The sequence below is a fragment of the Amycolatopsis sp. NPDC114484 genome, assembly GCF_055633755.1.
In genome coordinates, this window is the sequence record NZ_JBVKDQ010000003.1 from 1 (window position 1) to 115,343 (window position 115,343).

The following is a 115,343-nucleotide window of genomic DNA, read 5'->3' on the forward strand; positions in this document are numbered from 1 at the left end:
CACGGCACGGCACGGCACGGCACGGCACGGCACGGCACGGCACGGCACGGCACGGCACGGCACGGCACGGCACGGCACGGCACGGCACGGCACGGACGAGGATGCGCTGCTGGCTGAGAACGGCTGAGAATTCTCAGCCGATTCTTCTCAGGAAAGCCTGAGGGTTTTCCACAGGCTGCTCATAAGCGCAGGCGCGAGTCTGGGTTCATGACCGAGAACGAGAGCCGGCCCGGCCCCGCTATCCCCGGTGGGCGCCAGCCGCACCAGAGCAGTGAGCAGTATGGCCAGTACCGGGCCGGGTCGAGTCCGTTCGTCGCCAACCAGGGCCATCCGCGTGGTGCCGAAGGCGGCCCTGCCGGGCAAGCCGGAGCGTACGGCGCGCCGCAGACGGCCGCGAGCACTCGGCAGGCGGGGCAGAGCAACGCGCAGCTACCCAGCGGTGCTCACGCTTCCGGACCGAACGCTGTCCAGCCAGGTGCCGCTCCACAGACTGGGCCGAACACTGCGCCCGTGCAAAGTCCGCACGCCGCACGCCAATCCCAGCCGAACGCTGCCCCACAGTCCGAGCCAACTGTCGCGCCCTTGCCTAACCAGCACGCCGCACAGCATCAACCCGGCACCCCGCAGTACGGACCGATGCCGCAGCCCGCGCAACCGCCCGCGGCCCTGGCCGGTCCGCGGAAGCGACCCGGCCGTATGGCCGTCCTCGTCGGAGCCACCGCGCTCGCCGCAGCGCTCCTCGGCGGCGGTGCCGGCGCGGCGATCGTCGGGCTGAGCGGCGGTTCCAGCGGGTCCTCGACCACCGCGTCGTCCTCCGCCACCGGGCAGACCATCAGCAACACCACAGCTTCCGGGGACGTCAGCACCGTCGCCGCGAAGGTCGTGCCCAGTGTCGTTCAGGTGAACGTCACGACTGGTCGGGGCACGGCGATCGGGTCGGGCGTCATCCTCACCGCCGACGGCCGGATCCTCACCAACGCGCACGTCGTGCAAGGAGCCCAGACCGTCACGGTCGCCACGTCGGACGGCAAGAAGTACCAGGCCAAGGTCGTCGGCTCGGACACCAAGAGCGACATCGCCGTGCTGCAGGCGCAGGGCGCGAGCGGGCTCGCCGCCGCGACGCTCGGCGATTCGGGCAAGCTCGCCGTCGGGCAGCAGGTCATCGCGATCGGGTCGCCGGGCGGGCTGCAGAACACCGTCACCACCGGCATCGTCAGCGCGCTCAACCGGCCGCTTTCCGACGTCGGAGGCGGCGACGGCGGCGATCAGCAGAACTCGCCCTTCGGCAGGCAGACCTCGAACGTCACCTCCGGCCCCAGCTACACCGCGATCCAGACCGACGCCTCTATCAACCAGGGCAACTCCGGCGGCGCGCTCGTCGACAGCCAGGGCCAGGTGATCGGCATCAACTCCGCGCTCTACAGCCCGAACTCGTCGGCGGGCAGCGTCGGGATCGGGTTCGCCATCCCGATCAACGACGCCAAGAAGATCGTCGACCAGATCGTCAACGGCTGACCGGAACCCCGGAGGCGGACCGCGGTCGGGGCGGCCCGCCTTCGCTCCTCACTCGGGACAGTGAGGAAACCTGGCCGCTCTCTCCGGGAATTCGGGGCCCGGGGAGAGCGGCTCTTTCATGCGCCCGGCAGCTCGTAGACCAGCGTGAACGTGTGCTTGCCTGCCTCGTCCACGGCGATGTCCGCCGACCCGGAGATGCCCGCCAGCTCGTCCATGCCCGAGCCGGGAAGCAGTACCAGAGACAACCCTTCGTCCCCAGCCGTGTGCCGGAGAACGAAGCTGCCCTTCCGGCCGTCGACAGAACCGGTAAAGCGCTCGAAAGCGACGTACGCGCGCGAAGTCTCGTTCGACGCCGTCAGCATCTCGACCCGGCTGGTCCCCTCGACCGCCCCGGTGAACGTCTTCTCGATCAGCACCTGCGCGAACGCCGTGCCACCAGCCTCGTCCTGCGCCTGCGGCTCCCATTTGTCCAGCTCGAACGCGGCGACGGCGGTACTGGTCATGCTGCTGCTCCTCTGCCGGAAACTCGGTCCCGGACAGTCAATCGCCAATACCTGCCATCTCCTGTCAGGTATCTCAACGCCGCCGGTTGCCGAACAGCCCGCGCGAGAACTCCCGCCCGAGCGAACTCGCCGCCGAACGCATGAACGACTTCACCGCCGGGTTGCTCAACACCTGCGAGATCATCCCCGGCTCCTCCTTCTCCGGCTTGGGAGCGGCCGGCGCCTCCGGTTCGGCAGCCGGCGCGGAAGGCTCGGCCGGCGTGGCTTTGGCCGTCAACTTCTCGTACGCCGACTCCCGGTCGATCGTCTCCCCGTACTTGGCGTTCAGCTCCGACGACGCGACCGCAGCGCGGATCGCGTCCGCCCCGATCGACCCCATCTTCGACCGCGGCGCGCGCAATCGCGTCCACGCGACCGGCGTCGGCGCCCCGCGTTCGGACAGCACGGTGACGACCGCCTCGCCGATCCCCAGCGACGTCAACGCCGTCTCGAGGTCGTAGTGCGGCGACTTCGGATACGTCTTCACCGTGCGCGCCAACGCTTTCTGATCGTCCGGCGTGAACGCGCGCAACGCGTGCTGCACCCGCGCGCCAAGCTGGGACAGCACGTTGTTCGGGATGTCGGTCGGCAGCTGCGTGCAGAAGAACACGCCGACGCCCTTCGACCGGATGAGCTTCACCGTCTGCTCGATCCGCTCCAGGAACGCCTTCGACGCGTCGGAGAACAGCAGGTGCGCCTCGTCGAAGAAGAACACCAGCTTCGGCTGGTCGAGGTCGCCCTCCTCGGGCAGCTCCTCGAACAGCTCGGCCAGCAGCCACATCAGGAACGTCGAGAACAGCGCCGGTTTGGACTGCAGGTTGTCCAGTTCCAGCAGGGTGATGACGCCCTTGCCGTCCTGCTGGCGCATCAGGTCGTGGACGTCCAGCTCGGGCTCGCCGAAGAACTCCTCGCCGCCCTGAGCCTCCAGATTGGACAGTGCGCGCAGGATGACGCCCGCCGTCGCCGCGGACACCCCGCCGATGCCCTTGAGGTCTGCCTTGCCCTCGTCGCTGGTCAGATGCGTGATGACCGACCGCAGGTCCTTGGTGTCCAGCAAGGCGAGCCCGCGCTGGTCGGCCCAGTGGAAAATCAGGCCGAGCGTCGATTCCTGCGTCTCGTTCAGCCCCAGCACCTTCGACAGCAGCACCGGCCCGAAGCTGGTGATCGTCGCGCGCACCGGGATCCCGGTGCCGCTGGTGCCGAGCGACAGGAACTGCACCGGACCCGCCGACGGCGCCCAGTCGTCGCCCAGTTCCGCGGACCGTTTCGCGGTGCGGTCGCTCGCCTCGCCGGGCGCGGACAGCCCGGACAGGTCACCCTTGACGTCGGCGAGCACTACCGGAACCCCGGCCGCGGACAGCTGTTCGGAGATCAGCTGGAGCGTCTTGGTCTTGCCGGTGCCGGTCGCGCCCGCGACCAGGCCGTGCCGGTTCAACGTCGCCAGCGGCAGCCGGACCGCGGCCGACGCTTCCGTCTTCCCGTCGATCACCACCGCGCCCAGCTCGACCGCCGCCCCCTCGCTGGCGTATCCCCGCGCGATCTCCGCCGCTGGTCCCGACGCTTGCTCGGCCACTGGCCGCACCTCGTTCCGAGTCCGAAATCACACCTCGCTGCACTGGCTGACTGAGCGTAACGCGCCGGAAGCCCAGGTGACGCCGCTGATATCCCCGTGTCGGGTTAGGGTGGTGCGGGTGAACGACCATCTTGTCTGGATCGACTGCGAGATGACGGGGCTGGACCTCGGCAAGGACGCGTTGATCGAAATAGCCGCGCTGGTGACCGACGCCGACCTGAACGTGCTGGGCGAGGGCGTCGACATCGTCATCCACGCCGACGACGCCAAGCTCGACGGCATGCCGCAGGTCGTCCACGACATGCACGCCAAGTCCGGCCTCACCGAAGAAGTCCGCGCCTCGACGACCACGCTGGCCGAGGCCGAGCAGCGCGTGCTGGAGTACATCCGGGAATGGGTGCCGGACCCGGCCAGCGCGCCGCTCGCCGGCAACTCGATCGCCACCGACCGCGGCTTCATCGCCCGCGACATGCCGGCGCTCGACAGCCACCTGCACTACCGGATGGTCGACGTGTCGTCGGTCAAGGAGCTCGTGCGCCGCTGGTACCCGCGGATCTACTACGCCAAGCCGGAGAAAGGCCTGGCCCACCGCGCGCTCGCGGACATCAAGGAGTCCGTCGGCGAACTCGAGTACTACCGCGCGATCGCCTTCGTCCCGCAGCCCGGCCCGACGAGCGACGAGGCCAAAGCCGCCGCCGCCGAAGTGCTGGAACGCCACCGACGGTGACCCCCTGAAAAGCGCTCGCGGGCACCCGCTAGGATTGCTTCCAGCAAGGCGATCGCGAGATCTTTTTGCCAGATGGTGGCTATAGCTCAGCTGGTAGAGCACCTGGTTGTGGTCCAGGAGGTCGCGGGTTCGAGCCCCGTTAGCCACCCTTGCACCCCGGCTTCACCGAGATCTTTTTCGGAGAAGCCGGGGTTTTGTCATTTCCGGGGTACGGTGGCTATGCGGGTGTCGCACAGGTCACTGCGACACCTCCCCTGGCCCGGCTGCCGCCACACTGGCCGCCGCCGGCCGGATTTACGGTGGGCTACCGCCGCTGACCAGGGCTGTTGTCCCGGCGGACCGAAAAGGGGACCCCCCTGGAACGGGGGCTGAACGCCCTGCTAATCTTTTCCACGTCGCCGAGGGAAACCACAGCGGCGGGAAGCACCAAGCGCCATTAGCTCAATTGGCAGAGCAGCTGGCTCTTAACCAGCGGGTTCGGGGTTCGAGTCCCTGATGGCGCACCCTCACTCCCCAGGTTCGAGAAGTTTTCGACCTGGGGATTTTGGTTTTCTGGAAGCTTTTCTTCCGGTACCGGACTGTCCATTGTGGTCATTGGCGAGCCCGAGGCGAGCCCGAGACTTCGCGCCGACTGCCGCGGGATGATCGCCGCCGTCGCTTCCGCCGCCGCGAAGGACACCTGGGGCAGAACCGACGTGTAGGTGTCGGAGGCGATGGTGATCGAGGAGAGCCGCAGCATCCGCTGCACCACCTTCATCTCCGCCCCCCGCCGCCAACGCCAGAGTCGCCGCGCCATGGCGGAGATCGTGCAACCGGATCGGCGGCAGCCCGGCTTGGCGGGACAGGTCGTAAAACACGTCCGTGACATGCGCGGGATGCAGCGGGTTCCCGTCCCACTGCGTGAAGGCAAGGTCGTGGTCCTTCCACTGAGACCCGAGACGTGTCCGATCCGCGTCCTGCACCGCCAGGTGCTGGGCGAGCACCAGGCCGGTGTCCTGGTCGATCGCGACCGCGTTCACCGACTCGTCCGTCTTCGGCTTCGACTCGCCTGTTTCCCAGCCCCACTGCACGATCTGATTCGAGACCCGCACCTCCCCGGCCGCAAGACGGATCTCAGACCGCCGCAACCCGCACGCCTCGCCCCGCCCCAACCCGATATGCGCGATCAGATGAAACAACGGATACAGGGGATGATTGACCGCGACGTCGAGGAAACGGCCGGTCTGTTCCGGGGTCCACACCATCACCGGGCACGGAATTACCCCGGTCCGCTGCCACTGCAGCACCCGCTCCGATGTCCAGACCAACGGCGTCCACCGCACCGCCGCGGGCAGCTCCACCAGCGACGCCACGTTCACCACCAGCAAGCCTTCCTTGACCGGGCGGTTCAGGCACGTCTTCAAGGTCCCGTTGATCCGGTGGATCGAGGACGGGCCGACCGGCCGCTGCCACTTCACCGCCGCCACCTTCCGCGGATCCCCGCTCTCGCGGTACACCCCGATCAGCTCGTTGTGCTCGGCGATCGCGTCGTACATCGCGTCAAGATGCCGCACCCGCAGCTTCCGACGCCGCACCTGGCCCAGATGCGGCCCCAGATATAACCGCACATGCGACTCGTACGACCGGTACGTGTTGCGTGACACCTTCCGCTTCTTTGCCGCCAGGAATGCGGCGAACTCCTCGGCCGTCAACGGATCGTCGGTCACATCCGCGCCCGCCCGCACCAGGCGTCGCATCTCGTCGATGTCCGGGAACTTCTCCCGCTGGGCGAACGCCAGGGCGATCACGTCGCCGATGTCGCGCCGCAACTCCTCGTCGTCCTCGTCCGCGATCGCCAGCAACCCGCGCACATGCTCCAGTTGGTTCTCCGCGGCGGTGGCCGAGTCGAACCCGCGGCGTCGCCGCGGACGCCGCTGCCCCGCCGCGTCCGGAGGAAGCTCAACCCGGAATCCCCACTGGCCATGCTTGTAGTTCGTCAGCTTCGGACACGCGCTCCCGAGCAGTTTCCTGTTCTCGTCCCGGCAATTGCACGTCCGGAACACCGAGGTGGATTCGGACACCGCGCCGGACCTGGGCGCGGTCGTCCTGGACTGCATCGACGACGCCGGTGCCGGTCCGTACGTGCTGGACCTGACCGCGGTCGCCTTCCTCGATTCGGCCGGCCTCGCGGTCTTGCTGGACGCCGCCCGTCGCGCGGAAAGGCGGCGGGGGCAGCTGCGGATCGTGGTCGACGCCAATCGCCCGGTCATCAGGCCCATCGAGGTCACCGGTCTCGACGAGATCCTGGCCTTGTATCACACCGTCGAGGAAGCCCTGGCCGCAACCTAGGCCTCAGCGAAGCCGACCTGGGTGCTCGCCGCGTTGTCCGAACGAACCAGCTCGGATGGGCCAGATCCGCGAACACTGTGGGGCTGTTCTGATCGGCGCGTCGGAAGCTGTGTGCTGACTCGGCACTCGGCGGCCGAAGCAGAACAAGACCGCTTGCACCGGGAAGTCCGAAGCAGCAGGCAGCTTGTGGAGGCAGGAACGGACGGGGAACCACCACGTCCGCCCGGCGGGCCTCGCGATCGAGCGCACGCGCACGGTACCGCCACACCGGCATATCCCGGATGGTTTCGATAGCCTGCCTGGCCACCGAACCGGCGGCGTGGGCGCTGGCCGCAGCCGGTCCCGAACCGGGCGAGATCGGCATGGTCACCGTCACCGCCTGCGGCGCGAGCCACCGCCGCCCGTTGATCGCCGCCCAGGTCGCGAGCCGCTTGCCCATCCCTGCCCGGCCTGTTCGAGGTCAACAAACGGCTGCGCCGGTTTCTCCTCCGCGCTGGCCGCCGCCAGTCACGCAATCCGAACTGGAGTCGTCCGGCACTCGCTGGTCGTCGGCGCGGCGAAGAATGCCGGGCGTTACGGCTGAACCGACCACAGCGCCCACGTCGGCAAGGCCAGTCCGTGTTCCGCTGGGCCGCCCGCCGCCGCGGAAGTACACCTGGCGCGGGCATCACCACCCACGAACCTCGCCCACCAGGCCGATCTGCGGATCATCGAAGCGCTGACCGACCACCGTCGCTCGAACAGCCGTCAGATGATCGGCCACTAGACGGACCGCCTTCGCGCGGCTGTCGGCGTCGTACTTCCCCGGCGTGGAACGCACCTCCCCGTTAAGGAGGGAGGCACCGAAGCCGGGACGATTCCCGTTCGCCCACGCACGGAAAAGCGGGACGTTACAGCCCGGTTCCGCGCGGATGGGCGATGCGCAGCGGGGCGCCGATGGCGTGCAGATGCGCCAGGACTTGACGGTAGGAGTCGACGAGACCGGTTTGGGCGTAAGGGATGCCGTGATCGGCGCAGAACCGTTGGACGATGGGCTGCGCATGGCGGAGGTGGGGCCGGGGCATGTTCGGGAACAGGTGGTGCTCGATCTGGTAGTTGAGCCCGCCGAGGACGAAGTCGGTTACGCGTCCCCCGCGGACGTTGCGGGAGGTCAGGACTTGCTTGCGGAGGAAGTCCACTTTGGACTCGGTGATCGTCGGCATGCCCTTGTGGTTGGGAGCGAACGAGCAGCCCATGTAGACGCCCCACAGTGCTTGGTGCACGACGACGAACACGACCGCGAGACCGGGCGAGAGCACGAGGAACACCGTGGCGAAGTAGGCCGCGATGTGCAGGCACAGCAGCGCGCCTTCGAGCCGCCGAGCCGGGGTCTCGCCCCGGATGACCGCCTTGATCCCGGATACGTGCAGGTTCAGCCCTTCCAGGGTCAGCAGCGGGAAGAACAGCGCGGCCTGGTGTTTCGCCGTCCACCGGAGGAACCCGGTTTTCAACCGGGCCTGGGTGCTGGTGAACGCGAGGACGGGGATGTCGAGGTCCGGGTCGTGGTGTTCGTGATTGGGGTTGGCGTGGTGCCGGTTGTGTCCGTGGATCCACCACTGATAGCTCATGCCCACGAGCCCGCCGTGCATCGTGCCCAGCACGTCGTTGGGGCGGCGGGTGCGGAAGATCTGCTTGTGTCCGGCATCGTGGCCGATGAACGCGAGTTGCGCGAAGACGATCGCCAGCGCGACGGCGATGAACAGCTGCCACCAGGTGTCGCCCAGGAACGCGAACCCGACCCACGCCCCGGCGAGCACGGCGAGGTTGCCGGCGATTTTCATCGCGTAGTAGCCGTGGCGGCGGCGGAGCAGCCCGGCCGCCCGGATCTGCGCGGACAGGGACGCGTACTCGCTGCCGGGCTGTCCCGGCACCGCCGTCATCGCGACCGCGGCGCGGGAGCCTGCGCCGAAAAGGCGACCCGGGACGCCGGGTGGATTCCGGCCGCGACGCGGGTGGGCGGCTGGTCCGCGACGGGATGGCTGAACAGAACCGGCGGTGCGGCACCCGGCCGGGGCAGGTGAATCGTGTTGTTCATGAGGTCTCCTCGAAAAGTTGGGGCGGGTGAACCGCGGTCGCGCCGCGAAAGGCGCTCAACGCGGCCGCAGCGGAAGAGCCGGCACCGGTGGTGCGGCCTGCGGCTCGATGTGAATGACGCGCCCAGTCCCGGGCGTGAAGGGGCACCAAATCCCCGGCGGCGTGGCTGACCTGGTGTCCGCCGTTCGGTGCTCCTCGCAACCGGCCCTGCCGCGGCGTCCTGGGGCTCAGTCCTTGCTCTTGACGGTACGCGATCCCGCCGCGCCGCGCCCGGCAGGGGGATGGTCGCGCTGGGGGCGAGTTGACAGGTTCTCGGCTTGCGTGCTCCGCTGAAGACGGTTGAATGTTTTGTATTCGTCATTTCGCTCGCAAAAATTTTGAGCGAGCGCGTCTGGTGTCTTCGTTATTCTTGAGCCGCGAGCTCGACTCACGGCACCGGGCTTCGGTTTCCTCAGCCCCGACGACAGCGGCAGCGACGCTTTCGTCCACTTCTCCGAGATCACCGGCGACGGTTTCCGCAGCCTCGACGAGAATGTGCGCGTCGAGTTCGAAGCCGGCCAGGGAAACCGCGGCCCGCAAGCCACCGGCGTATCCGTCCTCTGACGTCCGCCGATCCTCGACGAAGGGCGCTCGCGACCGGCGGGCGCCCCTTTCGCCATCTCCGCAGCGGCCATCGAACGCCCGAGTGCTCGACGACCGGCACGGACTCGGCCACCGGCACCTCACGAAGGTAGCGGCTGGCTTGCCGGAGGCGTCACCGGTTCCTCACCGCGCTGCGGAGACGGTGCTGCAATACCGACCCGCTGGACGAGGACTGTGTGCCCGCCGACCGCCCACCGCTGGACGGCACCTGTCTCACTGCGGCCCGTCCTCCGTCATGTGCCGGATGGATTCCCCTCCCTTGCGGTGGTCCGCCCGTCCGTACTTGCTCTCGAGCACGCTCTCGAGCTTCTGGACCGCACCGTGGCAGGCCTCGTCCACCGAGCCCGCGTGATGGGTGACCGCGACCGCGGGTTTGCCGGCCGGGCGGGCCTCGATCACGCACCGCCGGTCGGCGCTGCCCGCGCCGGTAGCGACGTCGTTGCTCAGGTGGACTTCCAGACGGGTGATGTGGTCGCTGAAGCGCGACAGCGCCGACTGGAGGTCCGCCTCGAGTCGCTGGATCAACTCGTCGCTGCCGTGGATGTTCTTGTCCGTGCTGATCTGGATCTGCACTCGTTGTTCCCTTCGGAGACCGAACTGGTTCGCGCCGAGGCGGAAACCGGTCCGGCGGCGTGACTACGCCGACCAGGGGGCTGGACCGGGTTTCGGTCGACAAGGCCGTGCGGCGACGCCACTTGACCGGGCGTTTGTCTTGTGAGCCTACGTGCCTGGAGCCGGGAAAGCCCGGCCGACACGGTCCTGCAGGCGAGGAGAGGCGGAGCGGGACGCCGACCCATCACGGCGCGTGGGGCCGGCCGAGTTCGAGGCGCCAGCTTAAAGTCGTGTGGCCATGGCGGTGGCCGGGGTCGCGGTACGGCTTGTGCGGCCGGGTTTTCATGTCGGGCCGACGGCTGTGGTGTCGGTGTGCGGCGGGGGCGCGGCGAGGCTGCGCAGACCTGAGCTGAGCACCGCCAGAAGCGGCCCGGCGAGCAGTGCTCCGACGATGCCCGCGGTGACGAGTCCGGCGGCCAGGGCAAGCACGACGGCCGGCGGGTGCAGGCGCACGGCACGGCCGAGCAGGAACGGTTGCAGGACATGGCTTTCCAGCTGCATCACGTCGACGACGACGGCGAGCACGATGATCGCCGGGCGGGTACCGCAGTCCCATCGGATTGGCAGGTGGTTCTCGGTTACGCATAAGCGATCCCCGCGGTATCCGCCTCGCGGGCGGACGCGGGTACGGAAAGCCGATCTCGCGATCGGTTGACAACAGTGATGAAACCCCAACCCTCGGGACCCCAGCGCCGCGCGGCGCTGGGGTCCCTTGCGATGTGGAGGTGCAGTGAACCCAGAGCACCCCGCGGCGCACTCGAGCGCGGACGACAAGTTCGACGACGAGGACTATCCCGCCCACACCATGGGCCGGGCCGCCGAAATGCTCGGCACCACCCCCGGCTTCCTACGCAGCCTCGACGAGGCGAAACTGCTCACCCCGCAACGCTCCTCCGGCGGGCACCGCCGCTACTCCCGCTACCAGCTGCGCATCGCCGCCCGCGCCCGCGAACTCGTCGACCAGGGCACCCCGCTGCACGCCGCGTGCCGCATCATCATCCTCGAAGACCAGCTCGCCGAAGCCCAGCGCCTCAACGCCCAGCACGACACTCCGACCTGAGCACGCCTGTCCTGCGGACACCTCGAGCGAGCGCGCGGAAGGCGCAGCTGATGTCGTGCGGGATCAGCTCGCCCCCCTGGCGGCGGTCGCAGTGGCAGCCGATTCTTCCGCTGTTGCTGAGTCGTGCCTTCGTTCTGCCCAGTTCGCCGATCGCGTTCGCGCCCAAGAAGCACCGGGTACATCCACCACGGCCCACGGGGGCGGCGCGGCGGCGTTTCGGCATTGCGCAGACCTGCCTGGGCGACCGGCGCCCGGTCCCGCCGACGCAGTGCTCCGTTTCGCTCGCCGAGCGGCCGGCTCCGTCGGATATCATCTCGCCGACACGCTGACGACTGACGCCATGGACGAGCTGAGTGACTGGAAGACGACACGTCTCGGTACCGATCGGGGACCGGGCATGGCGCTGGACCACGGTGCCGCCTGAACGCACCGTACTGCTGATCGCGCACAACGTCACCACAGTGAACCGGCTGCTGGACATCATCCCGGCCTTCGAAAACGACACCCGCGTCCAACTCGTCGCCACCGACATCGAAGCAGACCCCTTCCAGCACGGACTGGCGGACGCGTTCGAGCGTGCCGGTATCATTGCCATTCCGCTGGAACAAGCGAGAAAGACCCGATTCGATCTCGCGATCGCCGCCAGCCATCACGGTGAATTGACCGATATCCCGGCGCGCCTGGTGATCTTGTCGCACGGAATTGGATATACTAAATATCCTCCGACCGGGGACCGGGGACCGGGGACCGGGGACCGGGGACCGGGGACCGGGGACCGGGGACCGGGGACCGGGGACCGGGGACCGGGGACCGGGGACCAGGGACCAGGGACCAGGGACCGTTCGGTCTCTCCGCGGAGTGGCTGCTCAGCAACGGCCGTCCGGTCGCCGATGCGTTCGTTCTCTCGCACACCGACCAGCTCCGCACGGTCCGGGCCCACGCTCCGGCAGCGCTGAACTCCGCGGTCGTCGCGGGAGATCCGTGCCTGGACCGGATCGTCGAGAGCCTCCCCCTGCGAGGCCGGTACCGGGCGGAACTCGGAATCGGCGGCCGCCGGTTAGTGGTGTTGACCTCCACTTGGTCGAGCAGGTCGCTGCTCGGCGAACGGCCCGATCTCCCGCGCGAACTCCTCGCGGAGCTGCCGCCTGATTCGTACGCCGTCGCGCTCGTGCTGCACCCGAACACGCGCCACGGGCACGGGTTCGGCGCCGTCCGCCAGTGGTACGCGGACTGCCTCCGTTCCGGAATGCTCGTCCTCGACGAGATCGAAGGGTGGCGCGCCGGGCTGATCGCGAGCGACGTCGTGATCGGCGACCACGGGTCGGTGACCGGTTACGCGGCAGCGCTGGGCAAGCCGACGATCCTCGGCTCCTTCGCCGACGTTCCTCCGGGCACGCCCATCTCGAAGCTCGGCGAACTCGCGCCGCGGCTCCCGCGCACCGGGCCCTATCGGGACACCATCGAAGCCGAGTTCGATCATCAGGCGGCCGATCGGTTCCAGCCGGTGGCACAGCTGGCTTCCTCCGCCCCGGGCCAGTCGCTTTCGTTGCTGCGCCAGCACTTCTACTCCCTGCTCGAACTCTCCGAGCCCGGCTTCGAGATCGCCGTGGCACCCGTCCCTTCGGGATCGTTGGCGACCCGAGGCCCGCGCGGCCAAGCGCACTTCGTGTCGTGCGAAGTCGACGCCGGGTCCGGCACGGTCCGGATCGTCCGGCGCCCCGCGGAGGTGCAACGGACCGAATTCGGCGGTGCGGCGGACGTTCACGTGAGCTGTTCGGTGGACTACCCGATCCGGTCGCTGCGTACAGCCGCGGCGGTCATCACCGCCCTCCCGGAGGACGCGGGCGACGACCGCGAACAGTGGCACGAGACGGTCTTCGCCAGACACCCTCGCTCCACAGTCAGCGCGATCTCCGTCGCCGGTCACGCCGAACTGCGGCTCCGCGCGGGCGACAGCCTGATACTCCGTGCGCCGGGCCTCGCCGGCGAGGTGCTGGCCTCGATCCCTTACGCGTGGATCTCTGCCGGCCTGAGCGAAGATTCGTTGCCGTCGACGGTCACGGTGGCTCTCGACGGCCACGTCCACCTCGTGGAGGTCGAACGGTCAGGCTGAGTCCGGGCGAGGTTCTCCTCGCAGCGCAGCAGCCCGCACGCGGAAATCGGCAGCCTCGTTGTCCCGGCCTTCAGCCGCGGCCAGCTCGGCCAGTGCCGTGACCGCCTCGGCGGCCGATTCGGGCATCAGGGACCGTTCGAACAGATCCGCTGCGCGTGACCAGTGAGCTTCGGCGGCTCGGACGTCCGCCATGCGCTCGGCGACGTCACCGAGGAGCTTCTCGCATCGGGCGAGGTTGGGGACGTCCTTTTCTTGCGCGGCGAAGTAGTCCTTGGCGGCAGCCGTGGCAGAGCGGGCTTCGTCGAACAGCCCTTGTTTGAACGCGACCCGGCCGTCGTGCATCGAGAGGAGCGCCGTCGCCCGCAGCTCGTGATGGGGATCGGCCATCAGCGGAATGGCTGCGCGCGCCTGCTTGAAGTATTCGCGTGCTTCGGCAAGCCGGCCAAGACGTTCGCAGGCCAGCCCGAGCCATTCGATCGCGCTGGCGGTGCCGGGCGCGTGCCCCGCTTCGGCGGACGCCCGGGCGTGAGCCAGCGCTTCCTCGCCCTCGCCGAGCTGCTCGTACAACCCGGCCAGGTCGCGGTGGAGCTGCCACCGCACGGCGGGCGTGGTGTCGAAATCGAGGGCGCGGAGGTAGAGGTCGACCAGCTCGGCCGCGCGGCGGGTCTGGTACCCGAACGAGTAGAGCGCCATCGGCACGGCGAGCGCCAGATCCGTCCTGCCGAGGTCCGCGCATTCCCGGGCCGCGGCGACGAGGCTGTCCCACTCGGCGTCGAGCTCCCGAGCCGCCGCCTGAGGACTGCCGAGGAACGGTTCCGCTCCCGAGGAAAGCGCACGAACGGCCTCCGGTTCCGGGCGAGCCGCGTAAGCACGGTCCAGGGAAATCGCCCGAGCAGCGAGCCAGAAAGCAGCACGTTCCCGCGCGTCTCGCGCTTCGTCCGGTGCTTCGGTGCGGGCGAGTTCCCGGGCGTGCTCCCGGATCAGCTGGTGGAACCGGTACCGGCCTGCACCGCAATGTTCGAGGAGGTAGACCCGTGCCAAGCCGGCCAAGAGGTTTCGCGCGGCCTTCGGCGCGCAATGCAGGGCCTCCCCGGCTGCCGCCACGCCGAAATCCGGTCCGGGGATCAGGCTGAGCCCGCGGTATGCCCGCTGCTGGTCCGAGGGGAGATCCTGGTAGATCGCGTCGAAAACGGCCGGAACGGAAAGTTCGCCGTCCTGCTCGAGATCAGCGAGAACCAGCCCGTCCACGAACTCCTGCGGATCGTCCTCGCCCCAGAGCACCCGGCTCGCCCCCACGGCAAGCGCGAGAGGCAGCCCTGCGCACTTGCGCCACAGGGAATCGATGACGCGGTCCGCGACGGCACCGGAGCCGTCGGCGAAAGCTCCTACCAGTTGCGCGGTGGCGTTGCGGTCGAAGGCTTCCAGGTCGACTCGGGTGAAACGGCGGGCGCTCAAGGCGTCCAGCTTGCCGCGGCTGGTGACGACCACAGCCGCTTGCGATACGTCGCCGAGGAGACCGTCGAGTTGCTCGGCGGTCTTCACGTCGTCGATCACGATCAGCAACCGCTTGCCCGCCAGCGCCGCCCGCGCGACGGCGAGCCGGTCCTCGGCCGCGCCCGGGATTTCCGGGTAAGGAAACCCCAATTGGACGAGGAGCTGCCGGGCCAGATCGGCCGCGGAGACCATGCCGCGCGGCTCCGAGCCGCGCGCGTCCAGGAAGACGCCGCCGTCGGGATAGTGGTCCCTGAGCAGGTAGGCGACGTGGACGGCCAAGAGCGTCTTCCCCATCCCCCGGGCGCCGGCGAGCTGGAGCAGCGTCGCCTCGCCGCCAGCGGTTTTACGGGTTCGCGCCTCCGAGATCCTGGCGAGCTCGCCGTCCCGGTTGACGAATGGCAGCGGTCGCGGCGGCAGCGACCACGGTGCGGCTGACTCAACGGCCACGCTTGTCCTCCCCTGAAAACACTGCCTTCGACCTTATCGGGTCCGGCCCACCGTGTGTGACCGAATCAGCACACCCGCGTGAAATCCGTCAATTCGAGAAGTTCGTCGGCCGCGGCGGCGACCGAAGGCGCGATCTCCATGAGTTCCCGCAACCGTCGCGCTCCGCCGGCGAACCGTCCGCTCGTCCGCACTCGCTCGGCCTGCTGAGCCAACGGCGCCCGCGGATCCAGCGGCAGCCCGGCCTCCAGCTCCGCTATTCTGCGCGCGGTCCGGCGCTGCTCCTCATTGCGCGGTGCGAGGAGCATCGGAACGCCGGCCGCGGCCGCCTCCAGAACCGAATTCATGCCGCCATGGGTCAGCAGCACCGAGGCCCTGTGCAGCAGCTCCTGCTGAGGGATCGCTCCGGCCACGACCACGTTGCCCGGCACCGGACCCACCGCAACCGGATCGGTTCTTCCAGCGGAAACAACGACGTCCCACCGGGTGCCCCGGAAGGACTCGGCGATGCGCCGCAGGTCCGCCGGACGACGTGCGAAAACCGTCCCGAAGGAAACGACCAGGAGAGGTCTCCCGGAGAGGCGCTCGTACGGAAAATCCCCTTCGGACGCGGGAAGACCGCCCTGCAACGGCACCACGAACCTCGGCAGATCACGGCCTTGCCGATACGGGCTCGTCAAAGCGGAAAGGCTGTTGACGAACGCCGGGGCGCCACACCACGACGCGGGCGGCGAAGTCGTCCACAGCCAGACATGCCGGACGCTCCTCGGCAGCCGACGCGTCCACCGGGCATGCGGGTCGACAAGCACCGCCCCCGGCCGAAATACGGCAAGCTCGCGATCGAAGGCGGCGCGGACTTCCCGAGCCGTCCGGCGGCGGCGGGCGGCGGCCGCCCGCCTGGTGGCCAGATCCGTCGGATGCCAGCCCGGAGGCACGTGCGCCCCCGCGTCCGATCCGGCTGGAACGGGAACGACACCACAGGCCGCGACAGCGTGCGCGTACAGCGGCGGCACGATCATCCGGACCGGGATCCGGCGCCGGGCAAGCTCGGTTCCCAACCGCAAGAACGGGGCCACGTGGCCGCGTGCCGGGTACGGCACCAGCAGCATTCCCACCGTGCTCAGTCCGTCCCCGCAGTCAAACGCGGGTCGCCGGGCCCGAGTGCGATGCCCCCGGCGAACGCCACCGCAAGGGACAGCAAACCGTACCGCCGACGCCTCCGGAGCGACCTGAAACCACCGGATCGTGCGGCGACGGATACACACGCCGCGGAATACCGCTCCTGACGGGAAACGGCTTCACCGCACACCCGCCTTGCCAGGCCCGCCAGCACCGATTCCGGGAACGAGGAGAACCCCCGCCCACGCAAGCTTCTTCGCCACTGACCGTGCCTCCCCAGCACCGCGCGAACTCCTGCCGCCGATCTTGCCCAACCGGCCCGGAGAAGGCAACGCGGAACGCCATGCGGTCAAATGGACACATGCAGATCCGGTTCTGGCGCGCGACGGGAATCGCGGCCGCGATAGCCGCAGTGCTCGGCGGAGTGGTGTGGTTCGTCGGCGTGCCCGTCTCGGAATGGGCCGTCGGCCCGCAAAGCCCCGGCATGTCGCGAGTGGACTGGCTGACGGCCGTCAACAACACCCGCTCGTCGCTGCTCACCGGCCTCAACGTGGCCGCGGGCATCGTGACCGCGGGATTCGGCATCCGACGCTATTTCCTCGACCGGGACAAACAGCGGCTCGAGGAGGACAAGCACCTCGTCAGCCAGTTCGACGCCGCCTGGGGAAGGCTGGGTTCGGACGACCCGGCCATCCGCGCCAACGCCGTCCGCACGCTTTCCCGGCTGATGGCGGATTCCGAGCGGGACCGCCCCGTGGTCTTGCGGTCGATCTGCGACCTCCTCCGGCAGCGCACCAGCGGGGCCGGCGGCGAAGCTCGTCCGGAGCCGGACGTCACCGCCGCGGTCGACGCGCTCCGGGAACGACCACGCGCCGCGGGCGCCGACCCGCTGGATCTGACTGGCGTGGAACTGCGAGGAGCGGATCTGACCGGGGCGGCGCTTCGGGGAGCTAGCTTCGGCGAAGGCGCCGTCTTGACGCGCGCGAAGCTGACGGACGCAGATCTCGCACACGCAACGCTGACCCGCACTGACCTGAGAGAGGCGACGGCCCGCTCCGCCAATCTGCACGGTGCGGCACTGGACGGCGCACAGCTCACGAACACCATTCTCACCGATGTCGTGGCCGCCCGCGCCACATTCGTTGACGCCGGCTTCCGCGGCGCAGACCTTTCCCACGCCAACTTCCGCGACACCGATCTCCGACGCGCACGCCTGCGCGGAGCCACACTGCACGGCACCGACTTCACCGGCGCGAACCTCGCTGACGCAGACCTGACCGGAACAGACCTCAGCACCTCGATCGGGCTCACCGCGGACGCGGTGAAAACGGCGGTAACCGATATGGCGACCGTTCTTCCCCCGGAGCTGCGCGGGACGCGTTGACTCTCCACTCGATCGCCGGGACCCACCGGCGGAACGGATCCGTCGTCGTGCCGAGGATACGGCCGCGACTTCCGGTACGAAGAACGCGTAGATTCGTTTGAGGGCGGGAAAGGCAGCACCCGGCCGACGTTTCCTCTTGGAGCGCCCCGGGATCCCGACCCTCGGCAGGCCGGCGCAGCAGTGTTGGAATCGCCAGCAGGGGCACGCGCAGCAGCGCCATCCACCGCCAGCGCCGCGTACTGCGGCTCGGACATACCCAGCGCGGCGAATTCGCCGTCGGCCCAGCACTCCGCGGAACAACCCTGCCTCGTCAGACTTGGCCGAGCACAGCTCGGGAAACCCCGCTCGGGCCCGGCTGCCCCTCCCACGGTTCGCCGGGCCCGCCCCCAGACCACAATAGACAGCCGGCATTGAAAAAGAACCCGTGGAACCGGCACCGGCCGCAACGGTACTGTCGCCCGCGCGAAGCAGCGGCGATGGCGCGCGCCGATACTCCCCCGGCGTACCGGAGCCATCCCGGCGAACCCGAGAGCCGGGCCGCACCCAGACCGAACGCGTGACCCCAGCGTGCTTGCTTCCCACCCGACCGACGCACAGCGTCCCGCCGCTTCGCAGGCACCCGCGCCGCGCTGGGACGCCGATTCTTGACCTGCCCCGCCGATCGACGCCAGCGCCGGGAAACCCGTTCCGCGGCAGAGCGATCCGGCCCGCACCGCCGGATGCCTTGGCAACCTGCCGGGTTCCGCCTAGAGTGGGGTTTCCGCAGGAAGGCCGGTCAGTCGGCCCCACCGCGAATCCCGCAGACGCTGCTGCGCCCCCGGACCCGGGCGTCCGACCTCTGCGACACCGAACCGGTCGAACGCCCCGGAGATGCGATGTCGCGATACCTCTTCCCCACGCTCGCCCGAGCCCGCCGCGAGCGGGCAACGTCTCGATGCGCTTCCCGATTCCCTTGGCCCGCGGCGATGCCGAACCGGTCGGCCTGATTGCCTTTTACTCCGCGAACGCCCTGGACTCGCGAAGCGCCGGCGCCAGGAACGGACGAAGAGCGGACCGCCGTTGCGATACCGCCCCCGCACGCTGAACCTTCAGCCGCCGCAGATCGAAATGCCGGGCGCAGCTGCAGAACCGGGTATCCGGCGCGCACCGGGGGTCCACAGTGACCGGATCCGCGGCCTCAGGCCGGGGCAGAGACGAGAACGCATGAAAGCCCAGCCGAGGACCAGCGATCACGAGTACCGCGTACTCTGCGGAATGAGCGCCTACCTCGACGCGGTCAGTTCCGTGGCCGGCGTCGGCCCGGAATCCTGCACGCTCGACCTCGACCCGCCGGCATCCGCCTACATCGCCCTCGACGGGCGCCTCGCCGTCCACCCCGGCCGCGACACCGCGCTGGTCTGGGACGAGCGCCACGGCTGGTCGTTCACCGTCGAAACCCACTCCGGCGAAGACCTGCTCGCGGTGGCCTACCTTGGCGGCGAACTCGTCCCGTCCCCCGGACGGATCCGGGATTTCCTCCGGACGGTCCGCGGCCGGACCCAGCGCACCCCGCCGCCCGCGCCGCCCGACCTGCACCACGACCGGACCGACGCCATCGCCCGCCTCTTCGGCTACTGGACACCGCACGCCCGGCCCGGCAGCTGAGCGACGACCAGCGAACTGATTGGCCTAGTGTGCCGCCGCTGGCGAATACCCAGCGCTCGGTGCGATTGCGCGAATCGGCGCACGGGCAGAAGCCGGCCAGTCCGTCTCCGAATACCCGTTTCAATGCGTCTCTCGCCGGCACCGCACCACCCTCCGCGGGCTCCCGGCGACTTCTCGCCGGCCGGGCCGCCAGCGAAACCAGCGCACCCGGCATGCATCAGCCGCTGGCCCGCCCGCACACGAAGGCGATACGCTGAGGAGCGGACCGCCACGGCCGGCCAACGTCAGGTATCGGTTCGCCCCGTTGAGCCCGCGTCCGCCGCTCCCTCCGGCCCGCTTCGTCCCCACTGGTCCGGGCCATCGTGAGAACTCGGTGAGAACCGCCGCGGGCCGCACGCGGACGAGGCCCGGCCCGGCAGCACCGGCACGCCGGGAAGGCCCGGCGGCGACCTCCGCGCCGCCGGGACGCCTGCCCGCTCACGCGCCTGGTATCGATCGCGGCCCATATCCAGCCGTTGCCGGGCACAGATCGCAGTGCTGGACAGCCAGCCCGCGGCCGAAGCGCACGCCTGCCAGCGCACCGGAAGGCTGCCCGCCCTCTCCCTCAAGGCTCTGCGGGCGGTCCGGTTCAGCTCTGCACGGGAAGGAGCAGGGTGAACACCGCCGGTTTCGGCCGGTTGACACGGAGCCTGCCGCCTTCCGCCTCCGCCAGCCGGCGCGCCAGCGCCAGTCCGATACCAGTACCCCGCGCACCGGGCGCACGCCTTGCGAACACATCCGCTCCGTCCGGAATGCCGGGTCCCTCGTCGCCGACGTCGACCGCGAGCGCCCCGCCCGCGTCCCGTGCCACGACCGTCACGGCACCGCCTCCGTGGCGGACAGCGTTGTCCAGCAACACGGACAGGATCTGACGCAGCACCGAGCCGGAGAACCTGCTCTCGGCGATCTCCGGCTCGACGATGACCGTGAACTCCCGCCCGAGCCGGGCGAGGACCGGCCGCCACTCCCGCTCGACCTCGGCCAGCTCGGCGTTCGCCGTCGCGGCGCCGCGGACCGGCGGGACGTCCCGGGCCAACGCCAGCAGATCGGTCACCGTCCGCTCGAGCCGGCTCAGGGATTCGAGCCCCGTCTCCACCGTCTCGCGCAGATCGCTGCCGGGGTTCTCCAGGGCGAGCTCCATCCGCAACCGCATCCCGGCCAGCGGCGTGCGGAGCTGATGGGAAGCATCGGCGGTGAAAGCGCGCTCGCGGGCGAGCAGGTCGTCCAGCCGGGCCGCGGTCGAGTCCAGCGATTCCGCGACCGAATCGATCTCCGGGATGCCGGATCGTCCGGCGCGGGTCGTCAGGTCGCCGTCGCCGAGACGCGCGGCGGTCTCCGACAACCGTTCCAACGGCAGCGCCAGCCGGCGGCTCTGGCGGCGGGCCACCAAGTAGGCCGACAGGAACGCCACGACCGCGAGACCCGCCATGCTCGCCCACGCGACCAGGTTGTGCTGGGACACCTCGGTGCGCGAGGTCGCCGCCCTGACCAGCCCGGCGACCTTTCCGTCCTCGCTGATCGGAACGATCACGACGAGGTTCTCCGGATCGTCGGCCGCGCGGACCTCGCCGGGCCGGACGTCCCGCGCCGTCATGCCCAGCGACGCGGGGCCGTTCCCCGTCAGCAGCATGCCCGAGGAGCGGTAGACCGCGACGGCGCCGAGGTCTTCGTCTGCCGACGGACCGTCCGGCGTCCGGTTCCGCAGGACGTCCGCGGACACATCCAGCGCGTACGCCTCGGCGACCCGCTCCAGTTCGGCCCGTTCCGACGTCGCGAAGTACCGGAACGCCGCCACCCCGAGCGGCACCCCGAACAAACAGATCGCCACGAGCGCGGCGAGCAGGGTGCTGAGCACGATCCGGCGCCGCACGCGGTCAGTCCGCCGGCGCTTCGAGCCGGTAGCCGTGCCCGCGCAAAGTGACGATGTCCGGCATTCCGCGGCGGCCGCCGGCATCGGCGAGCTTGCGGCGCAGCGCGGCGATGTGCACGTCGAGAGTTTTGGTGGAGCCGAACCAGTGCGCGTCCCACACATCCGACATCAAGGACTCGCGGCTGACCGCGTGCCCGGCATCGATCGCGAGGCGCAGCAGAAGCTCGAACTCCTTCGCCCGCAAGGCGACCTCGGTCCCCTCCACCGTGACCCGGCGCGCGGACGAATCGATGCGCAGCCGCCCGAGCGTGATGTCGGAAGGCGCGCGGACCGCCGCGCCCCGCCGCAAATGGGCGCGCAGCCGCGCATGCAGCTCGCCCAGCGGGACCGGCTTCACCAGGTAGTCGTCCGCCCCCGCCTCGAGCCCGACGACGACGTCCATCTCCTGGCCGCGAGCGGTCAGGACCACGATCACCGCCCCCGGGTGCTGCGCACGAAGCTCCCGGCACACCTCGGTGCCGTCGAGATCGGGAAGCCCGAGATCCAGCAGAGCCAAGTCCCAGCGCTGTTCCGCACCGGCCCGAAGGCCAGCACGGCCGTCGGTGACCCAGACTACGCCGTGACCGTGCCGCACCAGACTGGCGCGCAGCATTTCCCCGATCGCCCGGTCGTCCTCCACGAGCAGAACCTCGGCCATGCACCGGAGTTTATCGGGGTCGCCATTCCGGCTTCCGATTGATTCGTTTCTTGCCGTCCGTTAACCGGACAATAACCGCCGCCTGGCGCCTTCCGCACGCGAACGTCGCGGGAGCGGGGGTTTTCCCGTCAGCTAATTTGCCGATGCTCTGCCGCACACCGCCGCGAACCTAACGTCGGGTCATGGCAGCCATTCCGCCGCCACCCTCGCCCGTCCGGCGGCGACCCCGCAGGCGACGCCGCACCGTCTGCCTCGTGCTCGCGGCGTTGCTGGCGTACCCGATCGGCAGCTACGCGACTGCGCTCGGCTATCCCGGCGACGCCAGTTTCGCGGTCCGCACGGTCGATTGGCTGCGCGACATCGGGCTCGGCGGGGTCGTCAACGCCGCCGAGAACTGGTGGTACACCCGCCATCCGCCCGCCGGCTCGGCGCCGTCGCCTGCCGATCTGCCCACGCGAGCCGTCACCGCCGCGCCCGCGTCCGGACCGCGCCCGGCCGCCATCGCGCCGCGCGCAGGCGCCCCGGCGGGAGAAGGGGTCTGGGTCGCCGGCGCGCGCAGCGGGAATCACATCGCCGAGTACACCACCTTCGTCCAGCCCGACGACCGCCATGCGGGAGTCGTGGCAGGCGTCGCCTGGCTGGACCAGAACCTCGTGCGCACCAGCCTGTTCGCGGGCACCAAAGACCAGAAGGGGCCGGGCCCGACAGCAGTTCCCGCTTCGCTGCGCGACTCGCTGGTCGCCGTCTTCAACTCCGGTTTCAAGCTCAAGGACTGCAACGGCGGCGTCTATCTCGGCGGCGCCACGGTCGCTCCGCTGCGGGACGGCCGGGCGTCCGCGCTCATCGACGACGCCGGGCGCGTGTCGATCGCCCGCTGGGGGCAGGACGCGTCGATGAACCCGCGCCTCGTGGCCGTACGGCAGAACCTCGATCTGGTGGTCGAGCGCGGCCGCCCGGTCCCCGGTCTCGAGGACAACTCGTCCGGCCGGTGGGGCAGCGCCAAGAACCAATTGCAGTACACCTGGCGCTCCGGCCTCGGGACCGATCGGGAAGGCAATCTGGTCTACGTCGCCGGCGACGGCCTCACCCTGCGCACGCTCGCCGTGGCGATGACCGAAGCGGGCATCCGGCAGGGCATGGAACTCGACATCCACTCGCCGATGGTCACGTTCAACAGCTATCGTCCCGACCTGCCCGGATCCGGCCCCGCGAAGCTGCTTCCCCGCACCCTGGGCGCAGCCGACCGCTACCTTCGCTCCGATCAACGCGATTTCTTCGCTGCCGCTCTCCGATCGCCGGCGTCGTGACGGACGGCGGCGCGCCCGCCACGACGTCTCCGGTCAGCGGACGGCGGTGACGAACTTGTCGGTGTAGGTGCCGGCGAGGTCGATCTTCTTGCCCTTCACGTCCGGGTTGAACGCCTGCAGCACCGTGAGGTTGGTCTTCGGGCCGTCCGGCGGCATGATCCCGGTCGGGTTGTAGATGCCCTTCTCGTTGTCGAATGCCTTGGCGTAGGCGGCTTTGCCGGAACCGGCGTAGTAGTCGGCGGGCATCACGTCGGCGACCTGCGCGCCGTTGTGGCCCTGGATCCACTTCAGGGTCTCGACATAGGCATTGACGAGTTTCTGCACCACGTCCGCGTGGCTGTTGACGTAGCTCGTGGTCATGTACAGCGAGGTCGCCGGGTATTGGCCGCCGAGCTGCTGTTTCGTACTCGCCGCGGTGCGCATGTCCAGCAGGACGTAGGCCGCGCCCTGGGCCAGTGCGGTCGACACGGTCGGCTCGGTGGTCATCGCGCAGTCGACGTTGCCGTGCTGCGAGGCGCCGATCAAGGTGGCCCCGGCCTGCACCCCGACGCGGTGGATCTTGGCGGGGTCGACTCCGTTCTTCTGCGCGAGGTACTGGGTGAGGAAGTCGGTCGACGACCCGAGATCGGTGACCCCGAGGTTGCGCCCGGCCCAGTCCGCGGGCGAATGGATCTGGTCTCGCACCTCCGGACGGCACAGCTCGACCTCGCCCGGGGTGCTCAGCATCGACACCACGGATTCCAGGGACTGCCCGAGCCCCTGCATCGCGATCGTGTGGTCGTAGAACCCGCCGACGCCGTCGACCTTGCCCGCGACCATGTTCGTCGTCGCGTCGACCCCGGCTCCTTCGTCCTGCAAGGTCACGTTGAGGCCCTGCTTCTGGTAGTAGCCGAGCCGCTGGGCGAGCATGAACGGCAGGTAGATCTGCTTGTTCAGGCCGCCGACCATGATGCTCACCGGCGTCCCGGTGCCGCCGGTGGAGCTGGTGCCGGCGTTCTGGCTCGCGGTCGAGGCGCAGCCGGCGAGCGCGAGCAGCGCCGCCGCGAGCACGACCGCCAATTTCTTCGCGGACACGGGGATCTCCTTTGTTCGTAAGGGGAAAACGGGGAAGTCACAGCTCCGGGCCGGTCAGCTGCGCGGGGCGCCACCGCAGCAGGCGGCGCTCGAGCCGGGTGATCAGCCACTCGGCGATCAGGGCGACGACGCCCATGATCACCATCGACGCCCAGACGCCGCTGGCGTCGAAGGTGCCCTGCGCGTTCTTGATGAGCACGCCGAGACCCGCGTAGCCGCCGAGGAATTCCCCGACGATCGCGCCGATCAGCGCGAATCCGAAACTCACGTGCAGGCTGGCGATGATCCAGGTGAACGCGGAGGGCAGCACCACCTGGCGGGTCACCTGCCAGCGCGAGGCGCCGAGGATGCTCGCGTTCGCGATAAATGTGCGGTCGACCTCCCTGGTGCCCTGGAAGGCGTTGAAGAAGACGCCGAAGAACACCAGCACGATCACCAGCAGAATCTTCGATTCCAGCCCGAGCCCGAACGCGAGCACGAAGACCGAGCCGAGGACGATCCGCGGGATCGCGTTGAGCACCTTGATGAACGGGCCGAACACGTCGGACAGGAACCGGATCCGGCCCAGTGCGATGCCGCACACGATGCCTGCCGCGGTGCCGATGGCGAAGCCGATCAGGGCTTCTTCGAGCGTGGTCCAGATCTGGCTGCCGAGCGAGCCGATCGCGGTTCCCTCCGTAACCCACGACCGCAGCCGGTCCCAGATGCCCGAAGGCAGCCCGTAGAGCACGATCGCGTGCTGGTCGCCTTGCACGAGGACCTGCCAGCCGCCCAGCACCGCCAGAAGGACGGCCGCCTGCGTCGCGTGGACCAGGACGCCGCGGCCCCGGCCGCGGGACCGGCGCGCCGGGGCGTCCGCCGCCGGCGCCGGGTTCGGCGGGGATTCCACCTCCGCGGTCACGGCTCCTCCCTCCCGCCGACCAGGGTCGTCTGCGCATAAGCCCGGTCGACCTCGGACCGCAACGCGTCCCAGATGCGCTGATAGAGGTCCACGAACCGGGCGTCGAACCGGATCTCCTGGACGACGCGCGGACGGGGCAGGTCGATCGCGAACGTGGCCTTGACGGTCGCCGCCGGGCCCGCGGTCAGCACGACCACCTTGTCCGCGAGGGCGATCGCTTCCTCCAGGTCGTGGGTCACGAACACCACAGCCGGGCGGGTGAGCTCCCACAGCGCGAGGAGTTCGTCGGACATCTTCGCCCGCGTTTGCACATCCAGCGCGCTGAACGGCTCGTCCATGAGCAGGATCCGCGGTTCGTTGATGAGGTTCTGCGCCAGCGCCACGCGCTTGCGCATCCCGCCGGAGAGCTGGTGCGGGTACCGGTCCTCGAACCCGCTCAGCCCGACCCGGCGGATCCAGTCCCGCGCGTCGGCGATCGCGGTCCGTTTGGGCGTCCCGCGAAACCGGGGCCCGCGGACACGTTGTCCAGCACGGTCTTCCACGGGAGAATGGCGTCGGTCTGGAACATGAAGCCGACGCCGGGCGTGATCCCGGAAACGTCCTCCCCGTGCACCTGGACCGCGCCGGCCGACGGCTGCTCCAGCCCTGCGACGAGGGTCAGGGTGGTGGATTTGCCGCAGCCGGTGGGGCCGACCACGGCGCAGAATTCGCCCGGCGCCACCTCGATGTCCAGATCGCGCAAGGCGGTGTAGGACCGCGGTCCTTCCGTGGCGAACCGCTTCGTCACTTCCCGCAGGGCGATGGCCGGCGGTCCCGGTCTGGGTGCGTGCACGGTGGCTTCCTCTCGCTCGGGTGGCCGTTTCCGTCCGAGGAGGCTAGAAAGCCGCGAGGCCGCGGCGGAATGTTCAGTGCGATACCAGCGAATGGTGCGCTTTCCGCGGTTTTTGCTCGTAAAGTTCACAGTGGACCGGACTATCCGGGCGTTCCGCCCGCCCCTTCTTGGCATCCGCCCCGTCTCGTGGTGTCATGCGAAACGCCCCTGTGACGAGTGGCAAAGCGGAGCGGTCATGTGGCGGTCACATCCCCTCGCCTCACAGATCCTGGTCGCCGTGCTGGGCATCCTGCTCGCCACCGTCGCGGCCGGCGCCCTGCTCTACGTCAAGCTGACCGGACAGACCCTCGACGCGCAGTGCAGTACGGCCAGCGCGCACTCGGCATCGCGAACACCGCCGCGCAAATGCCTGCCATCCGCGACGCGCTGGTGCGCCACGACCCCGAGCACGCCGTCCAAGCCGCGGCCGAGCAGATCCGCCGGGCCAGCGGAGCGTCGTACGTCGTGGTCACCGACCGGTCCGGACTCCGCTATTCCCACCCCAACACCGCGCTCATCGGCCAGCGCATCGAGGAACCGGTCGTCGCTCTCGACGGCCGGGACCACCTCGGCATCGACAACGGGAGCCTCGGCCGATCGGCCAACGGCCGCGCCCCGATCCGCGGTTCGGACGGCACCGTCGTCGGTCAGGTGTCCGTCGGCATCCTCGAGGTACAAGTCACCAGCGAACTGGTGGCCGACATTCCGTGGGTCCTGCTGTACTCCGGGCTGGCGCTCGCCATCGGCGTGGCCGCCTCCTGGCTGCTCGCCCGCCGGATCAAGCGCGCCGCTTTCGGCCTGGAAGTCTCCGAGATCGCGGCACTGCTGCAAGAACGCGAAGCGATGCTGCACGGCATCCGCGAGGGCATGGTCGGCCTCGACCGGCACGGACGCATCGAAGTGATCAACGACGAAGCCCGCCGGCTGCTCGCCCTCCCGTCCTCCGCCCGCGGCCGCGCCGTCGCCGAACTGGTCCCGCCCGGCCGCCTCCGCGACCTGCTCGCCGCGCCGGCCGCGGACGACGAGGTCGTGCTCACCGGCGAATTCCTGCTGGTGGTCAACAAAATGCCGGTCGTCCTTTCCGGACAGGACGCCGGCTCCGTGATCACGCTGCGGGATCGCACCGAACTGGAGGGCCTCGTGCGCGAACTGCAGGCCGTCACCGGGCTGACGACCGCGCTGCGGGCACAGGAACACGAATTCGCCAACCGGCTGCATGTGCTCTCCGGGCTCCTCGGGCTCGGGGAGATCGACGAGGCCGGGCGCTATCTGACCGAGATCGCCCACGGGCCGGCCGCACACGCGACCGATCTGCGGGCCCGCTTCTCCCCTCCCGAACTCGCCGCACTCCTCTCCGCGAAGGTGGCCATCGCCGCCGAACGCGACGTGCGGCTCGAGGTGGACCCAGACTCCCGGCTCGACCTCGGCACGACCGGCCCCGGCCCGCTGGTGACCGTCCTGGGCAACCTCATCGACAACGCCGTGGACGCCGTGGCCGGACGCCAGGGCGAGCGCAGAGTCGACGTGCTCGTCGACCGGATCGGCACCGACGTGCGCGTGGTGGTCGCCGACAGCGGCCCCGGAATTCCCGACGAAGCGCTGCAGGAGATCTTCACCGACGGCTACACCACCAAATCCCCGCGCCCTGGCATGCGCCGCGGTCTCGGCCTCGCCCTTGTCTACCGCCTGGTTCGGAGGTCCGGCGGCTCGGTCACGGTCCACAGTGGACACGGCGCGCGATTCGACGTCCTGCTGCCGAGCACCCCGGCAAACGTCCGGCCGGAACCGGTGGAGTACGCATGACCATCCGGACTCTCGTCATCGACGACGACTACCGCGTCGCGGCCATCCACGCCGCGAGCGTCGACCGCGTGCCGGGATTCAGCTGTGTCGGCAAGGCCCACACCGCCGGAGAGGCACGCGCGTGCGTCGCGAACGTCCAGCCGGACCTGCTGCTGCTCGACATCTACCTGCCCGACGACGACGGGCTCACTCTGCTGCGCGACCTGCACGCGACGACCGCACCGCCGGGCTGCATCGTGATCACCGCGTCGCGAGACCTCGACACCGTGCGCGCCGCGATGCACCTCGGCGCCGCCTACTATTTGGTGAAACCCTTCGGTTTCGCGCAGCTGCGCGAACAACTCGAGGCATACCGGCAGTGGCGCGACCGGGCGTCCGGCACCGGCGAGGTCGATCAGGCCACAGTGGACTCCCTCTACTCCATCCTCCGCGGATCCACCGGATCCGCGAGTTCCGCCGCCCTTCCCCCGACGATGCGCAACGTACTGCACACGATCCAGGACGCCGGCCGACCGCTGGCCGCCGGCGCGCTCGCCGCCGCCCTCGGCATCAGCCGCCCCACCGCGCAGCGCCACCTCAGCGAACTGCACCGCCGAGGGTTCCTTAACCTCGAACTCGAATACGGCAGCGCGGGGAGACCGGCGCACCGGTACACCGTCACGGGCCGCCCCTGACCACGCCGCCTGAGGACCTCCGCCGACGTCCCCGCGGCTCCTCCGGTCGCGAACGCCCAGGCGGGGCGTGCACGCGCCGCAGCAAAGCCGTCGACCGTCTCGGCCAGTCCACGGTGGAGGATCGGCTGCGCGCTGTTCCGACGAGGCACCGCCAACGCACTGGCAGGCGAACAGCCGCCGGACCGCGCTGTCGCTCTCGTCACCCGCACGTGGACAAGGTTTGCCGCGGCCTAACCCTCGCCGAGCCGGCTCGTCACCTCCGCACCCCTAGCGTCTGACGCGTCGGCGGATGATCACGCGGCCGAGGCCGCGCAATCGCCGTTTCCTTGCCCCAGCTGCGAACGGACCGCAACAGCCATGACCGCACCCAGCACGCTCGCGGGGAATCGCGCGCTGCTCAACAAGGTTCCCGAAGTCACGGTCTTCTTCTGGATCGTCAAGATCCTCTGCACGACCGTGGGCGAGTCCGCCGCGGACTTCCTCAACGTGAACCTCGGCCTCGGCCTGACCGGGGTGTCCGTCGCCACCGGCGTGGCACTGGCGATCGCGCTCGTCGTCCAGTTCCGCACCAGCCGCTACCGTCCGGTTCCGTACTGGCTGACGGTCGCGCTCATCAGCGTGTTCGGCACGCTCGTCACGGACAACCTCACCGACGCCGCGGGCGTGCCGCTGGAGACCAGCACGATCGTCTTCGGCATCCTGCTGGGTGCCACGTTCCTCGTGTGGTACGGCTCGGAACGGACGTTGTCGATCCACGACGTCACCACTCGGCGCCGCGAAGCGTTCTACTGGCTCGCGATCCTCTTCACTTTCGCGCTCGGCACCGCGACCGGCGACCTCATGGCCGAGGTGCTCGGGCTCGGCTACCTGCCGACCGGGGCGATCGTCGCGGGACTCATCGCCGTGCTCGCGATCGCCTGGCGGCTCGGTCTGCACCCGGTGCTGGCGTTCTGGTTCATCTACGTCCTGACCCGCCCGCTCGGCGCGTCCATCGGCGACTACCTCTCGCAGAGCCCCGAGAACGGCGGATTGGGGCTCGGCACCACCGTGACGAGCCTGATCTTCACGCTCGGCATCGTCGCGGTCGTCGGTTATCTCGCGGTCTCGAAAATCGACGTGACCCCGCGGAACCCGGCCGAGCCTCGCGCTTCCCGGGGCGGGCTCTGGCAAACGGTCGCCGCCGTCGGCGTCGTCCTCGTCGCATCGGTGATCGGATACTCGATGCGGACGTCCGCCCTGCGGGACGACACCCCGGCCGCTGCCCCGCAGACCGGGACGAACGCGAACCGCCCGGTCCGCCAGCCGCCGCTCGGCGATCTGTCCCAGTTCACGACCGTCACGCAGGACACCCTCGCCAAGCTCGCCCGAGGCGACCAAGCGGGAGCGACCAGTCGCGTCGACGACCTCGAAACTGGCTGGGACACCGCGGAAGCCCGCCTCAAGCCGAAGAATCCCGCCGCCTGGGCCACAGTCGACGGCAAGATCGACACGGTCCTTCGCCAGCTGCGCGCCGCCAATCCCGATCCCACGACCGAGAAAGCAGCGCTCAACGACCTCCTCGCCGCTCTCGGGTGAACGAGTTCCCCGCAGGCGCACAGGATCGCCCGGCGAGGGCGATACGAGGCAGTCCCGGCCGGACCGCCCGGAGCGCGGCAGGCCAAGCCCCGGCCCGATCCGCCGTGAATCGCCCGCTCGCCATCGCCCCTCCTCGCCTGCTCCCGCTCGGAAAGAATTGCTCGCGGCCCTCGAAGCGGCAGCAGCGTGCCGCTGTCGCGCCGGGAAGCCAGGACCGGAAGCCGTCAATCGCGGAAGCCGATCACCTTCTTCACCACGCTCTTCACTCCCTGTTCGGCCCGGGTGACCGGCAACCGCTCGAAACGGAACTCCCGCAGCACCAGCGGACGCGCGCCGAAGCGCTCCTTGAACTGTCCGAGCGTGCCCGTCCCGGATTCGCCGAGGTAGTAGTACCGGCAGCCGGCCCGGCACGCGTCCCGGATCGCGTGCGCCTGCACCAGATCAGTGGCCCGATACTGCTTCAGCCCTTCGTCCATGGCCGCCCGGAAGTCGTGCGCGTTGCCGCCGCGCACGACCAGGCAGCCGGCCGCGGGGCGGCCCTCGGCCCACGCGAGCCACACCTGGAAGCGGTCCCCGAAAAGGCGGCCGATCGCCTCGAACTTCTCGCGCGGGTCACGCCGGTGCAGCCGGGCCCGCGCGAGCCACGCCGGCTCGTGCTGCCTGCGCGCCCACCTCAGCACCGCTCGTTCCATCAGCGCGTAGAACTCCGGCAGCAGCTCGCCGCCGGTGCCGCATTCCACCGTGACTCCCCGGCGTTCGGACACCCGGACCCCGCGCCTGCTGTTCTTCGTGAACCGGTTCTCCCACACCTCGTCCCAGCCTCCGGCCAGATCGAGAAGGTGGACGTGGTGCGGGCGCACGAGCGCGCGCGGGTGCTGCGCGTCCTGCCATCCGCCCGCCTCCAACGGACCCGGGACCACCGACTGAACCGGCAGCCTGCGCGCCGCGAGGTCTTCGAGCACGGCGTTCACCTCGTCCGGGCGCGCGCCGCCCGGCGCGACCAAGCCGCCGAACCCGCACGCGGGCGGGTTCGACCGCTCCGCCCGGACGAGGCCCGCCGCGCGGCCTCCGCGCAGCATCGGCAATACCATTTGCCGCCCGTTGTCCGTTTCATACAATCTGCTCGCGTCGCGCAGCCCGTGAGCTTCACACATTGCGTCAGCCCATTCCGGTGATTGGCTTTCGAAAGCGAACGGATCACTGCGCAAGATCGCTTTCCACTCCGCGCGCGGCGCCGGGCTGATCATTTTCACGAAGGCGCCCGCGGGCGTTGCGCAGACTTTCGCGTCCCGCAGACTCGTTGCTGGCAGCCAATGCATCGCGGCCCCGTTCGCTCCTCGTCCCCCGGCTCCGTCGCCGGCGGGTCGCATACCTCGTACTTCGTCCGGTTCGGCTAGATAGTTACACCGCGGTCGCGACATTTCGAAATCGCTTTCGATGTAACGGCGGGCCACGCATCGGCGAGTTCTCTCAATACGAGCTTGGAACGGCCAGCGGAACGGATCTTCGATGACGCATTCGCACAGCGATAAACCGATCTCCGACGGTGACCGGCTCGTCGTCGCCGATCTGCTGTGCGACCTCACCGAAATCGCGCACCGGCTCGTCGACCGGATCGCCGTGCGCGACGTACTCGACACTTACCTGTTGGCTGCCGCCGCCGTGCAAGTCGTGGAAGACCATCTTCAGCGGGACGCCTTCGGGCTCCGGCGCGCCGCCGGATACCTTCGCGAGCACACCTCCGCGGGCCTGGCAGCGCGCCTCCTCGGCGGAGCCGCCACCGCGGGCGAAGCCGCGAAATCGTTGCGAGCGGGCGAGCGTCAGGCACTCCGCTGGCTGGCCGCCGCGGCAGAACTGCGCGACGCGGCCGCCCTGCGGGTCGTCTCCCCCGACGCGCGAGCCGTACCTGGTGATTGGCTGGCCGCCGCGACGCGGCTGCGCGGGTCGATCCCGTCGCTCGACCGCGACCTCGCCGCCGCGGTGCTGCGAATCCCGTCGTGTTTCCGCAGTTTCGACCAGGAGCCAGCAGATCTCACAGCCCTCGCGAAGCGGCTGCGGCTGCGCCATCCGGAACGCGATCGGCCCGTGGTCGTCCTCGGGGTCCGCACGTCCGGCAGCTACCTGGCCCCGCTTGTCGGCGCCGCGCTGCGCGCCGACGGTTATCGCGACGTGCACGCAGAAACCGTCCGACCGGGGTACCGGCTGCGCCCGCCGCTCCACGCGCTGCTGCGCTTGGCCGTGCGGCGCGGCGGCCGCGTCGCGGTGGTCGACGATCCGCCGGAGACCGGGCAGTCGATCGCCGAGGTCGCGGACGCGGTGCGCCGGGCAGGGGTCGGAGCGGACGCGATCACCTTGCTGCTCCCGTTGTTCGCCGACGCGCCGCCGGCCGCGCTGGCCGGCTACGACGCGGTCACTCTCCCCTACCGCGATTGGGCGGTGCACGCGCGGCTGGAAACCGAGGCGGTCGTCGAGTCGTTCTCCGCGCTGCTCGGCAGGCCCGTGCGCGCCGTCAAACGGCTGCCCGGCATGCTCTCCCAGGGACGCGAGCACGCGCACGCGGTGTTCGACGTCGCCTTTCCCGACGGCGGACTGCGTCGCATCACGGCGACGGGCGCCGGGCTGGGATTCTTCGGGCGGCACGCCCTGGCCGTCGCCCAGGCGGTGCCTGGTCACCTGCCGTGCACCTACGGCGTCAGCGACGGCATCGTCTTCCGCGACTGGCTGCCGGACGACCGGCGGCTCGGGGAAGCAGATCTCGGCGACGCGACGCAGCTCGCCGGATACGTCCGCGCCCGCGCGGCCGCGATGCCGGCCGCCGCCGACCGCGCCGCGGGGCTGGCCGGACGGCAGCCGGTCTGGGAAGCGGCGAGCCGAGTGCTGCAACGCAACTACGGACGCGCCGGCGTGGCGCTGCGGCCGGTGCTGCTCGACCGCGCGGTGCGCAGGCTGTGCACGGTCCCCGCCCCGTCCGTGGTCGACGGCGCCACCGGCCTGGAGCACTGGTTCCGCGGCCCGGCCGGTCTGCGGAAAACCGATGCCGACGTCCGGGATTTCGCCAACACGGACCTGGCCTGCTACGACCCGGTGTACGACCTGGCCGGGATCGACCCGGGAAGCGCCGACCCGGCGTTCGCGGCCGCGCTGCGCCGGGAATTGCCGTGCGATCCGGAGCGGTTCCTGCTCTACGAGCTGGTGCATCTCTGGGACCGCGAGCGGGAAGGGCGCGCGACGCACCGGGCCGGAGCGCGGGCGGTCCAGCGCTACCTCGCCGAGGTGCTGCGGCCCGCCGTGCGGCCTACCCCCGCTGGGGAAGTCTGCGCGTTCGACATCGACGGCGTCCTGGAATCCGACGCGCTCGGATTCCCGATGGCCACCCCGACGGCCGTGCTCGCCCTGCGCGCGCTGCAAGTCCACGGATACCGGCCGATCCTGGCCACCGGCCGGAGCGCGGACGAGGTCCGCGAACGATGCGCGTCCTATGGACTGGCGGGCGGAGTCGCCGAGTACGGCTCGGCCGTCGTGCACGACGGCGTCGTGCACGAGCTGGTGCCGGTCGCCGGCAAGGAGGCGCTGAGCCGCGTACGCCAGCTGCTGGCGGCCCATCCCGAGGCGGTGGTGGACGAGGACTACCAGCTGGTGGTCCGCGCCTACCGCGGCCAGCCCAGCCGCTCGCTTCGCCACGAGACAGTGGATCGCCTGCTGACCGACCTTGGCGAGTTCGCCGCGCACGTCCGCGTGATCGAGGGCGACGGCCAGACCGATTTCGTCTCCGCGGACGTCGACAAAGGCACCGCGATGACAGAGCTGGCCGCGAGGCTGGGCGCGGACGCCGTGACGTTCGCGATCGGCGACACGGCAACGGATCTGCCGATGCTGCGTGCCGCGAAAACCGCCTACGCTCCCCGCAACGCCGACGCGCAAGTGCGCGCATCCGAAGTTCGCCTGCTCCGTCGCCACTACGGCGCTGCGGTCGCCGAAGCGGTGGGGCTGGTGCTCGGGCACCGTCCGGGCACGTGCGACGCGTGCCGCCCGCCCGCGCAGAGCAAGCGCACCCGAACCCTGCTCACCCTCCTCGACGCGTCCAACGCGGGCGCGCCCGGACTGCCGATGGCGGTCGCCCGTTGCCTGGCGCGCGAGGGCGTGCGGCTCCGATGACCACTGCGGAACGTGCCGTGGCGGCCGGCCCGCGGCCGCGGCGAGTCCTTTACGGCCATGGTTACGCGCTGGTGGTGAGCTCGGCGCTGACCTCGGGCATCGGCCTGCTGTTCTGGATCGTGGCGGCCCGCGGGTACGACGAGGCCGTGCTCGGCCGCAACTCCGCGCTGATCGCCGCGATCATGTTCCTGGCCGGGGTGGCGCAGCTGAACCTGATGAACGTGCTGATCCGGTTCGTTCCGGTGGCCGGGCCGCGGGCGCGCCGGATGGTCGCCTTCGCCTACCTCGCCGGCGGCGGGCTCGCCGGCTTGGCCGGGCTGGTCTTCGCGCTCGGCGCAGACTGGTGGGCTCCGGAACTCGCCGGCCTGCTGCACGGACCCGCTGCCGTTGCCGGCACCGCGGCGTCCTGCGCGGTCTGGGCGATCTTCGTGATGCAGGACGGCGTGCTGACCGCGGTGGGGCGGGCCCGCGTGGTGCCGGTCGAGAACCTGGTGTTCTCGGTCCTCAAGCTCGGCTTGCTGGCCGGTCTCGCGACGAGCCTGCCCTCCGGCGGGATCACGGTGTCGTGGATGGCCGCCACCGCGGCAGCCGTGCTGGCGACGACCGGATACCTGTTCCTGCGCGCGATTCCGGCGCATCAGCGCGCCGGGGCGCCGGTCGACCGATTCTCGCTGCGGGCACTCGCCGGCTATCTCGGCGGTGACTTCGTCGGCGCGGTGTGCTGGCTCGGCTGCACCCAGCTGCTCCCGGTGTTCGTGCTCGGCACGCTCGGCGCGCGCGCGACGGCGGTTTTCGCGATGGCCTGGACGATCGCATACGCGCTCTATCTCGTCCCGGCCGCGATGGGGCAATCCATGGTCGCCCATACGGCAGCCGATGTCGGCGACGTCGGCGCCGCCCGGCGAGGGGTCGAACGGAGGTCGTTGATCCTGCTCGTGCCGGCCGTCGTCGTACTCGTGGCGATCGGCCCGTGGGTACTGCGCCTGCTCGGGCCGGGCTACGCCGAATCCGGTCGCTGGGTGCTCGCGCTGACGGCGGTCTCGGCGGTCCCCAACGTGATCGTCGCCGCCGCGGTCAGCGAAGCTCGGGTGCTGCGCCGGGTCGGTGTGGTGGCCGGTTTGCTCGCGACATTGTCCGTGCTCGTGCTGGCGACGGCGCTGGCGCTGATGCCGCTTCTCGGGGTCGAGGGAATCGGACTGGCGTTGCTGACCGGGCAATCTGTCGTCGCGGCAGCGGTGTTGTGCTTGCGGTCGAACCGGGTCCCGCGTCCGATCTCCGGCCCGTTCGCCGGCGCGCACGGCCGTTTTCTGCTGCGCCGGATCAGCCCGGCCGCGCTCGGCCTGCGCGGCTGGCGGGTCCAAGGTCGCCTGCACGGCCGATCGGATTCGGCCGTGGCACCCGTCGGGCCGGGAAACCGTTGTGCCGCACTGCTCAAAGCCGCTGACACCGAAGGCGGGCGGACAGCACTGCGTCACGAGGCGCACGCTCTCGCTGAGCTCCGAGCCGATCCGCGGCTGTCCGGCTGGTCGCACCTCGTCCCGGCGCTGCTGGACGCGGGAGACGCCCTGGGCGCGTCCTTCAGCCTGCAGCAGTTGCTGCCCGGGCGAGACGGCCGCGAGGCCGTCGCCACCCCGCACGGCCGGCGGCGGTTCGCTGCCGCCGCGCTCGCTGTGCTCAGCGAACTGCACGTGCGCACTGCGGAACTGACGCGCGTGGACGACGACCTGCTGCGCCAGCATGTGCTCAGCCCGGCAGAGCTGGTGTGCGCGCACCTGCCCGCCCGCGTGGTGACGACGCTCGACCTGCTCGTCGCCGAATTGTCGGAGGGGTTGCGCGGCCGGCGCCTGCCCGTCGGATGGGTCCACGGCGACTACAGCCCGGACAACGTGCTGACCGACGCCGACGGCCGGGTCACCGGGATCGTCGACTGGGGCCAGGCCCTCAGCGCCGGCCTCGTCGCGATCGACGTGGCGAGCCTCGTACTGGCCGTCGACGCCACCGCCAGCGGACGCGAACTCGGCGCAGTGGTCTGCTCCTTGCTGAAGACTGAGCCGGAGGACGCGGCCACGCTGCGCGACCGGAGCACGCTCGGCGGCGATCCGGTGCCCGTGCGCACGTTCGTCTTGCTCGGGTGGCTGCACCTCGTCGCCGCCAACCTCGCCAAGTCGGCGCGCTACAGCGCCAACCCGATCTGGTTGCGCCGCAACGTCTTCGCGGTCCTTCAAGTGCTCCGGCGGGAGGCGCCGTGATCGCGGCCAGCACCCGGGCGGGCCACCGGGCCCAGCGCAGCTCCGAGCAGACCATGGTCCGCGACGGCGTGTCCCTTGTCGCCGGCGCGACGCTGACAGCACTGGTCGGCGTCGCGGCGTGGGTCGTGGCCGCCCGCCTGCTGCCGCAGGAAGAGGTCGGGCACGCGTCGGCGTTCGTGTCCGGGTTCCTCCTCGTGGCCGGACTCGGCGATCTCGGGCTCGGCGCCGCGCTGATGCGCTGGGCGCCGCGCGCCGGGAGACTGCGGACCACCTTGATCGCGCGGTGCTACGGGCTCGTCCTTCTCGGCTCGCTGGCGGCGGCCTGGGCGGTGCTCCTGCTCCCGACCGGCGACGAGATCTCCGAAAGCCTCCCCCGGTTCGGCACCGCGGCATTCCTGTTCGCCGCCGTCGCCTGGGCGCTGTTCCAGTTCCAGGACTCGGTCCTGGTCTCGCTCGGCCGCGCCCGCTGGGTCCCGTACGAGAACGCCGCCATCGGCCTCGCCCGTGTGGGCGTGCTCGTGCTCGCCGGTCCCGCCTTCGGCGCGACCGGGATCCTGCTGTCCTGGATCGCGCCCGCGGTCGCCGGGGTGGCTGTCGTCTCGGTGCTGCTGTACCGGATGCTGACCCGGGAGCCTGCGCCCGAAACGCGCGCGCCGGTCCTGCCCGACCGTCGCGAGGTCCTGCGGCTGCTGGTGCCCACCTATCCGGCGAAGGTGGCCTCGGGTTCCCTGACCGACCTGGTGCCCCTGCTGGTGATCGGGCGGTTCGGGCCGACGGCGGGCGCGGTCTTCTTCCTGGTGTGGATGGCCGGGAATTCCGTCGACTACGCCGCGATCAGTTTCGCTCAGTCGGTGATCGTCCGGATCGCGCACGAACCGCACCGCACCCGCGAACTGTTCGCCGTCGGCGCCCGCCGCCTCGCGGCGGTGTTCGTTCCGGCGCTCGTGCTCGCGGCCGTGCTCGCGCATCCGCTGCTGTCGGTGTTCGGCCGGGATTACGCCGACCAGGGCACCTGGCTGCTGCGGCTGGTCCTGCTCGGCTGCCTGCCACGGCTGGTGGTCACGCTCGTGGTCGCGGCGGGCATCGCGCACGCGCGCGGCAGGCTGGTCGCCGCGTTGGAGGCCGGCAGCGCTCTGGGGGTGATCGGTGTGGTCGCCGTCGTCCCGATTGCCCGAATGGATCTCGTCGGACTGGGATTCCTTGTCGTGCAGTGCTTGATGGCCGCGGCCGCCGCGACGGCGTGGCGGCGTTGGCGCCGGACGTCGAACACGGAAGGGGAGCCCGCATGACGATCGGCCGGCGAGCGCACTCGGCGTTGCTGGCCGCGACGGTGCTGGCCGCGGCGGCCTGTGCGACGCCGCCCGCATCGGTCGCCCCGCCGCCCGCGAGCACGTCCCGGGCTCCGGAAGCGCTGCCCCGGCCGGACCACGTCGTGGTGGTCGTGCTGGAAAATCACGGAGCCGAGCAGATTTCCGGCGACCCCCGGGCCGCCTACCTGAACCAGCTCGCCGCCGCGGGCGCACGGTTCACCGCCGCCACCGCGATCGCACACCCGAGCCAGCCGAACTACCTCGCGCTGTTCTCCGGGGACACCCAAGGCATCGCCGACGACTCGTGCCCGCACACCTTCACCGGACCCAATCTAGGCCGCGAACTCGCCGGCGCGGGACGCACTTTCGCCGCGTTCGCCGAAGCCCTGCCGGCTCCCGGCTTCACCGGCTGCCAGTCCGGCGGCTACGTGCGCTGGCACGCACCGTGGACGGGCTTCACCACAGTCCCGGCCTCGGCGAACCGGCCGTTCACCGACTTCGGCCCCGACTACGCGAAGCTGCCGACCGTCTCGTTCGTCATCCCGGACATGTGCCACAACTTGCACGACTGCGACACCGCGACGGCGGACGCGTGGCTGCGCGCGAACCTGAGCGGTTTCACCGACTGGGCCGTGACGCACAACAGCCTCCTCGTCGTGACGTTCGACGAGGCCGAAGACTCCTCCGCCACGAACGCGATCCCGTTGACCATGAGCGGGCCGATGGTCCGCCCGGGCAACTACCCGGAGCCGGTGGACCATTACCGGCTGCTGCGCACCCTTGAAGCCCTGTACGGCCTGCCCGCACTGGGCCAAGCCGCCGACCGGACGCCGATTGCCGATGTCTGGCAACGCTGAACGCGCGACGGCGGCCTCCGCCGCACGCCTGCCCGAGGCAGGCGGCGCGCTCGCGGCGATGCGCCGCCGCGCCCTCGCCCTCGCCGGCCCGGCGACCCGTCCGATCGGCTCCCTCGCCGCAGTGCGCACGCACGCGCCGGAAGTAGTGCTCACCTTCGACGACGGGCCGGAACCCGGCGGTACCGACCGGGTGCTGTCCGCATTGGCCGACCACGGTGCCACGGCGACGTTTTTCGTCCTGGTCGACCGAGTGCGCAGACATCCCGGGCTGGTCCGCGAAGTGCTCGCCGCGGGACACGAGGTCGGCCTGCACGGAATGGACCACCGGCGGCTGTCGAAACTGCCGCCCGCCACCGTGCGGACGCTGCTCGCGACCGGCACCGCGCAACTCGAGGACCTCCTCGGCATCCCGATCCTCTGGTTCCGCCCGCCCTACGGCGCGCAGACCCCGTCCGTCTGGCGTGCGGTGCGCCGGCAGGGCTTGGCTCCCGTGCTCTGGGGACCGTGCGCGTGGGACTGGCTCGACCGGCCGGCCGAACTTCTGGCCGCGCAGGCGGCGCGCGGGTTGCGCCGCGGCGCCGTCCTCCTCGCACACGACGGCCACGCGGGCCCGGAGGACGGTGCCGACGACGGACCGCGGCCCCGCTTCGACCGCGGCGACCTGGTCCGCCTAGTGCTGAGCGGTCTGGACGAACGCGGGCTGCAGGGCCGGTCCCTCTCCGCGGCGCTGGCCGCCGGAACACCCCGGACCGTCCCCTGGTTCCTTCGATGAACCCTCGCTGGGCCGTCGCGGTCCTGCTGGCCGCGGCGCTCACCGGATGCGGCGGTCCGGCGGGCCCCGGCGCAGACCCGGAGCCGGTCGTCGGCGTGACGCACACCCAAGACAGCGTGGACGACTACCCGCCCGCGCAGATGACGGCCGCGACGGCGACGCTCGGCGCCCGGCCGATGGTGCAGAACCAGTACCTGATGGGCTGGGGCGTCACCAATCCGGAACCCGCGCCGGGCGTGTTCGACTGGTCCTCGCTGGACCAGCGCATGGCGCTGATCGACACTACGCACGGCGTCCCCGTGCTCACGCTCGCCGGCGCACCGGACTGGATGAAAGGCGGCCGCGCAGGCGGCACCGACTGGACCACGCTCGACTCCGCACCGACCCCCGCGCACTACGGCGATTTCGCCGCGCTGGCCGCCGCCGCGGCCGCGCGATACCCGCAGGTGCAGTACTTCCAGGTCTGGAGCGAGCTCAAGGGCCTCTACAACGCCGACGGGAACCGCTGGGACTACGAGGGCTACACCCAGTTGTACAACGCGGTCTACGACGCGGTGAAGAAAGTCCGTCCCGCCGCCCGGATCGGCGGGCCTTACGTCGTCCTCGACACTTGGTCGGCAGCCGGTTGCCCCGCACCGTCGGTGCTGTCCGGCCCGTGGGGCGTCGTGGACCAGCGCGCGCTCGACGTGATCGACTACTGGAACGCGCACAAGCACGGCGCCGACTTCCTCGCCGTCGACGGGTCGAGCGGGACCAGGGACGCGGGACTGACCACGGATCCCTTCCGCGCCACGGCGATGTTCGACACCGTGAGCAGCTGGCTCCGCGCGCGCACCGGACTCCCGGTGTGGTGGTCGGAGTTCTACCCGACCCAGCCCGCCGGACCCGGCTGGCCCGCCGACAGCCCTCAGCTCGCCGCTCTGGCCGTGGACGCCGTGGCCCAAGCCCTGCGGGGCGGTGCGTCGCGGCTGCTGCTGTGGCAGCCGCAGTCGTCCGCCGACGTGCCTACCGCCGCCCTGTGGACCACTCCGGCCCCGGACCGCGACGCGGCGACGTTGCCGCTCGCCGGGCCGTGGGCATGGCTCGCGGCCAATGTGGACACCGACACGGCGATCAACTACGCGAACGGCGACACGGTGGCCGAGATCATCGGCGACCGGGAAGTGCTCGCGGTGAACCTGACCGCGGCCGCGCAGATCCCGCCCGGCCAAACCGATCCGCTCCCGCCCTATGGAATGCGAATCACGAGCCACCGGCGATTTCCCGGCAAGCGGCAAAGATCGAAAGGTCCGAAGATTGCAGCAGCATAACTTCGAATAACGCAAGCGGAATGCAAACCGGCCGCGCGCCGGACACGTTCCGCGCCCGTCCGGGCACCGCCCGGAGGCCGTTCCCTCGAGGACGGTCCACTCAGGACCGTTTCGACCGTATCCCAGCGCTGTACAGGAAAAAGATCATCGCAGCGGTCAAACCTGGCCTGTGGTGAATTTCTGCCGACCCTGCCAACGCATTTTCTTCCCCGTAACGTCCGCCATTCGGAGTACGACAACCAGACGTCAAGTTGAATCCGGGTGGCCGTCGGGGAAACAGCGGGACCAGGACACGCCGGGGAGAGGGAGAATCCGATGGGACGTGGCGCGGATCCGAAGATCAGCATTGTGATCCCCGCGCGCAACGAAGCGCGCAACCTCGAGGTGGTCCTCCCGGCGCTGCCGGACAATGCCGAAATCGTCCTGGTGGACGGGCATTCGGTGGACGACACCGTCGAGGTCGCCCGCGCCCTCCGGCCCTCGATCGTCACGCTGACGCAAACCCGGACCGGCAAAGGGAACGCGCTCGCGTGCGGATTCGAGGCCGCCACCGGCGACCTCCTGGTGATGTTCGACGCCGACGGTTCGGCCGACCCGGCCGAGATCCCCGCCTTCGTCGAAACGCTGACCCGCGGCGCCGATTTCGCCAAAGGCACCCGGTTCCTGCGCCCGGGCGGCAGCGACGACATCACCGCGGTGCGCCGAGCGGGCAACTCCCTGCTGAACCGGTTCGCCAACCGGTTGTACGACACCGGTTTCAGCGATCTGTGCTACGGCTACAACGCGCTCTGGCGGGACGTCGTGCCGCAGCTGGAACTTCCCTCCACGACGACGCCCCGCTCCGCGAGACCGCTCTGGGGCGACGGTTTCGAGATCGAGACGGTGCTCAGCTGCCGAGTCGTCGCCGCGGGCCTGAAGATAGTGGAAGTGCCGAGTTTCGAACGCCTGCGCATCTTCGGCGAGACCAACCTGCGCACGTTCGCCGACGGCACCCGGGTCCTGCGCACGATCATCGCGGAGTACCGCCGGTACCAAGGGCGGAAAAGACCGGAACTGCCCGGGCCTGCCGACCTCGCGGCGCAGGAGCTGGCTTGATGGCGCGAACCCAGGCGAGCGCCCTGCCGACTTCGGTCGTCGTGTGCGCGTACACGACTGCGCGATGGCCGTCCCTGCGCACCGCGCTCGCCTCGGCGGCGGCGCAGGACCCGGCGCCAGCGGAAGTGGTGCTGGTCGTCGACCACAACGTCGGGCTGTCGCGGCTCGCGCGGGCCGAACTGGCCGGCGTCCGGGTCGTGGACAACGACGGCCCTCGCGGGCTTTCAGGCGCCCGCAACACCGGAATCGCCGCCTCGGCCGGAGACATCATCGCGTTCCTGGACGACGACGCGGCGGCCGAACCAGGATGGCTGGCGCAGCTGCTCGCGCCGTACGCGGACCCGGACGTGATCGCGGTCGGCGGCGCCGCGCGTCCGGTGTGGCCTCCGGGCTCCGGTCGGCCGGGATGGCTTCCCGCCGACGGCGTCCTGGACTGGGTGGTCGGCTGCACCTACCGCGGACTGCCCGCCGCGCTCGCCGAGGTCCGCAACGTCATGGGCTGCAGCATGTCCTTCCGCCGCGAAGTGTTCGACGAGATCGGCGGGTTCTCGACCGCCGTGGGCAGGCAGGGCTCCGTTCCGCTGGGATGCGAGGAAACCGAACTCTGCATCCGCGCCCGGCGGCAGCTGCCCGGAGCGCGAATCCTGTTCGCACCGCGTTCCGTTGTGGCCCACCAGGTCGGCGCCGAACGCACCACCTGGTCGTACCTGCGCCGGCGAAGCTGGGCTGAAGGCCTGTCGAAAGCGGCGGTCAGCCGGATGACCGGCGTCGGCGACGCGGTCTCCACCGAACGCCGGTACGTGACGCGGGTGCTCCCCGCCACAGTGGCCCGCGAACTCGCGCGCGCCGTGCGCGGACCGGTGCCGGCGGCCCAGGCGATCATCGCGATCGCCACCGCCCTCGGTGCTTCCGCCGGCGGCTACCTTCGGGAGTCCGCCCGGCGTCGCCCGGCGTCCGGACCGACAGCCGTGATCGAACTCGACGTCCGGCGCGGACCGGTGCCCGCGAACCCCGGCGTCCTCGAAGCACAGGTGCTGGTGCGGGACGGGCGCTGGACGCTGGATCTGCTCCGCCTGCCGGTCGCCGGGGGCCGGCTGGACCCCGCCGGGCTGCGGCTCGGCACCCCGCCGGGACGGCCGGCCCGCCATGCCCGCACCCCGGCGGTCAGTGTCGTCGTCCCGACCGCCGACCGGGCCGACCAGGTGCGCCGCTGCGTGAAATCGTTGCTGGCCACCGAATATCCGGACCTCGAAGTGCTCGTGGTGGACAACCGGCCGGGATCGGCCGAGTCCGCCGGGCTGGCGGACCTGGCCGCCGCCGACCACCGGGTCCGCTACGTCGCCGAGCCGGCGCCCGGAGTCAGTCGGGCCCGCAACACCGGATTCGCGTCCGCGCGCGGGGAGCTGGTCGCATTCGTGGACGACGACATCGAGGTCGACCGCTGGTGGCTGGCCAACCTGGCCGCGGAGCTCGCGGACGACTGCGTGGACTGCGCGACCAGCCTGGTCCTCCCGGCCTCTTTGGACACCGCGGCGCAGCGGAAGTTCGAGCAGCTCAAGGGTTTCGGCCACGGCGCGGAGCGCACAGCGTTCGGCCCGCATCTCGCCGCGGAGCATCCCCGCTACGCCTTCGCACCCGGCCGATTCGGCCCGGGCGGGTGCGCGCTCTGGAGGCGCTCCGCGCTCAGCCGGCTCGGCGGGTTCGACCCGCTGCTCGGACCGGGCACGCCGACCCGCGCCGGAGAGGACCTCGAATTGTTCCTGCGCCTGGCGCGCGCCGGCGGCACCGTCGTGTACACGCCGCACGCGGTCGCCTGGCACGAACACGGCGCCGAATGGGCGGACCTGCGCTCCCGGCTCCGCGCCTACGGAGCCGGGTTGTCGGCCATGTTCGTCCGGCATCTGCTGCAGCATCCGCAGGACGCGTGGCTGGTCGCCGGTGCCGTATCCGCCCGGGCGCTCGCGGCGAGGCCGGACACCGCACCTTCCGGCCCGCGCGCCGGACGACTGCTGGCCGACCAGCTCGCCGGACTGGCCGTCGGGCCGTTCGCGCTCGCCCACAGCGCCTGGTCCGCGAGAACCCGGCGGTCCTGATGCACCTCGACGAGCGGCGCGCGATCGCCTGGGTCCTGGCCGGACTCAGCGCGGTCGTGCTCGTGCTGACCGCATGGCAGCTCACCAGCGCCGCCCGGCTCTATCTGGACACTGCCTTCGTGCTCTTCGCTCCCGGCTGGGCGATCGTCACGCACTTGCGGCTGGCCACGCGCGCGCTGCAGTGGCTCACCGCCGTCGCCGTCGGGACGTCCGGGACGCTGCTGCTCGCAGAGGTCATGATGGCGCTGCACTGGTGGCAGCCGATGGCCGCGTTCATCCTCGTCGCGGGCGCCACTTTGTTCGAACTGCTGCGCCAGCTCACCGCGCCCCGGAAGGCGGGGGCCCGCCAGTGACGAGACTCGCCCCCGCCGATTCCGGGTTTCGGTCGTCCGCGGCCGGAACCCGCGCACGTGTGCCGGTTCCCCGTCTCCGACGGCCGACCCGGCCGCGCGACGCACTAAGCCCGTCGCTGGCCGTCGCCGCCGGGCTGCTGTGGCTCGCGGGGCTGCGCCCGATCGTCCCCGCACAGCTCGGCGGACTCGGTTTGATCACCGCGTTGTCGCCGGTGCTCCTTCTCTCCTACCCCGTGCTCGTCGCCGCAGTCGTGCTCGAACTCGTCCGCCGCCGGCCGCGGCCGCGAGTGCTCGCCTCGTGCACTGCCCTCGGCGTGCTGCTCGTTTACGGCCTGCAGCCCGCGAGCGAACAGACGGCGCGCCTCACGGTGTCCTGGCTGCACACGGGATTCGCGCGCTACATAGCCGAAAACGGACAGCCCCTGCAGGGCTACGACGCGCGGTTCTCCTGGCCCGGCTTCTTCTCCCTGATCGCTTTCATCACCAACGCGAGCGGCGCGCCGGACGCCACTCCCCTGCTGCAATGGGCACCGGCGTTCTTCGCCGCGGCAGCGGTTCTCGGCGTGCGCGTGCTGGCGGTCGCCGTACTCGGGAACGGGCGAGCCGCTTGGCTGGCGACCTGGATCTTCCTGCTCGCCGAGTGGACCGAACAGGACTACCTCTCCCCGCAGGCCGCCACCTACCTCATCATGCTGGCCGCGCTGGGCCTGGTCGTGCGGTATCTCGTCCGGCCGGGGCTGGCGTACCCCGGACGGTCTGGCCCGCGCCGGAGGAGGTCTCCGGCGAACACGCCCCGGGAACGGCTGGCGGCGCACGCGCTGGTCCTGCTGTTCGCGCTGGCGCTGGCCCCTTCGCATCAGCTGACTCCGTTCCTGCTGGCCGGTCTGCTGCTCGTCATGGTGGCGACCGGACGGCTGTGGCCCGCCTGGCTGCCGTGGCTCGTGCTGATCCCGGCGCTGGTGTGGTTTTCCCTTGGGGCCAAGGATTTCTGGCAGGGGCAGCTGAACATGGTGATCGGCGACTTCGGCCAGGTGAGCTCGTCGGTGGACCAGGGCATCACGGCCCGGTTCACCGGCGACGCCGGCCGCACAGTGATCCTGTTCCTCCGGGTGTGCCTGACCGGCGCGGTGGGCACGCTCGCGCTCGGCGGCTGGTGGCGGCGCCGGCGGCGCGGCCTGCGCTCGCTTCCGCTCATGCTGCTCGCGCTCGCCCCGCTCGGGATCGCGGCTCTTCAGTCGTACGGCGGAGAAGTCTTCGTCCGCTGTTACCTGTTCGCGCTGCCGTTCGCGGCCATCCTCGCCGGCGGCTGCCTCGAAGCGCTTCTCGCGCGGCCAGCCGGACCCGGGGCGATGCGCACGACGGGCCCGATGCGACCGCGATTCGGCACGGCGGGGCCGATTGTCGCCGGGGTCGTGCTGACCGCGCTCGGTCTCGGCACGGTCGTCGCCCGAGGCGGCGGCGACGCCTACCTCAGCTATACCCGCACCGATGTCGCGGCGGTGGCCGACGCCTACCGCCTCGCGGGCACCGGCCAGACCGTCAGCGTGCTGAGCGCGGACGCCACGCCTCTCGGGTTCGACAAGATCGGCGTCGTCGCGCAGTCCGCGATCGAGCGGACTTGCCCGGGCTACGTCCGCGTCGCCACCTGTGTGCTCGACACCGCGCCGGACTACTTGGTGGTCACGCCGTCGCAGGAGAACTACGGCCGGATCTACTACGGCCTCGCGCCCGGCTGGACCGACCGGCTCGTCGCCGACCTTCTCTACACGGGCAAATATCGGGTCGTGTTCGACCAGGACGGCAGTCGACTGCTCGCGCACGCCGGCGAAAGGCAACCGAAATGACCGACACCCTGCTGGTCGCCCTCACCATCGCATTGTGCGGCATGTTCGCCGCGCTCCTGGGCGTGCGCACGGTCCTTGCCGAGCGATCGGCGGGCGGCCAGGGCGGCCGGCCAGGCCCGAAATCCGCGCGTCTGAGGCGGCTCGACCACGCGGGGATCGCGGTCACCGTGCTGCTGATCGCCGCCGTCGTGCTTCGCGTCGTGAACGCGGTCTGGTGAGGGGGCTATGCTGACTGTTACACCAGGATATCTGGAGGGCGACCATCAGTTACCCCACAGAAGGCCGCGATCGCTGCCGCTGCGGGCACCTCCGCGAGGCCCATTCGCACTATCGCGGCGGGAGCGAATGCGCGCTCTGCCCGCCCGGTGCCTGCCGCCGATTCCGCGCGGCCGGTCTCCTGACCAGGGTTCTGCGCCGGCTCCGATCGCGCGGCTGATCGGGTTCCGCCGCCACCTTCCGGCCGCTCGTGCGGGCGGGAATGAAACACGCCGTCGCCAGGTCCCGGAAATCATTTCCGCGACAGAAAACCTTGCTGTCAGGTCACAGAAAAGGCGCAGCGCCTCGAATGCTGTAGCGAGCGGATCCGCGTTCCCGACACCGCATTCGGCGGCGGAGTTCGCCGATCACGCGGGAGGAGCGATTCATGAAAAGATCTCTACCCCGGTTCTGCACATTGTCCGCGATCACGGTGCTGGCGGCGGGAGCCGTCACCGCCGCCTGGACCTCCGGGCACCCCCTCGCGTCGGCGGCGGCCGCGCAGGCCCCGCCGCCGCCGACGAACCGGCAACCGTGGGAACCCGCGCCGCCCAAGGTGACCGCGACCCGGCCGGCGCCATCGGTGACCAAACCGGCCACCACTCCCGCCGCGCCGAAAGCCGCCGCCCCCGCCGCGTCGGCCGCCGCCGCCCCGCTCATCGTGGACACCGACCTCTACGGCAGCGCGGACGACGCGGGCGCACTGGCGATCGCCAATGCCATGCAGGACAACGGCCAAGTGAAGATTCTCGGTGTCCTGGTGAACTACCCGAGCAAATGGGGCGCACCGGCGGCTTCGGCGATCAACACCTACTACGGCCACGGCGACATTCCGATCGGCAGCGTCAAACCCGCCGCCGACGACGTCTCCAATCCGGACTACGCGAAGTACCTGGCACAGAATTTCCCGACCGGAATCGCGGACGGGAACACCGCCCCCGAAGCCGCCGGCCTCTACCGGAAACTGCTCGCCGGCGCGGCGGACCACAGCGTGACGATCGTCGCGATCGGGCTCGAGACGAACCTGGCGAACCTGATGAACTCGCCTGCCGACGCCTACAGCGGCCTGGGCGGTGTCGACCTCATCAAGCAGAAGGTGAAGTCGCTGACGATGATGGGCGGCGAGTTCCCGGTCAGCTCGGCCGTCGACGGGCCGGAGTACAACTGGAAAGCCGACGCGTCCTCGGCCACCCAGGCGGTCAACCAATGGCCGGTCGAAGTACCCGCCGAATTCGAGGGATACGAAGTCGGCCAAGCCGTCTCCACCGGAGCGGGCCTCGCGCAGACGCCGAGCACCAACCCGGTCCGTGCCGCTTACACCAGGATGATCGGCGCGGGCAACGACATGAACAGCTGGGACCCGGTCGCCATGTACGACGCCGGCATGGGCCACAACGGACTGTTCGCCGACAACCCCTCCCCGGGCTCGGTGGCCGTCGCTGCCGACGGCAGCGACCATTGGGACACCGCCACCGTCAAACCGCAGCACTACCTCGTGACCACCGCGGCCCCGGCCGCCGTCGGCAAAGCGCTGGAAAGCCTCATGGACCAGCTGCCGGCCGCACCCGACCCGATCGTCGCGTACTACACCCGGCTAGGCGGCGCGAACAGTTACCTCGGCAGCCCGGTGGGCACCGAGTACTCGCCGACGGCGGGCGGCAAGGCACAGGACTACCAGGGCGGCTCGATCTACTGGTCGCAGTCGTCCGGCGCCCACGCCGTACACGGCAACATCCTCGCGAAATACCGGCAGCTCGGCGGACCGGCCGGCGTGCTGGGCTACCCCGCGACCGACGAAACCGGCACCCCGGACGGCGTGGGACGGTACAACCACTTCTCCGGCGGCAGCGGCGCGTCGATCTACTGGACCCCCAACACCGGCGCACACGCGACTTACGGGCCGATCCGGGCGAAGTGGGCCGCCATGGGCTGGGAGCGGTCGCTCCTCGGCTACCCCGTCACCGATCAAACGGGCACGCCCGACGGCGTCGGGCAGTACGGCCATTTCGCCGGCAACGGCGGCTCCATCTACTGGACACCGAGTACCGGCGCGCACGCCATCTACGGCGCCATCCGGGCGAAATGGGCCTCGATGGGCTGGGAACGGTCCGTTCTGGGCTACCCCACCACCGATGAAACCGGCACGCCCGACGGCGTCGGACGGTACAACCACTTCACCGGCACCGGCGGCGCCTCCATCTACTGGACCCCCAACACCGGCGCACACGCCATCTACGGCGCCATCCGGGCGAGATGGGCCTCGATGGGCTGGGAACGGTCCTTCCTCCGCTATCCCACCACTGACGAATACGGGATTCCGGGCGGCAGGCGGAACAACTTCGCCCACGGGTGGATCGCCTGGAACGCGTCCAACGGCGCGACCACCGTCGGCAGTTCCTGAGCGACAGGCCTGGTTCGGCAGGGTTCACCCGCTATGGCGTGCGCGAAACTGCCGAACCAGTCCGGTCACGACCGCCATCGGGGCAACGACGCATGCGACGTACAGCGCGATGAGCGGTTTCCCGGGACGGACCTTCATGTCCGTCCCGGGAACCGGCGGTCCGGGATTGAACGCCAGAGTCGGCTTCACGTGCTGCCATCGGGTGATTTCGAGGTACATGAGCCGCCAGGAACCGGCCCACACCGCCGCGCCTAGCCACGTCGCCATTTTCATCTTCCGAGCCTGCGCTTGCGGCGGGAAGGGGCGCAAGACCGCTTGAAGGCGACGATGCGAACCGGCCTCAGCAGGCCGACACTGTCCGGAATGAAGGCGCACCAAGCTTGGCGAGCGACGCCGGTCGTTGTGCTGCTGGCGGCAGGCTGCACCACGACGCCGGTCGCTGCTCCGCCGACGCCGGCCAAAGCGACGGCTCCCGGAGTGTCCGCGCAGCAGGGCACCCCCGGCTGGGAGATCGCCCGCCCTGGCCCTGAGCACGCGATCGAAGGCTTCGCCGACCGCACCAGCGTCCTCCCCGGCTCCCCGGTGCGCCTCTTCGTGAGCACGACCGCGGCGCACTACACAGTGACAGCCTTCCGGATGGGCGGCTACCGCGACTCGGCTGCCCTCCGGGTCTGGAAATCACCGGCGCTGGCGGGTTCGGTGCAGCCCCCGCCAGTCGTCCAGGCGCCGACCCGGACCGTCGTCGCACCGTGGCGGCCCTCGCTCGAAGTGCCGACACCAGGCTGGCAACCCGGGGACTACCTGCTGCGCCTCGACGGGGACAACGGGTCCGCGCAGTTCGTCCCGCTGACCGTGCGCAGCCCCTCCAACGCGGGAAAGATCGTGCTGATCAACGCGGTGACGACCTGGCAGGCGTACAACGAGTGGGGCGGCTACAGCCTCTACAACTCTCCCCACGGGACCAAAGCGGCCCGTTCCCGCGCCGTGTCGTTCGACCGGCCTTACCAAGCCAAGGACATGCAGGGCGCGGGCGATTTCAGCTACTTCGAACTGCCCTTGGTGCGCTTCGCCGAAAACCTCGGCCTGCCGCTCGGCTACGCCACCGACACCGACCTCCACGCGGATCCGCACCTGCTCGACGGGGCCCGCGCGGCCCTCACCCTCGGCCACGACGAATACTGGTCCGCCGCCATGCGCCAGAACACGACCGCCGCCCGCGACCGCGGCGTCAACCTGGCCTTCTTCGGCGGCAACGAAATCTACCGGCACATCCGGTTCGCCCCGAGCGCCCTCGGCCCGGACCGCCTCGAAATCGACTACAAGTCCTTCACCGAAGACCCGTACCACCGGACCGACCCCCTCGAAGCGACACCGGAATGGCGCTCGCCCCCTTTCCCCCGTCCGGAAAGCGTGCTGCTGGGCAACTTCTACCGCTGCAACCCGGTGCGCGGCGCACTCGTCACCGCCGACGCCGGGAACTGGCTCCTCACCGGAATCGTCCACAACGGACAGAACTTTCCCGGGCTCGTCGGCAACGAATACGAACGGATCGACCTGTCCGTGCCGACCCCCCGCCCGATCGAAGCCCTCTTCCACTCGCCGGTCACCTGCGGCGGACACCCCGACTTCGCCGACACCAGCTACTACACCACCCCCAGCGGCGCCGCCGTTTTCTCCGCCGGCACCCAATACTGGATCTGCGCCCTCGACCCCGGCTGCCCCGAGGACAGCGCCGACCCGGCCGCCCACGCCGCCATCACCGCGCGGCTGCTGCACGCCTACGCCGAAGCACCCGCCGGCCGCGCGCACCCCGCGAAGGACAACCTCGTCGCCCTCGGCGTGCCCGGCGCGTGACCCTGCCCGGCGATTCCGCGCCCAGGCTCCGCGCGCGCCGCCATTGCCGGAACAATCCGCGACGTGCTGCGGCCCGGTGTCGCCGGACCGCAGCCCCTGGCCAGCGACGGTGTCGCGGTCTGGCTCGACACGGCGCTGGTCGCCATCGACGTGGAGAAGTTCTCCACCTTGGCATCCGGTGCCCTGCTGGCGCACCGCGCCGGGCGCCCGGACGCGTCGGACCGGCTCGCCGCGGCGGCCGCGGGGTACACCGGCGACTTCCTCGAGGACGACCCCTGCACCGACTGGGCGCAGGACCTCGCGGAGGAACTGCGCGCGACCCACCACGCCCTCCTGCGGGCGCTGATCACCCAGCGGCTAGGGGTCGGCGACGTCGAGCAAGCCGTCCTGCCCACGTTGCGGCTGCTGGAAGCCGACTCGTACGACGAGCAGGCGCACCTGAACCTGCTCGCCGCCGGCCGCCATGGCGAGGCCCAGCGCCGCCACCACATCTACCAGCGTCACATGGCCGAGATCGGCAGCGCTTGATCGTTCCCGCAGGACGACCACGCCAGTTGCGGCGCGGCCGCCGCCGCTTGCACCGAGCCGGCGAGGCTCATCGTCAGGCAGGCAGCGGTCGCCGCCGCGAGCCCGATCGATTTTCGGATCTTTCGCACGCACGCGCTCCTGGCGAAAGTGACGGGATTGTCTTGAGCAGCAAGCAGACTACGTGCGAAAGATCAACAACGGGACGCGAATCGCTTACCCGATCCGCTGAAATCCCGTATGCCCGGACGCGCGCTACCGGCAGTAGAACGTGCAGTTCGTGCGCGCCCCTGGGACAAGTCCGCCCCACGCCGAGACGATCGCCGGAGGAAGGGCTCGGCGAACCGACAACCGGCGGCGGGTTGTCCTCCGCCTGTCCACGATCGACGCCTTGCGAGGCGAGTCGGCCCCGTTCGTCGCGGCCGAGGGTCTGGGCTACTGACTACGTATCAGACGGCCCGTCGAAACTTCCGCCCCGAGGGCTGACACCCGGCTGTTGCCGCCGTCCGGCTTGGCGGCGGGCGAGCCAGCGGATGATCGGCGGGGCGACGAGGACGACGACGAACAGCCGCAGACTTTGCACGGCGGAAACCAGGGGAACGTTGGTGTCGGTCGCGGCGGCGGTGGCGAGCACCGCGTTGATCCCTGTACCGTGCCAAAACTGGCGACTCGGTCCGTGAGCTGCGGTTTTATGATCGATTCAGGCTGCTCGGCGGTATTCGTTAATCACGCCGCCGAGGACACGATTCCGCCGGACTGGATAGTCGAGGGGAATGACGGCAGCGGGATCGTGGTTGGGTGGGCGGTGCTCACGTCCCTGGTGCGGACGGTGATCGTTGAAGTGCCGGGCGAACTCATCGAGGACCGCGGCAGCGTGGCGTTCGTTGTAGATCAGCATCCTGTCGGTGCACTCCGACCGGACACTGCGCACGAACCGCTCCGCAAAGCAGTTCGCTCGGGGCGTTCGCGGCGGGGTCTTCACCACGTCGATGCACTCGGAGGCGAACACCGCGTCAAACGATGCCGTGAACTTCGTATCCCGGTCGCGGACAAGGAACCGGAACCGGGAGGTTCCCTCGCCGAGACTCATCAGCAGGTTGCGGGCGGCTTGCGTGGTCCAGGCCGCGGTCGGATGCGCGGTCACCCCGGCGATGTGAACTCGCCGGGTGCGGATCTCCATCACGAACAGCACGCAGAGCCTCCGCAAGCCGATCGTGTCCAGATGAAAGAAGTCCGTGGCAAGCAGGCCTGCCGCCTGGGCGCGCAGGAACGTGCGCCAATCGGTGTCCCTGCGCCCAGGCGCGGGGCCGATACGGGCTGCGGCGAGGATACGGCGGATCGTGCCTGCACCGACGCGGTGCCCGAGCCGGACCAGCTCTCCCTGGACACGGCGATGCCCCCAACGCGGATTCTCCCGGGCAAGTCGGACGACCCAACTCGCGCAACTCATCATCGACCGTTGGTCGTCCAGGCCGGTTGGGGTAGGTCCATTTCCGGGTGACCAGACGACGATGCAACGCCAGCAACGTGCCCGGCGTCACGATGCGATGCCGACGCAGGTCACGGGGCAATAGCCGCGCCAACGCAGACAAGACCGCACGATCCGGCCACGAAGGACGTGGCCTGCCGACCTGACGACGCAGAACCGACACCTCGTGGCGAAGCACCAGAATCTCGACGTCCTTGGCCCTAGCGGACCGAGCAAGCAGACCCCACCAGCCGAACAACTTCACCACGACCAAATACATCAGTCGAAACAGCACGGCCGGAGAGCATCGCATAACCCTCACACGGACAAAACAGCAGGTCAGCGAACCACATTCGAGTTATGACTCGGTACAGGAGACGCGGTTAGTCCCGCGCCAGCGGGTCGCGCTGCGCGATTCCGCTCCCCTTGCCCTCGCCACCTCGGCGCTTGATGCACACTGGCGGCACCGCAACATCACCAAGCGGGATGATCGCCGAGTTTATCAAGAACCGAGCCCTCCATCATTTCGTTCCATTATCTCTCGCACAGCCTTCGCCCGGCGAACCACTTCCGGCCACTGTGAACTGTTCAGGTACTCGATGTCGGGGACGTCCCCGAGTTCGCCGATCAGCGGGCCGAGCACTTCGCCGAGTCGAGCGAGCGGAACTTCCTCGTCAGCGTAGATCAATTCTCCGACGGCGCCGGGAGCAGGAGCCGGCAGGATCGGCGAGTCGTCAAAGAGGGAGTGAACCGCCAAGTCGAATTCATCGTAGTAGTTCGGGTGCGGGAGTTCGTGCCGGATCCACACTCGTTCTTGGTACTCACGGTCCGACAAGCTGACGATCGCGGAGACGATCTGCGTCCTGATCCCAGGGAAGCGAACTTCTTTCATGGCCGATTCCAGTGCCTCCACGTAATCCATTCATCGAGCGGAATATGAGCTTCGTCCCAAACATCATTCACTTTTGTTCCCGGCGGGAATACTTCACCTCCCCGTCCGATGATTTTGCCGTTCTCGGTGACTCTAACATGATCGATCCGCTGCGAGGGATACTTGTGCGCCGGGTTTCCCTTGTCGATCCTGAGGGTCGTCCCCTTAGGGTTCGCCGGATCGAACCAGCGCGTGCCGACACCCTTTTGGTTCGGAATTCCCTCACCCCAGTGACCGGGGACGTTCTTCAGCTTGCTCTGGTCGATCCACGAACTGGCCCCCTTGCTGCCCGGTCCGGCAACCTTTCCGAGGCCTTTCGCGAGGCGACCCAAGCCGCCGCCGAGGACAGGCCCGTTTTCCGGCCCGACAACGACCTTCCCGGGGTAGCGGCTGCTCTGCACAGTCAAGGCGTAGCCGCAGGTTCGCGGATCGAACTTGCAGTAAGCCTTCAGATAGAAGGCCGGCAAGTCTTTGTCGTCAAGACTCGGCTTGCCGATGAAGTAGTCGATGTTCTCGATCCATCGATCGAATCCAGCCGCGAAAGCGGTGCACGAGCCGACACCCAACCCTCCGGGCAAGGCAATGCCGTTGAGGTAGCAGACTCCGTCCGCCGTGATCAGCTGCGTTCCGTTTTCATAGGTGGCGGCATCGACATATTCTTCATCGGCCGGGCCGCCGCTGACCCGGTTTGCGCTTTCGACGCGATGCCGGTCGAGAAAATACTGTGCGGCACGCGCGGCCGCTTCTCCTGCCTTCACCGCGTCCTGACCGGCTTCGACAGCAGCACGCCGAGCCACCCGCGCCGCATCGGCTGCCGCAACGGCAGAGGCCCGAGCCCAGGCGGCCGAGGTCCTCGCGGCAGCGGCGGAAGCCTCCGCAGCGCGGGCTGCTTGCTGAGCGGTAGCCGATGCATTGCGCGCGACCTTGGCCGACGCGACGGCATTCTTGGCCGATTCCTGCGCCTCGCGAGCGGATCGGCCCGCCGCCTCCGCGTAGCCGGCGGCAGCCGACGCGTGCCGTTCGGCTTGCGCCGCGTATCCGGCCGCCTCGGCGGCGGCATTGCGAGCCAGTGCAGCAGCCTTGGCCGCGTTCGCGGCGGCTTCCTGCGCTTGCTGCGCGGCTTCGGTTGCTTCGGCGACGTACCGGGCCACCTGGGCGGCGTGGGCGGCTGTGTTGTGGTCGCGCTGCGCGGCCTGGTGTTGTCCGACGTCGAGGAATTTCCGCAAGTAGGACACCGGCCCGGACAGAGCTGCCTGCACCGCGGCTTTGACCTCGGGTCCGCCTTTGTAGAGGACTTGGTTGACCGCGATGCGTTCGTCGTGCTCGCGGGCGGAGTGCTGGCCTACGGCCAGAAACTCCCGCAATGCCTGAGGAGTGTGGGCGTCGAGCGCCTTCGAGGCACCGTCCTTGACAGCGGGTCCGCCGGAGTTCAGCAGCTGGACGACGCGGAGGCGATCGTCGGTTTCGCGTTCCGGGTAATCCTGGTCGGCCAGCAGCCGGGTCACGCCGGGGTAGTCGCCGGCCAGCGCGGTCGCAGCAGAGGTCTTCAGCCCGGACCGGTCGGTGGTGTCGGCGATCTGGGCGAGCCGGGCACGGTCGTCTTGTTCGTTCGCAGTCAGCCGCGTGCTGGCGACGAAGTCGGCGACCACGTCGTCGTTTCCGATCAATGCCTGTTCAGCGGCAGCCTTGGTGAAGGGCGCGCCGGTGCTCATCAGGCGCATCGCGACCTTGCGGCCGTTGCCCACGATTGTGTCGCGGGTGGCCCCGGGTACTGTCGCGGCCTCGAGCAGGGTGCGGGTCTCGGCGTCCAGCCGCGCGGCGTCGGCGACCTGCCAGGCGACGTCGGCGGCCTTGTCCGCTTCCTCTTGTTTTGCTTTTTCGGCGTCGGCCACGGCCTGGTCCTGCCAGGTTTCGAGCCGGGCCGCGTCCGCTGCGCGGCCGATCTCGCCGATCTTGCGGGCTTGTTCCGCGGCGGCTAGCGACGCGTCGGCGGCACCCTGTGCTTCGGCGGCGTGCGCGGCTGATTCTTTCGCTGCGTCCGCCGCGTCGCCGGCGCGGTCCGCGGCTTCCCTGGCGGCTTGGGCAGCCCGTTCGGCGTGCCCGGCGGCCGATTCCGCTGCGGCTTTGGCTTCCGTCGCGGCGGAAATGGCCTGCTGCGCAAGGGCCTGTGCGGTGTTCGCGGCGCGGGTCGCGGTCGCGGCGGCTCGCTTGGCTTTCGCGGCTTGGGCAGTAGCCTGCTCGGCTTTCACGCCTGCTTCGCGGGCGTAGCCGCCTGCCGCGCCGGCGGCTCCGGATGCGCTGTCCGCGTTGGCAGCGGCGCTGACGGCGGCGTCGGCCGCACGTTTCGCCGCCCGGGCTGCCTCGCCGACGTGCGCGATGGTGGCGGCCGCGTCCTTCGCTGCTTTCGCGGCGTTGTCGGCGTTTTCCGCCGCTTGCCGTGCGGCACCGGCTGTTTTGCGGTCGGTGATCGCGTCGCTGGCAGCGCGCTGTGCCCGGGCTGCGGCGCGCTGGGCCATCGCCGCGGCACTCGCCGCGCCCGCCGCCGCGGCGGCTGCGGCGCGAGAAGCCTTGACCGCCGCAGCAGCCGCGCCGAGAGCGACCTGAGCCGCATCGGCGGCACCGGCCGCCGCAGCAGCGGCGCGTCCGGCCGCCGCGGCGGCCCGGCCGGAGTCTTTCCTGGCTTGTTCGGTTTCCGTCGCGGCACGGGCGGCGGCTTCCTTGGCCAGCCGCGCGGCCTCGACCGCACGACCGGATGCTTCTTCGGCCGCAGCGGTTTCGGCGACAGCGCGTACCTGCTCGTCCTTGGCTACCTGCGCCAGATGGGCGACCGAAAGCAGTTCCTGGTCGCGTTCGCGTGCGACGAACTGACCGGTGTCGAGAAAATCGCGCAGCGCTTCGGGAGAGCCGTCGTCGAGCGCTTGCGATGCCGCTTGCTTGACCTCCGGACCGCCGGCGGACAGGATCTGCACGACGCGGACGCGGTCGTCGGTTTCCTGCGCGGTTTTGCGGCCGAACTGCACAAATTCGGCCAGAGCCTGTGCATCGCCGGCATCGAGTGCCTGCTGTGCGGCTTCGCGGACCCCGCGGCCCTCTGCGGTGGCGAGGATCCGGTTGACCTCGACGCGCTGGTCGTGTTCCCAGGGCGACTGCCATCCCGTGGACAAGAACGCCCGGATCGCGTCGATCGAGCCGTCGTTGAGCGCTTTCTCCGCAGCTTCGCGCACCCCGCGGCCAGCGGAACCGAGCATCTGCACGGCACGCACCCGGTCGTCGGCTTCCCGTACGGCGTCCAGCACCGTACGCAAGAACACCTCGACCTGGTCGTCAGTGCCCGCCAGGGCGTTCGCCGCGGCCTCGCGCACTCCTCGGCCGCCGGTCTTCCACGCCTCCAGAGCGCGCTCCCGAGGGGACTGCGCCGCGAGAGCGGCCCCATCGCCTGTCTGGAAGGGCGCGCCGGCCGCGTTCGCGGCAGGCACGACGAGCAGCTCGCAGAGCAGCGACAGCACGAGCACGAGCGCGCTCGTCCTGACCAGTCCGCGGCTTCTGCCACCGGGTGCCGCGCGTCTGGCCCCCAGTACAGCGCGGCGTGAAAACAGTTTGCCAAATCGGCTCACCACGTTGTCAATTTCCCCTCGTGAACAACGCCTGATATCGGCGCAGACCCCAATCAACGCAGTGCGGCGCATCGACGCGCCCGCAGCATTCGCGATCAGACTTTGCCGAATATCCGGACATTTAGCAAACTAAGTTATCTAACATACAAACAGCTCGTAAGTGTCACATTGCGGGCGTTCGTCGCGATGATCTTCGGCAGGCCGCACAACGTCAGGCGCGGCCTGTCATCCATTGCCGGAGGGGGCATCAATGCTTTCGTTGTCGCGCTCACGTGTCGTGAGCGCAATCGCCGCCGCCGTCGCCGCGACCGGGGTTTCGGCCGCCGTCGCGACGGCGGGACAAGCGCCGCGCGCGGCCGCGGACGACTCGCCGCAGCGGTCCACGGTGGAGGACCGTTCCTATCCCGGAGCCGCGAAAATCCTCGCCGAGCGCGGCATTTCGCTGAAGTCCGGAGATGGGAAGATCCTGCTCGCCGAGTGCGGGAGCACCTCGGATCTGGTCGAGGTCTACAGCCGCACCAAGGGAAACTTCTGCTTCGCCGTCGTCGGCCAGACCGGATACCTGTCCCTCGACCTGCCCGAGACCTACACCGTCAAGGGAAACAGCCACCGTCTGCAAGTCAGTCTGACGGCGCAGGGCCGCACGACCACGTCCACGGTGGAAAAGAACTCGTGGACACCGGTCGGCGAAGGCACCGGCGGCGCGCCCAGCGTCCTGGTGGAAATCCGGACCCTGTAACGCAGAAGCACCGCGCATTCTCGCCGTTACCGATCCGGCGATAGCAATTCGATAACAACAGTTCGGCCGACTCGGACACCACCCGCATTCGCACGGGATTGCGTTTCGGTCACGCCTACTGTCACCCAGTTTTTGGCCAAGGAGTCACACTCGTGTCCTCAGCACAAACTCGCTGGCGGCGAACCGCAGCGCTGACAGTCCTGAGCGCTGTCGCGGCCGGCATCGTCACCGCACCGCAGGCATCCGCCGTTGCCGGCGGGACGCCGGCCGCGGATCGTAGCTACCGCTTCACCGCGAAGATCACTGTCGGAGAACAGACCTGCACCGGCGCCCTCGTCGCCCCGCAATGGCTGCTCACCGCAGCCAGTTGCTTCGCCGACAGCCCTGATCAGGGATTCCGCATTCCCGCCGGGCCGCCAAGACAGCGCTCCAGCGCGATCGTCGGCCGCACGATCCTCAGCCAAGACGACGGCCAGGTCGCCGGCATCACCGACCTGGTGCCCAAGGGTGACCGCGACCTGGTGCTCGCCAAACTCGCCGCCCCCGTCACCGGCATCAGCCCCGTGGCCGTCGCCCGCACCGCCCCCACGCCCGGCGACACCCTGCGCATCGCCGGATACGGACGCACCGCCACCGAATGGGTGCCCGACCGCCTGCACACCGCGACCTTCACCGCCAGCGAGCCGACCGCTACCACCGTCGCCGTGACCGGGAAAGACCCCGCCAGCGCCTCCACCTGCCGCGGCGACGCCGGCGGCCCGGCACTGCGGGAAACCCCCGACGGCCCCGAACTCGTAGCAGTCAACAGCGTGTCCTTCCAAGGCGGCTGCGTCGGCGAAACCGAAACCCGCACCGGATCCACCGAAGCCCGCGCCGACAACGCCGGCGACTGGATCCGGCAGAACGTGCCCGACCTCGCCATCACCTGCAAACCCGCCGCCCCGATCTTCACCACCCGCGGCGACGGATCGCTGTGGCTCTACCAGCACACCGACCCCCGCAACGGCAGCTTCTCCTGGATCAACGGCAACGGCCAGCAGATCGGCAGCGGCTGGCAGTCCGCCCGCACGGCCGCGGGCCCCGACGGCCTCGTCTACCAAGCCAACAGCAACGGCCAACTGCGCAAGTTCCGCTGGAACGGCAGCAACTGGGACCTCAACACCAGCCCCACCCCCTACTACGAAGTCATCGACAACGGCTGGGGCCGCTACGCCACCGCCGAATACAACAACCGCATCACCGTCGACACCCGCGGACACATCTACACCGTCGAACCCGACGGCAACCTCCACTGGCGCAACTACGACCCCGCCGCCAAGAAATGGGACCACCGCCTCCTCAAAGACGGCTGGGGCAAATACGACCTCATCGCCGCCGCAGGCGACGGCGTCCTCTACGCCCGCACCCCCAAAGGCGAACTGTTCCGCCACGTCTACGACGCCACCACCGGAGAATGGACCCAGTGGGCCAAACCCTCCGGCACCGGCTGGAACGGCTTCAAAACCATCACCTCCCCCGGAGCCGACGTCCTCTACGGCTCCTACCCCGCCGAAGGCGGCGGCCTCCTCTGGTACCGCTACCTCCCCGCCAGCGACACCTGGTCCGACACCGGACGCGCCAACGGCAAACTCATCGGCACCGGCTGGTACGGCCTCTACGGCATGACCGCCACCCCCGACTCCTGCCGCCTCACGCGCTGACCAAACGCAGCGGGCCGAGCGCCGCCACCGCCACAACGCGGCACACGGCCCGCTGCGAACAGCCCCTGCGAAACCAGGATTCCGCCGTCATCGAAATCGAACGACTACTGACACGCACACAACCCACACTGCTCAACACAAGTGAATGAAAACCCGACGTCCACCAGATAACCTCCCAGGTCAAGAAGTGTTCTCCCCGCGCGAGCGGGGGTGGTCCCTGGCCGTAGTTCGGCTCGAAAGTAGCGAAGTTGTTCTCCCCGCGCGTGCGGGGGTGGTCCCTGCACGTTGTAGCCGAGCTGGCGCATCCCGTCGTTCTCCCCGCGCCAGCGGGGGTGGTCCGATCGAGTCGAACAGCAGCCCGTAGGCGGGGGCGTCTTCCCCGCGCGTGCGGGAGTGGTCCGTGGTAGGCGATCGGCATCCGGTACTTGCGGTTGTCTTCCCTGCGCGAGCGGGGGTGGTCCGGCCATGGCGATCGCGAGAAGCTGGCGTATTTCGTCTTGCCCGCGCGAGCGGGGGTGGTCCCTTGCAATAGACGTTCGGCGTTTCCGGGTTTCCGTTCTCCCCGCGCGAGCGGGGATGATCCGGAGACCCGCATGCCACGGCCGCGGTCGACCACGTTCGCCCCACGCGAGCGGGGGCCTGCATTGCTGGACTAGATGTGCTCGCCGCCGCGAGCGCGGCTGGCCTGCTGCCAATGCGGTGAGCACACGCGCCGCATCCAAGGTAAATACTTGTATGCTGGCCAGGGCGTGTCAGGCGCAGCAGGCCGCGCTCACAAGGCTTTGACGCCTGCGGCGACTCATCACGAAGCGCCCGAATTCCAGGCTCAGCCCGTCGAGAGGCATCGACAGCTGCCAGCGGGTCAGCGCATCGGTCTGCAGGCTCGGTAACAGAACGAAAACGCAGTCACCTTACTCATGATCCCGAGTGACGCGTGAGCAACCAGCCCGAGTCAGGTCAGCGGGGTTCGGGTCTGCGGGTGCCCGAGCGCCCGTAGCAGGTCGGCAAGCCACACTAGGTGGTGCGGCATGGCCAAGCTGTCGTCTTTGAGTAGGTCTTCCAGGTGCTGCCAGGATTCCGACAGTTGCCCGAGGCCCGGCTCGCCCGGCTCGACATACGGGTTGTAAAGGACGTCCGGCGCGATAGACCAGAAGTAGTCCCGGTGAAGGGAAACCGTTTGTCCTTCGTCCTCGGCGATCCGTTGCATCAGCAGCTCGAAGGCCGTTCGCAGTTGCTGCACCGGGATGCGCAGTGGCTCGCTCACGATCCGTGCCCTCCGAGGATGTCGTTGACCTGTTTCCTGAACGTGTTGATTTCGGTCTCCAGATGCCGGACCCGGCCGTCGATGATGCGCTGGCGGATTTCCGGAGTCGGCGCGTTTTTCAGAATACCCTGGTTGTCGTAGGCATCCGGGTTCGCCTTGTACTGGGCGAGCTTGGTTTCGTGTTCCTCGATGTTGCGCTGCAGGGATCGCACCGAACGCTGCTCCGACGACGTCAGCTCGCGAACCTCCGAACCGGACTGGGAGCCGCCTGTTTTCATCGGTTCGACGTGATCATCGCCTGCCGCGTTCGCGGCCATGTGCGCCACCGCCGCACCGGTCATGGTCGCGCCCGTGGCCATACCCGCCGCCGAAACGACATTGAGTGGCACGCCCGCGGCCGCGCCCACGCCAGTGGCGTCCAGCACGACGCCGAGCCCTTCGCCGGCCGAGCTGATCACCGTCAGCCCGATGCCGGCCGCCGCGGCGACGACGTCCCCGGGGTGGTTGAGCATGGCGTTGCCGAACGACGCCAGTCCGTTGACCAGATGCGCACCGACGTCCTCGACGAAATTGCCGACGTCGTCGAGCCAGCTCGATTTCGTGGGCGCAGGCTGCGCAGCCTCCCGCAGCGCGGTCGCCGCCTCATCGCCGGCCTCGGCCAGTTGCGCACGGGCGCGGTTGAGTACTTCGGTCGCGGCCTGCCTGCCGGCAGCGCCCGGATCGCTGAACACCGGCGCGGGCCGGCCTTGGGCGGCGGCCTGGTCGGACGCCTTTTGATGCTCGGCCTTGGCCTTGCCCGTGGCCGCCTCCGCCTGGCTCCACTGCTCGATCGCTTCGCGGGCCTGCCCCTGAGCCCACCGCAACGTCGCCGCGTAAGCCTCCAGCGCGCCAGCGCCGGAGCCCAAAGCCACTCCCGCGGTAAACCACTTCCCCGGCTCGTAGGAGAATTTGTCGTGAAACGCGGTCGCCGCGGGCCCCGTCCACGAACCGGTGTCGATCGCTTGCAGGCCTTCCGTCGCGTCGTTTGCCCGGGCGGCTCTTCCGCGCAGCACACGCGCGTTCTCCTCGACAGCGGCGGGATCGCCCGGCACCAATTCCGTCGGGTTGCCGGTCGTGCCCAGCTCAGCCATCCTCCACCGCCTTGACGCCCGGATCGCCGGTCAAGGACCGCGTCGCAGCCTCGTCAATCGAACGATAGGCTTGAACAGCCCGAGTCAGGACATCCCCGATCGCTGACGCGTCCCCGGCCAGAACGTCGAGGCCGTCGCTCCAGCGCGTCGCGAACTCCATCAAAGCGTCGTGCACGCCGGTATGGCCGTACAGCTCGGCCTCGCCGCACAAACCACGTAACTCGAAACCGTCCTGGTCGTGCACACTCCCCGAAACACCACGCGCGGCCTCGTCAACCGCCGCGATATCGACATGAAACCCCGGACCATCCACCTGCGACATCCCCCTCGGCTGCCATCGATGCAATCACCACCCTCCCAGCAATCACCACTGACAGCAACCAACCTCACCCAGGCAGTGACGACACCCACCGACCAGGCCCCGCCACCCACCCCGTACTGCCCACAGCGCAGCGACAAACCAGCGAATCCCGATCGCCGATGCCATCAGGACAAACCAACGAAAGCACAACGTCCGCGAAGAAGCCTTGCAGCTCAAGAAGTTCCACCCGCTTTTCGCCAACCACCGAAAGTGAATGAAACGCGCCATGCACTAAAGTTTGACTCGCAGGCCATGAAACGTTCTTCCCGCGCGAGCGGGGGTGGTCCCGGCGCGTGGACGTTCGCCAATGCCGGCGTCTAGTCTTCCCCGCGCGAGCGGGGGTGGTCCGGTGTCGCCGTCGCCGCAATCGTCGGTCACCAGGTTCTCCCCGAGCAAGCGGGGATGGCCCCGAAGCGTGCGCCGTCGAGCTGGGTGCCAGCGAGTCTTCCCGCGCGAGCGGGGGTGGTCCCAGTTCGGTGTCCCACCAGTCGCGACCTCACCGCGTCGAACAGCGCTTTGCCGACATCGCCGGCGACCAGCGGCTCGGCCACGTTGAGCGCCAACGTCCCCACACTCGTGCCAACCAACAGCCACCGCGCCGACCGCATGCCCGCGCACAACCCTCCGCACCCCGACAACCGTTGAATCGCGACCAGCAACGCCACCACCGCCAAATCCACCGCCGGCGCGACCAACGGAGCCACCCACACCGGCACACTCAGCCGAAGCCCAAGCACCAGCACATTCCCAAAACCGAACGTGAACGTCAGCCCGACAACGACTCCCACCATGACACCCACCGCCGCGACGACCGGATCACGCCGAGCACCCGACCCTGTCACGCCGACCACCACACGACGCCGCGCCAGACCAGGACCGAACCAGACGACACAACCCGGTATTTGCGAGCCCGAGGCAAGCCCGAGACCTCCACCACACGACAACACCGGCCGACACGAGGCGACACCGCAAGCACGCTGCGACCAGACGAAAAGGCACCTCTTAACCAGCGGGTTCGGGGTTCGAGTCCCTGATGGCGCACCCTCACTCCCCAGGTCTTGAGATTCATAGACCTGGGGAGTTTGGTTTTCTGGAGAGGTTTCTTCCGGTTCTGGACTGTCCATTGTGGTCGTTGGCGAGCCCGAGACTTCGCGCCGACTGCCGCGGGATGATCGCCGCCGCCGCTTCCGCCGCCGCTTCCGCCGCCGCGAACGACATCTGAGGCAGAACCGACGTGTAGGTGGCGGAGGCGATGGTGATCGAGGAGAGCCGCAGCATCCGCTGCACCACCTTCATCTCCACCCCCGCCGCCAACGCCAACGTCGCCGCGCCATGGCGAAGATCGTGCAGCCCTTCCCCAGGCCAAAGCCAAGGATCAGAGTGTCCGGCCCACAGGGGAAACCTCACACATCTCGGGGGCGGCTTACCGTAGTCGTGCCGTCTCCAGCGCGCTATCAGTGGCGAGAATTCGCCCTTCACCTGCACGCAATGGTGTGCCGGGCGGTGCTGGAAGCACTAGGCCACCCACGGATCTCGCAAGGTGCCGCAGTGACGGACCGGTGGGAGCACCACCAGCGCATTGCCAACCGGCGCGGAGCTTTGCGGCGTGCTTCGCATTCGATGATCCGCAGCACTGCATTTCTGGCTCTCGCAGTCGGAGTGTCTGCGATCTGGTGGCGACAGCACGACCGGCCGGGCGGCATTCACTGTCCGGCCCGGTCGGCGGTCTTCTGGACCGCGGCTGGATCCGCCCCGCCGTCCTCGCCGTCGACGCCTTGGCGCTGCTGGTCCCAGACTTTGCTCGGAGCGTCGTGACCGCCTCCGACGCCTCCCTGCCGGCACTGCTGGATCTGGAGAAGCTCGGCTCGGACTGCCATCGCGCGAACGCCACGTTCGACGAGCCGTTCTCGCTCTGCGGCAGGCAAGCTGACGACGTGCGTCGGTTGCTGCTCGCGGGGCGGCAGCCGTCATCAGAAGACTGCCTTCGTCCAGCCGTTGGACACAGCTGCCGTGTCCGGCTGGGCCCGAGCATCAGCAGGGAAAGCAACCTGCCCTACGTCGCCTCGCGACCGCGGATGCGACTAACGCAAGCCTGCTGCGCGAAGTCCGTCGCGGTGACCGCCCAGACCAACCCGGATCGGCACCACCAAGCGTCGCCGTCTCCGACCCCGCACCGCTCTCCGGCGACAGCTCGTCGAAAACAGCAGCGCGTTGTCGGGAGCACCTCCGGCATCGACTGCGCTTTCATTCGCCGTCCGCGAGTGAGCGGCTTATCCGTCCCGATCGGCTGCCTCTTCCCGCAGGATTGGCAGGGCGACGTTGAAGGCGTGAATGCCGATGGTAGTGGCGAGTTTGAGTACTTCGAAGATTTCGCGGGGCGTCACGCCCAGGTCCAGTGCGGCCCGGATGTGGCGGCGGACACCGGGGGCGTACATGTGGGTGCAGGACGCGTCGACGGCAATGCAGAGCAACTGAACGACCTGCGGCGAGAGCACACCGCTTTCGAAGGGCTCCGTTGTCGCGCTCAGGTATTGTTCCGTCCATTCGGGATCAAGGTCGTCGAGGCCGTCCCAGAGCGAATTCCAAGTGCCGTTTCGCTTCATGCGCTCCACGATGTTCCCGGAGCTGGGCGCTGGTTCGTTCATCGCGCCCACCCGGCCGCGAGTTCCCGTTTGAGTACTTTCCCGGTCGCGTTCATAGGCAAGTTTTCGGTGAAGGTGACGTAGCGCGGGTACTTGTAGTCGGCCAGGCGCTCACGGCACCACGCGATGAGTTCGGCTTCCGTGGTCCCGGAAGCTGAGTGCAGGATGACGAATGCCGCGATTTCCTCGCCGGAACGTTCGTCAGGTACGCCGATTACCGCTGCCAGGGACACCGCCGGATGACTCAGCAGGACTTCTTCGATCTCCCGGGGATAGACATTGAAGCCGCCGCGAATGATGAGGTCCTTGGCGCGATCGATGAGATAGTAGAACCCATCGGGGTCGCGACGCGCGATATCGCCGGTCCGCAACCACCCCTCCCGCATGACCTGCGCCGTCTCCTCCGGACGGTTGTGATAGCCCTTCATGACGTTGTGCCCGCGCAGTGCGATCTCCCCGGTGCCATCGCCGGCGACGGGGTTCCAGTCGCTGTCGACAAGCCGGGCTTCGACACCCCACACCGGGACTCCGATCGACCCCGGGCGCGAATCGCGTTCCGGATCGGCGAAGAGAGCCAGCGGGGAGGTCTCCGAGAGGCCGTAGCCCTCGAGAATATGCACCCCGAATCGGCCCCGGAATTGTGTCAGGATCTCGACCGGGAGTGCGGCACCGCCCGAGATCGCGAGCCTCAGCGTCCGCGCGATCCGGTCGATTTCAACAGTTTCGTCGGCGACGCCGAGCAGCGACCAGTACATGGTGGGCACGCCGGCGAAGACGGTGACGCTCTCATCGAGCATCAGCTGCAACGCTCTTCGCGGATCGAATCTGGGCATCAGGACGAGCGTGGCGCCGACCGACAGGCCCGCGTTCAGGTTCACAGTCTGGCCGAACGAGTGAAACAGCGGCAATGTCAGCAAATGGGTGTCCCGCCGCGCCGCGCCGCTGTCGAACAGACGGTTGGCGGTGAGTGCGTTCAGCACCATATTCGCGTGGGTAAGCTCGGCGCCTTTGGGCCTCCCCGTGGTGCCGCTGGTGTACAGGATGACAGCGGTGTCCGCCGGCTCGCGCACCACAGTGTCGAATCGATCCGATTGCGGTGCCAGGGCAGGCGTGAGCATTTCGACTCCGGCGGGGACGCCTCCGCCGTCGGCGCCATTGCCGATCAGGAACAGATGCGGGCAAGACGGTGTGGCGGCGAAGGCGGTAAGCCCGTACTCCGCCATCGGCAGCTCGTCCGTGCCGGTGAAGCAGAAATACGCCGTCGCCCCGGAATCCTCCAGGTGGTAGGCGATCTCGCGGGGTTTGAGCAGGATGTTGAGCGGGACGACCACCGCCCCGGCCTTCAGGATGCCGTAGTAGACAGCGGGGAATTCCGGCCGGTTCGGGCAGGACAGGGCGACTCGGTCGCCGGGTTGGACGCCGCGGGACACCAGGAGGTTCGCAATCTGGTTCGCGAGCGCAGCCACCTGGCCGTAGGTCAGGCGTTCCCGGTCGAACACGAGGGCGTCCCGATCGGGGTGCCGGCGGGCCGAATCCTCCAGCAGGACGGACAGGTTCAGCACGGTGCCTGCCCGTTCTGCGCGAGGGTCGGCTCCACCCGCAACGCGGCCGCAGTCGCGGCACGCACTTCGAGCACGATCTTCGCCGCACCGGTCTTGTCGTTGTGTGTCATGAGCACGATGACCCGCTTGGCTCCGTGCACGAGATCCATCGCTCCGCCCATGCCTTCGATCATCTGCCCGGGAACCGTCCCCCTGGCGAGATCACCGGTGGCCGAGACCTGCATGCCGCCGAGGACCGCGACATCGAGGTGGCCCCCGCGGATCATCGCGAAGCTGAGCGCCGAGCCGAAGAACGAGGCACCGGGAAGGACGGTGACCGTCTCCTTTCCGGCGTTGATCAGGTCCGGGTCGACGGCGTCCTCGACGGGGCAGGGACCCACGCCGAGGATTCCGTTCTCGCTGTGCAGCGCCACTCGCGCCCCGTCTGGCAGGTTATCGGGGATCTGCGTGGGCAAGCCGATGCCCAGGTTCACGTACTGGCCGGGCCGCAGCTCGGCGGCGGCGCGAGCGGCCGTCTGCTCTCGAGTCCACCCGGCGGGCTCGCTCATCGACCTTCGCCTTTCGTCGTGGCGACCTTCTCGGTTCGCTTGCGCTGCGGCCCGGTGTGCACGATCCGGTCGACGAAGATGCGGGGAACGTGCACCGCCATCGGATCGATTTCGCCTGGCTGCACCAAGTGCTCGACCTGGGCGACGCAGGTCCGGCCGGCGACCGCGGCGAGCGCGTTCGAAGTTTCCGGCGGACAGGTTGAACACCAGGTTGCCGTCGGAATCGCCGCGCAGTGCGTGCACGAGCGCGTAGTCCACGGTGATCGACTCCTCCAGGACGTAGGTTTTTCCGTTGAACACACGGGTTTCCTTCGGCGGTGAAGCCACCGCGACCGAGCCGTCGGCCGCGGAGCGCCACGGCAGACCGCCGTCCGAGACCGGCGTGCCGACCCCGGCCGGCGTGAAGAACTCGGGGATGCCCGCGCCGCCGGCGCGCGACTTTTCCGCCAGCGTGCCCTGCGGGGTCAGCTCGACCTCGATCTCCCCGGCGAGGAACTGCCGCGCGAACTCCTTGTTCTCGCCGAGGTACGACGCCGTGATTCTGCGGATTCGCCTGTTCCGCAACAGGATTTCGAGCCCGTAGTCGTCGATGCCGCAGTTGTTGGAGATCACCGCGAGGTCGGTGGCGGGCCCGGCCGCGATCGCCGCGATGTCCGCGACGGCGGCGGCAGGCGAGGGACAGAGCTTTGCGGTCATTTCACCGCGCTCGCGGCCAGGACCCCGGACTGGGCCGACCTGGCCACCAACTCCGCCAGCAGCTCCTCCGCGCGCGGCCAGTGCCCGTAACCGGCGGCGGGGTTGAGGTGACCGACCGGTCCGAGGTCGACCGGACGGCTCCCCCACGCCTCAGCCATGCCGCTGATCCGCGACCGGCTGCCCAGGGGGTCGTTCGAGCTGAGCGCCACTGTGCTGGGGAAGGGCAGCGTGCGGCGCGGGATCGGATTCCACCCGTTCCGGTCGAGGTCGTCGAGGCTGGGATACTCCTCCGGCAGCGGCTGTTCGAGGTCGGCCGGGGCAGCCAGCAGCGCACCCAGGACGGGCCGGGCAGGTTGCTGGGCCCAGTGCACGGTGGTGATCACGCCGGCGCTGTGCGCGACGAGCACGACCGGCCCCTCGACGTCGTTCACGACAGCGTCGAGGGCGGCGACGCGGGCGGCACGGCTGAGCTTGTCGTGTTCGAGCGGCGGAACGGTGCGTACCTTGTCGAGTCGTTCGGCCAGCAGCGTTTGCCAATGGTCGGCGACGTGGTCGCGGAGACCGGGCACGATCACCACGGTCGGGGCGATATCGGTCAACGTCAGCTCCTGTCGGTGTCGGGAACGGGGCCGGTGAGAGCGGCGAGCTTGCGCAACCCGGCCGGGTAAAGGCGTTTGCCGGCCACGAGGGCCGCGATGGCGGCCAGATAGATCAGCGGGCACAGTTCGAGCGCGGTGCGCAGGCCGAACCGGTCGGCGAGAAGTCCGGCCACGAACGGACCCAGCGCGAGCCCGAGCAGGTTGTTCGCCACGGTGAGGGTGCCCATCGCGGAGGCCCGGACCGAACTGTGGGTGAGGTTGGCGACCATGGCCGCGGTGACTCCGGAGCTGCCGGCGGAGAAGAACGCACCACACGCGATGAGGATCAGCTGCGGCGTGCCGGGATCCATCCGGAAACCGGCCGAGAGGCACACCAGTGCGATGACGCAGAAGACGATCCCGGCCGTCCATTTGCGCGCGGCGACCCGGCGGCCGACTCGGTCGGTGATGATGCCGCACACGACCATCCCGGTGCCCACGCACAGGACGAACACGGAGGCGACAGTCGCGGCCTTGCCCACCCCGAGATGGTGGAACCGGTTGAAATACGTCGGCAGCCAGGACAGCAACACCGCCGCGGTGAACATCTGCAAGCCGCCACCGAGGTACGCGCACAGCACGGCGGGATTGGTGAACAGACTGGAGAACGGCGCGTGCCGCCTTGCCGCCGAGACCTCGGCCAGTCTCGGCTCGTCCGCGGCGTGCCGGTCAAGCCTGCGTTCGGTGATCACAGCGCGGAACAACGCGACGAGGATCAGGCCCAGGATCGCCATCGCCGCGAAGGCCCAACGCCATCCCAGTTGCACGGCCAGCATCCCGCCGAGGGCGACGCCGATGACCGAGCCGAACGATCCCGCGCCCATGAACGCGCCGCTCAACGTGGCGTGCCGCCGGGACGGGAAGACGCTCAGCACGACGGCGATGCCGACACTGCCGTAAGCGGCCTCCCCCACGCCGACCAGGAAACGCGCGCCGAGCATCTGGCTGTACCCGCTGGCCACTGCGCACACCAGCGTCGCCAGGCTCCACAACACCGCCATCCACACGATGCTCCTGACCCGGCCCCTCCGATCGGCGACGATCGACAGCGGGAGGGTCAGCACGCCCACCATCAAGGCGACGACGCTGCTCAGCGAGGCGAGCTGGGAATCAGTGAGCGTCCAGGCCGATTTGAGCAGCGGAAAGACCGCGCTGAGCACCTGCCGGGACATGTAATCCGACAACAGGAGCCCGAACGCGAGTGCGAACACAACCCAGGGGTAGAACCGCGACCGACCACTTGCTCGAAGCTTCGGCGAGGGACGTGGATCCCTCGTTGCTGTGGTGCCGGCTTCCATCGGCAACTCCTTTGTTGACCGGAATGAGCGAACATCAGCGTGAAGTTGTTCAGTCCCCCAGTGCCGGTGCCGCCTCCCCCGGTGCGGCACCGGCCCAAATCGGGTCGGCGGCGACGGTCAGGCGTGGTGCGTGAAGCCGACCTGGCCGGGCTTGCGGTTCGGGGCGAAGCCGATCTTCGCGAGCGTCTCGTCGGCGTCGGCGTAGCTCTCCCCGATCCGGTAGATCTCGCGAGCCTCCTTGCCCGTGGCGACCTGCCGGCCCAACTCGCCCGCGATCCGCACGAGTTGCTCGACCTGCCGCACCGAGGTCATCTTCTCCTTGCCCGGGCTCCACAGCGTGTCCTCGTTGCCGACCCGGCAGTGCAGCCCCATCGCGATGGCCATCGTGTTGACGGGCAGGACGCTGCGCATGAGCGTCTCCAGGGTGAGCACCGCACCGTCGGGCACCCGGCGGATGAACTCCATCATGTTGTACGGGTTGGGCCCGTCGAAGCCGCCGCCGATCGCCACCCACGTCACCATCATCGGCCCCGTGTAGGCCCCGCGGCGGATCAGCCGCTCCACCGTCTCCAGCTGCGGAATGCTCGCCAGCTGGAAATGCGGCTGGATGCCCTTGGCCTGCAGCCGGCGCAGGTGCTCCTCGACCCATTCCGGACCGGCCGGGACCACCATCTCCCGGTACGCGTCCCACACCTCGGGCCGCTCGAAAGACGTGCCCGCGATGTCGTCCGGGGTCATCAGCTCGACGATGTTCATCTGGCTGGTGTTGATCGCGATGGTGACCTGGTCGGGCGCCGGGTCGAGTTCAGCCAGCAGGTGCCGGGCATCGTCGGACAGCCACTTCGCGTCGGCGCCCTCGCCCTCCGGTGCGAACGAGATCGAGCCGCCGACCTGCAGGATCATCTCCGGCACCGCTTCGCGAAGCCGGCCAAGCAGCTCGTTGAACATCGACAGCCGCTTGGAGCCCTTGCCGTCCAGTTCGCGAACGTGGATGTGCAACACGGTAGCGCCGGCGTCGTAGCAGTCGACCGCCGCCTGGACGTGCTCGTCCATGGTCAGCGGGAGATCCTCCCGGAAATCGTTCAGCTCCCACTCCGGGCCGTACGGCGCGGCAGTGATGACCAGCTTCTCCTGCTTCTCCGGGAACAACGCGTCGTCGAGAAAATGCATGATGGGCTCCGATCTCCAATGGTTTTCAGATGGACGAAATTCAGAAAGTCCGGTCGCCGATGATCGCGGCTCGCTCCATCTTCCGGACCGCCGGCCAGTAATCCTGCACCGCGTAATGCTGGGTGGAGCGGTTGTCCCAGATCGCGATGCTGTTCTCGGTCCAGCGCCAGCGCACCTGGTATTCCGGAATCGACGCCTGGCTGGTCAGGTAATTGAGCAGCTGACTCGCTCCGGGCATGTAGTCGGCGCCGTAGCGCACCCGTTCCGGGGTGTGATAGTTGACGAAGTGGGTGGTGAACGAGTTGACGAACAACACCTTCTCCCCCGTTTCCGGGTGCGTGCGCACCACCGGATGTTCGGCATCGGGGAACCGTTGCTTGAGTTGATGCCGCTGCTCGGTCGGCAGGCCGGCGCCGAACGAAGCCTCGATGCTGTGCCGCGCGCGCAATTCCTGGATCTGCCGCTTGACGTCGGCCGGCAGCTTTTCGTACGCGGCGACCATGTTCACCCAAATCGTGTCACCGCCGACCGGCGGCGCCTCCACCGATCGCAACACACAGCCCATCGGCGGGTTGTCCCGCCACGTCGCGTCGCAGTGGAAGGCGTTCTCGTAATGCTCGGCCGGGCTGTCCAGGTCCTTGTAAATTCGCACCAGCCCGGGGTGATCGGGATCGCTGCCGTTGATCGGGTGGTCCTCCAGCTTGCCGAACCGGCGGGCGAGAGCCACGTGCTCGGCGCGGGTGATGTCCTGATCCCGGAAGAACAGGACCTTGTATTCGAGCAGCAGCCGGCGAAGTTCGGCGAACAACCGCTCGTCCCGCGATACGGCGCCGAGGTCGACGTCGAACAGCTCAGCGCCGATGGTGCAGGTCATCGGCTCGACGCGGAACAGCGACGGCGTTGTCCCGGGCGCGGCCAGAGTGCTGGTCATCAGGTACCTCCATCAACGTTTTCGGGTAGTCACCAGGCGAAGACCGACGAACCGATGCTGCGACCCGCCTCGAGATCGCGATGCGCGTCGACCGCGTCCTCGAGCGCATAGCGCTGATTGATCTCGATCGAGATCCGGCCCGCGGCGACATGGGAGAACAGCTCGCCCGCCAGCGCGGCGCGCTCGGCCGGGTCGGCGATGTAGTCGGCGAGCGCCGGCCGGGTCACGAACAGCGATCCCCGAGCGGCCAACTCCATCGCGTCGATCGGAGGCACCGGGCCGGACGCAGTACCGAAGCAGACGAGCAAACCTCGCCGCGACAGCGAGTCGAGCGAAGCCCGGTAGCTGGCGGCGCCGACGCTGTCGAAAACGACCGGGACCCCAGCACCGTCGGTCAGCTCGCTCACCCGCCTCGCGATGTCCTCCCGGGTATAGACCACGACGTGCTCGCACCCGTGTTCGCGCGCCACCGCCGCCTTCTCGTCGCTGGAGACCGCACCGATCACAGTGATTCCCAGCAACTTGGCCCACTGGCAGAAGATCAGCCCCACCCCGCCGGCCGCCGCGTGCAACAGCACCGTGTCACCCGGCTGCAACGAGTGGATCCGGCGCAGCAAATACGCCGACGTCAGGCCTCGCATCGTCATCGCGGCAGCGGTGTCGAACGCGATCGAATCGGGCAGCGCGATCAAGTGCTCGGCCGGCATCACCCGCTCCGTGCTGTAGGCGCCCAACGGGCTCCCGGTGTACGTCACCCGGTCACCGGCCCGCACGGCGGTCACCTCCGGTCCGACGGCTTCGACCACCCCGGCGGCCTCGACGCCCATCCCCGCCGGGAGCGGAGCCGGATACAACCCGGTTCGGAAATACGTGTCGGCGAAGTTCAGGCCCACCGCCTCATGGCGGATCCGGACCTCCCCCGGCCCGGGGTCGCCGACCTCCACGGCCTCCCACCGCATCACCTCCGGGCCCCCGGTGTCGTAGAAGCGGATCGCCTTCGCCACGGTTCCTCCTTGTCCGGCCCCAACACCCGGCACACTGAGGTTCGACGTCGCGAACTCGTTCAGCACGGTCCCGGGCTGAGTCATCGACTCACTGTTCACTCCATGTGACGGGGCTTACGGTATTGACACTCGGCCGCCGATACTTATCCTCAGGGGACACCGAACTATTCATCTTGGGACAGGGTGCGATGACGTGAAGCCGTTGGCCCGCTATGCGGCCCTGAACAACTTCGTCGAACTGAGCCGCTCGGTCGGGCTCGACGCCGCGCAGATCGTCCGCGAAGCCGGCATGGACCCGGCAAGCCTGCGGCTGCAAGACCGCTGGGTTCCGGCGGCTTCGATCGCGGACCTGCTCGAAAAGGCGGCGACGGCGTCGGGACACGAGGACTTCGGACTCCGGCTCGTCGAGCTGCGCCGCTTCTCCAACCTCGGCCCGCTCAGCCTGGTGATCCGCGAAGAGCCCGACGTGCGCAGCGCACTCAAAATCCTGATGCGCTACGAGCACATGTACAACGAATCACTGCACACCTGGATCAGCGAACGAGAGGACACCGCGTCGATCCGGGTCGAACTCCGCCTCGGCCAGCCCGGCGAGGTCCGCCAAGGCACCGAGCTGGCAGTAGGCACTCTCCATCAGCTCATGCGCGGATTCCTCGGCCCCACCTGGCAACCCGCCACGGTGTCCTTCACGCACGCGGCGCCCACGAACCTCACCACCTACCGGCGAATCTTCGGCACCACTTTCCGATTCGACCAGGATTTCAACGGAATCACCATTCCCGCGGCGGACCTCAATGCCAGCAACGCGATGTCCGATCCCTTGCTGCGGCCCTACACCCGCCAAATCCTGGACTCGATGAAAGAAACGAAAGAGGCGACCACACTCAACCGCGTCCACGAACTGATCGAAGTGCTCCTGCCCACCGGCCGCTGCTCCAGCGACCAAGTCGCCCGCAGCCTCGGCGTCGACCGCCGAACGCTGCACCGCCGCCTCGCCAAGGAAGGACACACGTTTTCGTCGCTCCTCGACGAGACCCGCCGAGCACTGGCCGAACACCTGGTGAGCAGCAAACGCTATTCCCTCACCGAGATCTCCGCGATGCTCGCCTTCTCCGCCCCCAGCAACTTCGCCCGCTGGTTCAAACAATCGTTCGGCCGCACCCCGCGCGAGTGGCGTCACAATCCGCCGTCCCTCGCACGATGAACGTCGCGAAGCAGGCTGGGGGAACCGGCCGGTGCTGTGATCAGTGCCGTGCCGGATCCGCGTGCCGGCACCGATCAACCAAGTCTTGGCCCGCAACGGCCGGCTCCGGCGTAGAACTGCTGTGCGTTGTCCCGGAATACCGCGCGGCGGTCGTCATCGGTCAGACCGCGGGTCGCGATCTCGTGTGCCGCCCATACTTCGTCGACGGCCCCGGCAAGCTCGCACACCGGCCAGTCGGACCCGGCGTCTCGCCAGCGCCCAGACCGCCGCCATGGCGGCCACACGGTGCCCAACCCGGATATCGCGTAGGTGCCGCGAGCGTTCGTGGCGAACTTCTCCAGCAACACCGTCACCGCTGTCGACCTCTCCACCGCCAGGCCCGAGGTCGACATTCCGGTCGGGTTGTCCCCCGGCACGGTCGTCGCGAGTCCTGATCACAGCAAAGCGTTCGTGGCCAACCAGAACTCGAACACGGTCAGCGTGATCGACGTCGCGGCCGACGCCGTCGTCGCCACGTTCCCGACGGGTCAGGCTCCCGGCAGCCTCGCGGTCAGCCCGGACGGCAAGACCCTGCGGGTCTCCGACTACAGCGACAACGCGGTGCAGCCGATCGACATCGCCACCGGCACTGCCGGGGCGAAGATCGGATCTATGGAGGAATTCGAGAAAAAGCCCCGCACGCGTTGTGGAATGCTCCGGACGGGCAGAAGGCTTGCCTCCATCGTGGGCCGCACGGCAAGCGGCACCTGCGAGGTTCCACAAGTTGGTCACCGGTGCTGACCAGTGGCTCTACTCGTACTCGTTGATCAGGCCTCGGGCACCTGCTGTCGCTTGATCCGCCAGAAGCTGAGGTCTGCCACGGGATGGGTGGACCGTGGTGAGCAAAACCCGCGGGAACGATGCGACCGTCGACCTTCGCAGTTCCGGATGTGCTCGGCGAGCACGGCTCGCAGACGTCGCTCGCCCAGGATCACCATACAGTCGGAGAACTCGAATCTGGCCGTGAGCACAAACCGTTCCGCGCGGCAGTTCGCGCCGAGGATCGCGAGCCAGCTTGCCTGCGACGAGTTCTGGCACGTCAACTTGGCTCCCGTTCCGGGTGCTCGACCATGAGCAGGCGACAGCGGCGATGTCGTCGCCAAGCTGTGCATGCCCGGCGGTGTACGGCCGGACCGCGCCGAGCGGGTACGCGGAAGAGGCCCGGTTCCTGGGATGAAGCGATCATGGCGGTTCCCAGGGGCGTTTCGCTCGGGATGGAGGTGCAGCGGCGGCCCGCATGCTGGTATTGACTGGCGACGACCGTGTCCAAACCCCCACGACCGACGCGTTGATTCAGCCCGCAGGTTCGGTCCCGCTGCGGTGACGCCAGTGTGACGGCGGGAACGGACACTGGACTGATGACCCACGCCCACCAACCCCCGCGGCGGAACGCTCAGCAGGGCCCGGTGCCGTCCGTCGTGTCGGAGGCGGTCCGATCGCCCGGCGAGCCGTTGGACAAGGCGACCAGCGCCGCCATGAGCGCGCGGCTGGGTCAGGACTTCAGCACCGTCCGGGTGCATACCGACTCGCACGCCGCCGAGTCGGCCCGGGCACTGGGCGCACGGGCATACACGATCGGCTCGCACATCGCGTTCGGCACCGGCCAGCACGCACCTGCGACGCCCTCCGGGCAGCGACTGCTTGCCCACGAGCTAGCCCATGTCGTGCAGCAACACGGGGCGACCGGCGCGCCGGAGGCGATCAGCCGGCCCAGCGACCCGGCAGAGCAGGAGGCTCGGATGATCGCGGCCGGCGGAAGCGGCGTCCCGGCCCAGACGACCGGCCTGACGGTGCACCGGGATTCCCCCGACGAGGAACCGCGGGACGCGTCCTTGCCCGGCGGCACGCCCGTGCCCGCGGACGCAGGCGCACCGACGGTGGATGCTGCCATCCCGGCACCGGTCCAGGACGCGGGCACCCCCGCACAAGATGCGGCCGTACCGGCTGGCCCGGTCGCCCCGGAACTGGGTGCGGGCGTAACCATCGACGCGGCAACCAGCGTCGCCCTGTGCGCCCGTTTCGGCACGCAGATCGGGTTCGTACTGCACTTCCGTGACCAGGCGATCGACGTGCAGCGCAGCAGCGGCGTGCCGGCCGCGTTCATCCTCGGCCAGATGGCCATCGAACTGGGCTGGCCGGCACGCGGGGCGACCGGCGACAACCTGTTCAATGTGGAAGCCGGCCCGAATGATCCGCCGGACCGGCGCCACACTGTAGTCACCACCGAAGTGTTCCCCGCCCGGCACGAGAACGATCCACGCCTGACCGGCCCGGAACCGAGGATCTGGCCGAACGAGTCGGGCCCCGGATTCCGGCACCGGATGCGCCGGGATTTCCGCACCTATCCAACCGAAGCCGACGCGATCGCCGAGCATTCCACCCGGCTGACCCAGCATCGATTCGCGGCGGCCTGGCAACACGTGGACAACCCAGTGGAATTCGCCCGCCTGGTCGCGACCGCCCGGCCGCCGTACGCCACCGACCCTCGCTATCCGACCGATCTGCCCAACACCACGTCCCTGGCCAACCGCCTGGCCGCGCTGATCCGCGACTATCCGGACGCGGCCCAGCAGGCCGCCGACCGGGCCGACCAGCAACGACAGCAAGCCCGCCACGCACAGCACCGTTAGAACACACGGACTCGGCGCATCCCCGAGACAGGCTCCGGCGGCCGCGACATCCCTGCTGACGGGGACGAAGCCGGGTACGTGCGGCTTGATTCCGCACCGGCGAACCCGCTGGTCTTGGATCACAGCCTCGACGCGGTCGATGTCTGCCAGCAACACGCCTTCGCTGAGCGAGTGTCGAGTTGGCCAGCAAACCGCCGTCCTCGCCGAGACCATCCGAGACCACGCCACGATCGCCTGGCTCAGGCTCGTCCGTCCCTCCGTCTACAGCCGTCTCGGTCTCGACTCGCTCGGACACGATTTCGGAGCAAGTCTCGGCGTGCCGGTACTTCAACGCACGGTTCAGCAACTCCACCGCGAACAACAACGCCACTGGCGGACACGCAGCCACCACCACCTGAAGCGGATTCTCCACCGGCACCGACCCGATGTTCGCCAGCAAAGACGACCCGATCCCGAATACAAAAGCCGACCACGCGATCCACCGACCCCGACCAGTTGCGCGGTTCTTCCACAACTCGATCGTCGCGATCGTCAACAACCCACCCACCAATAACGGCCAGATCGACGCTGTCGACGAATCTGCACCGAACCGGAGAGCGAACTCACGACCATGCCGATACGACGCGTACGCGGCCCCGACCGCCACCAGACCCGTGCATCCGCGCTGCGCCCACAGTGCAAAATTCGGAGCCACTTGCCCTCTCGACTCCCCCATCACCGCGCCACCCCGACCACACGAGCTAGCACCCGGAAACGCCGCCGACCAAATCCCGCCGGACCAGGCGACATATCCCGGCACATGCGAGCCCGAGGGGAGCCCGAGAGTGCGGAAACACGACAACAAACCGCGACATCACCCGACACCGACGGCACACCCGCGCCGAGGAAAACGACACTTGCCGGCATCACGTGGCATTTGACTGCAGTGGCTTGTCCGGATGTTTCGGGCTCAGGCGAGAGTTGGGCCGCGCGGACAACAATCGGCCGTTCTGCCGTCGGCAACTCCGTCGGCAGCGCGCATCGTCCGCACGCCGCCTCCGACATCGACATTGCCCGCGATCAACAGAACTCCGCAGCGATGATCGGCGAAGCCTGCCTGACCCACGCCGCTCATCACGCAGCTGCCGTTCAGGTACCGCATGGCCGCTCTTCGTCGAGCATCCCGCCGAGGGAACCGTCTTCGGTTGCAATGTCCCCGCGTGCGGGCTGGCATCCAGCCCGGATGCCAGCCCCGCAGAAGCTGGTCGGCCGAATCCCGCTTAGTCCCCGAACTCTGAAAAGTGGCCCGGCACCGGATCCGCGTCGCTCTGAAGCATCTGTTTCAGGCCGCGCACGCACGCGAACGGAACCCGCGGGTCGTCGACGAATGCCGCCGCCATGGGATTCGGACTGACGAGCACCGGCCAGACCGTCCAGCCGGCTGGGTCCGTTCCGGGCAGCCCTACGGCCCTGAAGGTCGCGGGCAACTGTTCGCGGATTTCCGCAGCCTTTCTCAGCAGCTTCCCGACTTCTGCTTTGTCCGGACTCGTCTTCTGCTTCGCCCTCGACCGCTCGTTTTCACAGACGCCATGGTATTTCAGCAGCTCGCGGAACAGCTGCTCGGTCGTGTACGGTTTGTCCTTGTTCTTGGCCTCCACCACCCAGATCCGTCGATGGCCCGGGTCCGCGACGAGAGCGTCGATCTCGCCGGTAATCGTCAGTCCCACCTTGAGAGCTTTCCGAACGCGGAACCGAGGGCGGATATACTGGAATCCGCATTCTCCGACCGCAGCGACAACTTCCTTCTCGAAGTCATGCTGCATCGCCCACCCCCATTCATCAATGGCCTCGCGCAAATCGACGGGGAGGTTTTCTTTCCACCACGGAAGCCGATGATTGCCGAGGTAGTTGGCGAAGATCGCCTGTGTCGCCTCGGCCTGCCGGGGCAGAATCCAGACCGTGGAACCCGGCAGCGACCCCAGCGGACGGACCAGCGGGCGCGTTGCGAGCCTCGCCCGCCGACGGTCCAGCTCCCAAAAGTCGACTGTGTCGGCGGCGGCGACGCTCTGCTGCATCAACGTCAGTTCGCGCACCGCGGCCTCGACTTCTCCGCTGGGTAGGCCGGACCAGCTCGCAACGGACTCGACCAGTTCTCCGACCGGGACCTCCGCGACGAGAGCGTCGTTCGGCACCGACCAGGACGCGGCAGTCTTCAAGACCGCGAACAGGCCGTCGACCCCGGTTCCGAGGCTAACTCGCATGGCTTCGTCGAAACCGATCATCGTCTTGCGCGTTTCGGAGCCCTGCCCGTCGCGAGGAGTATCCTCCAAGATTGCGCTCAGCGACTGGAAAGGCCGCTCGACCGGTCCAGCCGCGGATGTTTCCGCAGTGGGGAAGTCCTGCTCGCCGAGATGGACCCGAAGCAGTTCCGCGCTGTACGCCTCGGAGTCGAAGCGACCAGTCCGGACCCTGATCGCGTGAACACCGCTCCCCACGATCGTCACCTCCAGTTCCTCCGCCCCGGACTGGACCGCGTTCACGTGCTCACCCAGTTCGAAGGCGAGGGAAGCGAGATGCAGCAGGGAGCACCAGTCGCGATCGTCGAGACGAGCTTGTCCGGCCGGGGGCGTGTGCAGCATCTGTTCCAGGACCAAGTGTGCGGCTCTCGTGCGCACTGTGTTCCGCAGCGCTTCTTCAGCGATGGCTCCATCCACATGCTGCGCAGACAGGGAACGAGCGAGGTCGTCCTGACGGCTTTCTGCCAGCGTGCGCTCAATGTGCGCCGCTGCGGCCGGAACAGCCTGCCGGGGATCGAAGCGGACCAACTCACGATTCAGCGCATCGATGACCATGGGAACCACTACCGTCCGGAGCAGCGTCGCCGCTTCCCCGCCGACAACCTGGCACGGGCCGATCTTCTCTTGGTTCAATGCTCGCGCCAGCGTTCTCCGTGCTCTAGCCTCGCCGAGGTCGCTCAACCTCGCCGTCCGCGGCATCTCCTGCACCGCGAACGGGACAGCGATCCGCGCCTTGAGGAGTTCGACAGGCAGGCCACGCCATTTCTCCGTGACCGTGTTAAACACTTCAGCCGCTGCGGAGTTGCTCTCCAGCATCTGCTCCAGGTCGTATCGTCCGGCCGTGAGTCCTTCCTCCGCCGAGGCGTCCATCGCGAAAAAAGCCAACCCCTCGGCGAGTGATTTGCCCAGCAGCCGATGAACGGTCTCGGCGCTCTGCTCGGCTGCAGACTGCGGTGAAAAGCAAAGGACGACCGCACCGTCCACCAAGCCCCCGGGCCAAACCGGACGTTGTTCGGTACCGGGGGAATCGACAGCCAAGAGGCTGATCTGCAGCGGCTGGTCAAGAACAGACAACGACGTTCCAGAGATGACCTTGGCCAAACCTGAGTGCAAAGCTCGGGCCAGTGCGGCCTGCAGTGCTTCGTCCACTTCGGCCGATGTCTGCTTGACCACGACAGCCGTCGAACTCGGCACATCCAGGAACGCCAGGCAATAGGGCAAGACCGAACGAGCGACAGCCCTTTCGCTGTCCAGCCGAGCCCACCGCGGCCACTCATGCATGGGCGGCAGGCCGACGCTCGTCGCAAGCTGGTCGAACCGCTCGACCGCGGCCGATTCTTCCCAATCGTCGGCAGTTTCCACAGGAGGGAAACTGAGCTCAAGTCCTTCCGCTCCGGTCTCGTGCAGGACGCCCCTCTCACGAAACGCCTTCCACAGCGCGAGGACGTTCCACCCGCGGGCGACCCGGATCCCTGGCAGCTCGTGGAGTTCGTCGAGGAAGGCCCACAACTCCTCGGCCTGCCGCGCGTCGCCAACGATGCGAACCCATTCCTCCACTCCCAGCACGATCGTGCCACGACGGAACTCCCGGATCGCTCTTCGCAGGCCGTCGACGAGAACGACACGCGTCACCGCGGCATCCTCGCGTATGCGGACCGGACATCCCTCCAGCACAGACAGGTCGAACGGGTAGTCGCCGGGCGGCTTTTCGCCGACTTCCGCCGGACGGTCGAGCTGGACAACGCAGCCAGGCACGACTTGTTCGACGGCACGCTTCGCTTTGGTGACGGCGGTCGTCCCTTCGCCGGTGAGGTCGACGGCTAGGGCGACGGCAACGACGTGCCGGGCAGCCGGAGCAATCAGGGTCAGCGGGACGCCTTTCCGGTCAGACGTCACCCGGGCATTCAGCAGAGTGACCGGGGCGAACGTCAACAGGCTGCGGACCAGCAAGCGCTGCGTCTGCGCGCTGAGCCGAGCAGCCGCGGCGGAAGCGTCCCGGCGGCCACGACTCCCGCGTTCCAGCCGGGCTGCCTCCCGCACCAGGCGACGAGTCACTTGGGCAAGACCTTTGAGCGCCAGCCCGGCCGGCACCGGAAGAAGGCAGCCCTTGGCAGCCAAGGCGAGGGCCGCCAGCTCCGAGTATTCGTTGCCAACGTGCACGCGCGTAGTTTCGGGCCGTGCGGTCGCCCAGGTGAGCGCACGGGTCAAACGGTCCTTGCCTCCGTCGGCGACCGGCGCGAGAGGCTCAAGCAGCACAGCGGGAAGTGGAGCGTCGGCAGGCTGCGCCCGCCATACCTCCAGGATCCGGTCGCTCGCGGCGACCTCGGCCGGGGTCACCGTCGCCGGCCCCTCCGGCCGGCTCGAAGGGCCGCTCGCCCAGTGCCGCGCCACGACCGCCCGCTCAAGCGCGATCATCCGCAGCGCGAGTTCGGCGACGTCGCTGATCCCGAATCCGAGGTGATCGTCCAGAACCGGATCCGCCGCCTCAGCGAGGCGCCGCACGACTTCGAGCAGTTCCCGGGGCTGGTCGAGATACCCGGGATGGAGCGGCCACCAGATGCCCCTCCACTCGGCCCTGACCTCCAGCCTCGGATCCGCAGGAATCCAGTCCTCCATCCGCTCGTAGACGCCGGAGCCAAGCTGGGGAGCTATCAGCCAGCCGGAGAGATCGTCCGGCGTGGCCGCGCGCCTGCCGATCGGAGGGTTGCCCCACGTGCCGACCAGGAGCGCGGTCAGTGTCGGAAGCCGGTGCACGGCTGAGGGCGACGAACACGAAGCGTGAATCACCGCATGCACGCTGCGCGATTCGAACCCGTCCATCGCCGCGTTGATCGAGGCCGCCACTGGGGGCAATCGCTGGTAGCTCGAGCGACTCGAAGGGTATGGCATTGGTTACCACCTAGGACTTATCGGAGCTTGCAGGACTTCAGGGGCATACAGAACGATTTTCACCCGCCGGATTTCCGTCGCGGAGTTCTCAGCTCGATCGTCGCGCAGAGTGCTCAATTGGATCGCTCGACCCGAATGCGCCCAGGAACATCTGCGAGCAGTTGTGGCGCTTTACACCGTGGATGCCGACGGAATCTGAGCAGGTAATGGTGCCAGCAAATCGTTTCCCGGACGTTAAGTGGGCGCATTAATGGCCGTGTCGCAGTGGCAGAGTGCACGTCGAGGCGCTAAGCGGATGCGTCCCGATCTTGACGACGGAGAGGCGAGCCAATGAATCCGCTTGCGGGAAAGCTCACTCCGGACAACCACATCGCTGCATGCGTTCTCGCCAGAGCAGCGCTGCCGCGGCGCGTTCCGACAGCGACTCGCTTAGATGTTATCGAGGGTAGAATTTTGTATGAATTCTCAGCCGCAACATATAGTGACCGACGCAGAAAACACCATCCGTCACGCCGGAAATTCCCATCGCACCGAGTCAGCAAGTGATCAAACCTGGCTCCTCTCCGGGAAGACGCTCAAGAAGTCCTCGTGCGCACAATCGAGGCCCGTGTCGGCGCGATAATGAGTCCGCTCGGTGCTGCATGGCCGCCCGCACTCCCAAGGCCTCGCAAAGACCTCTGGGTTCGATAGTTCCGATGGGGACCGGATCAGACTATTCAACATCGCCACGGCGGATCGCGACCTAGTAGTGCGTCAGCCTTTGCCTTGCTGGCAGTCTGCGACCAGAGCCCAACGTCGACCGTGAATGCGTGCAGTCGGGAGAAATGAAGAGCAATCGACAGGACACGGGGAGGTGGAGCCAAGGCAGCCAGCACAGCAACAGCATCAAGAGGGTGAAGCACGGCAGACAGTCGCCCATCCAAATCTACTGCTCATAGACCTTCCGGCGCGGGCGTCGCATCGGCAGGGTCTCGGACCGCATCCTGGCCCGTCGCCAGGATATTCCAGACCGCTTGCGGGGTCCCACCGCGGACGTCGTCGACGCCTTTTCCCCTTGTCGGGCGATCGCGCGGGTCCGCGATCGGCGATCGATCAGGCGGTTCGAGTGACCACCTTCGCCGGCAACTCCGCGCACAACGCCCCAGGAGCACTGCCAACACTGCGGCACAAGTCCACACGTGCACCATAATGCATCAAATATCATCAAACCGAACAACGGTTTTTAATCTCCTCGCAAACGACCAAGGCACGATATTTTCATACTGAAGACGCCCGAGAACAACACTCGGCGCGACGCCTACTTCGCGTGCGAAAATTCTAATTTCCTTCTCCGTGACCACAGCGGACGAGTCGAGGAACTTCTTTAAGTTTTGTTCAGGAATCAACGAGTTCTGAGCGAACTTGTCAGCCTCTCTTTCCAACTCGCTCGACGCACCCGAAACCTTCGAATCACCATGCAGAAACATCGGCGACGAATCGACCTCGCCAACGTCGCCCGACTCTTTTCCGTGATCCAGAAAGGTCAGTCGCTTACCATGCAGCAGTACATGCGCTAACTCATGGAAGAACGAGAACCAGAAAGTATCACCGGTCTTGAATCGATCACTGAGCCCGATCATCACCTTGTCAGGCGCGAGCCAACGCGTCACGCCCGACAGGTGCGCATTCTTCAGCGCCGGAACGAATACGAGCGCTACACCAAGGGAAGCACAGAGCCGCGGAAGCTTGACCTGCCAGTAAGCAGGTTCCCGAAGTGTTAAATTTCGCAATTCAGGTATAGACGCAACGAGTCGCTCACGGCCGAAGGGAGCGCATTCGATATTGCGCGCCCTGACCTCGCACACCCTGAGCCAGGCGGCGATCGAGTGCGTTGCGGCGTTCTGTTCGCCCACGGCGAGCATTTCACCGGCGGTCTCGATCTCGCCGACGTCGGACCCGCCATCCTGGCCGGCGAGAACCCCCGCCCCGCGGACGGGCGCGACCCCTGGCGGCTGGACGGGCCGTGGACGACGCCGCTCGTCGCCGCGGCGCACGGCCGGGTGCCGACGTTGGGCATCGAACTGCTGCTCGCCGCGGACATCCGCGTCGCGGCCCCGAACGCCCGGTTCAGCCAGCTCGAAGTGCGCCGCGGCATCTATCCGTTCGGCGGCGCGACCCTGCGCTTCCCCCGCGAAGCCGGTTGGGGCAACGCGATGCGATGGATGCTCACCGGCGACGAGTTCGACGGCACCGAGGCCCGCCACATGGGCCTCGTCCAGGAAATCGACGACGATCCCCTCGCCCGCGCACGGCAGATCGCGCACACCATCGCGGACAAGGCGGCTCCGCTCGGCGTGCGCACCACCCTCGCCAGCGCACACCGCTCCGGCGACGAAGACGCGATCGCCTGCCTGCAGCCCGACGTCACCGAACTGTTCGGGACCGCCGACGGCGCCGAGGGCATGCAAGCGTTCCTCGAAAAACGCGACGCCGAGTTCACCGGCCGCTGAGGTCGACGGAGATGATCGACGTGATGGACGCCGGGCCAGGGACACCGCGTCTGGGCCCGGCATCCGTCGCGGCGAGGGTGCCGGTCCGCGTGCCCGGCAGTCTTCCCGTTGCGTACGCGAGTCCGGTCCGCGTTCGCGGTTCGTTAACGGTTTTCCCGCTCTTGCCCTCGGGGGACCGCCTGAACGCAGGCCGCACCGAGTTTGTGCTAGATGCACTTCAGGTGAGTTTTGACCGTTCCTTCCAAGATGTGCAAAAGGCGTGCGAACTGAGACGGCAGGAAAGAGAACAACATCCAATAAGAAGCGTTAATCAATTTCGCTGCGTCATTTATCCGGTGCCGGACTCAGGAATATCCAGCATCTGGCACAGCCAAGTTTCCGCATCCGGCGAACCCGACCGGAACGACATCGTTGCAGCGACAGGGCAGGGAAGGAAGATTCCCTCCCTCGCAACGCAAATGCGTTCGACCGCACAGGAGTCCATAGTGGACCCGTCGCCGCCTTGCCCGCAGGCAAGCAGCCGATTCCGCGCGTCCGATCAGCGGGTTTCCGTCGCTGCCCCAGCCAAGCCATACTCCCCTCGGTCGCGCATTCGGCGCGCATCGGGAGGTGTTCTCGAGTGGCACGAAAGCATTGTTTACCGGGCACTTTCTTTTCCGTCCTTTTACTCGCCGGAGGACTGGCCATCGGCGGGAACCCAGCGGCGGCCGCTGCGACGGCGGCGATTGTCGACCTTGGCGCGTTTCCCGGCGAGACCGCGAGCGAGGTCACCGGGATCAATGACAGCGGCGTCGCGGTCGGCGCGTATAGCACCGGGGCCGATGCCTCCGTCGCCGCGCGCTGGCAATCGGACGGCTCGGTGGCGCGGCTGCCGGTTCCCGCCCACTACAGCAGGACGGCGGCGCGGGCGGTCAATGGCCGGGGAGTCGTCGCCGGGTCCGCCGAAGACGGCAACGGAACACAGAAGCCGGTGCGCTGGCAGCCGGACGGTTCGTTCGCAGAACTGCGTTCCGCTAGCGGCTACGGCTACGGCGAGGCCACGGCGGCCAATTCCGCGGGCGTCGCTGTCGGCTTGACCATGCCCGCCAATTCTTCCGGTCAGGCGGCGCGGTGGGACGCCGACGGGAAGCTCACGATGCTCGCGATGCCGTCAGGTGCCACCGAATCGGCTGCTTTGGGGATCAACGACCGCGGGACGATCGTCGGAACCATCCGGAATCAGGCTGCCCGCTGGAGTCCCGACGGCAGGTTCGTCCTGCTCGCTTTGCTTCCCGGAACCAGCGACAGCAAAGCGAACGGCATCAGCGACACCGACGTCGTCGCAGGCAGTTCCGGAGGTCGGCCGGTGCGCTGGGACGCGGACGGGACAGTCCACCCGCTGCCGGGCCTCCTGGCGAAAGATCCGGCTGGCAGCGGGAACGCGATCAACAAAGCCGGTGTCGTCGCCGGCACTTCGACCGCTGCGGACGGGGTCAACCACGCCGTGCGCTGGAATCCGCGCGGTGCCGTCACCGATCTCGGCGCGCTTCCGGGAAGTCGCGAGAGCGGTGGTTCCGCAATCGATTCTCGCGGCACGGTGACTGGCTATTCACTGACGCCTTCCGGCAACGACCGGCGCGCGGTCCGCTGGGCGCCTTCGGGTCAGGCGATCGATCTGGGCCGTTCGCTGCCCCGGTTCGAGTCGGCAGAGGCGGTCGCGATCAATGCCAGGGGGCAGGCCGTCGGCAGTTCCTGGACCTCCGACGGCAGGCTCCACCCGGTGCTCTGGTCCCGCGACGGCAGCAGGACCGACCTCTCCTCGGACGGGATTTCCCGCTGGGCGAACGCGATCAACGCCAGCGGCGCCATCGCGGGCGAGGAAGGCTCCTGGGCGATCCGCTGGAACCCGGACCGGACCGTCACCCGGCTCAAGGCCCCGGGCGACCGTGTCCGGTCCCTGGCCTCGGGGATCAACGACAGCGGAGTGATCGTCGGCAGGGCGGCGAGGCGGTTCCGGTCGCTGATGCCGATCCGGTGGAACGCGGACGGGACCACCACCGACCTGCCCATCCCGGAGCACGAAGCCTTGGGCGCCGCGACGGCGATCAACAACCGCGGAGTGATCGTGGGGTACTCCGGCCACCGGGACGACACTTCCCGTAACGCGCTCCGCTGGGCGGCGGACGGAACCCTGACCCAGTTGCCCGCTCTTCCGGCGGGTTACTCCGCGGCCCTCGCGGTCAACGACCGCGGCGAAGCGGCCGGCTATTCCCGCAACCTCCCGGTGCGCTGGAGCGCCGACGGCAAACTCACCGTCCTCAGCGTTCCCGACGGCGCGACCCACAGCGAGGCCACCGGAATCACTGCCACCGGAGAGGTCGTCGGCTGGGCGCACTTCAGCTCCGGCGTTCCCGACCGGGCACTGCGGTGGAGCGCGGACGGGACGCTGACCCTCCTGCCGCCCTTGCCCGGCGGGACCTCGGACCGGGCGCGCGGAGTCAACGCGCGCGGGGACGTCGTCGGCAAGTCCGACACCCGCGAGCACCAGGTCCACGCGGTGCGCTGGTCTGCACGCTGAGCGTCCGGTTCTGGCGGGCATCCCGGCCTGGGCGGGATCGGGTGAACGCCGGTATCGGCCGTGCGGGGTTCCCGGGCGGGCACAGGCTCGTCCGGGAACCGCGGCGATCAGGCCGGCACCGCGCGCGGCGGCCAACGGCCGGGCGATTTCCGCCGGTCAAGCCAGCTCGGCGCCGATGATCCAAATCTCGTATTCCTCAGTCGTCACCCCGCATAGTGCCCGAGCGTCCATCGACATCGCCACGAATCCGGGCTCGCCGGAATGGGCCACGAGGTGCCGCGCGAGGGAAGAGTCCTTGCCACGACGGACGTGCGCCCAGGGCAGACTCCCCACCCGGCCTCCTCCGACGCTGATCAAGAAGTCCCCTCCAGGACCGAAAACTCCCAGTTCCGCGGCCGTCGCCACCCAGCTCCGCTCGACTTCGCTCGCATTGTTTCCCGCATCGGAATCGTCTTTCACCCGCACGGTCGGAACAGCGTCTCCGCTGGCGACAATTCGCCACGCGTCCGCAGGAGAGAACCCGGCTGAAGAATAACTCGCCGCCACCACGACAAGACCTGAGTCGCGAAGCATTTTGTCCCGGAGAGCGCTCTCCGGAGAACCATCGTTCATGTTCACAGTCCAGATAAGGTTTCCTTCACCCTGCCTGGACCGCCAAGATCGAGAGCGATGTCCGGAATCCGCCAGCGCGCCCCGCCCCGCCGAGGCACGCTCGACTCCCGTGGCAGTCGAACTCTCCCCGTCCTCCGAGCAGCTCCGTCCGCGGCGGGGTCTGCTGCTCGCGGTGCTGCTGTCCGGGCAGTTCATGGTCAATGTGGACGGTGCGGTGGTCAACATCGCCGCACCCGCGATCCGGACCGGGCTCGGCACCGGCGAAGGGCCGGTCGCGCTGGTCGTCTCGGGTTATCTCATCGCCTACGCGGTGCTGCTGGTCACCGGGGCGAGGCTGGGCGCGACCCACGGGCGGCGGCGGATCTTCATCGCCGGGCTGGCCGGGTTCACCGTCGCTTCGCTGGCCTGCGGGATCGCACCGGGGATCGGCTGGCTGGTCGTCGCGCGGTTCTCGCAAGGCGCGGCCGGGGCGCTGATGGTGCCGCAGGTCCTGAGCGGGATCCAGACGCATTTCACCGGCACCGACCGGGGACGCGCGCTGGGCTACTACGCGGTCGCGCTCTCCGGAGGCGCTGTCGCTGGGCAGGTCCTCGGCGGGCTGCTCGTCTCCGCCGACCTCTTCGGCACCGGCTGGCGCGCCGTCTTCCTGATCAACGTTCCGATCGGGGCGCTGCTGCTCCTGGCCGCTCGAAGGGCGTTGCCCGCGGACAGCCGGAACGACCGGGGCGCGCTGGATCTGCCGGGCGCGGCTGTGCTGTCTGCTGGGGTGTTGCTGGCGATCGTGCCATTGGTCCTCGGGCGTGAACACGGCTGGCCCGCGTGGATGTGGCTTTGTCTCGTGGCGAGCGTCCTCGTATTGCTCGCGTTCGTCCATCACTGCCGAGCAGTCGCCGCGCGGGGAAAACGGCCGTTGATCGCGCTGGATGTCGTCTCGGACCCGTTGACACGCAACGGTTTGCTCGCGCACGGCCTCACCACCGCGACCTACGCCGGTCTGTTGTTCGTGCTGGCGCTCTACCTTCAGCAAGGCATCGGTGTCGGAACAGCCGCGACCGGGCTGGCCATGGTGTCCTGGGTCGCGGCCTTCGGGGTGGCCGGGCTGGCGCTCCCCCGACTCCCGGCCCGCTGGCGCAAGTACGCGCCCACCGCCGGGTGTCTTCTCCTCGCCACCGCCTACGCCGCATTGTGCGTCCACCTGTCCATCGCCGACCGTCCTGGATTGCCGTTGATCCTTCTGCTCGGGCTCGGCGGACTCGGCCTCGGGACCAGTTCGAACTCGCTGATCGAACGCGTCATCTCGACCGCCCGCGCGGACCGCGTCGCGGATCTCTCCGGGGTGCTCAACACCAATGCCCAACTGTGTGCCGCGCTCGGGGTCGCGGGAGCGAGCACCGCTTATCTCGGTCTCCCTTTCGCGCCGACCCCGTCGTTCGCGACGGTGCTGGGAGGGTTCACTGTGCTCGCACTCATCGCCGCCGCCGTCGCGCTCGGCACGGGAAGGAAATGACATGTTCACCGCAGCCCTGTTCGACCTCGACGGGACGCTCGTCGACACCGAACCCCGCAGCCAGGCCGCGTGGCGCCGGCTGTTCCGCACCCACGGAGTCGGCTTGGACGAGTCGACGCTTGCCTCGTTCGCCGGACGTCCAGGCAAGACCGTGCTGGCCGAGAACCATCACCTCTTCCCCGGCGAGTCCACTGTGGACGGACTGTTCGCCGAGGCGATGTCCTACGCGACCGACGCTGCCGAGCCCATGCCCGGAGCCGCCGAACTGGTGCGTGCGCTGCACGAACTCGGGTGGCCGATCGGAGTCGTCACGTCGGGCACCCGCGACTACGCGCACGCCGAACTGACCGCGCTCGGCGTGCGGTCGCTGTTCGGCACGGTCGTCACCGCCGAAGACGTCTCACGCGGCAAACCCGATCCTGAAGGCTATCTCCTTGGCTGCGCCCGGTTAGGTGTCGAGCCTGGCCGAACTGTCGTTTTCGAGGACGCTCCCGCCGGGGTCGCGGCTGCCAAAGCCGCGGGCATGTTCTGTGTTGCGATCGGTTCCGGGTGTTCGGCGGCCGATCTGGTGGTCGCCGATTTGACTCAGGTGCGGCCGCCGTTCGACGCGGACTGACCGGGCTCAGGCAGCCACGGCAACTGCCAAGCCGGGTATCCGTCCACCAACTCGTCCGCGGCGGAAGGACCCCAAGTCCCCGGCTCGTACAGCCGCGCAGGACGCGGATAAGCCAGTGCTGGCCGCAAAACCCGCCAGCTCTCCTCCACCGCGTCCTGCCACGCGAACAGCCGGTCGTCGCCCGCCAGCGCGTCCGCCAGCAAGCGTTCATAAGGCGAGCGCGGTGTGCCCAGGTCCCGCTCGAAGGTCGTGTCCAGGCGCACCGGACGCCATCGCTGCGCACTGTCCAATCCGGACAGCCGCAGCCGGAACGCCGGGTCCGGCGAGATCCGCAGCACGAGCTGGTTCGCCTCGACCTGTGCGGCGTCGGGCAGGAACCGCAGCCGTGGCGTGTGTTTGAAGATCAGCCGGACCTCGGTGACGCTCTCGGGCAGGCATTTGCCCGCCCGCAGGAAGATCGGCACTCCGGCCCAGCGCCAGTCGTCGATCGCCAGTTTGAGCGCGACGTAGGTTTCGGTGCTCGACCCGGCCGCCACCCCGTGCACACCTTGGTAGCCCGCGTATTGGCCGCGCACGCAATCGCCCGGCTCCACGGCCGGGATCGCCCGGAACACCTCGAGCTTCTTCGCACGCAGATCCGCCACGCTCGAACCGACCGGCGCGTCCATCGCTACCAGCGCGAGCAGTTGCAGCAGATGGTTTTGCACGACGTCGCGCAGCGCACCGACCTGGTCGTAGAACCGTCCCCGCCCGGCCACGTCCAGTTTCTCGGCCATGGTGATCTGGATCGCGGCCACACTGTCGCGATCCCACAGTTCGGCGAGGACGTGGTTCGCGAAACGCAGGTATTCGATCTCGGTGACCGGTTCCTTGCCGAGGAAATGGTCGACCAGGAGAATCTGCTTCTCGTCGAGGACTTCGCTCAGGCGCTGCCGCAGGGCTCGCGCCGAGGCGAGGTCGGTGCCGAAGGGTTTCTCCAGCGCCACGCGGGCGTCGGCGAGCAGGCCCGCGGCGGCCAGGCGGTCCACGACGGTGGCGAACAGCGAAGGCGGCAATGCCAAGTAGTACAACGGCCTGGCGGTCAGTTGCTCGGCAAGTGCTTGGTATAGCTCGGGATCGGTAGCGCTTCCACCGAGATACGTCATCCGCCGGGCGAGCCGCGCGAACACCGCGTCATCGAAGTCTTCGATGGCCTTCTCGACGGAGCGGCGAGCGAGTTCGGTGAACTCGCTCCGGGACAGCTGCGCGGTGGCCGTGCCGATAACCGGACAGCGCAGTTCGCCGCGCTGTTCGAGCCGGTACAGCGCGGGAAGGGTCATTTTCGCCGCGAGATCCCCGGTGATCCCGAAAATGACCAGGGCTCCGGCGTTCCAGTCCGCCATCGGCTCAGCCCTTCCGAACCGGCGGATCATCGAGGAAATCGGCTGGGGGCACGAAGAACAGGCTGCCGGTGACCGCGGTGGACACGTCGAGAAGACGGTCCGGCGGGTCGGCGACGAACATCCGCTCCAGCATCTTCTCGGTCACGGCGGGATCGGCCGCGTAGCCGCAGAAGTAGGTGCCGTATTCGCCGCGGGCGATGGAGCCGAAGGGCATGTTGTCGCGCAGGATCTTGTGTTCGGTGCCGTCCGGGTCTTCGATCGTGGTGCGCGCGACGTGCGAATCCGGGGCCTTCTGCGCGTCCGGGATCTCCACGTCGTCGGCCAGGTGCCTGCCGACGGACCGGTCGCGTTCCTCCACCGGCATCGCCGTCCACTTCGCCAGGTCGTGCAGGTATTTCTGCACGACCAGGAACGATCCGCCGGCGAAGGGACCCTCTCCGATGAGCGCCGCGCGGGCCGCGGCCGCGTCGGTGGGGTTCTCCGTGCCGTCGACGTAGCCGAGCAGGTCCCGGCGGTCGAAGTAGCGGAATCCGGGGGTCGCGTCATACACCGAGACCGCGTCGCCGAGCCGGTTCACCACCCGCCGAGCCAATTCGAAGCACGGGTACTGCCGGGTCGCCCGGATGTGCAGGAAAACGTCGCCGGGCGTGGCAGGCGCGTGATGCCGCGAACCGGTCAGCTCCTGGAACGGGTGCAGGCCGGTCGGGCGCGGCCCGGTGAAAAGCCGGTCCCAGGCCTGCGAGCCGAAGCCGGTCACGCAGGTGAGGCGTTCTTGCGGAAGCGGGAACGCCACCGAGCGGACCAGCCCGGCGAGGTCGGGAAGCAGGTCGAGAACGGCCGCCTCTCCCCCGGGATTGATCGTCAGCGTAAGGAAAGTCGCGCTTTCGCTCAGCTGGGCGAGGACCGGTTGCGGAGTGGTCATAGCAGGCCTGCCTCGTCCGGGGTGACCACGCAGGTGCGTTCGCGGTCCAGCGGAGCCGACATCGAGACGACCGTGCCGGTGCCGCAGCCGCGCCAGGCGACGGTGATGCCCTGCGGTTCGTCGTGGCTCGATCCGATCGGGCCTCGCGCGGCGGTTTCGGCGGGGCCGACGTGATACGTGCGGATGGCGTCCTCGTCGGTGCCGTCGACCCTGGTCACTTCGTAGGCGAAGATCGCGACGCGCTGTCCGGCGGCCGGGAAATCGGGCGGCCACGGGTTGTCGAAGAGTCCGCCGCTCGGGGTGCCGAGGGTTTTCGCGGTGATCTGGTTCATGGTCAATCCCTTTGAGAGTGCGGAAGTTGCCGGGCCGGAGAGTCGACGCGCAGCGCTTGCATCGCGGTGACGAGCTCGGCGATGTCCTTCGGGTCGGTCAGCGACCGGTCGGTGAGTTCCCGGATCCGCCGCAACCGGTAGCGGACGGTGTTGGCGTGGCAGTGCAAGCTCTCTCCGGCGCGTTCGGAAGAGCCGCCACCGGAGAAGTACGCCTCGAGCGTCTCCAGCAGCAAATCGCGTTCGTCGGCGGGCAAATCCAGGACCGGGCCGAAAACCTGGTCTCCGAGCCGCCGGCCTTCGTCGGGGTCGTAGGCGACGAGCGCGGCCAGCGGGCTGGGGTCGAACGCGCGGACCTCGACGCGTTCGGGCGGCGCACCGGCCAGCGCGGTGCGCGCCAGGTGCAGCGCGCGCGGGGTGTCGGCCAGCGACGCGTAGAGCGGGCTGACCCCGGTGCGGGTCAACGCGACCTCGTCGAGCACGGTCAGCACGGCGCGGTATTGCTCGTCGCGCACTGACACCACCCCGGCCTGCAGGACGGGAGTGAGTTGCCACGCCGACACGATGCCGAGGAGGCTGAGCCGCCGTTCGATGCCGACCAGGCTCTCCTCGGCCAGCCCGCGGGTCTCGGCCGCGACGACGGCGAGTTTCCCGTCGAGGGGCAGGCCGAGCAGCCGCCCGGCCTCCCACGGCCCGGCATCGGAAAGCCGCTGGCCGGTGAAAAGGGCTTCGGCCAGCGCGGAACGGCGGCGTTGCTGGGCGACGAGAAGTTCCGCGCTCGCCGCCCGGTACGCCTCGGTCACGCGGACCGCGTGGTCGTCGGCGACCTGCCACAGCAGACTGGCCGCGTCGATCAGCACGTCGATGCCGCCGGTCTCGCGGGCGCGCGCGGCCAGCAAGTCCCACAACCTCGCGCAGCCGATCCGGTACACCTGCAGCACCTCCGGAAGCGGTGCGCCCTGGTGCGCGCGCCGGCTGCCGGTCTCCTGCGGTGCGCCCTGGTCCGGGTCCTCGGTCCCGCCGAGCGTGTCGACCAGGAACCGCACGTTCGCCGTGACCGAGCGGTGCAGGTCCGCGCGCGGCACGATCTTCTCGTCCCGGTAGAGGCCGATCCGTTCGCAGGACGCCGCGCAGATCTCGTCGATCAGCCGCGGCAGCCGCGGCTGAACCCAGGCGATGAGTCCGCCTATGGTCATCGGCCCGCCCGCGAGGCTTCGGCAGCCTCGTCGTCCCGGCACGTCACCGCGAGCACGCCGTCATCGAGGCTGACGTCGATGGTCGTGTTGTCGTGCGCTTGCCCGCCGAGCAGCGCGCGCCCGATCCGGGTCTCGACCTCGCGAGCGAGGAACCGGCGCAGCGGTCGGGCGCCGTAGACCGGGTCGAAGCCCTGTTCGGCGATGAAACGCAGTGCTTTGTCGGATACCTCCAGGGTCATGTTCTGCTCGGCGAGCCGGGTGCGGAGGTCGCCCAGCATCAGTTCGACGACCCGTTCGATCTCCGGCAGGGTCAACGGTTTGAACAGCACGATGTCGTCGATGCGGTTGAGGAATTCCGGCCGGAAATGCCCGCGCAGCGCCGCCATCACCTCGTCGCGCGCGGACTCGGTGATCTCGCCCTCGGCGTTCACGCCGTCGAGCAGGAAGTGCGCGCCGATGTTGGAGGTCATGATGATGACGGTGTTGCGGAAGTCGACCGTGCGGCCTTGCGAATCGGTCAGCCTGCCGTCGTCCAGCACCTGCAGCAGCGTGTTGAAGACGTCCGCGTGGGCCTTCTCGATCTCGTCGAACAGCACCACCGAATACGGCTTTCGCCGCACGGCCTCGGTGAGCTGGCCGCCCTCGTCGTAGCCGACGTACCCGGGCGGAGCGCCGACGAGCCGCGACACCGTATGCCGTTCCTGGTACTCGCTCATGTCGATCCGGACGATGTTGTCCTCGGTGTCGAACAGGTCCGCGGCGAGCGCTTTCGCCAGTTCGGTCTTGCCGACGCCGGTCGGTCCCAGGAACAGGAACGACCCGATCGGACGGCGCGGGTCCTTGATCCGGGACCGGGCGCGGATGATCGCGTCCGCGACCAGCTGCACCGCCTCGTCCTGTCCGATCACGCGCTCGTGCAGCAGTTCGTCCAGGCGCAGCAGCTTGTCCCGCTCGCCCTCCTGCAACCGGCTCACCGGAATGCCGGTCCACCGCGACACGACCGCCGCGATTTCCTCCTCTGTCACGACTTCACGGAGCAGCCGGGTGCCAGCCTGTCGGGTGGCCAGCAGTTCTTCCTCGCCCGCCAGCCGTCGTTCCAGCTCGGGGAGACGACCGTGCCGCAGCTGCGCGGCCAGGTTCAGGTCGTACGCGCGCTCGGCGGCTTCCGCGTCGTGGCGGACCTGCTCGATCTCCTCGCGCAGCGCCTGGACCTTGTGCAGCGCGGCACGTTCGGCCTCCCACTGCGTCCGCATCCCGCCCGCCTCGGCGCGCAGATCGACCAGTTCGCGGCGCAGTTCTTCCAGCCGGGCGTGACTCGCCGCGTCGGTTTCCTTGGCCAGCGCGGCTTCCTCGATCTCGGTGCGGGTCAGCCGCCGGCTCAGCTCGTCCAGTTCGGCGGGCATCGAGTCGATCTCCGTGCGCAGCATCGCGCACGCCTCGTCCACGAGGTCGATCGCCTTGTCCGGCAGGAACCGGTCCGAAATGTAGCGATGGCTCAGCACGACGGCCGCGACCAGCGCACTGTCCTGGATCTTCACGCCATGGAACACTTCGAGCCGCTCGCGCAACCCGCGCATGATCGAAATCGCGTCTTCGACCGACGGTTCGTCCACCAGCACCGGCTGGAACCGCCGTTCGAGCGCGGCGTCCTTCTCGATGTACTTGCGGTACTCGTCCGCCGTCGTCGCGCCGATCAAGTGCAGTTCGCCGCGGGCCAGCATCGGCTTGAGCATGTTGCCCGCGTCGAGGGAAGACCCTGCGCCCTCGGTGGCACCCGCGCCGACGACGGTGTGCAACTCGTCGACGAACAGCAGGATCCGGCCCTCGGCGGCGGTGACCTCGTTGAGCACGGCCTTCAGCCGCTCCTCGAACTCGCCCCGGTACTTCGCGCCCGCGACGAGCGCGCCGAGGTCGAGCGAGAACACAGTCTTGCCCTTGAGCCCTTCGGGCACGTCGCCGCGGTCGATGCGCTGGGCGAGCCCCTCCACGATCGCGGTCTTGCCCACGCCCGGATCGCCGGTCAGCACCGGGTTGTTCTTCGTCTTGCGCGACAGGATCTGGATCACCCGGCGGATCTCCGCGTCGCGTCCGATGACCGGGTCCAGCTTGCCCGCCGCCGCGTCGGCGACAAGGTCGCGACCGTACTTTTCCAAAGCCTCGTAAGCGGATTCCGGCGTCGCCGAGGTGACCCGCTGGTTGCCGCGAACCTTCCGCAGCACCTCCAGGAACTTGTCCCGGGTCAGCCCCGCGCCGCGCAAAAGCCGCCCGGCCGCGCTCGAACTGCCCTCCTCCAGCAACGCCGCGACGAGGTGCTCGACGGACACGTAATCGTCCTTCAACCGCCCCGCTTCGCGATCGGCCGCGTCGAGCACCCGGGCCAGCCGGGCGGTCACGCGGGTTTCGCCGGGAGTGACGCCGGGGCCGCTCACCTTGGGACGGCGTCCGAGTTCGGCTTCCAGCTCTTGTTTGAGGCGGGCCGGGTCCGCTCCGGCCTCTTCGAGAAGCCGCGCCGCGAGCCCGTCGGACTGGTCGAGCAAGGCGAGCAGCAGATGTTCGCCGTCGACCTCCGGCTGGCCGTACTTCACCGCGGCCGTCTGGGCGTCGTGCAGCGCTTCCTGAGATTTCTGAGTGAGCCGGTTGGGATCCATGGTCAGTCTCCGCTGCGTCGGGACCGGAGGTCCGCTTCGAGGTCTGCGATGCGGTCGAGCAGGTCGGCGACGAGGCCGACCGCGGCGTAGTTCAGCGAGAACCCGGCGCGCAACCGCTGGATCCGGGCCGCCGCGGACACCTGCGCGACCGGGTACCACCATTCGCCGCGCGCGTCCTCGACCGGTTCCAGCAGGCCGAGCACGGTGAACCGGCGGACCAGCTCCGGATGCAGCCCGGTCGCGTGCGCGAACGTCGGCAGATCCAGATGCGCCGCGCCGGGGCGGCGGCGCACGAGCGCGTAGGTCATCCCGGCCTCCTCGGGTTTTCGTCGGTGGCCGCGGCCAATTCCTCGTAGAGCTTGCGCTGCTCGTCGGTCAATTCCTTGGGGACGACGATCTTGACCGCGGCGTACAGATCGCCGGGATTTCCCCGGGAATTCGGGATACCGCGTCCGCGCAATCGCAGCTTCCGCCCGCTGGACGTCCCCGCCGCGATCTTCAGCTTCGCTTCGCCACCGCCGGGGAGGTCCATCGCGACGGTCGCGCCCAGTGCTGCTTCCGTTGGCAGCAAAGGAAGATCGACGGTCACGTCCCGTCCTTCTATTTGGTAGCGCTTGTCGTGCAGCAGATGCACCACCAGGTACAGGTCGCCGCGCGGTGCGCCTTCGCCACTGCCGTAGCCGCCCTGTCCGGCCAGCCGGATGCGCTTGCCGTCGATCACTCCGGCCGGGATGTTGACGTCGACCGTGCGCGAACCCTCCGGGCCGTCGAGGGTGAAGGAACGCCGTCCGCCGCGGAATGCCTCGTCCAGGCTGATCTCTACGCCGGCTTCCTGATCGGCACCGGGGATCGGGCCGCGCGGACGGCCCTGGAAGCCGCCGCCGAACATGCCGCCGAAGAGGTCCTCGAAGTTGATTCCTTCGGTGCTCTGGAAACCGGGGCCCGCTTTGGCGCGCGCGTAGGTCTCCGGGTCCATGTCCGGAGGAACCTGCCGGAAGTCCTTCCCGAAGGCGTCGTAGCGCTTGCGTTTCTCCGGTTCGGAGAGCACGTCGTAAGCCTCGGAGACGGCTTTGAACTTCTCCTCCGCCCCCGGATCCTTGTTCACGTCCGGGTGGTACTTGCGGGCAAGCTTTCGGTACGCCTTCTGGATCTCGTCCTGGCCCGCTGTCCGGGAAACGCCGAGCAGCTGGTAAAAGTCCTCGCTATCGCTCATCAATCCGCCTTCGCGACAACGACCGCCGCGGGCCGCAACTGGTTCTCCGCGTCGCCGTAACCGGGGCGCACGACTTGGGCCACCGTGCCCGGCTCGACGTCGCCGGTCTGCACCGCGCTGACCGCCTCGTGCAGGTGCGGATCGAACGGTGTCCCCGTCTGGTCCGCGTGCCGGGGGAAACCGAGGTTGGCCATCGCCGTGTCGGCCTGCGCCCGCACCGCCTCGACGCCGGAGACGAAGGCTTTCGGATCCGCTTCGGCATGCCCGAGCGCCAGGTCCAGGTTGTCCAGCACGGTCAGCAGTTCCTGCGCCGCCCGCTTGCGTTCCTGCTGGCGCACCTGCACGGTGTCGCGCACAGTGCGCTTGCGGAGGTTGTCGAGATCGGCCATCGCCGTGCGCCAGTTGTTCTCCAGTTCGGCGACCCTGGACTGGAGCCAGGACACGTCGGGGGTGCCTTCCGGTTCCGCGGCGGCCTCTTGCTGCTTGTCCTCCATGGCGATCAGGAGGTGGTGAATTCGGCGTCGACCACGTCGTCACCGTCGTCGCCGTCGCCGGAGGGCTTCCCCGCGGAAGGCGCCTCGGCCGCGGTCGCCGCGAGCCCGTGGAACAGCTGCTGCAGTTCCGACGTCATCGAGCGCAACCTCTCCAGGCTCGGCTCGTCCTGTTCGAGGAGGTCCCGGGCATCCACGGCAAGGTTCTCCGCGCGCGCCTTTTCGTTAACCGGCACCGCGTCCCCGAGTTCCGCGATGCTTTTCTCCACCTGATACACCGCGCTGTCCAGCGTGTTGCGGGCATCGACGACCTCGCGCAGCTTCGCGTCCTCGGCCCGGTGCGCCTCCGCGTCAGCGACCATCCGATCGACGTCCGCGGAGTCCAAATTGGAACTCTCCGAAATCGTGATCGTCTGCTCCCGGCCGGAATTGGTGTCCTTGGCCGACACGTTCAGAATGCCGTTCGCGTCGATGTCATAGGTGACCTCGATCTGCGGCACCCCGCGCGGCGCGGGCGGGATGTTCTCCAGCCGGAACCGGCCCAGCACGCGGTTGTCCGCCGCCTTCTCGCGCTCGCCCTGCAGGACGACGATGTCCACCGCGGACTGGTTGTCCTCGGCAGTGGAGAAGGTTTCCTTGCGCCGGGCCGGAATCGTGGTGTTGCGGTCGATGACCTTCGTCATCACCCCGCCCATCGTCTCGATGCCCAGCGACAGCGGGGTGACGTCCAGCAGCAGGACGTCCTTCGCCTCGCCCTTGATGATCGCCGCCTGGACCGCCGCGCCGAGAGCGACGACCTCGTCCGGGTTGACCGTCATGTTCGGGTCCTTGCCGCCGGTCATCCGCCGCACCAGCGACTGCACCGCCGGGATGCGCGTCGAACCGCCGACCAGGATGACCTCGTCGATGTCGTTCGCGGTCAGCTTCGCGTCCGCCAGTGCCCGCTCCACCGGCACCTTGCAGCGCTCTACCAGGTCGGAGGTGATCTGGTCGAAAGTGGAACGCATCAGCGTGGTGTTGAGGTGCTTCGGGCCCGAGCCGTCCGCGGTGATGAACGGCAGATTGATCGTGGTCTGCGTGACCGAGGACAGCTCTTCCTTCGCCTTCGACGCGGCTTCGAACAACCGTTGCAGCGCTTGCGGATCCGCGCGCAGGTCGATGCCGTTCTCCCGCTCGAACTGATCCGCGAGATGATCGACCACCCGCCGGTCGAAATCGTCCCCGCCCAGATGCGTGTCGCCGGCGGTCGAGCGCACCTCGACCACGCCGTCGCCGATGTCCAGCACGCTCACGTCGAACGTCCCGCCGCCGAGGTCGAACACCAGCACCGTCTCGTGCTGCTTCTTGTCCAGCCCGTAAGCCAGCGCCGCCGCGGTCGGCTCGTTGATGATCCGCAGCACCTCGAGCCCCGCGATGCGCCCCGCGTCCTTGGTGGCCTGCCGCTGCGCGTCGTTGAAATACGCCGGAACCGTGATGACCGCCTCGGTCACCTTCTCGCCCAGGAACTTCGACGCGTCGTCCACCAGCTTGCGCAACACGAGCGCCGAAACCTCCTCCGGTGCGTACTTCTTGCCGTGGACGTCGAACCGCACCGCGTCGTCCGGCCCCGGCACGACGTCGTAGGAGACCGCGTCGATCTCGCTGGCCACCTCGTCGTAGCGGCGGCCGATGAACCGCTTCGCCGACGAGATCGTGCCCTTCGGGTTCATGATCGCCTGCCGCCGGGCGAGCTGCCCGACCAGCCGCTCGCCCGAATCGGTGTACGCGACCACCGACGGGGTCGTGCGAGCCCCGTCCGCGTTGGCGATCACCTCGGGCTGACCGCCCTCCAGCACCGCGATGACCGAGTTGGTCGTCCCCAAGTCGATGCCTACCGCTTTCGCCACGACGGTTTCCTTCCGGGTTCTTTTCAGGACGGGTTCGGGGTCTGGTGTACTGGAGGCGGAAAGCATCGTCAAGGCAAGATGATCTTCACTGAAAGCGCTACCAGCGCAATTAACGGACGATTGTCGGGAGCGCCAAAGAATATTGTTCCGCGACACAATCGGATGGCTTCGCCGGGGACGCCGGGCAAGCCGGGCGCCCGGTGCCTATAGTGACGCGCTGACGCCACAGCACAAGGACAAATCTGACCATTACGACAGGTTTCGGACATCCGTCGCGGCTGATCCGCAACGCTGGCCTTGGTGCCAGAATCGCGGTTCGCGAGAATTCTTCACCGTGCCGCTCCTGCGACGGGAACGCAAACCCGGGTGCGCACCTCAATTGCGGGCAGGCTTCTAATTCTGTGCCGCGGCGATACCAGTTGAGGCTATTGCACAGCTTGAAGCAGAGCGCCGTCCGCATCCCGGCCGCGTTCTGCAGCGGCATGGGCATCGAGCCGAGAGACGGACGCATCCCGATGCACCCGCCCAGCGTCTTGGGGACCCTCGCGCACGCCGGACCACTTGCTCGCCCGGTAGCCGACGTCGCCGCGTTGGCCGAGCCGGGCTTGCGCGTCGAAGAGGTCGACCGTGATTTCCCTGACCGGCAAGCACATTCGACGTGCCGTGGTCCGTCGGCGCCGCCTACATCGTCCGTCGTTACAGCGGCACGGGCTCGCTCGATCTCGGCCTGCGGGCACTCATCGAACGAGGCTCCCAGCGCTCGACAGCCGACTATCTCGACGCGCAAAGCGAACTCGCCGCGCTCAAAGCGATCTGGACCGCCGACGAGGCCGAATTCCACGGCGAGCACCTCGACTTCGGCTCAGCCGCGCTCGACCGGCTCGCCCGTTACGGCGACGAATGGCTGCCCCGCGCGAAAACCCCGGTCGACGAGCTGCGGCGCGCGCCTTCTTGGCTGGCCGATCAAGGTCGCGCCGACGTCCGCACCACCCTCTGCGGGGCCACTTTGGACTCTGACGTCGCCGCCTATGCCGAGGCCGGATTGGATCGGGAGACGTTCACCCCGCCACCGCTGCCGGAACGGGAAACGGTGCAATACCTCGACAAACTGGCGGCACACATCGAATGGCAGACAAGCTGATGCGGTCACTGCCAGCTTCGGCAGTGACCGCATCAGGTGATGGAAGACTAGATACCCATGCTCGCGCCGAGAGTGTCCAGCGCCTTGTTGACCATGCCCTGAGCCGCGGCGTTCAGGTTGGCGTTGGTGCCGTTCACGACCCAGTCCGAGCCGGAGAACATCACCACGGTCACGCCGTTGTCGACGCCGCCGTCCGTGCCGCTGCTGTTGATGCCGAGCAGCGAGGCCGCCTTCACCGAAGCTTCGCCCAATTCGCGGGAATCGTTGTCCGAAGTGTCCTGGTCGTTCGCGGTCTGCGTGTCGCCGAAGATCGCGCCGATCACCTTGCTCTTGTAGAACATCAGCGCGAACTGCCTGCCCTTGATGCCGTGTTCCTTGTAGAAGAAGTGCGGGCAGGGGCTCTTCTTGTCGTAACAGTCGTCGCCGAGGACGTAGAACGGAACCTTGTGCGCGCCGAGCGACTTTCCGTTGCTGTCCTTGAAAGTCGTCGTGCCCTGGTGGTCGGGATCGGGGTCGGGGTCGCTGCCGTCGGTGTCGACGGCCAGGCCGGAACCGTAGGCGTAGACGCCCTTCGCCACCTGGTAGACGTTGACGTTCTTGGCCCGCGTCATGGTGTTGATGTGCGGTTTGGAGTTGACCTTGTTCGCGTCCGTGCTGTTCTTCTTGACCCCGGCCAGCACCTCCGCCGCCGTGTACGACTTGGCAGCGGTGTCCGTGGTGGACGCGTGAGCGGAGTTGACGGCGAGCGGGACGGCGAGCGCCAGAGCGGCGCCGACCACAGCGAAACGCCTACGGGAGGATGACATGACCGGGCGACCTCCAGCCTTCATTAGGAAAACTTCCTAATGAAGTGAACCATCCGTGACCGGTCGTTGTCACGAGGTCACTTCGAGAAAGTTCGGGGACAGCGCCTGGTGCTGGGAATCCACGCGGGACAGGTGCCGCTGAACGGAACGCGGCACGGTCCGGCTAGTGCAGCTCGAAGGTGTAAACCTGGCGCCCGTCCACGAACAGATAAATCTGGACGACCCGGCTCGCGCGGTGCGGCAGAGCGTCGCGCATTGCGAAGAAGATCGTCTTCATCGCCTGGAAAATCGTGGTGCGGTCCCGCACCGCTCCGTAACTGCTCTGGAGATCCAGGCGCACACTGGATTGATTGTTCTTCTGCGCGCCGTCGAGACGTGCCGCGACGGTGGTGGCGAACTCGCCCGCCAGGGAGTAGTCCCCTTCCCGCTCGGTGCCGCGCGCTTCCGGCGGCGTCAGCGACAGCGGGTCGAACTGCCGGGCCGCGTCCAAGACGGCCTTGCTCGGCGAAGCCGGCGGGAGGTTCGGCTTGGGCGGATCCTTCCGCGGAGAGAGGTCGAACGGGATCGACGGGCCCTTGATGATCTTCTCGCCGGGCGCGGACGGAACCGGCGGCGCGATCGACGGCGGCACGACCTGTGCATAGGGGCTGCCCGCACCTGCCTGCTGACGTTCCATGGCCTTGCCGGGCTGTTGTCTGATCAAGCCCTCCACCACGCTGTGAATGGAGCCCCGTTCCGCAGGGGTAACGCGCGCCTGGTCCATCGCCGTGTCGACTAGCTGAATCAATCCCGAGGCAACGGCCGATTTGGCGCCGTCCACGATGAGCTTCCGCAAGCCGTCGGACAGCTTCATGCTGCGGAGGATCGGCGCTAGGGTCGAGTCGACGACCACGGCACCGGCCGCCTCCCCCACGTTCTTCGGCCTTTTGTCCGGTTCCGCCCGCGCCGGACCGGCACGCAAGGAGTCCAGCCGCTTCGCCGGAATGGTGGCGGGCAGCTGTTTGGCGACCGCGTGCGCGAGGCTGTGCGGCGTGCCGGGCACCGCTCCGGCCAACCACGCCTCAGCCCACGCCATCTTCATCGGATCACCGACGAACAGCGCCAGGATCGCGAACTTCACCTCGTCAGTGGTGCGCAGCGCCTGGCCGCCCTGTCCTCGCTGCACCTCGGTCAGGTAGCCGGTCAGCACCTCCTCGACCTTGTCGCGGGTCACGACCGGTTTCTCGCTGGTGCTGTCGGCCTGCCGCTGGATCGCCGCGACCGGGCCGCCGGGAACCGCCGACGACCCCGCGGCGGCCGCCCGCTCGGCCGGGTCCCCGGGGGCACTGACCCCTGGCACGAGGCGGCTCGCGTGCCGCTGCTGCACCACATGGGCCGCCTCGTGCGTCAGGAGGTGCTCGTCGGGATCGCCGGCGACCACGATGTCCTCGCCGGAGGTGTACGCGACCGCGTCCAGGTCCCGCGCGGAGCGGGCCGCCTCGGAACCGGTGTGCACCCGGACGCCGCTGAGGTCCTCGCCCCACCGGTCTTCCAGCCGACGGCGCGCCTCGGACGGGAGCGGAGTCCCCGACGAGCGCGCTGGGATCTGACTGAAGTCCGTTGAGATGGCAGTCGGCGTCTCCCGCGCGTCATCTGGCGCGACCTGAGATGCCGGACCAGGCGGTTGCCTCGTCGGACGGTGGTCGTGGGCCCGCATACCGCGCCTCGCTTCCGCTCGTCTCGCTGCGGCTTCAGCCCTCAGGATCGGCCTAGCGCGTCACCGTCGCATCACCGCCGCGTCAGGACGCGCAATAAGCCTTGAGCGCCGCGTTGCCGAGCGCGGTCTGTCCCGGGGTCGCAGCTCCCGCCAGATGGTTCTCGTTGGCCGCGACCAGCACCTGTTTGCCGCCGTCGTCGCTGGTCAGCCACAGGTTGTAATATCCCAGCACCCCGCCGCTGTGATTCCAGACCATCCCGCAAGCCGTCGGCGACAGGCCGATTCCCAGCCCGTACTGGTTGCCCGCGTTGTCGATCGGCACCGTGGTCTTCAGTTCGGTTTGCTGCTGCGGCGGCAGGAGTTTTCCGCTCAACAGCGCGCGTTCGAAGGTCGCCAGATCGTCCTCTGTGGACACAATGGCTCCCGCGGTCCCGAAAGCCTGCACATTGGAGACCGTGACGTCGTTGTAGAACGCGCCGAGCACGATGTAGTAGCCGTTCAGATAGTTACCGGCCAAACCGGGATCGGCGGTCGGGAAGGAAGTGTTGCTCAGGCCGAGCGGCTCGATGACGCGCCGCTGGATCTCCGCGGCCGGTTCGTTCCCGGTCACCGCCTTGATCACCATCCCGGCGACCACGTAGTTGGTGTTCGAGTAGTGGAACCCCGCGCCCAGCGACGCATGCGACGTCGCGATGTCCACCAGCGTCTGCGACGGCCACGGCTGACGAGGGTTGGTGTTCGCGACGTAGGAGCTGAGGAACCGGAGGTCGCCCGCGTAGTCCGGCAGGCCGGAGGTCTGGTGCAGCACCTGCCGGACGGTGATCTTGGTTCCGTCGTTCCCGTTGGCGTTCACCGCGCCGGGCAGCCAGCGGGCGAGCGGGTCGTCGAGGGACAGCTTGCCCTCGGCTTCCAGCTGCAGCAGGACGGCCGCGGTGAACGCCTTGGTGTCGCTGCCGATCCGGAACTGTGCTTTCGGGTCCGCCGGGGTCTTGGTGGTGAGGTTTCCGTACCCAGCGTGGATGTACTGGGCGGTTTCGCCGTTGCGGACCAGTCCGATCACCCCGGGATACCCCGCGCTGATCCCGGCCTGGGCGCCCGCTTGGAGGATCTCCGCCGGAGTCTCCGCCGAAGCCGGGCCGGCCAGACCGGTCAAGGCCACGGCCACGGCCACCGCGACAGCTCCGAAAGCTTTGCGTCTCATCGCACTCCTCGCATCGATGGTCGCCGGGTTCGCCGATTCCTGAACGGCCCCAGCGACTTCCGGCGAGAGGCGTGCGCACCGTATCCGCTTTCGATCAAACTTCGATGAATCGCCCGGGAAACCTCAGAGCTTCGCCGCGTCCAGGATCGCCTGCGCGAACGGTCGCGGTGCCTCCTGCGGCACGTTGTGCCCGACGCCGTCGAGAATCCGGTGCTCGTACTTCCCGGTGAACTTGGCGCGGTAGGCCTTGCCGTCCTTGGCCGCGCCGTCGAAGTCGCTGGCCAGCGTGATCGCCGGGACGCCAATGGTCGCGCCCGCGGCGAGTTTCTGTTCGTACGCCTCGTATTGCGGTTCGCCCGGGGCGAGGCTGAGCCGCCAGCGGTAGTTGTGGATGACGATCGCGACGTGGTCCGGATTGTCGAACGCCGCCGCGCTGCGGTTGTACGTCGCGTCGTCGAACTGCCAAGCAGGCGAGGCCGTCTTCCAGATCAGCTTGTTGAAATCGTTCCGGTTCGCCGCGTAACCGGCGCGCCCGCGCTCGGTCGCGAAGTAATACTGGTACCACCAGCCCAGTTCAGCGGCCGGGGGCAGCGGCTGGAGGTTGGCCTTGAGGTTGGCGACGATGTACCCGCTCGCCGGGACCACCGCCTGGCATCGCTCGGGCCACAACGCCGCGATCACCGCAGCTGTCCGGGAACCCCAGTCATAGCCGCCGAGAATCGCTTTGTCGATCTTCAACGTGTCCATCAGCGCGACGACGTCTTGCGCGATAGCGGTCTGCTGTCCATTTCGGACGGTGCTGGCAGACTTGAACACCGTCGGGCCGAAGCCGCGCAGGAAGGGGACGATCACCCGGAACCCTTGCGCGGCAAGCAGAGGCGCGACGTCGGCGTAGCTGTACGGGTCATACGGCCAACCGTGCAACAGCAGCACCGGTTTGCCGTTAGCCGGGCCGAATTCCGCGTATGCCATCGAAACGACACCGGCGTCGGCGTGCTTGATCGTGCCCAGCGAAGTGTGTTCGCCCGAGCCTGCTCGCAAGTCGGGAGCGGCGGCGGGCTGCGAGGCGGCAGGCGAGGAGCAGGCAGCGAGAGAGGTCGCCGCCAGACCGGCCGCGAACGCCTGGGTGAATCGTCTCCTGCTGATCATCTGAACTCCTGTGCGCGAGACCGTGGGACGGCCTCGACGCTAAAGAGCCCAGCCGCCGCCCGCGCCCGTCAGATGACGCAACCGGCGTAAGTCAGTCGCCCAGCGCCCGCACCGCGTCGGCCAGCTCGGCACGGGAACTGACGCCGAGCTTCGGGAAGATCCGGTGCAGGTGAGTCCCGACGGTCCGGTGCGAAAGATAGAGCCGCTGCCCGATCTCCCGGTTCGTCAGCCCCTCGGCGGCCAGCTGCGCGATGCTCAGCTCGTGCGGCGTCAGCTTGTCCCGCGCGTCCGGGCTGCGGTTCGGGCTCGACTCCCCCGCGCTGCGCAGCTCCCGCCGCGCCCGCTCGGCCCACGCCGTCAGACCGAGCGCGTCGAACGTCTCCCGCGCGGTACGCAGGTGCGCTCGCGATTCGACGACCCGGCGCTGCCGCCGCAACCACTCGCCGAACGCCAGGTGGACCCGCCCGCGCTCGGCCGGCCACCCGCTCAAGTCCGCCTGCAAAGCCACCGTGAACAGGTCTTCGGCGGTGTCCTTCGACGCGAGCACGGCCCGCGCGTACCTAAGCCCGATGTGCAACGCCGGGGCCGAGCTCGCATCGGCCAACGGCTCCAGCTCTGCCAGGATTTCCCGCATCGCCTCGGTCTGCCCGGCCCGGACGGCGGCCTCGGTCAGCTCCGCGACGCAGTACGCGCGCAAGGCCAGCTGGTAAGCCGGATCGGCGGGATCGAGCAGGCGGCGCAGGTCGGCGAACGCGTCCTCGTACCGGCCCTCGCTCAACCCCACGAGCCCGCGCGCGAGCTGGACCGTGGCCAGCACCGGCCGGGCACCCGCGGCGAGCCCGGCGCGTTCGGCCTCGTCCGCGAGCGCGTTCGCCTGCTTGTGGTCGCCCCGCAGGGCCGCGATCTCGGCCTGGACCGCCCGCGCGAGCCCGCCCATGAACGGCTGGCCCGTCTCCCGCGCGAGCCGGACGGCCTCGGCAGCAGACGGAGCCGCACCAGCCAGGTCGCCGAGCCGGACCCGGCTCCATGCCTGGACCGCCAGCGCTCGGGGCAACAACCCGAGCCGTCCTTGCGCCCGCAGCCCCGGCACCGCGGCCGTCGAAAAGCGGGCAGCCAGGTCGAATGCGCCGACCTGCAGGGAAGCGCTGCCCAGGTACCGGTCGGTTTCCGGATCAGCTCCGGCCGCGCCAGCGAGCACCCGAAGCTGCTCCAGCACTGCAGTGCCGCGCTCAAACGGCGCGACGTACGCGGCGACCGCGAGCAGGCGCGGGTCGTCGTCGGGGATGGGCAAGCCCGAAGCGACGTCCAGCAGCGTCCGACGGGCCGTCGCGCCGGGCTCGGCCCAGAAACACCGCATCGCGGCACCCCACAGGACCCGCATCGCAGCGTCGTCCTGCCCGTCGGCGGCGACGGATCCGGCGAGGGCCGCCAGCTCCCCGATCCGCGCGGGATCCTCCCGGACGCCGTCCTCGAAACTGCTGAGCAACTGGTTCGCAGTCGCCTTGCGGCGCGGGGAAAGCGACTCGTCGCGCACCAAGCGTTCAGCGGTCTCGCGGCGACCCGATTCGACCGCCAGCTCGGCGGCTCGCAGCAACCGGTCCGCCCGGGCGTCCGGGTCTTCGCTGAGCCGCGCCGCCTGCTCCAGCGCGGCGATCGCCGCGGCGGCCCCGCCTCGCCGCCTCGCTCGATCGGCCGCTGATTCCAAGGCGGCAGCCACGGTCTCGTCAGGTCCGGCGGCCGCCCGGGCTTGATGCCACGCACGCCGATCAGGCTGTTCGCGCACCGTCTCGGCCAACGCGAGCTGCGCCCGCCGCCGGTCGCCGAGCGTCGCGGCGGCGGGGATGGCCGAACGCATCAACGGGTGCCGGAAGGTCACACAGCCGACCGCGAACTCGACCAGCCGGGCGTCAACGGCGGGGCTCAGCACCTCGGGCTCGACCGGCGCGCCGAGCAAAATCCCCGTCGCGGCCAGGGTTTCCGCGATCGAGCCGGTCTCGTTGAGCGCCGCGACCAGCAGGGCTGCCCGGGTGGCTTCCGGCAGCGTCGCGACCCGGGAGGCGAACGTCCGCTCAAGCCGCTCGGTCAGCGGCAGGACCGGGTCGAGCACGTCGAGGTCAGCCACTGCCGCGGGAAGTTCGGTCAGCGCGAGCGGGTGCCCCGCGGACTCGGCGAGCAGCCGCGTCCGGACCATCGGGTCCAGCCGAGGCGCGACCGAGTCCAGCAGTTCCGCGGCGGCGTCGTCGGGAAGGCGGTCGAGCGGCATCGGCGAGAGACCGGCGTCGAGCAGCGGACCGGAATCGTCCCGGAGCGTGGCGATCAGCGCGATCGGCTCGGTCTCGATCCGCCGGGCGACGAAGGCCAGGACGTCCGCGCTGGCGCGGTCGAGCCAATGGACGTCCTCGGCGACGACCAGCACCGGCTTCGCGGCGGCGGCATCGGCCAGCAGCGTCAACGCGGCGAGCCCGACCAGATACGCGCTGGGTTCCGGCCCGTCGGCGAGCCCGAGCGCGGTCTCCAAAGCCGTCCGTTGCGGCGCGGGCAACCCGGCCACCTCGGCGCGAACAGGGTGCAGCAATCGGTGCAGCCCGGCGTAGGGGAAGTCCTGCTCGGCCTCGGCTCCGGTCGTGCGCAGCACCCGCGTCCCCGCCACCGAAGCGGCTGCCGCGGCGGCGGCGACCAGCGCGGACTTCCCGATGCCCGCCTCGCCCCGGATGAGGACGCCGACCCGTCCTTCCGGGCCGTCGACCAGCTCAGTCAGCTCCTTGAGCTCGGCGTCCCGTCCGCGCAGCGTCATGATCCCTGACGATACCGGGAGCCGACGTACGGCAACGGCGTCGTCCGACGGGCGCGAAGGGCGCCGTGACCGCCTTAGTTTCAGCTGAAAGCGACCCTCCACAAAGGAAAGCGATGAGACGCACCCGAACCCTTCTCTCGGCGTTGCCGCTCGCGGCGCTGCTGGTGACCACCGTCACCCAGCTCGCGCCCAGCGCCGCCGCGGCTGAGACCACTGCCTGCGCCACTGTCCCGGTCACCGCGCCCAGCGGCGCGAAGATCGAATCGGTGCAGGCCGACCCGAAGCCCGGCTACTGCGAAATCACCGTCACGCTCACGCACCCCGGGGCCAATGACCACGTCAAGGTCGCCGTGGCACTGCCGCGGACCGGGTGGACCGGACGGCTCCAGGCGGTCGGCGGAAGCGCGTACGCCGCCGGCGACTTCGGCGCACCGCTCGCCCAGGCCGCCAAGGACGGCTACGCGGGCGTGACCACCGACGCCGGCGTCCTGACCGGGCTCGACACCTCGTGGGCGCTGACCGCGCCGGGCAAGGTCAACCAGCCGCTGCTGACGAACTTCGCGACTCGCTCGGTGCACGAGGCCGCGCTGCTCGGCAAGGACGTCACGCAGCGGTTCTACCACCGGCCGGTGACCTATTCGTACTGGAACGGCTGCTCAACTGGCGGCCGTCAGGGCTACTCCGAGGCACAGAACTACCCCGGCGATTTCGACGGCATCCTGGCGAACGCGCCTGCGGTCCACTGGACGCAGTTCGCGGTCGCGACGCTCTGGCCGCAGATCGTGATGAACCAGGAGCACGACTTCCCGAGTTCCTGCGTCTTCAGCGCGTTCCGGCAGGCCGCGGTCAAGGCGTGCGACGCGAACGACGGGGTCAAGAACGGCATCGTCGACCGGCCGGACGAATGCAGCTACGACCCGCGCGGCCTGATCGGCACGAAGGTCGTCTGCGACGGCAAGGAATTCACCGTCACGGCCAAGGACGCCGACGTCGTGCGCAAGATCTGGGCCGGGCCGACCGACGAACGCGGCCGGAAGCTGTGGGACGGCCTCCCGAAGGGCGCCGACTTCACCTGGCTCGCCGGCACCGACGACACCCCGTCCGCGCCCGGGTTCCCGGTGGCGGTCAAGTGGGTGCAGTCGTTCGTCGCCAAGCAGGCCGGTTTCGACACCTCGAAGCTCACCTACGCCCAGTTCGCCCAGGTGTTCCGCCAGTCGGTGCGGGAGTACGACGACGTCATCGGCACCGCCGGCCCGGACCTGTCGGCCTTCCACCGGACCGGCGGCAAGCTGCTGACCTTCGTCGGCTCGGACGACCAGCTCATCCCGCCCGGCGGCACGCTGCGCTACCGCGCCGAGGTCGAACGGGCGATGGGCGGCTCCCACCGGGTGAACGACTTCTACCGGCTGTTCCTGGCCCCCGGCGTCGAACACTGCGGCGGCGGGACGGGCGCGGCGCCCACGAACCAGCTCGGCGCGCTGGTCGACTGGGTCGAGCACGGCAAGGCCCCGGCCACCTTGGCGGCCGCCACCGCGGACGGGAAGCAGACCCGCGACCTGTGCGCGTACCCGCGAGTGTCGCGGTACAAGGGCTACGGCGACCCGGCCGTCGCGTCCAGCTACCGCTGCCGCTGACCTGTGCCGTGCGTGCCGACCCCAGCGGCACGCACGGCACTTCCCCAGCGACGTACACCGATGCGGTCATCTGACAGACGCGAAGATGATCGACATCGACCTAGTTTTCTTTCTATGCCTCAGTTTCTTCGCACCGCGATCCTCGGTTCGGCCGTCTTGCTGGCAACCGCGTGCTCGGCCTCCGCCACTCCGTCAGCTCCGGAGGCTCCGGTGGCTCCGGTGGCCGCCCCTCCTGCCGCGGCCTCGGACTGGCCGCCCGCCCCCGTCGTCCCGCTGCCGACCCAGCCGCCGCCCGCGCTCGTCGTCGACGCTCCGCTGCCGGAGCAGCTCGCCATGGGCCTGGTCGTCCTGCGGTACCGGGCGGAAAACCTGCGGATCGTCCCGGTCTACGGCCCCGCCGCGCTCGACGTCTCCCCGCGCGCCGGCCACATCCACGTCACGGTCGACGACGCGCCGTGGCACTGGGCCGACGGCAGCGGCGAACCGCTGATCATCCAGGCGCTGCCGCCCGGCCCGCACAAAGTGTGGATCGGGCTGGCCGACCCGACGCACAAGGTGCTGGACAGCAAGACCGTGAGTTTCGTCGTGCCGGTGGGCGGCCACCACTGAGCGGACCGGCAGAATCGAGCCCATGCGACCAGTTCGACGCGGGGGTTCCGGATGACCGACCGAGCCGATCTCGTCGACGGCAGGCTCAAGCTGCGGCACCTGCGGTACGTCGTGGCCATCGCCGAGCACGGGTCGCTGGTCGCCGCGGCCGAGCGGCTGCACGTGACCCAGCCGGTGCTGACCCGCGGGCTGCGCGAACTCGAATCCATCGTCGGGGTCGAACTGTTCGAGCGCGGTCCGCGCGGGATGGCGGCGACGCTGTTCGGCGAGGTGTTCGTCGACCACGCCAAGGCCGTGCTCGCCGAACTCCGCCAGGCCGGGCGGCATCTCGGAGAGCTGGTCGACGGCCACGCCGGCACCGTCACGATCGGCACCTTCCTCGCCGGCGCGAGCGTGCTGCTGCCCCGCGCGGTCGCGCGGGTGAAAGCCGTCGCCCCCGACCTGACCGTCATCATCCGGCACGGCGGCCCGGAAGCGCTGTACGAGGCGCTGCTCGCCGGTGACGTCGACCTCGTCGTCGGCACACTCGAACCGGCGCACAACGACCGGCTGCGCCAGCACCACCTCTACTACGAACCCGCCCGTGTGGTGGCGCGAAGCCAGCATCCCGCGCACCGGCGGCCCGGGCTCACGATCGCCGACCTGATCGGAGAGCTCTGGTCGTTGCCGCCCGCCGACAACCCGCAGCGGCGGCAACTGGAAGAACACCTCCTGCGCCGCGGCCTCTCGACCCCGGCCAACCGCATCGAATGCGGTTCGTTCCTCGCGGTGCGCGCCATCGCGCTGGAGACCGACACCCTGGTCGTGATGCCGCAGCTGGTCGCCGAGACCGAGCCAGGGCTGGCCGCGCTCCCGGTCGACCTCGGCATCGTGGAATCGGTCGGCGTCACGCTGCCCGCGGGCAGGCAGCCGACCCCGACGATGCTGCTGATGACGCGGAAGCTGGACGAGGTCGCGGCCGAGATCCGGGCGACGATCACCGGCTATGCCCAACCGACATAGTCGAGCACCAACGCGGCATTGGACGGGCATGGCCACGGCTCCTAGCGTGTGAGTCATGGAAATGAATTCCTCCTGCTGCACCCCTCCCGGTTCCGGTTCGGCGACTATTGTGCGCCCGGTTCCGACAGTCGGCGGAAGTTTCCGGCTGATCGACGATTCCGGCGCCGCGGTCACCGAGCGTTCCTATTTCGGCAGCTATCTGCTCGTCTTTTTCGGGTTCACGCATTGCCGGACCGTATGCCCGCCGGCGCTGACCCGGATCGACCAGGCACTCGCGCGCCTCGGCGATCTCGCGAATCGTGTGCGAGCCCTTTACGTGACCGTCGATCCGGAACGCGACACCCCGGAGGTCCTGCGCGCCTTTCTGACCGCCAACCACTCGCGGATCACCGGGCTCACCGGATCCGCCGGGGAAATCGAATCGGCGAAGAAGGCCTATCACGTGCACGCCCGCCGCGTCGACGACCCGGACGGCTACCGGATGCCGCACAGCGCGTTCACCTATCTCATGGGCCCCGGCGGCGAATACCTCACCCATTTCGTCGATACGGTGGACAGCAACGAAATCGCCGCCACGCTAGAGTCCTTCCTGGCGCGGCAGTGATGTCCGCGGCTCCGGACATTTCGGGATATCCCGCACTCGACGACAAACAGGCGGGCCACGTCCAGCACGTGCGCAATCTGATCGCCCAGCAGGACAACGAATGGGCGAACATGGGCAGCATGCTGTGGGGCCAGGAATGGACCGACGCCTACCGCTACCAGCTCACTCAGATGGCTTATACGCTGGGATTCGCGCATTTTCACCATCTTCCCGCAGCGCCCGGCGCGTTCCGTCCGGCGTTCGAGGAGATCATCCGGAAAATGCAGCTTCCGGAGGTGTGGGCGTATTGGCGCGAGACCAGCCGGGGAAGCCGCCGCAACAATCCGGACCTCACGGAATTGCGCGAGGGCTGGCGTGATCCGGTCGTGAAAGAAAACATCATGTACAGCGGCCCGTTCTTCGCGATGCTCGGCATGCACAGCATGCTGTTCGACAGCGACCACTACGACCGGGCCGGGGCGCTTTCCTTTCGCTGGGACCCGCTGTTCCAGGGACTCGGCACCGAGATCTACGAGTACTCGCTCAGCTCGCTCGCCGACAACCTGTACTGGCAGATGGCCGAACAGGGCTGGTACGGCATCGTCTGCGAACCCAACTGCCTGTTCCTCGTCTGCAACCAGTTCCCGATCCTCGGCTTCCGCTTCCTCGACCTGCGCAAAGGCACGTCGGTCGCCGACGAGGTCACCCAGGCCTACCAGGCGGCGTGGGACCAACGGGGCATCCTCAACGAGTACGGCGAGTACTGGCGGCTCTAGCTGGGCGAGCAGAACCGTCCGGAAATGCCCTTGGAAGGCGGCGGCAACGCCTGGACGGCGCTGAACCTGAACGCCTGGAACCGCGACCTGGTGCACCGGCTCTACCCGGACCAGATCCGCGACGAAATCCGGCGCACCCCGGACGGCCTGGTCACCCTCGCCGAGCCGACCGCGGCCCTGGAAGCCCGCAAAGCCCGCCACGCCGGCCGGAAACCCGAATTCACCCGCGACCTGGATTTCGCCTGGCGCGCCCCGGCTTTCGGCTACGTCGCGGCTTGCACGGCCGAGGTCGGCGACCACGAGAACCTGCGCGGGCTCCTCGGCTACGCCGACGCTTACCTGAATCCGACGTGGGAGAACGGCGGCCTGTTCTACCCGCGCGAGGACCGGTCGTTCGACGAGAACGGCAACATGATCTTCATGGACCGGCTGACCGGGAACGCGATGCTCGGCTACGCCAGGCTGAACGTCACCGACGGGCTGTGGAACATGTACCGCCATCCGTGGACCGCGGACCATTTCCGCGAGCCGGGCGTGCTCGGGATCGACGGACGGGCCGAGTTCCTCCGTGCCTGGTACGACCGGGAAAAGTCGTTGCTGGCGCTGACGTTGCGGCCGGTGGCCGGGAAGCGGACCGACGTGACGCTGCGGATCGGCAACGTCCGCCGGCCCTGGAAGCTGTTCCGCGACGAGGTGCTCGCCGCCGATTCCGCCGGTCTGGAATCACCCGGCCCGCGCACCCGGACCGAGGCGACCGACCTCGTCGTCAGCCTTCCGCTGCCGGTCCGGACAAATCTGACGCTCTGTTTCGAATAGGAGAAAATCGTGAAACTGGCCAATGTGGACGGCCGGGCCGTCCTGGTGACCGCCGAGGACAAGGGAATCGACGTCGCCAAGGCGTCGGGCGGCCTCTTCGGACTCGGCTCCCTCTACCAGAACTGGGCCGAATTCCAGGCCTGGGCGAAGAAGCTCACGGCCGAACCCGACGTCGTCTTCACCCGCGCCGAGCTGGGTCCGCCCTCCCCCGCCCCGCGGCAGATCGTCGCGATCGGACTCAACTACGACGCCCACGCCGCCGAGTCCGGTTTCGCCGCGCCGGACGGTCTTCCCCCGGTGTTCACCAAATTCGTTTCCTCGCTGACCGGCCCCGACGCCGAAGTCGTGCTGCCGCCGGGCGGCAACGTCGACTGGGAGGTGGAACTGGTCGCGGTCGTCGGCCGGACCGCTACTCGGGTCGAGGAATCCGAGGCGTGGGAGCACATTGCCGGGGTGACGATCGGGCAGGACCTCTCCGAGCGCGTCTCGCAATTGGCTGGCCCGGCCCCGCAATTCAGCCTGGGCAAGTCTTTTCCGAATTTCGCGCCGGTCGGACCTTGGCTGGTCACGCCGGACGAGCTGCCGGATCGCGACGATTTGGCGCTGTCGTGCGCGGTCGACGGCGAGACCGTGCAAGACGGCCGCACTCGCGAGCTGATCTTCCCGGTCGCCCGGCTGATCTCCGCGCTGTCGCGGACGATCACCCTGTACCCGGGCGATCTCGTCTTCACCGGAACCCCGGCCGGAGTAGGCCTCGGCCGTACCCCGCAACGGTTCCTGCGGCCCGGGGAAGAACTGGTCAGCCGGATCGAAGGCCTCGGCGAAATGCGGCAGACCTTCGTCGCGGCGCGGGAGGACTGACATGGGAATGCACCGGCTGACCCGCGTCACGATGGGTGTCCCCAACGTCGCGGAAACCATCGCCTACTACGCCGAATTCGGGCTCACGCACGTCGGCGACGGGTCCTTCACCACCCTCGAAGGCGGCGAACAGCTTCGCGTCCGGCACGCGCCTTACCGGCAGCTGCTCGAACTAGGCGTCGGGGTCGACGACGCCGACGACATCGCACGAACCGCCGCCCGCCTGAACCGGCTCGGCGTGGTCAGCACCGAGACCGGGACCGCCGTCGCCGCGGTCGAGCCAGTCTCCGGATTCACTGTGCGGGTCGAGATTTCGCCGCGGATCACGCAGCAGCCCGTTTTGGCCACGCCGTACAACGGACCCGGCCGCATCGAGCGCTCCGGCCGCGCGCCCGGCGTGCTGCGCGACAGCCCGATCCGGCCGAAGAAACTCGGCCATTGCGTGGTGGGCACCACCGATCTCGACGCCACCATGCGCTTCTTCACCGAGGCGCTCGGCTTCAAGGTCAGCGACTACATCGGGAACAAAGGCGCTTTCA

96 protein-coding genes, 2 tRNA genes and 5 pseudogenes (1 of these 103 running past the window's edge) are annotated in these 115,343 nt (G+C 68.9%); 46 read left to right on the forward strand and 57 right to left on the reverse strand.

Going from position 1 to position 115,343, the window contains the following annotated elements; translation table 11 throughout:
- Positions 1 to 636: 636 nt before the first annotated feature.
- Positions 637 to 1,515 (forward strand): S1C family serine protease, encoded by an 879-nt coding sequence (locus tag ACZ7SW_RS09445; RefSeq protein ID WP_470230470.1) that lies wholly within the window; start codon positions 637 to 639, stop codon positions 1,513 to 1,515.
- A gap of 116 nt (positions 1,516 to 1,631) precedes the next feature.
- On the opposite strand, the gene ACZ7SW_RS09450 is transcribed toward ACZ7SW_RS09445, so the two are convergent.
- Together ACZ7SW_RS09450 and ACZ7SW_RS09455 are read right to left on the reverse strand one after the other, a co-directional pair.
- Entirely contained in the window at positions 1,632 to 2,018 is a 387-nt protein-coding gene (locus tag ACZ7SW_RS09450) for a DUF3224 domain-containing protein (protein ID WP_470229939.1), read from the reverse strand.
- 73 nt (positions 2,019 to 2,091) lie between these two features.
- Positions 2,092 to 3,630 carry a helicase HerA-like domain-containing protein gene (locus ACZ7SW_RS09455; RefSeq protein ID WP_470229940.1) on the reverse strand — a complete coding sequence of 513 codons (1,539 nt, stop codon included), beginning with the start codon at positions 3,628 to 3,630 and terminating at the stop codon, positions 2,092 to 2,094.
- 118 nt (positions 3,631 to 3,748) lie between these two features.
- Here ACZ7SW_RS09455 and orn point away from each other — a divergent pair, with 118 nt between their 5' ends.
- From orn to ACZ7SW_RS09470, 3 genes are all read left to right on the forward strand, one after another.
- A complete protein-coding gene (orn, locus tag ACZ7SW_RS09460; protein WP_470229941.1) occupies positions 3,749 to 4,357 on the forward strand; it encodes an oligoribonuclease in 609 nt (202 codons plus the stop codon).
- Between the two features lie 75 nt (positions 4,358 to 4,432).
- A tRNA-His gene (locus tag ACZ7SW_RS09465) sits at positions 4,433 to 4,505 on the forward strand.
- 282 nt (positions 4,506 to 4,787) lie between these two features.
- Positions 4,788 to 4,860, forward strand: a tRNA-Lys gene (locus ACZ7SW_RS09470).
- A gap of 3 nt (positions 4,861 to 4,863) precedes the next feature.
- On the opposite strand, the gene ACZ7SW_RS09475 is transcribed toward ACZ7SW_RS09470, so the two are convergent.
- Entirely contained in the window at positions 4,864 to 6,417 is a 1,554-nt protein-coding gene (locus tag ACZ7SW_RS09475) for a site-specific integrase (RefSeq protein ID WP_470229942.1), read from the reverse strand.
- On the opposite strand from ACZ7SW_RS09475, the gene ACZ7SW_RS09480 reads away from it, so the two are divergent.
- Both ACZ7SW_RS09480 and ACZ7SW_RS09485 read left to right on the forward strand, forming a co-directional pair.
- The gene (locus tag ACZ7SW_RS09480) at positions 6,404 to 6,685 is read left to right on the forward strand and encodes an anti-sigma factor antagonist (protein ID WP_470229943.1); all 282 of its coding nucleotides are present in this window, start codon (positions 6,404 to 6,406) and stop codon (positions 6,683 to 6,685) included. The genes ACZ7SW_RS09475 and ACZ7SW_RS09480 overlap by 14 nt on opposite strands.
- 319 nt (positions 6,686 to 7,004) lie before the next feature.
- Positions 7,005 to 7,268 (forward strand): hypothetical protein, encoded by a 264-nt coding sequence (locus tag ACZ7SW_RS09485; RefSeq protein ID WP_470230471.1) that lies wholly within the window; start codon positions 7,005 to 7,007, stop codon positions 7,266 to 7,268.
- 307 nt (positions 7,269 to 7,575) lie between these two features.
- On the opposite strand, the gene ACZ7SW_RS09490 is transcribed toward ACZ7SW_RS09485, so the two are convergent.
- Together ACZ7SW_RS09490 and ACZ7SW_RS09495 are read right to left on the reverse strand one after the other, a co-directional pair.
- Entirely contained in the window at positions 7,576 to 8,604 is a 1,029-nt protein-coding gene (locus ACZ7SW_RS09490; RefSeq protein WP_470229944.1) for a fatty acid desaturase family protein, read from the reverse strand.
- Positions 8,601 to 8,759 carry a hypothetical protein gene (locus tag ACZ7SW_RS09495; RefSeq protein ID WP_470229945.1) on the reverse strand — a complete coding sequence of 53 codons (159 nt, stop codon included), beginning with the start codon at positions 8,757 to 8,759 and terminating at the stop codon, positions 8,601 to 8,603. The genes ACZ7SW_RS09490 and ACZ7SW_RS09495 overlap by 4 nt, the downstream gene beginning before the upstream one ends.
- Positions 8,760 to 9,163: 404 nt before the next feature.
- On the opposite strand from ACZ7SW_RS09495, the gene ACZ7SW_RS09500 reads away from it, so the two are divergent.
- Positions 9,164 to 9,361 (forward strand): cold shock domain-containing protein, encoded by a 198-nt coding sequence (locus tag ACZ7SW_RS09500; RefSeq protein WP_470230472.1) that lies wholly within the window; start codon positions 9,164 to 9,166, stop codon positions 9,359 to 9,361.
- A 252-nt stretch (positions 9,362 to 9,613) separates the two neighbouring features.
- On the opposite strand, the gene ACZ7SW_RS09505 is transcribed toward ACZ7SW_RS09500, so the two are convergent.
- Entirely contained in the window at positions 9,614 to 9,973 is a 360-nt protein-coding gene (locus tag ACZ7SW_RS09505) for an HPF/RaiA family ribosome-associated protein (protein ID WP_470229946.1), read from the reverse strand.
- A gap of 321 nt (positions 9,974 to 10,294) precedes the next feature.
- Positions 10,295 to 10,558 (reverse strand): annotated as a pseudogene (locus ACZ7SW_RS09510) (AI-2E family transporter); the annotation flags it as partial.
- A 184-nt stretch (positions 10,559 to 10,742) separates the two neighbouring features.
- Here ACZ7SW_RS09510 and ACZ7SW_RS09515 point away from each other — a divergent pair.
- Entirely contained in the window at positions 10,743 to 11,072 is a 330-nt protein-coding gene (locus tag ACZ7SW_RS09515; RefSeq protein WP_470229947.1) for a helix-turn-helix domain-containing protein, read from the forward strand.
- 1,063 nt (positions 11,073 to 12,135) lie between these two features.
- Positions 12,136 to 13,185 (forward strand): hypothetical protein, encoded by a 1,050-nt coding sequence (locus ACZ7SW_RS09520; protein ID WP_470229948.1) that lies wholly within the window; start codon positions 12,136 to 12,138, stop codon positions 13,183 to 13,185.
- Here the strand turns inward: ACZ7SW_RS09520 and ACZ7SW_RS09525 are convergent.
- Together ACZ7SW_RS09525 and ACZ7SW_RS09530 are read right to left on the reverse strand one after the other, a co-directional pair.
- Positions 13,177 to 15,126: a hypothetical protein gene (locus ACZ7SW_RS09525; RefSeq protein WP_470229949.1), complete on the reverse strand. Its 1,950-nt coding sequence runs from the start codon at positions 15,124 to 15,126 to the stop codon at positions 13,177 to 13,179. The genes ACZ7SW_RS09520 and ACZ7SW_RS09525 overlap by 9 nt on opposite strands.
- 65 nt (positions 15,127 to 15,191) lie before the next feature.
- Entirely contained in the window at positions 15,192 to 16,232 is a 1,041-nt protein-coding gene (locus ACZ7SW_RS09530; protein ID WP_470230473.1) for a glycosyltransferase, read from the reverse strand.
- A gap of 371 nt (positions 16,233 to 16,603) precedes the next feature.
- On the opposite strand from ACZ7SW_RS09530, the gene ACZ7SW_RS09535 reads away from it, so the two are divergent.
- Both ACZ7SW_RS09535 and ACZ7SW_RS09540 read left to right on the forward strand, forming a co-directional pair.
- Positions 16,604 to 17,626, forward strand: a complete 1,023-nt coding sequence (locus ACZ7SW_RS09535; RefSeq protein ID WP_470229950.1) for a pentapeptide repeat-containing protein — start codon at positions 16,604 to 16,606, stop codon at positions 17,624 to 17,626.
- A gap of 1,203 nt (positions 17,627 to 18,829) precedes the next feature.
- Positions 18,830 to 19,270 carry a DUF6292 family protein gene (locus ACZ7SW_RS09540; protein ID WP_470229951.1) on the forward strand — a complete coding sequence of 147 codons (441 nt, stop codon included), beginning with the start codon at positions 18,830 to 18,832 and terminating at the stop codon, positions 19,268 to 19,270.
- A 628-nt stretch (positions 19,271 to 19,898) separates the two neighbouring features.
- Here the strand turns inward: ACZ7SW_RS09540 and ACZ7SW_RS09545 are convergent.
- Positions 19,899 to 21,179, reverse strand: a complete 1,281-nt coding sequence (locus tag ACZ7SW_RS09545) for a sensor histidine kinase (RefSeq protein WP_470229952.1) — start codon at positions 21,177 to 21,179, stop codon at positions 19,899 to 19,901.
- A 4-nt stretch (positions 21,180 to 21,183) separates the two neighbouring features.
- Positions 21,184 to 21,876 carry a response regulator transcription factor gene (locus ACZ7SW_RS09550; RefSeq protein WP_470229953.1) on the reverse strand — a complete coding sequence of 231 codons (693 nt, stop codon included), beginning with the start codon at positions 21,874 to 21,876 and terminating at the stop codon, positions 21,184 to 21,186.
- 182 nt (positions 21,877 to 22,058) lie between these two features.
- On the opposite strand from ACZ7SW_RS09550, the gene ACZ7SW_RS09555 reads away from it, so the two are divergent.
- Positions 22,059 to 23,183: a phosphodiester glycosidase family protein gene (locus ACZ7SW_RS09555; protein WP_470229954.1), complete on the forward strand. Its 1,125-nt coding sequence runs from the start codon at positions 22,059 to 22,061 to the stop codon at positions 23,181 to 23,183.
- A gap of 33 nt (positions 23,184 to 23,216) precedes the next feature.
- Here ACZ7SW_RS09555 and ACZ7SW_RS09560 read toward each other — a convergent pair whose 3' ends face one another.
- From ACZ7SW_RS09560 to ACZ7SW_RS09575, 4 genes are read right to left on the reverse strand one after another with little or no spacing between them, the layout of a single operon-like run.
- The gene (locus ACZ7SW_RS09560; protein ID WP_470229955.1) at positions 23,217 to 24,257 is read right to left on the reverse strand and encodes an ABC transporter substrate-binding protein; all 1,041 of its coding nucleotides are present in this window, start codon (positions 24,255 to 24,257) and stop codon (positions 23,217 to 23,219) included.
- Positions 24,258 to 24,294: 37 nt separating this feature from the next.
- Complete coding sequence (locus ACZ7SW_RS09565) at positions 24,295 to 25,158, reverse strand: ABC transporter permease (protein ID WP_470229956.1); 864 nt, start codon at positions 25,156 to 25,158, stop codon at positions 24,295 to 24,297.
- Positions 25,155 to 25,700 carry an ABC transporter ATP-binding protein gene (locus ACZ7SW_RS09570; RefSeq protein WP_470229957.1) on the reverse strand — a complete coding sequence of 182 codons (546 nt, stop codon included), beginning with the start codon at positions 25,698 to 25,700 and terminating at the stop codon, positions 25,155 to 25,157. The genes ACZ7SW_RS09565 and ACZ7SW_RS09570 overlap by 4 nt, the downstream gene beginning before the upstream one ends.
- Complete coding sequence (locus ACZ7SW_RS09575; RefSeq protein WP_470229958.1) at positions 25,595 to 25,990, reverse strand: ATP-binding cassette domain-containing protein; 396 nt, start codon at positions 25,988 to 25,990, stop codon at positions 25,595 to 25,597. Before ACZ7SW_RS09575 ends, ACZ7SW_RS09570 begins: the two co-directional genes overlap by 106 nt.
- 357 nt (positions 25,991 to 26,347) lie before the next feature.
- Here ACZ7SW_RS09575 and ACZ7SW_RS09580 point away from each other — a divergent pair, with 357 nt between their 5' ends.
- From ACZ7SW_RS09580 to ACZ7SW_RS09590, 3 genes are all read left to right on the forward strand, one after another.
- A complete protein-coding gene (locus ACZ7SW_RS09580) occupies positions 26,348 to 27,832 on the forward strand; it encodes an ATP-binding protein (RefSeq protein WP_470229959.1) in 1,485 nt (494 codons plus the stop codon).
- Positions 27,829 to 28,506 (forward strand): response regulator, encoded by a 678-nt coding sequence (locus ACZ7SW_RS09585; protein WP_470229960.1) that lies wholly within the window; start codon positions 27,829 to 27,831, stop codon positions 28,504 to 28,506. The genes ACZ7SW_RS09580 and ACZ7SW_RS09585 overlap by 4 nt, the downstream gene beginning before the upstream one ends.
- Before the next feature lie 357 nt (positions 28,507 to 28,863).
- Positions 28,864 to 30,081 (forward strand): COG4705 family protein, encoded by a 1,218-nt coding sequence (locus ACZ7SW_RS09590; RefSeq protein ID WP_470229961.1) that lies wholly within the window; start codon positions 28,864 to 28,866, stop codon positions 30,079 to 30,081.
- 224 nt (positions 30,082 to 30,305) lie between these two features.
- On the opposite strand, the gene ACZ7SW_RS09595 is transcribed toward ACZ7SW_RS09590, so the two are convergent.
- A complete protein-coding gene (locus tag ACZ7SW_RS09595; protein WP_470229962.1) occupies positions 30,306 to 31,160 on the reverse strand; it encodes a GNAT family N-acetyltransferase in 855 nt (284 codons plus the stop codon).
- Positions 31,161 to 31,590: 430 nt separating this feature from the next.
- Between ACZ7SW_RS09595 and ACZ7SW_RS09600 the strand changes: the two genes are divergently transcribed.
- From ACZ7SW_RS09600 to ACZ7SW_RS09655, 12 genes are all read left to right on the forward strand, one after another.
- On the forward strand, positions 31,591 to 34,236 hold the full coding sequence (locus tag ACZ7SW_RS09600) for an HAD hydrolase family protein (protein WP_470229963.1): 2,646 nt from the start codon (positions 31,591 to 31,593) through the stop codon (positions 34,234 to 34,236).
- Positions 34,233 to 36,485, forward strand: coding sequence for a phosphotransferase (locus tag ACZ7SW_RS09605; RefSeq protein ID WP_470229964.1), 2,253 nt, complete (start codon positions 34,233 to 34,235; stop codon positions 36,483 to 36,485). The genes ACZ7SW_RS09600 and ACZ7SW_RS09605 overlap by 4 nt, the downstream gene beginning before the upstream one ends.
- A complete protein-coding gene (locus ACZ7SW_RS09610; RefSeq protein WP_470229965.1) occupies positions 36,482 to 37,774 on the forward strand; it encodes a polysaccharide biosynthesis protein in 1,293 nt (430 codons plus the stop codon). The genes ACZ7SW_RS09605 and ACZ7SW_RS09610 overlap by 4 nt, the downstream gene beginning before the upstream one ends.
- The gene (locus ACZ7SW_RS09615; RefSeq protein WP_470229966.1) at positions 37,771 to 38,652 is read left to right on the forward strand and encodes an alkaline phosphatase family protein; all 882 of its coding nucleotides are present in this window, start codon (positions 37,771 to 37,773) and stop codon (positions 38,650 to 38,652) included. Before ACZ7SW_RS09610 ends, ACZ7SW_RS09615 begins: the two co-directional genes overlap by 4 nt.
- The gene (locus ACZ7SW_RS09620) at positions 38,636 to 39,424 is read left to right on the forward strand and encodes a polysaccharide deacetylase family protein (protein ID WP_470229967.1); all 789 of its coding nucleotides are present in this window, start codon (positions 38,636 to 38,638) and stop codon (positions 39,422 to 39,424) included. Before ACZ7SW_RS09615 ends, ACZ7SW_RS09620 begins: the two co-directional genes overlap by 17 nt.
- Positions 39,421 to 40,734 carry a hypothetical protein gene (locus ACZ7SW_RS09625; protein WP_470229968.1) on the forward strand — a complete coding sequence of 438 codons (1,314 nt, stop codon included), beginning with the start codon at positions 39,421 to 39,423 and terminating at the stop codon, positions 40,732 to 40,734. The genes ACZ7SW_RS09620 and ACZ7SW_RS09625 overlap by 4 nt, the downstream gene beginning before the upstream one ends.
- A 315-nt stretch (positions 40,735 to 41,049) precedes the next feature.
- Positions 41,050 to 41,829, forward strand: a complete 780-nt coding sequence (locus ACZ7SW_RS09630) for a glycosyltransferase family 2 protein (RefSeq protein ID WP_470229969.1) — start codon at positions 41,050 to 41,052, stop codon at positions 41,827 to 41,829.
- Complete coding sequence (locus ACZ7SW_RS09635) at positions 41,829 to 43,922, forward strand: glycosyltransferase family 2 protein (RefSeq protein ID WP_470229970.1); 2,094 nt, start codon at positions 41,829 to 41,831, stop codon at positions 43,920 to 43,922. Before ACZ7SW_RS09630 ends, ACZ7SW_RS09635 begins: the two co-directional genes overlap by 1 nt.
- The gene (locus tag ACZ7SW_RS09640) at positions 43,922 to 44,275 is read left to right on the forward strand and encodes a hypothetical protein (RefSeq protein ID WP_470229971.1); all 354 of its coding nucleotides are present in this window, start codon (positions 43,922 to 43,924) and stop codon (positions 44,273 to 44,275) included. The genes ACZ7SW_RS09635 and ACZ7SW_RS09640 overlap by 1 nt, the downstream gene beginning before the upstream one ends.
- 59 nt (positions 44,276 to 44,334) lie before the next feature.
- Complete coding sequence (locus ACZ7SW_RS09645; protein ID WP_470229972.1) at positions 44,335 to 46,119, forward strand: hypothetical protein; 1,785 nt, start codon at positions 44,335 to 44,337, stop codon at positions 46,117 to 46,119.
- Positions 46,116 to 46,337 (forward strand): hypothetical protein, encoded by a 222-nt coding sequence (locus ACZ7SW_RS09650; protein WP_470229973.1) that lies wholly within the window; start codon positions 46,116 to 46,118, stop codon positions 46,335 to 46,337. The genes ACZ7SW_RS09645 and ACZ7SW_RS09650 overlap by 4 nt, the downstream gene beginning before the upstream one ends.
- A gap of 425 nt (positions 46,338 to 46,762) precedes the next feature.
- Positions 46,763 to 48,775, forward strand: a complete 2,013-nt coding sequence (locus tag ACZ7SW_RS09655; RefSeq protein WP_470229974.1) for a nucleoside hydrolase — start codon at positions 46,763 to 46,765, stop codon at positions 48,773 to 48,775.
- Between the two features lie 24 nt (positions 48,776 to 48,799).
- Here the strand turns inward: ACZ7SW_RS09655 and ACZ7SW_RS09660 are convergent, their stop codons facing one another.
- A complete protein-coding gene (locus ACZ7SW_RS09660) occupies positions 48,800 to 49,048 on the reverse strand; it encodes a hypothetical protein (RefSeq protein ID WP_470229975.1) in 249 nt (82 codons plus the stop codon).
- Positions 49,049 to 49,138: 90 nt separating this feature from the next.
- On the opposite strand from ACZ7SW_RS09660, the gene ACZ7SW_RS09665 reads away from it, so the two are divergent.
- Both ACZ7SW_RS09665 and ACZ7SW_RS09670 read left to right on the forward strand, forming a co-directional pair.
- On the forward strand, positions 49,139 to 50,629 hold the full coding sequence (locus tag ACZ7SW_RS09665) for a N,N-dimethylformamidase beta subunit family domain-containing protein (RefSeq protein ID WP_470229976.1): 1,491 nt from the start codon (positions 49,139 to 49,141) through the stop codon (positions 50,627 to 50,629).
- A gap of 63 nt (positions 50,630 to 50,692) precedes the next feature.
- Entirely contained in the window at positions 50,693 to 51,157 is a 465-nt protein-coding gene (locus tag ACZ7SW_RS09670; RefSeq protein ID WP_470229977.1) for a bacterial transcriptional activator domain-containing protein, read from the forward strand.
- Here the strand turns inward: ACZ7SW_RS09670 and ACZ7SW_RS09675 are convergent.
- From ACZ7SW_RS09675 to ACZ7SW_RS09695, 5 genes are all read right to left on the reverse strand, one after another.
- Complete coding sequence (locus ACZ7SW_RS09675) at positions 51,130 to 51,285, reverse strand: hypothetical protein (protein ID WP_470229978.1); 156 nt, start codon at positions 51,283 to 51,285, stop codon at positions 51,130 to 51,132. The genes ACZ7SW_RS09670 and ACZ7SW_RS09675 overlap by 28 nt on opposite strands.
- A gap of 311 nt (positions 51,286 to 51,596) precedes the next feature.
- The gene (locus ACZ7SW_RS09680) at positions 51,597 to 51,788 is read right to left on the reverse strand and encodes an AbrB family transcriptional regulator (RefSeq protein WP_470229979.1); all 192 of its coding nucleotides are present in this window, start codon (positions 51,786 to 51,788) and stop codon (positions 51,597 to 51,599) included.
- Positions 51,789 to 51,854: 66 nt separating this feature from the next.
- Positions 51,855 to 52,607, reverse strand: a complete 753-nt coding sequence (locus tag ACZ7SW_RS09685) for an integrase core domain-containing protein (RefSeq protein ID WP_470229980.1) — start codon at positions 52,605 to 52,607, stop codon at positions 51,855 to 51,857.
- A 517-nt stretch (positions 52,608 to 53,124) separates the two neighbouring features.
- Complete coding sequence (locus ACZ7SW_RS09690) at positions 53,125 to 53,544, reverse strand: SCO4402 family protein (RefSeq protein ID WP_470229981.1); 420 nt, start codon at positions 53,542 to 53,544, stop codon at positions 53,125 to 53,127.
- The gene (locus ACZ7SW_RS09695; RefSeq protein ID WP_470229982.1) at positions 53,511 to 57,239 is read right to left on the reverse strand and encodes an ALF repeat-containing protein; all 3,729 of its coding nucleotides are present in this window, start codon (positions 57,237 to 57,239) and stop codon (positions 53,511 to 53,513) included. Before ACZ7SW_RS09695 ends, ACZ7SW_RS09690 begins: the two co-directional genes overlap by 34 nt.
- A gap of 205 nt (positions 57,240 to 57,444) precedes the next feature.
- On the opposite strand from ACZ7SW_RS09695, the gene ACZ7SW_RS09700 reads away from it, so the two are divergent.
- Positions 57,445 to 57,906 (forward strand): hypothetical protein, encoded by a 462-nt coding sequence (locus tag ACZ7SW_RS09700; RefSeq protein WP_470229983.1) that lies wholly within the window; start codon positions 57,445 to 57,447, stop codon positions 57,904 to 57,906.
- A gap of 152 nt (positions 57,907 to 58,058) precedes the next feature.
- Complete coding sequence (locus ACZ7SW_RS09705) at positions 58,059 to 59,606, forward strand: tachylectin-related carbohydrate-binding protein (RefSeq protein WP_470229984.1); 1,548 nt, start codon at positions 58,059 to 58,061, stop codon at positions 59,604 to 59,606.
- 952 nt (positions 59,607 to 60,558) lie between these two features.
- Here the strand turns inward: ACZ7SW_RS09705 and ACZ7SW_RS09710 are convergent.
- The 15 genes and pseudogenes from ACZ7SW_RS09710 to ACZ7SW_RS09780 form a co-directional block, all read right to left on the reverse strand.
- Positions 60,559 to 60,870 carry a hypothetical protein gene (locus ACZ7SW_RS09710; protein WP_470229985.1) on the reverse strand — a complete coding sequence of 104 codons (312 nt, stop codon included), beginning with the start codon at positions 60,868 to 60,870 and terminating at the stop codon, positions 60,559 to 60,561.
- Positions 60,867 to 62,000 carry a putative T7SS-secreted protein gene (locus ACZ7SW_RS09715; RefSeq protein ID WP_470229986.1) on the reverse strand — a complete coding sequence of 378 codons (1,134 nt, stop codon included), beginning with the start codon at positions 61,998 to 62,000 and terminating at the stop codon, positions 60,867 to 60,869. The genes ACZ7SW_RS09710 and ACZ7SW_RS09715 overlap by 4 nt, the downstream gene beginning before the upstream one ends.
- On the reverse strand, positions 61,993 to 62,322 hold the full coding sequence (locus ACZ7SW_RS09720) for a hypothetical protein (protein ID WP_470229987.1): 330 nt from the start codon (positions 62,320 to 62,322) through the stop codon (positions 61,993 to 61,995). Before ACZ7SW_RS09720 ends, ACZ7SW_RS09715 begins: the two co-directional genes overlap by 8 nt.
- 1,104 nt (positions 62,323 to 63,426) lie before the next feature.
- Positions 63,427 to 63,681 (reverse strand): hypothetical protein, encoded by a 255-nt coding sequence (locus tag ACZ7SW_RS09725; RefSeq protein WP_470229988.1) that lies wholly within the window; start codon positions 63,679 to 63,681, stop codon positions 63,427 to 63,429.
- Positions 63,682 to 64,064: 383 nt separating this feature from the next.
- Positions 64,065 to 64,238 carry a hypothetical protein gene (locus ACZ7SW_RS09730; protein ID WP_470229989.1) on the reverse strand — a complete coding sequence of 58 codons (174 nt, stop codon included), beginning with the start codon at positions 64,236 to 64,238 and terminating at the stop codon, positions 64,065 to 64,067.
- Between the two features lie 393 nt (positions 64,239 to 64,631).
- Positions 64,632 to 65,006 (reverse strand): carboxymuconolactone decarboxylase family protein, encoded by a 375-nt coding sequence (locus ACZ7SW_RS09735; protein ID WP_470229990.1) that lies wholly within the window; start codon positions 65,004 to 65,006, stop codon positions 64,632 to 64,634.
- Positions 65,003 to 66,565 carry a long-chain-fatty-acid--CoA ligase gene (locus tag ACZ7SW_RS09740; RefSeq protein ID WP_470229991.1) on the reverse strand — a complete coding sequence of 521 codons (1,563 nt, stop codon included), beginning with the start codon at positions 66,563 to 66,565 and terminating at the stop codon, positions 65,003 to 65,005. The genes ACZ7SW_RS09735 and ACZ7SW_RS09740 overlap by 4 nt, the downstream gene beginning before the upstream one ends.
- 71 nt (positions 66,566 to 66,636) lie before the next feature.
- A pseudogene (locus ACZ7SW_RS09745) lies at positions 66,637 to 67,113 on the reverse strand (CoA-transferase); the annotation flags it as partial.
- A complete protein-coding gene (locus tag ACZ7SW_RS09750) occupies positions 67,110 to 67,415 on the reverse strand; it encodes a CoA-transferase (protein WP_470230474.1) in 306 nt (101 codons plus the stop codon). The pseudogene ACZ7SW_RS09745 and the gene ACZ7SW_RS09750, both read right to left, overlap by 4 nt.
- Positions 67,348 to 67,809 (reverse strand): annotated as a pseudogene (locus ACZ7SW_RS09755) (CoA transferase subunit A); the annotation flags it as partial. The pseudogene ACZ7SW_RS09755 and the gene ACZ7SW_RS09750, both read right to left, overlap by 68 nt.
- Positions 67,806 to 68,408 carry an RBBP9/YdeN family alpha/beta hydrolase gene (locus ACZ7SW_RS09760; RefSeq protein WP_470229992.1) on the reverse strand — a complete coding sequence of 201 codons (603 nt, stop codon included), beginning with the start codon at positions 68,406 to 68,408 and terminating at the stop codon, positions 67,806 to 67,808. The pseudogene ACZ7SW_RS09755 and the gene ACZ7SW_RS09760, both read right to left, overlap by 4 nt.
- 2 nt (positions 68,409 to 68,410) lie before the next feature.
- Positions 68,411 to 69,658 (reverse strand): MFS transporter, encoded by a 1,248-nt coding sequence (locus tag ACZ7SW_RS09765; RefSeq protein WP_470229993.1) that lies wholly within the window; start codon positions 69,656 to 69,658, stop codon positions 68,411 to 68,413.
- 204 nt (positions 69,659 to 69,862) lie between these two features.
- On the reverse strand, positions 69,863 to 70,915 hold the full coding sequence (locus ACZ7SW_RS09770; protein WP_470229994.1) for a beta-keto acid cleavage family enzyme: 1,053 nt from the start codon (positions 70,913 to 70,915) through the stop codon (positions 69,863 to 69,865).
- 40 nt (positions 70,916 to 70,955) lie between these two features.
- On the reverse strand, positions 70,956 to 71,846 hold the full coding sequence (locus ACZ7SW_RS09775) for a TauD/TfdA dioxygenase family protein (protein ID WP_470229995.1): 891 nt from the start codon (positions 71,844 to 71,846) through the stop codon (positions 70,956 to 70,958).
- Between the two features lie 29 nt (positions 71,847 to 71,875).
- Positions 71,876 to 72,934 (reverse strand): quinone oxidoreductase family protein, encoded by a 1,059-nt coding sequence (locus ACZ7SW_RS09780; RefSeq protein ID WP_470229996.1) that lies wholly within the window; start codon positions 72,932 to 72,934, stop codon positions 71,876 to 71,878.
- A gap of 109 nt (positions 72,935 to 73,043) precedes the next feature.
- Here ACZ7SW_RS09780 and ACZ7SW_RS09785 point away from each other — a divergent pair, with 109 nt between their 5' ends.
- Positions 73,044 to 74,054, forward strand: coding sequence for an AraC family transcriptional regulator (locus tag ACZ7SW_RS09785; protein WP_470229997.1), 1,011 nt, complete (start codon positions 73,044 to 73,046; stop codon positions 74,052 to 74,054).
- A gap of 74 nt (positions 74,055 to 74,128) precedes the next feature.
- On the opposite strand, the gene ACZ7SW_RS09790 is transcribed toward ACZ7SW_RS09785, so the two are convergent.
- A complete protein-coding gene (locus tag ACZ7SW_RS09790) occupies positions 74,129 to 74,446 on the reverse strand; it encodes an amidohydrolase family protein (protein WP_470229998.1) in 318 nt (105 codons plus the stop codon).
- Between ACZ7SW_RS09790 and ACZ7SW_RS09795 the strand changes: the two genes are divergently transcribed.
- Positions 74,379 to 74,834, forward strand: a complete 456-nt coding sequence (locus ACZ7SW_RS09795) for a YncE family protein (protein WP_470229999.1) — start codon at positions 74,379 to 74,381, stop codon at positions 74,832 to 74,834. The two genes, ACZ7SW_RS09790 and ACZ7SW_RS09795, sit on opposite strands and share 68 nt — an antisense overlap.
- Positions 74,835 to 75,451: 617 nt before the next feature.
- Entirely contained in the window at positions 75,452 to 76,723 is a 1,272-nt protein-coding gene (locus ACZ7SW_RS09800; RefSeq protein WP_470230000.1) for an eCIS core domain-containing protein, read from the forward strand.
- 328 nt (positions 76,724 to 77,051) lie between these two features.
- Here ACZ7SW_RS09800 and ACZ7SW_RS09805 read toward each other — a convergent pair.
- The 4 genes and pseudogenes from ACZ7SW_RS09805 to ACZ7SW_RS09820 form a co-directional block, all read right to left on the reverse strand.
- Positions 77,052 to 77,438: pseudogene (locus ACZ7SW_RS09805) on the reverse strand (DUF2637 domain-containing protein); the annotation flags it as partial.
- Between the two features lie 234 nt (positions 77,439 to 77,672).
- Entirely contained in the window at positions 77,673 to 77,864 is a 192-nt protein-coding gene (locus tag ACZ7SW_RS09810; protein ID WP_470230001.1) for a hypothetical protein, read from the reverse strand.
- A gap of 118 nt (positions 77,865 to 77,982) precedes the next feature.
- Positions 77,983 to 81,843, reverse strand: coding sequence for a hypothetical protein (locus ACZ7SW_RS09815; RefSeq protein WP_470230002.1), 3,861 nt, complete (start codon positions 81,841 to 81,843; stop codon positions 77,983 to 77,985).
- A gap of 1,238 nt (positions 81,844 to 83,081) precedes the next feature.
- The gene (locus ACZ7SW_RS09820) at positions 83,082 to 83,780 is read right to left on the reverse strand and encodes an ImmA/IrrE family metallo-endopeptidase (protein ID WP_470230003.1); all 699 of its coding nucleotides are present in this window, start codon (positions 83,778 to 83,780) and stop codon (positions 83,082 to 83,084) included.
- Between ACZ7SW_RS09820 and ACZ7SW_RS09825 the strand changes: the two genes are divergently transcribed.
- Together ACZ7SW_RS09825 and ACZ7SW_RS09830 are read left to right on the forward strand one after the other, a co-directional pair.
- Positions 83,754 to 84,377, forward strand: a complete 624-nt coding sequence (locus tag ACZ7SW_RS09825; RefSeq protein WP_470230004.1) for a crotonase/enoyl-CoA hydratase family protein — start codon at positions 83,754 to 83,756, stop codon at positions 84,375 to 84,377. The genes ACZ7SW_RS09820 and ACZ7SW_RS09825 overlap by 27 nt on opposite strands.
- 619 nt (positions 84,378 to 84,996) lie before the next feature.
- Positions 84,997 to 86,934, forward strand: a complete 1,938-nt coding sequence (locus ACZ7SW_RS09830; RefSeq protein ID WP_470230005.1) for a hypothetical protein — start codon at positions 84,997 to 84,999, stop codon at positions 86,932 to 86,934.
- A 156-nt stretch (positions 86,935 to 87,090) separates the two neighbouring features.
- Here the strand turns inward: ACZ7SW_RS09830 and ACZ7SW_RS09835 are convergent, their stop codons facing one another.
- Complete coding sequence (locus ACZ7SW_RS09835) at positions 87,091 to 87,267, reverse strand: hypothetical protein (RefSeq protein WP_470230006.1); 177 nt, start codon at positions 87,265 to 87,267, stop codon at positions 87,091 to 87,093.
- A gap of 388 nt (positions 87,268 to 87,655) precedes the next feature.
- Here ACZ7SW_RS09835 and ACZ7SW_RS09840 point away from each other — a divergent pair, with 388 nt between their 5' ends.
- A complete protein-coding gene (locus tag ACZ7SW_RS09840; protein ID WP_470230007.1) occupies positions 87,656 to 89,053 on the forward strand; it encodes an MFS transporter in 1,398 nt (465 codons plus the stop codon).
- 1 nt (position 89,054) lies between these two features.
- Positions 89,055 to 89,669 (forward strand): HAD family hydrolase, encoded by a 615-nt coding sequence (locus ACZ7SW_RS09845; protein WP_470230008.1) that lies wholly within the window; start codon positions 89,055 to 89,057, stop codon positions 89,667 to 89,669.
- Here ACZ7SW_RS09845 and ACZ7SW_RS09850 read toward each other — a convergent pair.
- From ACZ7SW_RS09850 to dnaK, 9 genes are read right to left on the reverse strand one after another with little or no spacing between them, the layout of a single operon-like run.
- Positions 89,639 to 91,051 carry a glucose-6-phosphate dehydrogenase gene (locus ACZ7SW_RS09850; protein ID WP_470230009.1) on the reverse strand — a complete coding sequence of 471 codons (1,413 nt, stop codon included), beginning with the start codon at positions 91,049 to 91,051 and terminating at the stop codon, positions 89,639 to 89,641. The genes ACZ7SW_RS09845 and ACZ7SW_RS09850 overlap by 31 nt on opposite strands.
- A 4-nt stretch (positions 91,052 to 91,055) precedes the next feature.
- Positions 91,056 to 91,973 carry a Dyp-type peroxidase gene (locus ACZ7SW_RS09855; protein WP_470230010.1) on the reverse strand — a complete coding sequence of 306 codons (918 nt, stop codon included), beginning with the start codon at positions 91,971 to 91,973 and terminating at the stop codon, positions 91,056 to 91,058.
- Complete coding sequence (locus ACZ7SW_RS09860; RefSeq protein ID WP_470230011.1) at positions 91,970 to 92,305, reverse strand: hypothetical protein; 336 nt, start codon at positions 92,303 to 92,305, stop codon at positions 91,970 to 91,972. The genes ACZ7SW_RS09855 and ACZ7SW_RS09860 overlap by 4 nt, the downstream gene beginning before the upstream one ends.
- 2 nt (positions 92,306 to 92,307) lie before the next feature.
- Complete coding sequence (locus ACZ7SW_RS09865; protein ID WP_470230012.1) at positions 92,308 to 93,498, reverse strand: PucR family transcriptional regulator; 1,191 nt, start codon at positions 93,496 to 93,498, stop codon at positions 92,308 to 92,310.
- A complete protein-coding gene (clpB, locus tag ACZ7SW_RS09870) occupies positions 93,495 to 96,146 on the reverse strand; it encodes an ATP-dependent chaperone ClpB (RefSeq protein ID WP_470230013.1) in 2,652 nt (883 codons plus the stop codon). The genes ACZ7SW_RS09865 and clpB overlap by 4 nt, the downstream gene beginning before the upstream one ends.
- 2 nt (positions 96,147 to 96,148) lie before the next feature.
- Complete coding sequence (locus tag ACZ7SW_RS09875) at positions 96,149 to 96,454, reverse strand: chaperone modulator CbpM (RefSeq protein WP_470230014.1); 306 nt, start codon at positions 96,452 to 96,454, stop codon at positions 96,149 to 96,151.
- Positions 96,451 to 97,359: a DnaJ C-terminal domain-containing protein gene (locus ACZ7SW_RS09880; RefSeq protein WP_470230015.1), complete on the reverse strand. Its 909-nt coding sequence runs from the start codon at positions 97,357 to 97,359 to the stop codon at positions 96,451 to 96,453. Before ACZ7SW_RS09880 ends, ACZ7SW_RS09875 begins: the two co-directional genes overlap by 4 nt.
- Positions 97,359 to 97,853 carry a nucleotide exchange factor GrpE gene (locus tag ACZ7SW_RS09885; protein ID WP_470230016.1) on the reverse strand — a complete coding sequence of 165 codons (495 nt, stop codon included), beginning with the start codon at positions 97,851 to 97,853 and terminating at the stop codon, positions 97,359 to 97,361. Before ACZ7SW_RS09885 ends, ACZ7SW_RS09880 begins: the two co-directional genes overlap by 1 nt.
- Positions 97,854 to 97,858: 5 nt before the next feature.
- Entirely contained in the window at positions 97,859 to 99,736 is a 1,878-nt protein-coding gene (gene dnaK / locus ACZ7SW_RS09890; RefSeq protein WP_470230017.1) for a molecular chaperone DnaK, read from the reverse strand.
- A gap of 658 nt (positions 99,737 to 100,394) precedes the next feature.
- Between dnaK and ACZ7SW_RS09895 the strand changes: the two genes are divergently transcribed.
- On the forward strand, positions 100,395 to 100,877 hold the full coding sequence (locus ACZ7SW_RS09895; RefSeq protein ID WP_470230018.1) for an LLM class oxidoreductase: 483 nt from the start codon (positions 100,395 to 100,397) through the stop codon (positions 100,875 to 100,877).
- A gap of 47 nt (positions 100,878 to 100,924) precedes the next feature.
- On the opposite strand, the gene ACZ7SW_RS09900 is transcribed toward ACZ7SW_RS09895, so the two are convergent.
- The 5 genes from ACZ7SW_RS09900 to ACZ7SW_RS09920 all read right to left on the reverse strand — a co-directional run bounded on the left by ACZ7SW_RS09900 (position 100,925) and on the right by ACZ7SW_RS09920 (position 108,523).
- Positions 100,925 to 101,656 (reverse strand): glycoside hydrolase family 75 protein, encoded by a 732-nt coding sequence (locus tag ACZ7SW_RS09900; RefSeq protein WP_470230019.1) that lies wholly within the window; start codon positions 101,654 to 101,656, stop codon positions 100,925 to 100,927.
- Positions 101,657 to 101,846: 190 nt separating this feature from the next.
- Positions 101,847 to 103,379, reverse strand: coding sequence for an eCIS core domain-containing protein (locus ACZ7SW_RS09905; protein WP_470230020.1), 1,533 nt, complete (start codon positions 103,377 to 103,379; stop codon positions 101,847 to 101,849).
- An 82-nt stretch (positions 103,380 to 103,461) separates the two neighbouring features.
- A complete protein-coding gene (locus ACZ7SW_RS09910) occupies positions 103,462 to 104,580 on the reverse strand; it encodes a serine hydrolase domain-containing protein (RefSeq protein WP_470230021.1) in 1,119 nt (372 codons plus the stop codon).
- Between the two features lie 123 nt (positions 104,581 to 104,703).
- A complete protein-coding gene (locus tag ACZ7SW_RS09915; RefSeq protein WP_470230022.1) occupies positions 104,704 to 105,729 on the reverse strand; it encodes an alpha/beta fold hydrolase in 1,026 nt (341 codons plus the stop codon).
- Positions 105,730 to 105,820: 91 nt separating this feature from the next.
- Positions 105,821 to 108,523 carry an AAA family ATPase gene (locus ACZ7SW_RS09920; protein ID WP_470230023.1) on the reverse strand — a complete coding sequence of 901 codons (2,703 nt, stop codon included), beginning with the start codon at positions 108,521 to 108,523 and terminating at the stop codon, positions 105,821 to 105,823.
- 113 nt (positions 108,524 to 108,636) lie between these two features.
- Here ACZ7SW_RS09920 and ACZ7SW_RS09925 point away from each other — a divergent pair, with 113 nt between their 5' ends.
- From ACZ7SW_RS09925 to ACZ7SW_RS09955, 7 genes and pseudogenes are all read left to right on the forward strand, one after another.
- On the forward strand, positions 108,637 to 110,157 hold the full coding sequence (locus ACZ7SW_RS09925) for a tannase/feruloyl esterase family alpha/beta hydrolase (protein WP_470230024.1): 1,521 nt from the start codon (positions 108,637 to 108,639) through the stop codon (positions 110,155 to 110,157).
- A 114-nt stretch (positions 110,158 to 110,271) separates the two neighbouring features.
- On the forward strand, positions 110,272 to 110,766 hold the full coding sequence (locus ACZ7SW_RS09930; protein ID WP_470230025.1) for a DUF6130 family protein: 495 nt from the start codon (positions 110,272 to 110,274) through the stop codon (positions 110,764 to 110,766).
- A gap of 51 nt (positions 110,767 to 110,817) precedes the next feature.
- A complete protein-coding gene (locus ACZ7SW_RS09935) occupies positions 110,818 to 111,768 on the forward strand; it encodes a LysR substrate-binding domain-containing protein (RefSeq protein WP_470230026.1) in 951 nt (316 codons plus the stop codon).
- Positions 111,769 to 111,823: 55 nt separating this feature from the next.
- Positions 111,824 to 112,372 (forward strand): SCO family protein, encoded by a 549-nt coding sequence (locus tag ACZ7SW_RS09940; protein ID WP_470230027.1) that lies wholly within the window; start codon positions 111,824 to 111,826, stop codon positions 112,370 to 112,372.
- Between the two features lie 119 nt (positions 112,373 to 112,491).
- Positions 112,492 to 113,943 (forward strand): annotated as a pseudogene (locus ACZ7SW_RS09945) (linalool dehydratase/isomerase domain-containing protein).
- A 9-nt stretch (positions 113,944 to 113,952) separates the two neighbouring features.
- Positions 113,953 to 114,804: a fumarylacetoacetate hydrolase family protein gene (locus ACZ7SW_RS09950; protein ID WP_470230028.1), complete on the forward strand. Its 852-nt coding sequence runs from the start codon at positions 113,953 to 113,955 to the stop codon at positions 114,802 to 114,804.
- 1 nt (position 114,805) lies between these two features.
- Positions 114,806 to 115,343 carry the 5' portion of a VOC family protein gene (locus ACZ7SW_RS09955; protein WP_470230029.1) on the forward strand. The gene runs 383 nt beyond the window's last position, so 538 of the gene's 921 nt are visible here — the first part of the coding sequence; the start codon lies at positions 114,806 to 114,808; its stop codon lies beyond the right edge, outside the window.

Bases quoted from the DNA above. Each gene is read 5' to 3' on its own strand.
- ACZ7SW_RS09445 (WP_470230470.1), top strand. From the start codon at position 637: ATGCCGCAGCCCGCGCAACCGCCCGCGGCCCTGGCCGGTCCGCGGAAG.
- ACZ7SW_RS09450 (WP_470229939.1), bottom strand. From the start codon at position 2,018: ATGACCAGTACCGCCGTCGCCGCGTTCGAGCTGGACAAATGGGAGCCG.
- ACZ7SW_RS09490 (WP_470229944.1), bottom strand. From the start codon at position 8,604: ATGACGGCGGTGCCGGGACAGCCCGGCAGCGAGTACGCGTCCCTGTCC.
- ACZ7SW_RS09495 (WP_470229945.1), bottom strand. From the start codon at position 8,759: ATGAACAACACGATTCACCTGCCCCGGCCGGGTGCCGCACCGCCGGTT.
- ACZ7SW_RS09530 (WP_470230473.1), bottom strand. From the start codon at position 16,232: ATGCTGCTGGTGCCGTACCCGGCACGCGGCCACGTGGCCCCGTTCTTG.
- ACZ7SW_RS09535 (WP_470229950.1), top strand. From the start codon at position 16,604: ATGCAGATCCGGTTCTGGCGCGCGACGGGAATCGCGGCCGCGATAGCC.
- ACZ7SW_RS09540 (WP_470229951.1), top strand. From the start codon at position 18,830: ATGAAAGCCCAGCCGAGGACCAGCGATCACGAGTACCGCGTACTCTGC.
- ACZ7SW_RS09550 (WP_470229953.1), bottom strand. From the start codon at position 21,876: ATGGCCGAGGTTCTGCTCGTGGAGGACGACCGGGCGATCGGGGAAATG.
- ACZ7SW_RS09555 (WP_470229954.1), top strand. From the start codon at position 22,059: ATGGCAGCCATTCCGCCGCCACCCTCGCCCGTCCGGCGGCGACCCCGC.
- ACZ7SW_RS09585 (WP_470229960.1), top strand. From the start codon at position 27,829: ATGACCATCCGGACTCTCGTCATCGACGACGACTACCGCGTCGCGGCC.
- ACZ7SW_RS09590 (WP_470229961.1), top strand. From the start codon at position 28,864: ATGACCGCACCCAGCACGCTCGCGGGGAATCGCGCGCTGCTCAACAAG.
- ACZ7SW_RS09595 (WP_470229962.1), bottom strand. From the start codon at position 31,160: ATGCTGCGCGGAGGCCGCGCGGCGGGCCTCGTCCGGGCGGAGCGGTCG.
- ACZ7SW_RS09600 (WP_470229963.1), top strand. From the start codon at position 31,591: ATGACGCATTCGCACAGCGATAAACCGATCTCCGACGGTGACCGGCTC.
- ACZ7SW_RS09605 (WP_470229964.1), top strand. From the start codon at position 34,233: ATGACCACTGCGGAACGTGCCGTGGCGGCCGGCCCGCGGCCGCGGCGA.
- ACZ7SW_RS09615 (WP_470229966.1), top strand. From the start codon at position 37,771: ATGACGATCGGCCGGCGAGCGCACTCGGCGTTGCTGGCCGCGACGGTG.
- ACZ7SW_RS09620 (WP_470229967.1), top strand. From the start codon at position 38,636: ATGTCTGGCAACGCTGAACGCGCGACGGCGGCCTCCGCCGCACGCCTG.
- ACZ7SW_RS09625 (WP_470229968.1), top strand. From the start codon at position 39,421: ATGAACCCTCGCTGGGCCGTCGCGGTCCTGCTGGCCGCGGCGCTCACC.
- ACZ7SW_RS09630 (WP_470229969.1), top strand. From the start codon at position 41,050: ATGGGACGTGGCGCGGATCCGAAGATCAGCATTGTGATCCCCGCGCGC.
- ACZ7SW_RS09635 (WP_470229970.1), top strand. From the start codon at position 41,829: ATGGCGCGAACCCAGGCGAGCGCCCTGCCGACTTCGGTCGTCGTGTGC.
- ACZ7SW_RS09640 (WP_470229971.1), top strand. From the start codon at position 43,922: ATGCACCTCGACGAGCGGCGCGCGATCGCCTGGGTCCTGGCCGGACTC.
- ACZ7SW_RS09650 (WP_470229973.1), top strand. From the start codon at position 46,116: ATGACCGACACCCTGCTGGTCGCCCTCACCATCGCATTGTGCGGCATG.
- ACZ7SW_RS09655 (WP_470229974.1), top strand. From the start codon at position 46,763: ATGAAAAGATCTCTACCCCGGTTCTGCACATTGTCCGCGATCACGGTG.
- ACZ7SW_RS09660 (WP_470229975.1), bottom strand. From the start codon at position 49,048: ATGAAAATGGCGACGTGGCTAGGCGCGGCGGTGTGGGCCGGTTCCTGG.
- ACZ7SW_RS09665 (WP_470229976.1), top strand. From the start codon at position 49,139: ATGAAGGCGCACCAAGCTTGGCGAGCGACGCCGGTCGTTGTGCTGCTG.
- ACZ7SW_RS09685 (WP_470229980.1), bottom strand. From the start codon at position 52,607: ATGATGAGTTGCGCGAGTTGGGTCGTCCGACTTGCCCGGGAGAATCCG.
- ACZ7SW_RS09690 (WP_470229981.1), bottom strand. From the start codon at position 53,544: ATGGATTACGTGGAGGCACTGGAATCGGCCATGAAAGAAGTTCGCTTC.
- ACZ7SW_RS09695 (WP_470229982.1), bottom strand. From the start codon at position 57,239: ATGCGCCGCACTGCGTTGATTGGGGTCTGCGCCGATATCAGGCGTTGT.
- ACZ7SW_RS09715 (WP_470229986.1), bottom strand. From the start codon at position 62,000: ATGGCTGAGCTGGGCACGACCGGCAACCCGACGGAATTGGTGCCGGGC.
- ACZ7SW_RS09720 (WP_470229987.1), bottom strand. From the start codon at position 62,322: ATGTCGCAGGTGGATGGTCCGGGGTTTCATGTCGATATCGCGGCGGTT.
- ACZ7SW_RS09730 (WP_470229989.1), bottom strand. From the start codon at position 64,238: ATGGCAGTCCGAGCCGAGCTTCTCCAGATCCAGCAGTGCCGGCAGGGA.
- ACZ7SW_RS09735 (WP_470229990.1), bottom strand. From the start codon at position 65,006: ATGAACGAACCAGCGCCCAGCTCCGGGAACATCGTGGAGCGCATGAAG.
- ACZ7SW_RS09770 (WP_470229994.1), bottom strand. From the start codon at position 70,915: ATGCATTTTCTCGACGACGCGTTGTTCCCGGAGAAGCAGGAGAAGCTG.
- ACZ7SW_RS09775 (WP_470229995.1), bottom strand. From the start codon at position 71,846: ATGACCAGCACTCTGGCCGCGCCCGGGACAACGCCGTCGCTGTTCCGC.
- ACZ7SW_RS09780 (WP_470229996.1), bottom strand. From the start codon at position 72,934: ATGACTCAGCCCGGGACCGTGCTGAACGAGTTCGCGACGTCGAACCTC.
- ACZ7SW_RS09790 (WP_470229998.1), bottom strand. From the start codon at position 74,446: ATGTCGACCTCGGGCCTGGCGGTGGAGAGGTCGACAGCGGTGACGGTG.
- ACZ7SW_RS09800 (WP_470230000.1), top strand. From the start codon at position 75,452: ATGACCCACGCCCACCAACCCCCGCGGCGGAACGCTCAGCAGGGCCCG.
- ACZ7SW_RS09810 (WP_470230001.1), bottom strand. From the start codon at position 77,864: ATGCGGTACCTGAACGGCAGCTGCGTGATGAGCGGCGTGGGTCAGGCA.
- ACZ7SW_RS09845 (WP_470230008.1), top strand. From the start codon at position 89,055: ATGTTCACCGCAGCCCTGTTCGACCTCGACGGGACGCTCGTCGACACC.
- ACZ7SW_RS09850 (WP_470230009.1), bottom strand. From the start codon at position 91,051: ATGGCGGACTGGAACGCCGGAGCCCTGGTCATTTTCGGGATCACCGGG.
- ACZ7SW_RS09855 (WP_470230010.1), bottom strand. From the start codon at position 91,973: ATGACCACTCCGCAACCGGTCCTCGCCCAGCTGAGCGAAAGCGCGACT.
- ACZ7SW_RS09860 (WP_470230011.1), bottom strand. From the start codon at position 92,305: ATGAACCAGATCACCGCGAAAACCCTCGGCACCCCGAGCGGCGGACTC.
- ACZ7SW_RS09865 (WP_470230012.1), bottom strand. From the start codon at position 93,498: ATGACCATAGGCGGACTCATCGCCTGGGTTCAGCCGCGGCTGCCGCGG.
- clpB (WP_470230013.1), bottom strand. From the start codon at position 96,146: ATGGATCCCAACCGGCTCACTCAGAAATCTCAGGAAGCGCTGCACGAC.
- ACZ7SW_RS09875 (WP_470230014.1), bottom strand. From the start codon at position 96,454: ATGACCTACGCGCTCGTGCGCCGCCGCCCCGGCGCGGCGCATCTGGAT.
- ACZ7SW_RS09880 (WP_470230015.1), bottom strand. From the start codon at position 97,359: ATGAGCGATAGCGAGGACTTTTACCAGCTGCTCGGCGTTTCCCGGACA.
- ACZ7SW_RS09885 (WP_470230016.1), bottom strand. From the start codon at position 97,853: ATGGAGGACAAGCAGCAAGAGGCCGCCGCGGAACCGGAAGGCACCCCC.
- ACZ7SW_RS09905 (WP_470230020.1), bottom strand. From the start codon at position 103,379: ATGCGGGCCCACGACCACCGTCCGACGAGGCAACCGCCTGGTCCGGCA.
- ACZ7SW_RS09910 (WP_470230021.1), bottom strand. From the start codon at position 104,580: ATGAGACGCAAAGCTTTCGGAGCTGTCGCGGTGGCCGTGGCCGTGGCC.
- ACZ7SW_RS09915 (WP_470230022.1), bottom strand. From the start codon at position 105,729: ATGATCAGCAGGAGACGATTCACCCAGGCGTTCGCGGCCGGTCTGGCG.
- ACZ7SW_RS09920 (WP_470230023.1), bottom strand. From the start codon at position 108,523: ATGACGCTGCGCGGACGGGACGCCGAGCTCAAGGAGCTGACTGAGCTG.
- ACZ7SW_RS09925 (WP_470230024.1), top strand. From the start codon at position 108,637: ATGAGACGCACCCGAACCCTTCTCTCGGCGTTGCCGCTCGCGGCGCTG.
- ACZ7SW_RS09930 (WP_470230025.1), top strand. From the start codon at position 110,272: ATGCCTCAGTTTCTTCGCACCGCGATCCTCGGTTCGGCCGTCTTGCTG.
- ACZ7SW_RS09935 (WP_470230026.1), top strand. From the start codon at position 110,818: ATGACCGACCGAGCCGATCTCGTCGACGGCAGGCTCAAGCTGCGGCAC.
- ACZ7SW_RS09940 (WP_470230027.1), top strand. From the start codon at position 111,824: ATGGAAATGAATTCCTCCTGCTGCACCCCTCCCGGTTCCGGTTCGGCG.